Source organism: Salinicola sp. 4072 (assembly GCF_036663415.1).
Classification (GTDB): domain Bacteria; phylum Pseudomonadota; class Gammaproteobacteria; order Pseudomonadales; family Halomonadaceae; genus Salinicola; species Salinicola salarius_A.
The window spans coordinates 1-115343 of the sequence record NZ_JAXOVV010000001.1 but is presented as its reverse complement, the minus strand read 5'-3'; the positions used below and the strand labels follow the sequence as shown (position 1 = coordinate 115343).

The window sequence follows — 115343 nt, the reverse complement described above, 5'->3', positions numbered from 1 at the left end:
GCGATGTCGCGCAATCGCGTCATCGGCGTGGACAACCGCCTGCCCTGGTATTTGCCCGAAGACCTGAAGCGCTTCAAGTCCCTCACGCTGGGCAAGCCGCTGGTGATGGGGCGCAAGACGTTCGAGTCGATCGGCCGTGCGCTGCCGGGACGGCTCAATATCGTGATAACGCGCGATTCTCACTACCAGCGCGAGGGCATTCGGGTGTGTCACTCGCTGGACGAGGCGCTGCAACTCGCCGATCATCAGGCGTTGATCGACGGCGCGGATGAAATCATGGTGATGGGCGGAGGCGAGATCTACCGGCAGGCGCTGGCGGTTGCCGACAGGCTCCACCTCACCGAGGTGGATGTCGAGGTGGAGGGCGATGCCTTCTTCCCGGACGTCGAGCGTGACCAGTGGGAGGAAGTGGAGCGCATCCCCATGGTGTCGGAGCCGGATCGGCCGAATTATGCTTTCGTCCAATATCGCCGCACGCCTGGGTCTGGCTGAGTCGCCAAAGAAGCCATGCGCCCAAGAGAAATCATGCGCTCGAGCGGGATGGAGTGCCTGTCGTCAGGATGAGCGACGGCGTGTCCCGATGTTGACTGAGAGGACTTGAGAGGAGTTGTGCCGTGTTGACGGATCGAACACAGGCGCTCCTGGCTGCCATCGAGCACCAGGTCGAAGCGGGTCAAGCTGCTTTGGAAGCCGAGAAAGAGCGGTGCCGGGCCCTGGAGGCCGAAAACCGGGCGCTCAAGGAGCGATTGCTTGCCCTGGCGGAACTGGATCCCATGGTGGTCAAGGGACGGGATCATAACGAAGAACCGGATGGCGGAACCCGGACGCGTGGGCTGGGGAACCTGGCATTCCGGCGACCTCGGCCGAAAGAGGGCGAGGCCGCCACCCGCCCGAATCCGGGGCAACCGGTCTCTCCGCTGCAGCGCCTGACTTCGGCGCCGCCACTTGATAGTTCACCTTCCGAGACAGCGCAGCAAGAAGGGGGGCAGGTCGCGGAAGCCGTGGAGACCACTCGCGCTGAGCCTCCGGTTGACGACGCCGCCTCGCTCTCGCCCGATACGCATTTACCCACTTCACCGGATGACCCGGCGCTGGCCGGGGCAGGTCCCGAGCAGCCGCAGGATTCGCTGGCGTTTGGTGCCGAACACGAAGCGCCTTCTCCACATGCATTGCTTGCCCAGTGGTACAAGCGTTATCCCAAGACGTTCTTCAAGGGCCATACGCGGCCGCTGAAAACCGGTATCCATCTCGATCTGTGCGAGGTGGAGCCTTGGCCCGAGAAGCTGGTTCGTCGCGCCCTGGCCTGCTACGTGCATCTGCCGCGCTATCTGAAATCGGTGCGAGAGGGGGCGCGGCGTGTCGACATGGCGGGGGAGGATTGCGAGCTCGTCACGGTCGACGAGGCCAAGCACGCCAAGCGACAGCTGGAAGCCTTGCAGAAGAAACAGAAAGCGCGTGAAACGCAGCAGCGGTCGGAAAAGCTGGATCGCAAGATCGGGGCGCTACTGGCCAAGCACGGGCAACGCCCGCAGGAGTGAACCGGGAGAAGGGTGGAGTCCGGCAAACAGACCGTGTAACGAGCCGTTGAACTTTAGTCTTGATGCGACGTTGAGTCGTACGATGTCCTCCCGTTTTTACTTGCCTGGCCGTGGGGTGTCATGGGATTGTCATCGCCCGAGGCTAGGCTTCGAGCGCCCGGTATTACCGACCGACCCCTGGCATGGGATGGAAATCGGGAGTTCACGCAGGGAACGAAAACAGTGTTTTTTTCTTGTTGCGTTCCTTTAAAGCCCGGTATTCCGGGCGAGCATTGGACAATAACAAGGCTTCCAAGTTCCACAGCCGTCATTCGTTCGCGTGACGAAGCTGGTTGAAGGTGCCGAAGCCGACTGCATCTGCAGACACGATCGAACAGTAAGCTAGTTAAAGACGCTCTTAGCGACTGCTATTGCTGGTGCCCTGGGCGCCTCCGCTGCTGCCCAGGCAGCGACTGTCTACAACCAGGACGGCACGCAGCTCGACATCTACGGCAATATCCAGATGGCCTACTACAGCACCAAAGACGGTGACGGCCATTCTGAAGACGAGCTGACCGACAACGGCTCCACTGTCGGTTTCTCCGGCCAGCACATCATCAACCCGGGTCTGACCGGCTACTTCAAGGCCGAGTTCGAGCACAATGCCGATGAAGAGAAAATCAACGGCGGCATCAACTCCGGTGACCAGGCTTACCTGGGTCTGAAAGGCAACTTCGGTGACTTCCGTGTCGGTTCCTGGGATACGCTGATCGACGACTGGGTCCAGGATCCGATCGCCAATAACGAATCCTTCGACACATCTGATTCCACTACTGCTCTGATGGGCGGCAATGACATCAACGATGACCGCGAAGGCGACAAGCTGCAGTACATGTCTCCGGTGCTGGGCGGGTTCCAGTTCGCCGTTGGTAGCCAGTTCAAGGGTGACGCGCAGAGCACCTTCGACGGCGCGGCCTATGATTCCGAATATGAAGTCGATCGCGACAACAATGCCTCCTTCTTCGGCGGTGTGAAGTATGCCGTCGGCGCCTTCTCCGTGGCAGCTGTCTACGACAACTTGGGTACCTACGAAGGCACCATCGAGTCTGCGGATGCTGACGCGGGCGTCGGCGTGGGTGACAGCTTCGATCCGGGCGATGCGTATGGCCTGACCGCGCAGTACACCATCGACACGCTGCGCCTGGCCGCCAAGGCCGAGCGTCTGGATGGCGACGATGACGACAGCGACGTCGACTTCTACGCGCTGGGTGCACGCTGGGGCTACGGCTACGGCGATCTGTACGGCTCCTACCAGTATGTTGATGCCGAAAGCGACTCCGGTTATGCCACCACGTATGGCGATGGCGACGGCGACCAGTCCTTCAACGAAGTCGTGGCTGGTGTCACCTACAACATCTCTCCGGCCATGTACACCTTCGTCGAGGGTGTGGTTCGTGACCGTGAAGACGACCAGGGTGATGGCGTTTCCTTCGGTGCTGTCTACAGCTTCTAAGCTGAATCCGATTCGAGTGGCTGTTTGAGCCACTCTATCGAACGAAGCCGGCCTCAGGGCCGGCTTTTTCGTGGGTGAAAGATTGTCCGTTGACGTTTCGGCACTTGCCGTCGCGGCTCGGCCGCTTTTTAATCGGTTCTTGCCCCTTGCCCCTTGCCCCTTGCCCCTTGCCCCTTGCCCCTTGCCCCTTGCCCCTTGCCCCTTGCCCCTTGCCCCTTGCCTCTCCGTTCTGGACCTTCGTTCAGATGTCTTTTCCATGACAGGCTGGTAATCTCTTTTTGAGCGGACGTTCAATAACCACGAAATGCCAATACGAAACGTCACGCTGTCGTAACAGGTCTGTCGTATAACAATGTTTTCCGCTAGCCGGTATTTTTGCGAACCCGGGCGGCGGTTCGACAAACAACAGGAGACCTTTCGATGACCCTCTCCCGTCGTCGTTTCTTGCAGGGGGCTGCGGCTGCCGGTGCCGCCGCTTCGGTACCTTTCTATATCAATCGCGCTTTTGCCCAGAATCAGACGCTGCGCATTTACGCCTGGGCGGGTTATTTCACCGACGAAATGCTCGCGGATTTCACCGCCAAGACCGGCATCAAGGCGACCTTCACGCCCTATGGCACCAATGACGAACTGATGAATTCGTTGCGGGCCACCGATGGTTCCGGGTTCGATGTGATCATGCCTACCGTGGACCGTGTGCCTGGCTACCTGGATTATCAGTTGATCCAGCCTCTGGATACGTCGCGTATTCGCTGGGATGGCTGCCTGGATACCGCGATGACGGGCTCGGAAGTCGGCGGCGTGGTCGATGGAAAGCGCTATTTTGCGCCGTCGGACTGGGGCACCGAGGCCATCGCCTACAACACCCGATACACGGATATCGACCGATCCCGATTGAGCTATGGCGATCTGTGGAACCCGGAAATCGGCCCCGGCGTGACCGTGCGGGCGCACTCCGCACTGGTCGGCATCGGCCTGTGGCTGGAAGGGCAGGGCAAGCTGCCACGGCCGTTGCTCGATTCGTTCAAGACCGAAGAGGCGATGCGCGCCAATTTCGATGTCATCCTGGGCGAAGCGCTCAAGCACAAGGACATGGTCATCCAGTTCTGGTCGACCGAGAACGAAGCGCAGGGTGCCTTCCGTACCAACGGCGCGCTGATCGGCCAGACGTGGGACAGCACCGCCTTCCGGCTGCAGAGCGAAGGCGAACCCATCGCGTATGGCGCGCCGAAGGAAGGCGCCATGGCGTGGATGGAAGGCTTCGTGATTCCCCAGAATGCGCAGAATGTCGACGCGGTCTACGAGTTGATCAACTGGTACTACACCCCGGAAGCGGGAGCGATGTTCGTCAAGTCGACCGGCTACAACTCCACTGCCGTCGGCGCCGAGGAGTTGCTGCCCGAGGCGACCCGCCAGTTCTTCAGGGATTCCTACACCCAGCAGGACCTGGACAACCTCTGGTGGTGGCCGGTGCAGGACCCGTGGTACGTCGCGTTGCGTAACGAGTATCAGGATCGTTATCTGTCGGCGTAAGCCTCTCTCGCCACGATTCCCCGTGTGAGACGACACGGGGAATCGTCGAGATACCATGGAATTACGGTAACGATATCATTCCAAGAGGACGTCATGGACGGTCGCGTATCCCTGCGCCAGGTCGCCATGCGATTTGGCGATTTCACGGCGATTCAGCCGACTTCGCTGGAGATCGAGTCGGGCGAGTTCTTCAGCTTTCTCGGCCCCTCCGGCTGCGGCAAGACCACGTTGCTGAACATGATCAGCGGGTTTCTCACGCCCAGCGAAGGCAGCGTCGCCATCGGCGGCACGGATATGACCCGGGTGCCGGTCAATCGCCGCCCGACGGCGATGATCTTCCAGAATCTGGCGCTCTTTCCGCTGATGAGCGTTTACCAGAACATCGAGTTCGGCCTGGAGGTGCGGGGCATCGACCGTCAGGCGCGTCGCCGGCGAGCGGATGAACTGCTCGAGCTGGTGGCGTTGGGCGGCAGCGGAGACAAGCCGGTCGCCGATCTTTCCGGTGGCCAGAAGCAGCGAATCGCGATCGCTCGGGCCCTGGCCGTCGAGCCCAGGGTGTTGCTGCTGGACGAGCCGCTGTCGGCGCTGGATCTCAAGCTGCGCCAGCATATGCGCACCGAGCTCAAGGCGATTCAGCGCAAGACCGGCATCACCTTCATCTACATCACGCACGATCAGGGCGAGGCGTTGACCATGTCCGATCGGGTCGCCGTGATGTCGGAAGGGCGCATCCAGCAGGTCGCCGACCCGATGACGCTGTATCGCCAGCCGAAGACCGACTTCGTGGCGAATTTCGTGGGTGAGAACAACCGGTTCCCGGGCCGTGTCGTGGCCCGGGAGGGCGGAATGGCGACCCTGGATGTCGGGCTGCCGGCACCGTTGACAGGCCACGCCATGGACCCGGTCGAACCGGGAGACGAGGCGACGCTCTATGTCCGTCCCGAGCAGTGGCGCGTGGGGCCCGCCGACGATCGGCGCCTGCCGCTCGGCGGGGTGATCCGGACCGAGCACTTCGAAGGGGCGTGGCTGACGCTGGAAATCGCGCTGGAGCAGGGGCCGATGATCCGGGCCCATCTGCCGCACGCAGCGGCAGGGGAACTCGAAGGCCAGTTCGCCGTCGGTAGCGCTTGCCGGCTGGACTATGCGCCGAATCAGGCGGTGGTGCTGGCGGGTGCCGAAGCGGGTCAGCCGAGCGAGGAGGCCATCGATGTGGCAGCAACTGCGTAATCGCTTCGGCGTTCCGTTGACCATGGCCATCGTGGCGCTGCTGGGGATCTGGCTGATCGTGATGGTGCTGTTGCCGCAATGGCAGATGATCGACTACTCGTTTCATCCCTCGCTGCTGCCGGCCGAACGCGGCGGCGAGAAGGATGTCTGGTCGCTGACCAACTACGCCACCTTCTTCAACAACGACATCCACCTCGCGATCTTCTTCAAGACGATCTGGTCGAGTGTTCTCGTCACCGTGCTGACGCTGATCGTCAGCTACCCGCTGGCCTATTATCTCGCCAAGGTCGCGACACCGGGGCAGGCGGCCCTGTGTCTGCTTTTGTTGATCATCCCGTTCTGGATCAACGAGATTCTTCGCACTTTCGCCTGGTACATCATCTTCGCCTTTCGCGGCCCGCTCAACGAGCTGCTGTTCGCGCTGGGCCTGATCGACCGGCCGATCCGCTTTCTGAATGGCGATATCGGCGTGCTGGTGGGCATGGTCTATGCCTACATCCTGTTCATGGTCTTTCCCCTCTATAACGCCATCGAAAGCCTGGATTCCAACCAGATTCGCGCCGCGCGGGATCTGGGCGCAGGCTGGGGCCGCACCCATCGGCGTATCGTGATTCCCCATGCCAAGCCGGGCATCGCCACGGGCTGCATCATGACGTTCATGCTGGCGGCCGGCAGTTATGCGGTACCGGCGCTGCTGGGTTCGCCGGGCAGCCGCTGGTTCACGCAGATCATCTACAACTGGTTCTTCGAAGGCGGGGACTGGAATCAGGGAGCCGCCTATGCCTTCCTGCTGCTGGTGCTGTGTATCGTCTTCGTCACCGTCATCATGCGGATTTTCAAGGTCGGGCTCGGCGACATTGCCAAATAGGGAAAGCGCTTCATGAGTTCATCGCGATTCTTCTCCTGGGCGCTCAAGGCCTACCTGCTGGTTTTCTTCGTCTATCTGTTTCTGCCGCTGGTGATCATGGCGGCGGCGACGTTCAACGAAAGCCGCTTCCCGACCGTCACGCCCTGGACCGGCACCACGCTGCAGTGGTTTTCGGCGCTGTGGGCCGATGGCGGGATGTGGAGCTCGCTGGTCAACAGCCTGCTGGTAGCCGTCGGCGTGCTGTGTCTGGCGCTGCCCATCGGCGTGGCGAGCGCGCTGTTCCTGACCACGGTCGAGGGGCGCGGCAAATCCTTCATCTACGCGCTGATCCTGTCGCCGCTGTTGACGCCGGGGGTGATCATCGGCATCTCGACGCTGATCTTCTGGCGGAACTGGGGCGTGAACGGGGGCATCGCCTTGACCATCATCGCCCAGAGCGCCTTTATCGCTGCCTACGTCATGCTGATGGTGGCGGCTCGGCTTCAGCGCTTCGACCGCACGCTGGAACGCGCGGCCCTGGATCTCGGCGCCAGCCAATGGCAGATGTTCCGCCGGATCCTGCTGCCGTATCTCAAGCCGGCCATCCTGTCGGCGGCGGTGCTGGCGTTCCTGCAATCGCTGGAGAACTACAACACCACGCTGTTCGTCGCCGGCTACGACACGACGCTGACGATCTACATCGCCTCCAAGGTTCGCACGGGGCTGACCCCGGCGGTGAACGCGCTGGCGCTGCTGATGATTCTCTTCACGGTGGGGATGGCGGTGATCTACGAACTCAAGCGCCGTCGCGAGGCCGCGCGGCGCCTGGCCTGACAGGCCGTTGGAGGAAAAGCGAGGCCTACTGGCGCGTCAACCGCACCAGGCGGTGGCGCAGCTCCGGGTCGAACAGCGCCCGGCTGCGTCGTTGCAGGCGCGGCAGCGATTCTTCGTAGAAGAGATGCTCGTTCTCGACGCGTAGCCAGCCTTGCTGTTCGAGCGTGTCCAGCAATCCGCTGAACAGACGCTTGTCGAAGAACTCCGGGGCGTTGAGCCCAGCCAGCAGCGTCAGGCGCTCGGCCAGTTGACGGCTGTGTTCTTCCAGCACTTCCCGGGTCAGCTCGCCGCTGGGATAGCGCAGCAGCGATGCCAGCAGCAGATAGGCGCGCTCCAGCGTGGGCTGCACCGGTTGCCCCAGCAGTCGCAGATGTTCGCTGGATTCGAGATGCCCGGGCTGCCGGCGCCAGCCGTTGTCGGTGGCTTGCAGCAGGCCTTCTTCCGTCAATACGTCGAGGGTATCCGCCAGGCGCTGTCGTGGATCGTCCGGTGGCGCGAAATAGAGCTCCTGCGCCAGCAGCGGCCAGGCCGGCGTCAGCAGTGCATCGAGGTCGTCGAGCGAGAAGGCGGCGTTGTTGCGAAAGGCGAATGCCACCAGCCCGAGATGCATGAACAGATGGAGTACGTTGTTGCGGTACCAGGTCAGCAACGTCGCCTGCTCCGGGCGCGCGGTAATCAGTTCGCCGAGCGCCTGGGGCTGACGCGTGACGAAGCCCAGATTCACGGCGTGATCGATCCACTCCGCCGGTTCTCCCGTCGGCAGTTGGCAGCGCCGACTGCCGGGCAGATGCTTCTGGAGCCTGACCAGCAGGCCGATGTGGTGTGCCAGCAGATCGGATTCGATGGTGTGGTGCGGCGTCGCCAGCAGCGTCATCGCTACCAGCGAGACGGCATTCAGGCTGGCGGCGTCGTTGATTCGGCGAGCCAGCGTTTCCCCCAGCAGCGGAACGGCCCGATTCAGCCACGCCGGGCGTGTCGAAGCGGGCTCGCCTTGCCAGTCCGGCACCGTATCGTTCAGGAAGCTGGCCAGCGATAGCGGCTCCCCCACGCTGACGGTGACACGGCCATGAGGCTCGCGGAGATGCTTGAGCACGCGCAGCAGATCCAGCGGAGACTCCTTCTTCTTCCGGCCGCCGCGGAGCTCGCGCAGATAGCTGTTGCTCTCCAGCACGCGTTCGTAGCCGACGTAGACCGGCACGAAGGCGACATCCCGGATCGCGTCCCGCGCGAACGAGCGCAGCGTCATCGCCAGCATGCCGGGGCGGGGCGAGAGCATCCGCCCGGTCCGCGAGCGCCCGCCTTCGATGAAGTATTCCACCGGATGACCTCGGGCGATCAGCTGGTGCAGATACTCGTTGAAGACGGTGGCGTAGAGGCGGTTGTCCTTGAAGCTGCGGCGCATGAAAAACGCGCCGCCACGTCGCATCAGCGCGCCGATCACCGGCATGTCGAGATTGCGTCCCGCGGCGATGTGCGGCGGCATCAGGCCTTCCCGGTAGAGCACGTAGGAGAGCAGCAGGTAGTCGATGTGACTGCGATGGCAGGGGACGTAGATCAGCGTGCGCTCGCCGGCGATCGCCTTGACCGCGTCCAGCCCGTGTACATCGACGCCGTCATAGAGACGGTTCCACAGCCGCTTGAGCATTTCATAGAAGAAGCGCAGCACCGGGTACGACATGTTGGAGGCGATTTCGCGGGCGTAACGCTCGGCGCGCCGGCGCTCGCGTGCCGGTGTGCTGCGATTGGTTTCGGCAGCCTCGAGCACGGCCTGACGAACCGGTTGGCTATCGACCACGCCACGCACCAGCGTGCGATGATGCGAGATGTCCGGCCCCAGCACTCGAGCGCGAATGCGGCGGAAGTGAACGCGCAGCACCCGGGCAACCTTGCGCTGGGTCAAGGTGACGGCGGGATCGTCGATCAGCGGCCGCAGCCGGATCGGCTCGCCGAAGTGCGCCTCCAGATGGCGGCCGTTGACGATCACCGAGAGCAGCCGGCGCAGACGCCCGCTCCAGGCCCAGTCGTCCGCGGCCAGCATCTTCCAGAAGCCGAAGCCCTTGCCCGGGGCGCGGCTCCAGAACACGCTGACCGGCACCAGCTGCGCGTCCAGCTCGGGGTCGGCCTCGAGCGCGTCCAGCAGCTGCTGCAGATGTGCCGAATGCTGGCCCCGGATCTTGCCGCGACTGCCCCGCAGGCGCGGCAGGGCGAAGCAGGCCGGCAGCCCGCCGTGACCGAAGGGATGCCATTCGCCGGCGTCGGGGAGGTCGAGATCGCGGCTCAGGCGTTCGACGGCGAGCTCGTCGGTCATCGAGGGGCGAGCGATGACATAGAATGTCGGCAGCGTGGAATCGAGCTGGAAGGGCTCCGGCTCGACCAGGCGAAAGGCCAGCCAGCGATCGAGCACGCGACTGGCCAGGCGGTGCCACAGTCGTTGAAGTTCAATCACGGTCGTTGGTGTCCATAGTCATTGAAGCCCCAGGAGCGCTGGCATCGAGGCAATTTCCCCTGCAAATCCCCGAGTATAGCGACAAGCCCAGCCGACAGCGATGACCCGGAACGGTCGCTTTCCTTGGCGCCGCAAACGTGCGTCAATCGGGAGCGACCAAGGAGGCAGGTAGTTAATGCAAGCGACATGGAAGGACGGTAACCGTTTCGAGCTGTTGCCGGAGGGCAAGCGTTTCTGGCCTGCCATGAGAGAGGCCATCGAAGGCGCCCGGCACTATTTGTGGATCGAGCTCTATCTGATGGAGTCGGGCTCGCTGGCCGAGCATTTCATCGACGCGCTGACGTCGGCGGCAGCGCGTGGGGTCGAGGTCAAGCTGATGCTCGATGGCGTCGGCAGCATGGGGCTGTCGCATGGCGATCGGCGGCGACTGCGGGACGGCGGCGTCGAGCTGCGGTTCTTCAACCCGCTGGCGGTGACGCGGCTGGGCGGCAACCTGATGCGCGATCATCGCAAGCTCGTCGTCGTCGATGGCGTCACGGCCTTTACCGGCGGCTTCGGCATCGTCGACGAGTTCATCGATGCCTGGTACGAGGTCGCGGTGCGTATTCAGGGGCCGGTGGTCGAGGACTGGATGCAGCTGTTCGCCCACGTCTGGGATTCTCCGCTGACGCGCGGTGATGGCACGCGAACGCGTCTGACGCGGTCGCTTCACGGGGCATCGGTGCCGGCACCCTTTGCCGGCGGCATGCGGGGTCGGGCCATCTGGGGGCGGGGACATCGCTATCAGGCGATTCGTCTCTCGCTGCAGGGGCGCATCGGCACGGCTCGCCGCAGGCTCTGGCTGTGCACGCCCTACTTCGTGCCGACGCTCAGCCTGCGTCGGGCGTTGGCTCGCGCCGCCCGCCGCGGCATCGACGTGCGCCTGTTGCTGGCCGGTGGCGGGCACCATGACCACCCCGGCGTGCGCTACGCCGGGCAGCGGTTTTATCGCCGGCTGCTCAAGGCGGGGGTCAGGATCTACGAATTCCAGCCCAATTTCATTCATGCCAAGTTCAGCGTCGTCGACGACTGGGTATCGCTGGGGTCGTGCAACTTCGATCACTGGAGCCTGCAGTGGAATCTCGAAGCCAACCAGGAGGTCGATGACGCCGAATTCGCGGCCGAAGTCGCCCGGCTGTTCGAACGCAACTTCGCCGCCAGCGAGCATATCGATGCCGAAAGCTGGGCCCGGCGCTCGTGGGGGCAGCGGGCGAGAGAGTGGCTGTTCGGCACGCTCAACGCCTGGGTGACACGGCTCAAGTAGCGGCGGGATCCGGCGCTGATTCAGACCCTAGCGCTTGCGGCCACGCTTGCGCCCACCGGATGTTCTGGCGGCGCTCTTTCCTTTGCCTTTGGGCGGCTCCGGCGGCACCCGGAAATGCAGGTAGAGATCCAGCGTCAACTCCGGAAGCTGGCCCGCCAGGGCGGCAAACTGTGCGTCCTCGGTGACCATCTCCGCGATCTCCGGCTCGTCGTCGAACAGGCCGGACAGCGCCATGAATGGCAGCAGCAGGGCGGCCACATGCGATTCATCCTGGGAGAACCAGGCCGCCTCGTCGAGAAAGACGCCTTGCATGAATCCGGCGCACCAGTCCTCGATGGCGGCGGCCATCTCTCCCGCTTCATCCAGCTCGGCATCGAAGGGCAACTCGACCCAGTGGCCGCGCTCCAGGATGCTGGCGGCGTTGGCCTTGAGCGCTTCCAGCAGGCCGAGAATCTCGTCGCGCTCGGCGGTATCGTCGAAAGGAGGCTCTCCCTCGAAAAGCTCGGCGATCCACTGCTCTGGGGAGATATCCCGAGGCGAGACGGCAAGCGCCACCAGATAGCCGTGGGCGCTGATGACATCCGGCGCCTCTTCGCCGAGACGTTCGGCGTTCAGGTAGTCGTCGAGGCGCGCCAGCGCGTCGTCATCCAGCGGCGGTTGGCTCTCGACGGCATCGTCCGGTCGTTCAGACGAGAGTTCAGGCATGAGGGCGCTCCGGATCAGGCGAAGATAATGAATGTGCGGCCGATACGAACCTGGGATCGATACGAGCGTGTGACCCACAGGAATCCATGGCAAGGATCGGCGGGCTGGACGCCCGTCCGTGTCGTCGGCATTCTATCATCCCATGATCGATCTGCGTTCTTCCCCCGTTTCCCCCGCCCTCGGCGAAAGTGACGCCCAGGCGCTGGAGGCGCTCGACGAGTCGTCGCTGGAAAGCCGGCTGCTGCAGCGAGCCGACGCCGCCTGGCGGCTCGCCTGTGAGGTGCACCCGGCGCTACCCCGGCCCAGGATCTGGTTCGACCTGCGCGGCCGGAGCGCCGGGCAGGCGCATTACCAGCGTGGCGGACTGCGTTTTAATCGGACGCTGCTGCTCGAGAACCGGCAGGCTTTCATGGACGAGATCGTACCCCACGAGATGGCGCACTGGCTGGTCTTCCATCTGGAGGAAGGGCTGAACGCCCGGCCTCACGGGCGCGAGTGGCAGACGGTGATGCGAAAGCTCTATGGTCTGCAGCCGGTCGTCACGCACCGTTTCGACATCGCGCGTGCCAGCCCTTCGCCTTATCTCTATCGCTGCCGCTGCGAGACCCTGCATCGATTCACCGGGCGGCGCCATTCCCAGGCCTCGAGGGGGACTCGGTATCGCTGCCGTCACTGTCGAGCGACGCTGACCTTTGCCTATCGGGAGTCGCCGGCATAGCGCTGGCGGCGTTCCAGCGAGCTCCCTTTTCTCCATTTCTTTTTCTCTTTCCCACTCGAACCTCACCAGGGCTGTCGACGTTTCAGCGCGAGCCGCGGCCGTGCGTGAAGCGTCGACGGGCCTCGCTTTTCGGCGACCCTGTCGTCGTCGGATCGAGCCTGATTGGCACGATTGCGACAGGCGAACGACACTGGTTGATACGAAGGTCTAATAGGGGGTGCCCGGTGCCGCCGTTATATGCTGACCCACTCGAGCGTCGATGGTCTATCGCATTGAGCCAGTTGGGCTTTCGCCGTCGAACGGGTACGAACATAGTCATCAACAGGGAGACTGGAGCATGAGCGAACAGCAGCGCGTATATCCTGTCGATAAGCGCTTGGCAGCCGATGCCTGGATCGATCGCGATCGTTACGAGACGCTCTATCGCCAGTCTGTCGAAGATCCCGAAGGCTTCTGGCGCGAGCAGGCCGAAAGCCTGAGCTGGAGCCGGAAGCCGGCCACGATCAAGAACACCTCGTTCGCTTCGAACAATGTCGATATCCGCTGGTTCGAGGATGGCGAACTCAACGTCGCCCACAACTGCCTGGACCGTCATCTGGAAACCCGGGGCGATCAGCCCGCCATCATCTGGGAAGGCGACGATCCCGCCGATCACAAGACCATCACCTACCGTGAGCTGCACCAGCGCGTCTCGCAGCTCGCCAACGGCCTCAAGTCCCTGGGAGTCGGCAAGGGCGACACGGTCACGCTCTACATGCCGATGGTGCCGGAAGCGGCCATGGCGATGCTGGCATGTGCGCGCATCGGTGCGGTGCATTCGGTGGTGTTCGGCGGCTTCTCGCCGGATGCCCTGGCGGGGCGTATCGTCGATTCCCGATCCCGCGTCGTCATCACGGCCGACGAGTCGGTACGTGGCGGCAAGCAGGTGCCGCTCAAGGACAACGTCGATGCGGCGCTGACCCGGGAGGGCACCGACGTGGTCGAGTCCGTGCTGGTGGTCAAGCGCACCGGTGGCGACATCGAGTGGCATGAAGGCCGGGATCGCTGGTTCGATGAGGTCGTCGACCCGCAGTCCACCGATTGCCCCGCCGAGACGATGAACGCCGAAGATCCGCTGTTCATTCTGTATACCTCCGGGTCGACGGGGACACCGAAAGGGCTGAAGCACACCTCCGGTGGCTATCTGCTCTATGCTGCGCTGACCCATCGCCTGGTCTTCGATTATCACGATGGCGAAGTCTACTGGTGTGCCGCCGATGTAGGCTGGATTACCGGGCACAGCTATATCGTCTACGGGCCGCTGGCCAACGGCGCCACCACGCTGATGTTCGAAGGCGTGCCGACCTACCCCAGCCATGGCCGCATGGGGCAGGTCGTCGACAAGCACAACGTCTCGATTCTCTATACCTCGCCGACGGCCATCCGCTCGCTGATGGCGCATGGCGAGCACATCATGGACGACAGCACGCGCAGCTCGTTGCGCGTTCTCGGCTCGGTGGGGGAGCCGATCAACCCGGAGGCGTGGGATTGGTTCTACCGCGTCGTCGGCAATTCCCGCTGCCCGATCGTGGATACCTGGTGGCAGACGGAAACCGGCGGACACATGATCACGCCGCTCCCCGGCGCCACCGATCTCAAGCCGGGCTGCGCCACCAAGCCGTTCTTCGGCGTTCAACCGGCGCTGCTGGACAACGATGGCAAGCGACTGGAAGGCGCGACCGAGGGGAATCTTGTCATCCTCGACTCCTGGCCAGGGCAGGCGCGCTCGATCTGGAACAATCACGAGCGCTTCGTTCAGACCTACTTTTCCACCTACGAAGGGGTCTACTTCACCGGAGATGGCTGTCGTCGCGATGCCGATGGGGATTACTGGATCACCGGGCGTATCGATGATGTGCTGAATGTGTCCGGACACCGGATGGGAACGGCGGAGATTGAGTCGTCCCTGGTCGCTCATCAATCCGTGGCCGAAGCGGCTGTCGTCGGCTATCCGCATGATATAAAAGGTCAGGGGATTTATGTCTATGTCACGCTCAACGATGACGTCGAACCCAGCGAGGAGTTGAAGCAGGAACTCAAGCAGTGGGTGCGCAAGGATATCGGCCCGATCGCCACGCCTGATGTGATCCAATGGGCGCCGGGACTCCCGAAAACTCGCTCCGGCAAGATCATGCGCCGTATCCTGCGCAAGATTGCTGCCAATGAATGCGATGGGCTAGGTGATACCTCGACACTCGCCGATCCTGGCGTCGTGGAGGATCTGATCGAAAATCGCCATGTGCGCTCCTGATTCGTCATTTCGAGTTTTGAAATGGGCTTTTGGGTCAATCATCATGGTGACGGCTATATAACTAGTTAATTTGAGTGACCGCTACTCATATCGACTGATGATTGTCGTTCGATCGTCTTGAAAGAGGCTTTCCTCCCGGTACTTTTCGTGCCACTCCAAAGGGAGGGAAGCACGCCAGCTTTCCGAGACGATCGAACTTTTTTTATGTATTTGCGGCGTATTTACCCTTTGGTTATCCCTGGATTTTTTTCCCAATGATTTGATACTTGGGATTCCACGAGTGCATGGGGTAACATGCCGTTAATCAATAGTTGAACCATCTTTGTCTAGGTGGCGATAGTGGACCGACTATCTCGCCACATATCTCGACAGCGCCGGAGGAGAATCAATGGCTTTTGCCCAGAAATTCATCGTTGCCGATGACCACCCACTCTTCCGGGCGGCGCTCAATCAGGCATTGCGACAGGTGTCGCCGCAAGCAGAAATCGTCGAGGCGGACACCATGGAGGCGACGACGGAAGTCGTCACTCGACACCCCGATGCCGATTTGATCCTGCTCGATCTGCACATGCCTGGCGCTCACGGTTTCTCGGGGCTTATCCAGCTTCGCGGACAGATGCCGGATATTCCGGTGACGGTGGTATCCGGTAGTGAAGAGGTGGACGTGGTCCGCCGTGCCATCGATTACGGCGCTTCGGGTTTCATTCCCAAGTCTGCTTCTCTCGACACCATCGCCGAAGCGATCGGTGAAGTGCTCAAGGGTGAAGTCTGGTTGCCGCCTTATCTGGCGGATGCCATGGGCGAGGGCAGTCCGGAGGATGCCCGTTTCGCGGAAGCGATCGCCTCATTGACGCCACAGCAATTTCGCGTACTCAACATGTTGACGGAAGGGCTTCTCAACAAGCAGATCGCCTATGAACTCAATGTGTCGGAAGCCACCATCAAAGCTCACGTGACGGCCATACTACGCAAGCTAGGGGTTCACTCGCGTACGCAGGCCGTCATCGCTGCTCAGAAGTTGGAGATCGAACCGCCCAAGGTGACCAACGACTGATCGTTTCGGATATCCGGGTGTCGGTAGCCGCCGTTTCTCATTGTAGAATCGGCGGCTTTCTCGTTTCAGCGAGACTGAACTCGACAAGGGAGCAGGAGGGCCTTGAAGATAGTCGCAGCAGCAAGGCTACTGTCTTGTGCTACGTGGCGGTCTTAAGAGACATGGTAGAAGGTTAAGTCGGGGTAGAGGGCTTTTCGTTGCGAAGTCGCCTGGCCAAAAGCAGCAGCTCCACGCTAGCGAAAAACAGCAGGCTGTAGCCGGCCAGTTCCGTGATCTCTTCCGCTGCGTCCTTGACGATTCGCAGGTAGTGTTCGCCCATCAGGGCTTGCCACAATTCACTGCGCCCGTAGAGGCGCGAGAACACGTAGGTCGTGAGAAAGCCGCCCGCGAACAGTCCGAATCCCAGGCTGTTGGCAATCAGCGAGAACTCTTCGAGAAAGCCGCGCCGTGCGCGTATCACCAGCGTCAGGGTCGGTAGTGCCAGGAGTACCGCCAGGCATTGCCAGGCGCCATCGAAGACGTAGGCATCCAGCCATTGGTCGTTCTCCCGCACGAAGGATATCGCGAAAAATGCGGCCATCAGCAGGCTGACGCTGCGCAGGACTCTGTAACGCAGACGAATGACCAGCATCAGAACCGTACAAAGCAGCAGCAGCGCAGCCTGGGTGAGTTCCGTCAGCGAAGTCTCGCTGAAATCGGGGGCGCCCGCATGTCTGGCGTCCACCGTCATCACTATCTGCATGAGCCCGGCCAGGATCAGGACGTAGATGCCGGCCCTCAAGGCGATTGCGCGAAAGGAGAGAGTAGGCATGATAGATTCCTGCACAGCAATTGATAGCTGGCTAAGATTATCAGCCTTAATGTTCTTAAGAAGCGCTGTTCCGTAAAAATTTAAGCTTTTCTTAATTTTCTGGCGCGAGACCGGCCCGCAGGCTGGCTGCCTCTATTCCTGCCATGGCAGCCCGTTCGTCATTGTCGGAACTGTCTCCGCTGACACCGACGGCACCGATGACTCGCTCCTGCTCGTCGAGAATCAGCACGCCGCCGGCCACGGGGACGAATTCGCCCTGGGACGCCGAGGCGACTGCCGACAGGAACGACGGTCGTGCCTGATTCCGTTCACCGATCGTGCCGCTGGACAGACCGTAGCCCAAGGCGGCCTTGGCTTTGCCATGCGAGACGGCCAACCGTAAAGTGGCGCAGCCATCGGCTCTGTCGCAGCTTATCGGGTGCCCACTGGTATCCATGACCGTCACGGTGATGGGATTCATCGACTGCGCTGCCGCATAGGCTAGAGCGGCCTCGACAATGGTGCGGGCTTGCTTCAGTGACAAAGTCTGGTGGGTGAGATAGACGTTACGAGCCATTGTGATCTCCATTCTCTGTTTTTGTATTCATAATTCATTTTTAGTGGCGTCATCCATGCGCCATTGGGAGAATGGAAACATCGAACCTGTTCTGAGTGCCCCATGATCAAGATTCAGCAAAACACCCTGTACGGCGAGGCAGCCGCCCGCATCCGGGACATGATCAACGATGGAACCCTGCTTCCCGGTACCCGGATTCCGGAAAAACAACTATGCGAGCAGTTCGGGGTTTCTCGAACGCCGCTTCGCGAAGCGCTCAAGGTACTGGCGTCCGAGGGGATGGTCGAACTCCTGCCCAACCGGGGAGCGCGTGTCGTGCGGTTGACGCGCCAGATGCTGGAGGAGACCTACAGCGTGATGGGCGCGCTGGAAGGGCTGTCCGGCGAGCTGGCGTGTCGCTATATTACCGAAGAGGAGGTCGCCGACATCCAGGCGCTGCACTATCAGATGATGGCGCACTACAAGCGCAAGGAGATTCGGCCTTACTTCGAACTCAACCACCGCATTCACGATGCCATCATGCTGGCAGCCCGCAACGAGGTACTGCGGGAGACCCACAGCAGCTTGAACTACCGCATTCAGCGGGTGCGCTATTCCAGCATGATCGATGAGTACTGGGACCAGGCCGTGGCCGATCATGAAGCCATGATCGAATGCCTGCTGGCCCGGGACGGAGAGCGACTCGGTAGCATACTGCGAGAGCATCTGCGCCATAAGTTGGTCGTGGCGGCCGCGAGCGGGGTGATCGATGATGACCCGGGCGTCGCCCGGAGCCGTAGTTCGTAAGACCGAGCTGGGACAGAACGACACCCTTTTAATCTGGTGGCGGAAGGGGATTGCATCCCGCTTTCCGCTTTCCGCTTTCCGCTTTCCGCTTTCCGCTTTCCGCTTTCCGCTTTCCGCTTTCCGCTTTCCGCTTTCCGCTTTCCGCTTTCCGCTTTCCGCTTTCCGCTTTCCGCTTTCCGCTTTCCGCTCGGAATTTCTCCTGTTTCTGCCTCCTGCTGCGCCGTTCTGAGCGTTGCGGGATTTTCCCGGTTTCAACTTTCCGTCAATAGACAAATGTCGGGTTGGGCAATAATGAATTATGAATTCATAATTCGCCGGCAGGATCTCCAAGGTGCTCGCACTGCGGGGTATCGACCGGGGGCGTCGCGGGAGCCTCGTTGACCGTCTCCGATCCATCGTTCAGGCGAGCCACTATAAAAAGACAGAAGGACGCCAGTGATGAAAACTCTCAAAGCAGGCCTGTTGGCGCTCGCGCTGATGGCCGGTATCAGCCACGCCAATGCCCAGGAAGTCCAGATCAAGTTCGCGCACGTCGGCGAGCCGGATTCGCTGTTCGCCGATGTGTCCCAGGAATTCGCCAAACGCGCCAACGAAAAGCTGGCGGGTGAAGCCAAGGTGGTCGTCTACGGGTCGAGCCAGCTGGGCGGCGACTCGGAGTTGCTGAAGAAGCTCAAGCTGGGCACGGTCGATCTGGCGCTGCCCTCGACCGTCATGAGTAGCGTCGCTCCCCAGTTCGCGCTGTTCGAAATGCCTTATCTGATCGCAGATCGTGACCATATGGCCAGGGTGCGCGACGAAGTCGTGAGACCTCAGCTCTATCCCGTCGCCGCAAGCCGGGGCTATCACATCATCGGCGTGTGGGAGAACGGCTTCCGCCAGATCACCAACAACGTCCATCCGATCAATACGCCTGCCGACCTTTCCGGGATCAAGCTGCGAGTGCCGCAGGGCGTCTGGCGTGTCGAGATGTTCAAGAGCTACGGCGCGAACCCGTCGCCCATGGCGCTCTCCGAGGTGTTCGTCGCCCTGCAGACCGGAGCGATGGATGGTCAGGAGAACCCGCTGGTCCAGACCTACGCCTCGCGCCTGCAGGAGGTGCAGGAGTACCTTTCGCTGTCGGATCACATCTACACCCCGGCCTTCGTGACGGCTGGCATGAGCTGGAACCGGCTGCCCGAGCACGTGCGCGAGGTGCTCCAGCAGACGGCCATGGAGATGGAATCCTACGCGTTGGAGCAGGGCGCGAAGCTCGACGAGGAGACGCTGGCCAAGATGCGTGACGCCGGTCTGCAGATCAACAAGGTCGATCGTCAGGCCTTCATCGATGCCTCCCAGTCGGTCTACGACAAGTTCATCAAGGACGTCGACGGTGGCCAGGAGATGCTCGACAAGGTGCGTGAACTGCAACCCGCCAGTTAATTCGCGGGCCCGGTCGTGCCGAATCACGGCGCGACCGGGCCGTGGACGAAGGAGCCGCCTGTGAAAACTCTGAATACGCTGCGCGATGGCTTCAGCCGACTGCTCGAGATCATCGTGGTCGTCAACATGCTGGTGCTGGCGGGGATCGTGATCGTCGGCTTCCTCTCGCGCCTGGTGGGGTCGCCCTTTACCTGGTACGACGAGGCGGCCTCGATCAGCCTGGCCTGGCTGACCTACTACGGTGCTGCCCTGGCTGCCGCCAAGGGGGCACACATCGCCTGTCCCAGTATCGTCAATGCGTTTCCGCCGAGCGTGCGTCTGCCGATCGCGCTGCTGGGCGAGGCCGTGACGATCGCTTTCTTCGTCCTGCTGACGGTGACCGGCTGGCAAGTCGTCCAGATTCTTGCGGGGTCGACCATGATCAGCCTGACCACCGTCTCGCTGCAATTCACGCAGTCGGCGCTGCCGATCGCCTCGGTGCTGTTCATCATCGCCGAGCTGCTGCGGTTGCCGGAGGTGATTCGACAGGCGAGGGGAGACGGTTTCGTCGATCATGAGCTCGAGGAGGTGGGTCTCGGCTCGAACATGGCCAGTCAGTCCGATGCAGGGAGTGCGACACGATGATTCTGGCACTAATGTTCGTAGGACTGCTGCTGTTGATCGTGCTCAACGTACCGATCGCCATTGCGCTGGGTCTGGTCGGCGCCGTCGCCGTCTACTCCAGCTACGGCGTCTATGCGTTGCCCAATATCGGGCTGACCATGTTCGAGGGCGCGACCAACTTTCCGCTGATCGCCATTCCGCTGTTCATCCTTGCCGGGGCGATCATGAACGCCTCCAGCATCTCGCGGCGTCTGATCGACTTCGCGGCGTCGCTGGTCGGCTTCGTCAAGGGCGGCCTGGCGATGGTGACCATCGGTTCCTCGATCTTCTTCGCCGAGATTTCCGGCTCTGCCGTGGCGGGTGTCTCCGCGCTGGGCAGCCTGCTGATTCCGGCGATGAAGAATCGCGGCTACTCGAAAGAGTTCGCTGCGGCGATCTCGTCGTCCGCTGCCAGCCTGGCGATCATCCTGCCGCCATCGATCCCGATGATCCTGTACGCGGTCATGTCGGGAGAGTCGGTGGTCAAGATGTTCGTCGCGGGCATCTTCCCGGGGCTGCTGGGCGCTCTGGGCCTGGCCGTGGTCTGCTACTTTTTGGCGCGCAAGAACAACTTTCCTTCCGAAGGGCGTTTCCAGGCCAGCCGAGTCTGGAAGTCGTTCAAGGAGGCGATCTGGGCGCTGATGATTCCGGTGATCATTCTCGGCGGCATCTTCGGCGGCATCGTCACCGCCACCGAAGGCGCGGCGCTGGCGGTCGTGGTCGCGATCTTCATCAGTGCCGTGATCTATCGGGAGTTCTCGCTCAAGACCCTGTGGAAATCCTGTCTGGATGCCGGCATCCAGACTGCCGTGGTGATGCTGCTGGTCGCCAGTTCCGCACTGGTGGGGCTCTATCTCACCGAATCCCAGCTGCCGCAACAACTGGCCAATTCGATCGCCGGCTTGACCGACAACAAGTACGTCATCCTGGCGCTGCTCAATATCATCTTCCTGATTCTTGGCGTGTTCCTGCACTCGGCGGCGGCGATCATCCTGGTAGTGCCGATCGTGCTGCCGCTGATTATCCAGGTGGGCATCGATCCGCTGCACTTCGGCCTGATCGTCACGCTCAACCTGGCCATCGGCCAGCAGACGCCGCCCGTGGCGAGCGTGTTGATCGCCTCGTGCTCGATCGCCAAGGCAGACATCTGGCGTACGACGCGAACCAACCTCTGGTTCCTGGGGGTGCTGTTCGTCGTGCTGCTGTTCAACACCTACGTGCCCGACTTCGCGCTACTGCTCGTGAATCTGATCTACGGCACCTGATGCCGGAAACCCGACCCGGCATCGACCAGGAGAACCCCTACCATGACCCAGGATGACGAGATCCGTTGCTACCAGCGTGGCGCGATCGGCTGGATTCGCTTCAATCGACCCGAGGCCCGCAACGCGATGACCTGGCACATGTACGAAACCATGATCCAGGCCTGCCAACGATTCGACGAAGACGAGGAGATCAAGTTGATCGCCTTTCGCGGCGAGGGCGGCGAAGCGTTCGTCGCGGGCACCGATATCAAGCAGTTCGTCGACTTCCGCGAGCGCGGCGACGGCATCGACTATGAACGCCGGATCGATGCGGTGATCGGCGGGATCGAGCGACTGGAAACACCGACGGTCGCGCTGATCGACGGCTACTGTGTCGGTGGGGGCGCGGCCATCGCGATGGCCTGCGACTTCCGCTACGCCAATGGCGCTTTCAAGTTCGGCATTCCCATCGCCAGGACGCTGGGCAACTGCCTGTCGATCACCAACGTCTCGCGGCTGGTCGATCTGATCGGGATCGTGCGCACCAAGCGCGTGCTGATGCTGGCAAAGATGATCGGGGCGGAGGAGGCGCTGTCCGTCGGCCTGATCGACGAGATCGTCGACAGCGAAGCCCTCGACGAGACAGCGGCGAAGCTCGCCGAGAAGCTGGCCGGGCATGCGCCGCTGACGATGCGCGCGGCCAAGGCCTGCATCAACCGCATTCTGGATCGGCGCCGCCCCGGCCATGATGCTGCCGATGACCTGATCGCGCTGTGCTACACCAGCGAAGATTTCCAGGGCGCCGTCAGGCGATTCGTCGACAAGACCCCGTACACCTGGCAGGGCCGCTAGGGTCTGTTGACGTTTCAGCGCGAACCGCGTTGCTGCGCCAAATGGCGCCAGGCCAGGCGCGGGATGCAGAGAAGGGTGGTTCCCTTTTCCAATCCCGCAACGCCGCATGGCGCCATTTGCCGTGCAACCCGAAGGGCCGGGCCAGTTTTTGCACGGTGCTGCGTTATTCGTCGTTCATTTGGAATGACCAAACTACGCTCCTCACGCCTTGCCCCGCACAAAAACTGGCTCCGGCGCGGCCGTGCATGAAACGTCAACAGACCCTAGCCGCCAACCGGCGCCGCCTCGCTCCCATCGGTGACTGGCGTGGACTCGCTGTCGAGTTCACGGCGGGGGCGTGCGTCGATCAATCGCTCTATTCGCCGTTTCGAAGACAGGCAAGGAGAATCGCCATGTTACCGCTGGAAGGCATGAAGGTACTCGATATCTCGCAGATCATGGCCGGGCCATACTGCACCATGGTGCTGGGAGACATGGGCGCCGACGTGATCAAGGTCGAGAAGACCCAGGGCGGCGACGACAGCCGTCAGATGGGGCCATACGTCAACGACGAGTCCACCTGCTTCGCGCAGATCAACCGCAACAAGCGCAGCATCTCGCTCAATCTCAAGGAGCCCGACGGGCTGGCGCTCTTCTATGAACTGGCGCGGGAAGCGGATGTGGTGGTCGAGAACTATCGGCCCGGCGTTACCCAGTCGTTGAAGATCGACTACGAGACGCTCAAGGGCATCAATCCCGGCCTGGTCTACTGCTCGATTTCCGGCTACGGCCAGACGGGGCCGTATCGGCGCAAGGGCGGATTCGATCTGGTCGCCCAGGGCATGACCGGCTTGATGTCGATGACCGGCGAGCCCGGCCGGCGGCCGTTGAAGACCGGCGTGGCGGTCTACGATATCGGCGCCGGGATCACCGCGATCTACTCGATACTGGCGGCCTACATTCACAAGCAGAAGACGGGGGAGGGGCAACTGGTGGACGTGGCGATCGCCGAGTGCGGCCTGCCCTGGTTCACCTGGGAAGCGGCGGCCTACTTCGCCGAAGGGCGCGTCCCGCAGCCGACCGGATGGCGGCACCGAGTCTCCGCGCCTTACCAGGCGGTCAAGGTTCGCGACGGCTACATGATGCTGGGATGCGCCAACCAGCGCACCTGGGAGCGGTTCTGCAACGACGTGCTGCAACGGCCTGATCTGACCGCCGATCCTCGCTTCGTCACCAATAGCGACCGGGGAAAGAACGTCGATGCGCTGGAGGCGCTGCTGGAAGAACTGATGTGCACGGCAGACCGGCAGCACTGGCTGGCGCTGTGCGATGAAGCCGGCGTACCAGCCGGGCCGATCAACGACTTCGCCCAGGCGATGGACGATCCGCACTACCGGGAGCGGGGCATGGTGCAGGAGTTGGACCACCCGGTGATCGGGCGCATGCAGACCATCGGCTTCGCCAGCAAACTATCCCAGACGCCGTCTCAAATTCGCCGGCCGGCGCCGGTCTTTGCCCAGCATACCGACGAGGTGCTGGCGACGCTGGGCGTCGAGGGAGAGCGTCTGGCGGCGCTGCGCGAGCGCGGGGTCGTGCGCTAGACGCTTTTCAGATAGCTCTCAGGCCTTGCCCGCAGATTGACTCATTCTGCGGAGTCTACAAGCGGGGCGGTCTCCACGGATCGCCGCGCTTCCTCCTCCAGCCAGTCGTGAACCGCTCGTACGCGGCGGTCGTCCAGCGCCCCTTGCTGATAGACCAGGCCGTAGCGCTTGCCGGTCGCCACCGAGCCGGCGAACGGCGCGATCAGGCGTCCGCTGTCCAACTCGTCGCCGATCAGCGTCCGGCGCGCGATCGCCACGCCCATGCCGGCGATCGCCGCCTCCACCGTCAGCTGGTTGCGGTTGAACGTGTAGCCTCGGCGTACGTTGACCTGTTCACCGCCAATCGCCCGCAGATAGTGCTCCCACTCCGCATAATCGTGGCTTCCGCGCCAGGCCGTGACGTCGTGCAGCAGCGGATAGTAGCCCAGCGCCTCGGGGGTGGTGAGCGGTGGGCGCCGTCTGAGCAGCTGCGGCGAGCAGACGGCGAAGATCTTCTCGTCGATCAACGGCGTGGTCTGGAGGCCCGGATAGTGGCCGTCGTTGAGATCGATGGCCAGATCGTAGCCGCCGTCGAGCAACGAAAGATTGCTGTCTTCCGCCGTGACGTGCAGCTCGATATCGGGGAAGCGGGCCTGCAGCCGCGGCAATCTCGGCATTAGCCACTTGGCCAGAAACGACGGCAGGCAGCGTAGCCTGAGCACGCCGCTCATGACGCCGCCGCGCAGGCGGTCGACCTCCAACCCGACGGCATCGTAAGCCTGAGCGACGACCTGGGCCAGCCGTTCCCCTTCTTCCGTCAACGCCAGCTGGCGCGGCAGACGCCTGAACAGGCGAAAACCGAGCCGCTCTTCCAGCTGTTTGATCTGCTGGCTGACGGCGCCGGTGGTGACATGAAGCTCCTCCGCTGCCCGAGTGAACGACAAGTGGCGGGCGCTGACGGCGAAGACCTTCAGCCAGGCATGGGTTTGTGCATTGAGTGACTGGATCATGGTTTAGCAAGGCTATAGGTGTTGGCAGTTTTTATCGATTGTTCCTGATGTAACCGGCGGCCAGACTGAAGTCAAACTACATCATGCGCTGGGTCCGAAAACGACGGGTTCTGGCGCCCGAGCGACATCGGAGGTAGCCGCATGACATTCAGCGTATTCGACCTGTTCAAGATTGGTATCGGGCCTTCCAGTTCGCATACGGTCGGACCGATGCAGGCTGCCCATGATTTCGTCGCGACCCTGCGCGAACGCGAGCTGCTGCACGCGGTGACCCGGATGTCGGTCACGCTCTACGGCTCGCTATCGGCCACCGGCAAGGGGCACAACACCGATAGCGCGGTGATAGGGGGGCTCATGGGAGCGCGCCCGTTGACCGTCGATCCCGATGACCTGGCGCTCAAGCTGGCAGCAATGGCGCGGGACGGAGAGCTGAAGCTGGCTGGCGTGCACGCGGTGGCATTCGATGCGGCGCGGGACATCGAATGGTGCGACGAGATTCTCGACTACCACACCAACGCCTTGCGCCTGGTCGCCTCCGACGATCATGGGGTCATCTACGACAATACGTATTACTCGGTCGGCGGCGGTTTCGTCGTCGATGCCGAGCAGGCGGCGCAGGGCGATGCCGTCACCTCCACGGTGAAGGTGCCATACCCGTTCAAGAATGCCGTCGAGCTGCTCGATATTTGCCATCGTGAGGGGCTTTCCATCAGTGACGTGATGCTAGCCAACGAGCAGGTCTGGCGCAGCGAGTCGGAGATCCGCGATGGGCTCTGGCAGATCTGGCTGGCGATGAAGGCGTGTGTCGATAGCGGGCTGGATCAGCAGGGCGTGCTGCCCGGCGGGCTGAACGTGAGGCGTCGCGCTCCGGCACTGCATCGGCGTCTCATGGCGCTGAACAACGAGAAGAGCCTGATCGCCAGTACCTTCTCGGCGATGGACTGGGTCAACCTGTTCGCGCTGGCGGTCAACGAGGAGAACGCCGCCGGGCGCCGGATGGTCACCGCGCCGACCAACGGGGCCGCGGGGATCGTGCCTGCCGTGCTGCACTACTACATGAAATTCCAGCCGGATGCCTGCGAGCGGGATGTCGTTCGTTTTCTGCTGACTGCTGGCGCGATCGGCATTCTGTGCAAGACCAACGCCTCGATCTCCGGAGCGGAAGTGGGCTGTCAAGGCGAGGTCGGCTCGGCCTGTGCGATGGCCGCCGCCGGGCTGGCGGAGCTGATGGGAGGCTCCCCGGCCCAGGTCGAAAACGCCGCCGAAATCGGGCTCGAACACAATCTGGGGCTTACCTGTGATCCCATCGCCGGTCTGGTCCAGGTGCCCTGTATCGAACGCAACGCGATTGCGGCAGTCAAGGCCATCAACGCCGCGCAGATGGCGCTTTGCGGCGACGGCGAGCATTTCGTCTCTCTCGACAAGGTCATTCGGACCATGCGCGAGACCGGGCGCGACATGCAGGACAAATACAAGGAGACCTCCCGCGGCGGACTGGCGGTGAACATCATCGAATGTTGAGTATTCAACCTTGAAAATAGCGGTAGCGTCCCGATTCTTGTGCTTAAGTCGTGAACCCTGACGCGGGATAACGACAATCCTGGCTGGCTATGCCAATATCGATTTCCGTAATCTGGCGATCGCTAAAAGCATGAACAAGGGCAAGGGTAATGAGCCAAGACAGTTGTATCGTCCGTCATTTCAGACATTACGGTGAGCTTTCCAAAAACGATGAAGCGTTGCTGGTCGAGCTCGAGCAGAGTCCGACCGAGATCAAGGCCGACGAGATCCTGTGGCAGGAGGGAGACCCGGCGCGTGAATTCTGTACGCTCAGCAAGGGCTGGGCCTACTCCTTCCGCCACATGGAAGATGGCTCCCGGCAGATTCTCGAGATCTATCTGCCCGGCGATATCATCGGACTGCGGGAATTCGCCTTCAAGGAGCGCCTGACCGGCGTCGCCATGCTCGAGGATGGCGTCGTGTGTCACTTTCCCCATCGGCGTCTGATCGATATCTTCCGCGAATCGCTGATGCTTTCGACCATCTTCTTTGCCATCTCGTCTCATCAGCAGGCTCTGTTGACCGAGCGTCTCGTCAACCTCGCCCGACGCAGTGCGCGTCAGCGTCTGGCACACCTGATCTACGAAATGTACGTGCGCCTGGACCGCACCAAGGCACGCCAGGGCAACAGCATTCGTCTACCGCTGTCCCAACAGCATCTCGGCGATGCGCTGGGGCTGTCGTCGGTACACGTGAGCCGGACGCTGACCGCCTTTCGCGAGCAAGGGCTGTTGCTGCGTTCGCGCCAGCGTATCGAGCTGCCCGATCCCGAGGCGCTGGCGCGGGAGGCCGAATTCGGCGACGCCTATCTCAACGATGGCATCGATCACTTCTTCAATCATTGATCCACCTGCCTGCCACCGACCTGCCTTATCCCTGATCTCCCTGTTTTCTAGCGCTGAGCTTCTGACGTCTTGGACGATGGCGTCTCTGGCGATGGCGGCTCAGCGGCCGTGACGTCCGGTATCGGCGAGTCGCGGCCGTCTGCGGCAATCGCCTCGGGCAGTCTAGCCGACAGGAAATCGACCAACAGACGAATCTTGGACGAGAGCTGGCGGTGGCGCGGATAGACCGCCCAGACGGCGGTATCGGTAAACTGGTAGCGATCGAGCACGGCCATCAGCCGGCCTTGCTGAATCGCCGTCTCGACATAGTAATCCGGCAACTGGGCCAGCCCGATTCCCTTGCAGGCCGCATCCAGCAGCGCCGGACCGGAATTGCCGCGCCAATTCCCCGACACCCGGATCTCGCGGCGTTGACCGTCGACCCGGAACAGCCAGCTATCCCGCGATCCGACCAGGCAGTTGTGGTGGGCGAGCTCGGAAAGGCTGTGCGGTGTCGGTCGCCGCTGGAAGTAGTCGGGCGCGCCGACGACATACTCGCGGCGCTGGCAGAGCCGTCTGGCCAGCAGGCTAGAATCCTTGAGCACGCCCATGCGGATGGCGACATCGAAGCCTTCGTCGATCAGCTCGACGGTACGGTTGGTGAAATGCAGGCGTACATCGAGCTGCGGATAGCGGCAGTGGAAATCGTTGACCAGCGGCGCGATGTAGCGCTCGCCGAAGGTGGTCGCACAGCTGATGGCGAGTCTTCCCTGGGGCTGGGACTGCAGTTCGTTGAGCGCGGCCTCGGCCTCGGCGAAGCCGTCGAGCAGCGACCGGCAGTGCTCGTAGTAGATCGCACCGCCATCGGTCAGCCGAATCTGGCGGGTCGTCCGATAGAGTAGTGGCGTTCCCAACGACTGCTCCAGCTGGCTGACCAGCCGACTGACATGGGAATTGGAAACCTTCAGCGACTGGGCGGCGCGAGAGAACGTACCCAGACGCACCACGGCGACGAAAGCCTCGATACCCTCCCAGCGCGACATGGCGACTCCTTCAAACTGTTACGAGAACGATTGTTGCTACATGGCAATAATCATGTGCCGAATGCAATGTTTATTGCCTGGCAGCGAACGCCTAGACTGACGCAAAACCCGTCGCCATGTCATCAGCCGAACGACGTGCGACCCCTCGAATCCAAGCATTCAAGCGCAAAGGGAGATAGCCCGATGAAATCGCGTGCCGCAGTCGCCTGGGAAGCAGGCAAGCCGCTCTCGCTGGAAGAGATCGATGTGCAGGGCCCCAAGGCGGGCGAAGTCATGGTCCGCATCGTTGCCACCAGCGTCTGTCATACCGATGCCTACACGCTCTCCGGTAAGGATCCCGAGGGTCTGTTTCCGTCGGTGCTGGGCCATGAAGGCGCCGGTATCGTCGAAGAGGTGGGCGAGGGCGTCACCGGCCTGAAACCCGGCGATCACGTCATCCCGCTCTATACCGCCGAGTGCGGCAAGTGCAAGTTCTGCCTCTCGGGCAAGACCAACCTGTGCGGCGCCGTCCGCGCGACCCAGGGCAAGGGCCTGATGCCGGATGGCACCACGCGCTTCTCCAAGAATGGCACCTCGCTGCACCATTACATGGGCACGTCGACCTTCTCCGAGTACACCGTGCTGCCGGAAGTCTCGCTGGCCAAGGTGTCGAAGGAAGCGCCGCTGGACAAGATCTGTCTGCTGGGCTGCGGTGTCACCACCGGTATCGGTGCCGTTCTCAACACCGCCAAGGTCGAGCCGGGCGCGACCGTTGCCGTGTTCGGGCTGGGTGCCATCGGCCTGGCGGTAATCCAGGGCGCGCAGATGGCCAAGGCCTCGCGCATCATCGCGATCGACGTGAACCCGGACAAGTTCGAGCTGGCGCGCCAGTTCGGGGCGACCGAATTCGTCAACCCTAAGGATTACAGCGATCCGATCCAGCAGGTGATCGTCGATCTCACTGACGGTGGCGTCGACTATTCGTTCGAGTGCATCGGCAACGTCAACGTGATGCGTTCGGCACTGGAGTGCTGCCACAAGGGCTGGGGCGAATCGATCATCATCGGTGTCGCCGGTGCCGGCGAGGAGATCTCCACCCGCCCGTTCCAGCTGGTGACCGGCCGCGTCTGGAAGGGCTCTGCCTTCGGTGGCGTCAAGGGCCGCACCGAGCTGCCGGGTTACGTCCAACGCTACATGGACGGCGAGATCAAGATCGACGAGTTCGTGACCCACGACATGCCGTTCGATCGGATCAACGAAGCCTTCGAGCTGCTGCATGCGGGCAAGAGCATCCGTACCGTTCTGCATTTTTGAGCCACGAGCCACGGACTACGAGCGCAGATCAAAAGCGCAAGAGCCCGGTTTTGGGGCGCATGGAGAGTAGGCGCCGGTTCCGGGGCGCATGGAGAGTAGGCGCCGGTATCGGGGTGCATGGATAGAAAGCCAAGGAGAGCATCATGTCGATGAGCGAACAATTGGAGCTCGTCTCGGCCACCAAGAGCTTCGGTGGCTGGGTCAAGCGCTACAAGCATTACTCGCGGGCGCTGGATTGCGACATGATTTTCGCGATCTATCTGCCGCCGCAGGCCGAAGAGGGCCGGGTGCCGCTGATGTGGTGGCTCTCCGGTCTGACCTGCAACGACGAGAACTTCATGCAGAAGGCCGGCGCGCAGAGGATGGCTGCCGAGCTCGGCATCGCGATCGTGTGTCCGGATACCAGCCCGCGCGGCCTGGATCTGCCCGGCGAACACGACAGCTACGATTTCGGCTCCGGCGCCGGCTTCTATCTCAACGCGAAGCGGGAACCGTGGTCGAAGCACTACCGGATGTACGATTACGTCACCGAAGAGCTGCCCTCGGTGGTGCGGCTGCACTTCCCGGTCAATGGCCGCGAATCGATCAGCGGGCATTCGATGGGCGGACACGGTGCGCTGGTGCTGGCGCTGCGCCAGCCGGGGCGCTATGCCGCGGTCTCGGCATTCGCGCCGATCGTCAATCCGAGCCAGGTGCCGTGGGGCCAGAAGGCGTTCGAGAACTATCTGGGCGACGATGTCGGCCTGCGCACGCAGTACGATACCTGCGAGCTCGTTGCCAAGGGGTCGTCGCGTCAGCCGCTGTTCATCGATCAGGGCGAGGCGGATAACTTCCTCGCGGAGCAGCTCAAGCCCGAGCGGCTGGAGGCGGTCTGCGAGGAGCATGACCATCCGCTGACGCTGCGCCGGCATCCCGGCTATGACCACAGTTATTTCTTCATCGCCAGCTTCATCGACGACCACCTGAGTTATCACGCCGAGCGGCTTTACGCCAAGCGGTGACGGGGCGTCAATCTCAACATCGATCGAACCCTGGCCCGCCTGGCCGATGCGCAGGCGGGCTTTTTTCTCTTTGCGCTTCGAGCGCGGTGGATGCGATGACAGCGCTTACCGGCTACCGATGACGATTGGTGCGTATTTTGCGTCGCTTCCGGTCAATTCATTGTCTCCTGAATCGGCAGAGTAGTAGAGGAGTTCCATTCGATAACAACTTCAAGGAGACGCTTCATGGGTCATTCGAACGTGAAACGCCGGGTCGTGGCTGCCGCACTGCCGCTGACGCTGCTGGCAGCCGGATCGGCGCAGGCCGATCTCGATACCGTACGCTTTGGCGTGCCGCCGTGGCCGGGGGTGACGGTGAAGTCCGAAGTCGCCTCGCAGATCCTCGAGGCGATGGGTTACCAGACCCAGCAGAGCGAGCTGGCCGTCGGCGTCATTCTTAACGGTCTGGCCAACGATGACCTGGATGTCTACCTGGGCGGCTGGTATCCGATCGAGGAGGAGATGATCGAGCCGCTGGTGGCCGACGACAAGGTCGACAAGGTAGCCAAGAACATCAGCAACGCCAATTCCGGGCTGGTGGTGCCGGAGTACGTTCACGAGGCGGGCGTGAACAGCGTGGCCGATCTCGATCGCTACAAGGATCGCTTCAACGGCGAGATTCAGGGCATCGAGGCCGGTACCGGCATCAACGATGCGATCCTCGCCGCGATCGACGAAGACGCGGCCGGGCTGGGCGACTGGCAGCTACGGGAAAGTTCGACATCTGCCATGCTGGCGTACGCCGACCAGAGGATCAGCGACAAGCAGTGGGTCACGTTCGTCGGCTGGGAACCGCACTGGATGAACGTCAGCTATGACCTCTACTATCTGGAGGATTCCGACGATAGCGGCACGGCGGATATTCTCAGCACGGTGTGGACCGTAGTGCCAGCCGATCTGAAATCGAAGGATGCCAACCTCTATCGCTTCCTTTCCCAGTATCAGGTCGATATCGAAGCTCAGAACGACTGGGTCTACGAGTACAGTCACGAGGAGCGCCCGGCCGACGAGGTTGCCAGCGAGTGGATTCGCGATCACTACGATACCGTTGCCCAGTGGCTGGATGGCGTCACTACCAAGGATGGCAGCCCCGCGATCGACGCCGTCAAGGCGCAGTTGGGTAGCTGACCGCCGTCAGCGCTCTCTCTACGATTCGCCGTCGAGGCGCCGTTCGACCGCCTGGCAGAAGTCCTGCCAGGCGGTTTGCATTTCCGGCAGATCGCCATGTCCGTGCAGGGCGGCGTGTACCATGTCCGGCGCGCAACGATAGCCGACCGAAGCGCCATTCCGGCGCCAGGATTCGATCGCCTGCTCAAGCGGTCGCGTCAGCGGATCGCGCTCCACGGCCAGTGTCTCGATGATTCTGGCCGGAGGTACGGCGGCGTCGACATCGGGCGCGTCAGGCGCCGCCATCTGCCACAGCGACAGAATGTCCGCTCGCGACAGCAGCGGCCCGTCTTCCCCCAGCGTCTCGACGGTGGGCGTACCCACAACCGGGTAGATCAATCCGAGCAACCCTTTCCATTCGCTGGTGTGGGCGACATCGATCGCCAACCTGCCGCCGGCGCTGTCGCCGATCACTGCCACCGGGCCAACGGTTTCGACGACCGCACGACAGTCGGCCAGCGCTTCGGCATAGCTCGCTTCCGGCAGTAGCCGATAGTCGATGCTGATCACCTCCCGCCGCAGGCGTTCGGCCAGGTTCGCGGTAATGCCGTGATGGCTGTCGACCGAGCCCAGGCTCCATCCGCCGCCGTGCAGGTAGACGACATTGCCTTCGACGCAGCCGGCAGGGCGGAAGCGACGCACGTCGACCCCGCCCATGACTTCATCACGGATCTGCATGCCGGCCGGATCGGCCACGCGCCGCCGCGCATGCAGCGCCTCATACGCCCGGCGTTGTGACGGCAGCGACGAATCGCTGCCGTCGTCGGCAGGCGTGAATTCGCGGATGAAGTCTTCGATGGTCATGTCGCTTCCTCCGTGGTTGTCTGCGAGCGTGTTTGTCTATGACCGTAGTCTTGCGCTTAGTAGTCTTGTGCTTGCCGGACCCATGCCGGCAAGCCCTTGTTATACTAGGCTCCTACTCTTTCGACCAAGAGCTCTCGCTCATGCCCTCAGGTTGGCCGCGCACGTTCCTTCGTTACTTGTTGATCGCTATTGCGGCTTTCGTCGGGCTGTCGGTATTGTTCGTGCTGGTGTTCCGCTTCGTGCCGGTGTTCGGCTCCATGGTGATGGCGGAGCGCAAGGTAAGCTCCTGGTTCCAGGGCGATAACCTGACCATCGAGCAGCAGTGGGAGCCCTGGTCCCGGCTTTCCGACAACGCCAAGATGGCGGTGATGGCGGGAGAGGACCAACGCTTCCCGGACCACTGGGGCTTCGATGTGGCGCAGATCAAGCGCTCGATCACCCAATGGTCGGACGGCGGCGATCTGCGGGGCGCCAGCACGCTGACCCAGCAGACCGCCCGCAACCTCTTCCTGTGGACGGGGCGAAGCTGGATTCGCAAGGGGCTCGAGGCGTGGTTCACGCTGCTGCTCGAAGCGCTGTGGCCCAAGCAGCGCATTCTGGAGGTCTATCTCAACATCGCCGAATGGGATACCGGCGTGTTCGGGCTGGAGGCAGCGGCGCAGCACTATTTCGGCACCTCCGCGGCCAACCTCAGCGTCTCCCAGGCCAGCCACCTCGCCGCGATTCTGCCCAACCCGCGCGGCTGGAGCGCTTCCCAGCCTTCCGCTTACGTTCAGCAGCGTGCCGCCTGGATCCAGCGCCAGATGCGCAACCTCGGCGGTACCGCCTTTCTACGACGGCTGGAGTGATTCCGTCGTTCTATTCCGCGTCTTTCCAGTCCGCCAGCACGGCGTCTCGCTTTTCCAGCAGGTGACGCTCCATCAGCGCTCCCAGCCTCGCTCCGTCGCGGGCCTCCAGCGCGCTCAACATGTCGCGATGTTCCTCCACCGCCTTGCGCCACTTGGCTTCCGTCCGGTTGGACGAGAGCCGCAGGGGATGCAGGCGGCGGTTGAGCGAGAGATAGGTCTGACGCAGGGCATCGTTGCGCGCCGCGCGATTGATCAGGTCGTGAATGCGCTGGTTGGCGTGGTAGTAAGCCGGTAGGTCCTGGCGCTGCCAGTGGCCCAGCATCGCCTCGTGGGCCGCCCGAATTTCGGCCAGCTCTTCCTCGGTGACACGGAGACACGCCAGTTCCCCGGAAAAGCGCTCCAGCGCGCTCATCAGCTCGAAGGTGTCGCGAATTTCCTGACGCGTCATGCGGGTCACGAAAGTGCCGTAGTTAGGGGATATCGTCACTAGCTTTTCGGCGGCGAGCACGCGCAGCGCCTCCCGCAAGGGCGTGCGCGAGACCGCCAGCCGATCCGCCAGTTCACGTTCGTTGATGCGCTCGCCGGGCTCGAGGCCACCTTCGGTAATCAGGTCGTGGAGACGCTCCACGATCTTGTCGTGCAGGGCGGCGCGCTGGATACGCAGCGGCCGTGCCGTGGTATCGAGTATGGTGTCATCGGTCGTTTGCATGCATTGAACCCAGTTAGGTCTTTCCTTCTTTCTATCGCAAGCGTTCGGCGCTGGCTACTGCTCCATTGCGTCGCATCGGTGGGGAGCGATGCAATACCGTGTCGCGACGGCTTGCGACTTATGTCGAGGTTTGTCGGCAAGCGATTATTCGGCATATTGCGTAATGAATGCAAAAAACCATGTGGGGCGGCTTTCCGCTTCACTCCTGGAGATGCCGCCATGCTCAAGCTCGATCAACATCCTTCTGGCCGCCATTTTCTGCAGATCCCAGGGCCTTCCCCCGTACCGGATCGCATCCTGCGGGCGATGAGTCTGCCCACCATCGATCACCGAGGCCCGGAATTCGGCGAGTTGGGGCTTGAGGTACTGGGCAAGATCAAGAAGATCTTCAAGACCGAACATCCGGTCATCATCTACCCGGCCTCGGGGACGGGCGCATGGGAGGCGGCGCTTTCCAATACCTTGAGTCCCGGCGACTCGGTATTGATGTTCGAGACCGGGCACTTCGCCACGCTGTGGAAGCAGATGGCGCTTCGACTCGGGCTCGAGCCGGAATTCCTGTCATTGCCGGCGTCGCAGAGCTGGCGCTACGGAGTGCAGCCGCAGCTCATCGAAGAGCGATTGCGCGAGGATCGCGAGCATCGGATCAAGGCGGTGTGCGTCGTGCATAACGAGACATCCACCGGCGTCACCAGCGATATCGCCGCCGTGCGCCGGGCCATTGATGCCGCCGGTCACCCGGCACTGTTGCTGGTCGATACCATCTCGGGGTTGGCGAGCGCTGACTATCGCCACGACGAGTGGGGTGTCGACGTCACCGTGTCCGGCTCGCAGAAAGGATTGATGCTGCCGCCCGGAATCAGTTTCAACGCGCTGTCGCCCAAGGCGATCGAGGCAAGCCAGCGCTCGACGATGCCCAAGAGCTTCTGGGCCTGGGACGAGATTCTCACCGGCAACGCCAACGGTTACTGGCCCTACACGCCCAACACCAACCTGCTCTACGGCCTCAACGAAGCGTTGGACATGCTGCTGGAAGAAGGCCTGGATCAGGTCTTCGCCCGCCACGAGCGCTGGGGCGAAGGCGTGCGTCGCGCGGTCAACGCCTGGGGGCTGGAAATCCAGTGCCAGGAGCCGGCGCTCTATTCGCCGGTATTGACGGGAGTCGTGGTGCCGGAAGGGATCGATGCCGACGAGGTCCGTCGAACCATTTACGATCGCTTCGACCTGTCGCTGGGCACTGGGCTCGGCAAGGCCAAGGGGCGAATGTTCCGCATCGGCCATCTCGGCGACTGCAACGACCTGACCCTGATCGCCACTCTTGGTGGCTGTGAAGCCGGGCTCAAGCTCTGTGGCGTCGAGCTGTTCGGCAGTGGCGTACAGGCCGCGCTGGATTTCTTCGCCGACAATCCGGCGCCCGGCACGCCGGCGGCGCGCAAACTGGCGGCGGCTGAACCGAAGGGTCACTCACAGGCCGGTGCCGTCCGCGCCTGACAGGAGATCGCCATGAGCGTGATGCCGAAAAGTCCGGTCGTGAGGCGGCCCAGACAAGCCGCCATGAGTGAGTTCGAGAGCCGGCTGCGTCGTGAGATCCAGGGCGAGGTGGCGTTCGACGCCGGATCGCGGGGACGCTATGCCACCGACGCCTCGATCTATCAGATCATGCCGCTGGGCGTGGTGGTGCCGAGAGACCAACAGGACCTGAGCATGGCGCTGGATATCGCCCGAGATATCGGCGCGCCGGTGCTGCCGCGAGGCGGTGGCACCAGTCAGTGCGGACAGACGGTCAACGAAGCGCTGGTGATCGACACCAGTCGTTGGTTGACCGGCATCGGCGAGCTCGACGTTGAGGCGCGCACCGTCACGGTCGAGCCCGGCGTGGTGCTCGACCATCTCAACGCCTGGCTCAAGCCCCACGGACTCTGGTTTCCGGTAGACGTCTCCACCTCGGCGCAGTGCACGCTCGGCGGCATGGCCGGCAATAACTCCTGCGGTTCGCGCTCGATCCGCTACGGCAACATGGTCCACAACGTGCTGGGGCTCGAGGCGACGCTGGCGGACGGGCGAGAGGCGAATTTCGGCTTTCTCGACGAGATCGGACCCGGCTCGACGCTGGCGGGCCTGGCCGATTCGGTGGCGGCCATTATCCAGCGCGAGGCGGCGGCGATCCGCGAGCACTACCCGCAGGTGCTGCGCCGGGTCGGCGGCTACAACCTGGATCTGTTCGACTGCCGCAACCCGATTCCCTACGATGCCGCAGGCCGGGCCAACTTCGCCCACCTGCTGATCGGCTCGGAAGGGACGCTGGCCTTCACCCGCAAACTCAAGCTGAAACTGTCGCCGTTGCCGGTGCACAAGGTGCTCGGGGTGGTCAATTTCCCGACCTTCTACCAGGCGATGGACATGACCCAGCATATCGTCAAGCTGGGACCCGCCGCGGTAGAGCTGGTCGACCGTACCATGATCGAACTGGCGCTGGAGAACCCGGCATTCCGACCGACGGTGGAAAAGTCGCTGATCGGACGCCCGGATGCGCTGCTGCTGGTGGAGTTCGCCGGCGAGGATCGCGACTCGCAGCTGCGCCAGCTGGAAGCGCTCAAGACCCTGATGGGCGACCTGGGCCTGCCGGACAGCGTCGTCGGGCTGGAAACCGGCGCCGAACAGTCGGCACTGTGGAACGTGCGCAAGGCCGGTCTCAACATCATGATGAGCATGAAAGGCGACGGCAAACCGGTGTCATTCATCGAGGATTGCGCCGTGCCGCTGGAACATCTGGCGGAATATACCGAGCAACTGACTGAGGTCTTCCATCGCCACGGCACCGAGGGTACCTGGTACGCGCATGCCAGCGTCGGCACGCTCCACGTGCGGCCGATTCTCGACATGCGCCGTGGCGGCGCCGCCAAGATGCGCGCCATCGCCGAGGAAGCGTCGGAACTGGTCCGCCGCTACAAGGGGGCCTATTCCGGGGAACACGGCGACGGCATCTGTCGCGGCGAGTGGGTGGCATGGCAGTTCGGTGCCGGGCTCAACGCCGCCTTCGGCGAGATCAAGCGGCTGTTCGATCCGAACAATCGCTTCAACCCCAACAAGATCGTCGATACGCCGAAGATGGACGATGCCCGGCTGTTCCGCTTTCCCGCCGATCATCAGATCATTCCGGTGTCGACCGAACTGGACTGGTCGGCCTGGAACGTGACCCGCGACCCGCTGAGTGGCGAGCTGGGTGAACCCGGCAGTGGCGGCGATCCGGCGCACGGTCTCGCCAAGGCCGTGGAGATGTGCAACAACAACGGCTACTGCCGCAAGTTCGACGCCGGCACCATGTGCCCGAGCTATCGGATCAGTCGCGACGAGCGCCACCTGACACGGGGCCGCGCCAATACCCTGCGATTGGTGCTGTCGGGAAAGATCGGCGATCGCGGCCTTGCCAGCGACGAAGTCGCCGACACGCTGGACCTGTGCGTCTCCTGCAAGGGCTGCAAGCGCGACTGCCCGACCGGCGTCGACATGGCCAAGTTCAAGATCGAGGCGCGTGCCGCACGGATCGAGGCGCGGGGACTGGGCTGGCGCGAGAAGCTGGTATCCGAGCTGCCGCGCTATGCACCCTGGATGCGTCATGTCGGCGGTGTAGCCTCTCGGCTGGAGCGCGTGACATGGCTCGGCGGGCGCGCCAAGCGCTGGTTGGGATTTGCCGAAGCGCGCTCGTTACCGGTCTTCGGCGGGGACTACCTGCGATCAGCGCGACGCGTGATGACGGACTCGTCTCGTGCCGGCCAATCTCCCGTCGGCGAGGTGGTGCTGTTCGTCGATACCTTCAATAACTATTTCGAGGCCGATAACGCCAGTGCGGCGCGGCGGGTGCTGGAAGCCGCCGGCTATCGGGTGCATTTCAACGTTCGCGAAGGGGAGCGGCCGCTCTGCTGCGGCAGGACCTACCTGGCCGCCGGGCGTGTCGACCGCGCCCGGCAGGAAGCGCGTCGCACGCTGGATGCGCTGATGCCGTTCGTGGCCCGGGGCGTAAAGATCGTCGGGCTGGAGCCCTCGTGTCTGCTCACGCTGCGCGATGAGTTCCTGCACTATGGTTTTGATGACGAGGGCTTTGGCGACGAAGCTCGTCGACTGGCAGATGCCGCCATGCTGTTCGAGGAGTTCCTGGTGACGGAGAAGCAGGCCGGGCGGCTGGCGCTTGAGCTCAAGCCGCTGGCGGTCAGCCGGGCCAAGGTCCACGGTCACTGTCATCAGAAAGCCTTCGATGCCTTCACGCCGGTCATGACGGTGCTGAACTGGATTCCCGACCTCGAGGTCGAGGCGATCGTCTCCTCCTGCTGCGGCATGGCCGGTAGCTTCGGTTACGAGGCGGAGCATATCGAAGCGTCGCGGCAGATGGCGGAGCTTTCGCTGCTGCCGGCGGTTCGCGAGGCCGGGGAGGACGCCTGGATCGTGGCGGACGGCACCAGTTGCCGACACCAGATTCTCGATGGCGCCGGACGGGAAGCGCTGCACGTGGCGAAAGTGCTGGAGGCGGCGCTGGTGAACCATTAGAGCACTCGACTTCAGTCCTGTTGGCATGCAGGCAACGGACGGCGGCTTGGCTGCCGAAAGTGCGGCTTGACGCTTCTCGAGGCCTGGCGGCATCAGTCGCCAGGCCTCTCTGCTATCGGCAACTCGCGGGCGGGAAATGGAATTTTGTCTGTTTGCTGACTAACCTTCATCTCATGCCCGCCCGAACGGGGGGTGCCAAGATGGACGGCCATCCATGCCGTTTCGTCTCCATCGCTTGCCATTAACAACCATAGAAAGCGAACGGACACATGGAAGATCTTCAATTCTGGGATTTTGCGGTCATCGCGGCCTATTTTCTGATCGTCACCTTCATCGGTTACAAGACCGCCCGAGGGAAGACCACCCCGGAAGAGCTGTTCCTGGCCGGGCGGACCCTGGGCCCGATGGCGATCGGCTTTTCACTGTTTGCCTCCAATATCTCCTCGGATACGCTGATCGGCTTGCCCGGCGCGGCCTATCAGCACGGCATCTCGGCGGCCAACTACGAGTGGATGGCGGGCGTCGTGCTGATGTTCACGGCGATCTTCGTGCTGCCGGTGCTGATGCGGGCCAGGGTCACCACCATGCCAGAGCTGATGGAGCGGCGCTTCGACTCGCGGCTGCGCAAGTATCTTTCGGTCATCACGCTGTTTTTGTCGATCATCCTCGATACCGCCGGCACTCTCTACGCTGGCGGGTTGATCGTCACCACCTTCATTCCCGGCACCAACCTCTGGGAAGTCTGTGCGCTGCTGGCGCTGTTCACCAGCATCTATACGGCCTTCGGCGGGCTGCGTGCGGTGGTCTACACCGACGTCATGCAAGCGTGTGTGCTGATCGGCGGTTCGGCGGCGATGACCTGGATCATCTTCGGTCATTTCGACCACAGCTGGGCGAACGTCAAGGAGGCGGTGAGTCCGGAGAAGCTATCGCTGATCCGCCCGCTGGACGATCCCAGCGTGCCGTGGCTGGGGCTGCTCACCGGGGTGCCGATCGTCGGCTTCTACTACTGGTCCATGAACCAGTACGTGGTACAGCGTCTGCTCGGGGCGCGCAATATCCAGGCGGCAGGGCGCGCTTCCGTGTTCGCAGCGGCCTTGAAACTGCTGCCCATCTTCATCATGACCATTCCCGGCGCCATGGTGGTGCCGCTGCTGCCGGGGCTCGAGCATCCCGATCAGGTCTATCCGAGGATGGTTCAGGAGTTCACGCCCACCGGGCTGACGGGCCTGATCCTGGCGGGGCTGATCGCGGCGCTGATGTCGACGCTCTCCTCGACGCTCAACTCCTCGGCGACGTTGCTGACGCTCGATTTCATCAAGCCGGCTAGACCGAATCTGACCGATGCCCAACTGGCCAAGTGGGGGCGTGTCTGCACCTTCATCCTTGCCGCCGTCGCCGCGCTCTGGGGGCCGATGATCCAGTACTTTTCCGGTCTCTGGGCCTATCTGCAGCAGGTGTTCGCCTTCGTCGCCTCGCCGCTGGTGGCGACCTTCCTGATGGGGCTGTGGGTCAAGCCGCTGGGCTCGTCGGCGGCGTTGCGCGGTCTGGCCAGCGGGCACGCGCTGAGCGCGGTGCTGTTCGTGCTGGTGGAAACCGGCGTGCTGCCGATCCACTTCACCATCATCGGCGGTATCCTGTTCGCGGCGACGGCGCTGTTCACCTGGTTCTGGATGACGCGTCTGGGTCGCCATGATCGTCCCGCCGAGAAGGATGCGCGGATCGCTGTCATCGCCAAGGAGGGATTGGAGCGGGTTCCCCGCGATGTCATGATCGGCATCGCCATCGTCTCGGTGCTCACCGCTGTCATCGTCTATCTGCTGCGTTGAGCGAGCACCGCTGAGGCTGTTTTTCACTTCAGGGCTGTCTGTCATTGCCAGGCAGCTTCTGACTCCAAGGATTCGTCATGCTGGACACTCTTCGTCTCGCGATCGTGGGCTACGGCAAGATTGCCCGCGATCAGCATCATCCGGCCATCGATAACGATGCCGGCTATCAGTTGACCGCTGTTGCCAGCCGCAACGCCTCCGTTGCCGACGTGGCGAATTTCGAAAGTCTCGAGGCGCTGCTCGACCAGGGCCCGGAGATCGACGCGGTTTCGCTCTGCACGCCTGCCGGTGTACGTACCGCCCAGGCGCGCCTGGCGATGGCCCACGGCAAGCATGTGATGCTGGAGAAGCCGCCCGCCGCGACGCTGGCTGAAATCGAGATACTGCGCGAGGACGCGGAGCGCCATGGCGTGACGCTGTTCGCGTCTTGGCACTCCCGCCATGCCCACGGCGTGGCGGGAGCGAAGCGCTGGCTGTCAGAGCGTCGGATTCACCGTGTCGATATCGAGTGGAAGGAAGACGTGCGCGTCTGGCACCCGGGGCAGGCGTGGATCTGGCAGCCAGGCGGCATGGGCGTGTTCGATCCTGGCATCAACGCGCTGTCGATCGCCACCGCGATCCTGCCGCGCCCGTTTCACCTGGTCGACGCCCAGTTGCAGGTGCCCGGCAACTGCCAGACGCCGATTGCCGCCTCGCTGGATTTCGTCGACGGCGAAAACGTGCCGATCCACGCCGAGTTCGATTTTCGCCAGCAGGGCACCCCGCCGACCTGGGAGATCCACGTCGATACCGACGCCGGTCGATTGACGCTGGAAGCGGGCGGCAGACGATTGCTGATCGATGGAGAACTGCTGGAAGAAGGCCCGGATGCGGAGTACGCCGGGCTCTATGAACGCTTTGCCGCGCTGATTGCGGAGGGCCGCTCGGACGTCGATATCAGCCCGTTCCGGCACGTCGCCGATGCGCTGATGCTGGGGTATCGACACACCGTCGAGGATTTCGTTGAGTAGAGGAGAGCCTCGAGCGAGCGCCGGTTTCGGGGCGCTGTAGAAAGCAGCTACGGGCTACGAAAAATGCCAGCGGCTGACGTCGCTGGCATTTTTCTTCGCTACAAGCACATGCTGATTTTCGCGGCTCGCGGCTCGCGGCTCGCGGCTCGCGGCTCGCGGCTCGCGGCTCGCGGCTTCAGCCGGTCATTGCCTGCGGCAGATACAACACGATCTCCGGGAACGCCCGCATCAGCACGATGGCGAACAGCATCAGCAGGAAGAACGGTAGCGTCGCCTTGGCGATGGTGAAGATGTTCTTGCCGGTGAGCCCCTGGATCACGAACAGGTTGAAGCCGACCGGTGGCGTGATCTGGGAGATCTCGACCACGATCACCAGGTAGATGCCGAACCAAATCGGATCGATGCCGGCGGCGCTGACCAGCGGCATGATGATCGAGGTCACCAGCAGAATCAGCGAGATCCCGTCGAGGAAGCAGCCCAGCACCAGCAGGAACAGAGTCAGCATCACCAGCAGCACGTTGGGCGACAGCCCCATCGCGGCAATGGTGCTGGCAAGCTGGGTCGGCAGCTGGGTGAAGCTCATGGCCGACGACAGGAACGAGGCGCCAGCGATGATGAACGCGATCATGCATGACGTGCGCAGCCCGGCAAACATTGATTCCAAAAAGATCGACTTGTCGAAATGGCCGTTCCAGCGCGCGATCAGCATCGATAGCACCACGCCCACGGCGGCGGCTTCGGTGGGAGAGGCGACGCCGCCATAGATACTGCCGAGAATGCCGCCAATCAGCACCAGCAGCGGGATCAGGCGCCAGCTGTTTCTGACCTTGTCGAGAAAGGGCATCGGGGCTTCCGCATGACCCGCGCCGCCATGCTTGCCGGCGGTCAGCGACCAGATCACCAGATAGATCATGAACAGCGCCAGCAGCAGGAGGCCGGGGCCGATACCCGCCATGAACAGGCGCGAAATCGACTGCTCGGTGACCACGCCGTAGACGATCATCATGATCGAGGGCGGGATCAACAGACCCAGCGTGGAGGCACTGGCCAGCGTGCCGATCGCCTGCGTCTCGCTGTAGCCGCGGCGTTCGAGTTCCGGCAGCGTCATCTTGCCGACGGTGGCGCAGGTGGCCGCGGAGGAGCCGCAGACGGCGGCGAACAGGCCGCTGCCGATGATATTGGAGTGCAACAGCCGCCCGGGAAGGCGGTTGAGCCAGGGAGACAGGGCACGGAACATGTTGTCGGCAAGCCCGGAGCGGAACAGGATCTCGCCCATCCACACGAACATCGGCAGGGCGGTCAGATCCCAGCCGTAGCTGGCACCCCAGAAGTCGGAGGCGAGAATGGGGCCGACCTCGAAGCTCGAGAAGCCGGTCAGCGCGATCCAGCCGGTGCCGAGCAGGGCGAAGGCGATCCACACGCCGCCGCCGAGCAGAATCGCCAGAGTGAAAAGCGTTGCAAGACTGAGCGTGAGCACGAGTCGGTACCTCGGTTCAAGTTGTCTCGTTAAAGACGTTGTTAGCGAGCGGCGGGGTCATTCACCACCGAAGTCGTCGTTGTCGCCGGGGGCCACATAGCGCGAGGGCGCCGTCACCGCTTGTCGAAGTGTGGTCAGCAGGGCTTCCAGCAGTGCCAGGCAGAGCAGGGCCAGGCCGATCACCAGGACGGTCTGGGGTATCCATAGCGGGATCGCCATCAGCCCTGAGGAGACGTCACCGTAATCGAGGCTCTCCTGAACCAGGCCGATCACCTCCCAACCGAGTAGCGCGCCGAGCGCCAGCGCGATCGTCAGGCATGCCACTTCGCACCAGGCTCTGGCTGCCGCCGGCAGCCGGTCGATGACCAGCGTGACGCGAATGTGGGCGTAATGGGTGAAGGTGTAGGCAAGACTCAGGAAGGTGGCGCCGACCAGAAGATAGGAGGCGATTTCCGATACACCGCTGATCTCGTAGCCGAGGCGGCTGGCGCCGACCAGTACCAGGAACGCGTCGAGACAGCGCAGCAGCACCTGAAACGTGACCATGCCGCAGATCGCCAGCATGCACGCTGCAGCGCCCCAGGCGCCCAGCCGGTAGAGCGGGTCGAGTTTGAACGTCATCACGGAAGCTCACGGGTTGCGAGTAGTCAGTAAGGCCCATCATCGATGGGCCTGATGAACCTGAAAAGGCGCAAAGAGCCGGCGTTACTGGCCCTGCTGGGCCTGGCGCTCGCGATAGCGCTCGACCAGTTGCTTGGCCTGGTCGCCGGCACGCGACTGCCAGTCCTCGAACAGCTGCTGGCCGGCAGCCTGCAACTGCTGCTTGAGCTCGGTATTGGGCTCACTCACGGTAACGCCGCGGGACTCGAGCGTCTCGGCGCTCTGCGCGCTGTCTTCCTTGCTCAACTGCCAGCCGCGCTGCTCTGCCTTGGCAGCGGCATCGAGAACGGCCTTCTGCGTGGCGTCATCGAGGCGGTCGAACGCGCGCTTGTTGACGAAGATGATGTTCTTCGGCAGCCACAGATTGGCATCGCTGTAGTGGGACACGTAATCCCACGCGGACATCGATTTGCCGGTCGAGACGGAAGTGATCATCGCATCGACACGGCCGGTGCTGAACGCGGTGGGAATGTCGGCTTCCTCGGTCTGGGTCGGGATGCCGCCCAGGTTCTCGACGAAACGCTGTGTATTGATGTTCGGCGCGCGAACTCGCAGGCCCTCGAACTGGGCGGCATCGGTCAGCTCGAAGTCGGTATAGATACCCTGTGCCGGCCACGGCACGGCGTACAGCGGCATCAATCCTTCCTTGGCGAAGAGCTCGGTGATGATCGGCTTGGAGGCCTGCCATAGGTCGTAGGCGTCGGCGTAGCTGCCGGCCAGGCCGGGAAGGGTGTCGACTTCGTAGATCGGCGACTCGTTGGAAAGCGTGGAGAGGAAAATCTCGCCTGCCTGGACGGTGCCGCGGCGCACGGAGGGCTTGATCTCGGCATGGCTGATCAGCGATCCGCCGCTATGGACCGTAATGGTCAACTCGCCGTCGGTCGCTTCGGTGACGTCCTCGGCGAACTGCTTGGTGTTCTGGGTGTGGAAGCTGGCGTCTCCGTAAGGAGAGGCGAGATTCCACTGGGCGGCGAGAGCCGGCGTCGCAGTGGCCAGTGAACCGGCCATGGCAATCGTCAACAGAGAGAGAGTGGGTGTGCGCATCGACAGGCCTCGAGTTGTTATTGATAGAGGTTGGTATTCAAAAGGTGCAAGACATTGAACATCTGCATTCTTCAAGTTGGCCGGCGATGGCGTCAAATCGTTAATTCTTATTCTAACTATCAGGCCAGACTTTCACTTTGCCCTGGGGCTCGTCATCGGCATGGTCGCGAGCGTAGCGGGCGGCACAGTCCTGAGCGAGCTGGGTGACACCACGGCAGAAGCTCGGATAGCTGCTGGTGCGCCAGATCGCGTTGTAGACCATCGCGGGCAACGGCACGGGTAGCTCCAACCGCAAAAGTTCGCCGCGCTGGCAGGCATCCGACACGGTGGAGACGGGCAGCGAACCGATGCCGACGCCATCGATGCTCATGCGGGCGATGGTCATCAGCGTCGAGGCGCAGTGGATCTTGGGGTCGTCGATGCCCAGCTCGGCCAGGTAGGTCACGAGCTCGCTGTAAGGGCGGGCCAGCTTGCTGAACGAGACGAACGGGAGGCGGGACATGGCGCGTGTGCCGCCATGGTGCAGGCGCTCGGCGTGCTGCGGCGCCACGAACAGCCCCATTTCGTAGGTGGTCAGCGGCAGTTGCGTCACCGATAGCCCCGGCGCGACGCCATCCATGGCGAAGATCATGTCGAGGTCGTTGTCCGCCAGACGCTGATGAAGAAACGGCGAAATATCGACGGTCAGCTCGATGGTCAGCTGTGGATGCCGCTCGGCCAGTTGGGTCAGGAACGTGCTGAACCAGCTGTGGGCGATGGTCTCGATCACGCCTAGCCGCAGCGTGCCGGAGAAATCCTCCTGATTTTGGAACAGCTGCAGCGCCTCTTCGCGGTTGTTCAGCAGGCGTTCGGCGTGGACGTAGAACTCCCGGCCGCGCAGTGTCGGCTGTACCGGGCGCGCGCCGCGATCGAGCAACGACTCGCCGACCGCGGTTTCCAGACGAGTGATGCGATCGGAGATCGAGGGCTGGGTTAGATGCAGGCGCGCTGCCACCTTGCGAAACGAGCCCAGCCTGACGACCCAGACGAAGGCTTCGAGCTCCTTGAAATCGAACATGGCAGATTCTCTCGGTAGATTCGGGCCCTGTGACTTCCCGTGCGGTGCATTCGAGGAGGGCTGATTTTTCGGCGCGACGGCGTCGACGTCAACTCTTCAGGGGGCGCCGGCACGCGCCACACGGGCGGAATGAAAGATTGCGCCGATACTGCGCATCGCGAAAAACGATTGGACCCTTTCGCCAGCGGTTTCTTAAAGTGCGATGAGGCTGCCCGCCGGCAGCGTGCCTATATCGACGATACGCTCTGAATCGACGATACGCTCTGACAACAACGACACGAGGTGAAGCGATGCGCGTGCCCCTGCTCAACTGCGACATGGGTGAAAGTTTCGGCAACTGGGCACTGGGTCTCGACGACCAGGCGATGCCCTTCGTCGACTGCGCCAATATCGCCTGCGGTTTTCATGCCTCCGATCCCGATGTGATGCGCAGGACCGTGGCGATGGCGGTGGCCAATGACGTGAGGATCGGCGCGCATCCGGGCTACCCCGATCTGGTGGGATTCGGCCGCCGTTCGATGGCCTGCTCGGCGCAGGAAGTCGAGAACCTGATGCTCTACCAGATCGGAGCGCTGGAAGCCTTCTGTCGCGCCGAAGGCACCCGGGTCAGTTACGTCAAGCCGCACGGCGCGCTCTACAACGACATGGCTGCGGACCTGGATCTGCTGCGTGCGGCGATGCAGGCCGTCGTCCGTTACGACCGCGAGCTGCCGCTGCTGGTGATGTCGACCGCCAATCCCGAGCCGGTGCGCGCACTCGCGGCGGAAATGGGCGTGACGCTGTGGTTCGAGACTTTCGCTGACCGTGCCTACGACGCCAACGGGCATCTGGTATCGCGACGCCTGCCGGGAGCCGTGCATCACGATCGTGGCGCCATCGTCGATCAGGCGGTGGCCCTGGCCAAAGGAGAGCCATTGATCGCCAGCGACGGCAGCGAGCTGCGTCTGGCCGCGGACACGCTCTGCGTTCATGGCGACAACGCCGAATCCGTTGCGGCGGTCAAGGCCATTCGCGAAGCCTTTCAGCAGTTGGAAGATGCATGAGCCAGTCGCTTTCCCCTCGGCTCGAAACGGTGGGCATGGATGCGCTGATCGTCAGGCTGTTCGATGCCATCGACGAGGCGCACATGCCGTGGATCCTGGCCGCCGACAATGCCTTGCGCGAACGTCTCGGCGAGGCGCTGATCGATCTGGTGCCGTCCTACACCACGCTGCTGGTGCATTACGACATCGAGCAGCTGTCCCAGCTCGAGGCCAGAAGGCTGATCCAGCAGGCCCTGCACGGCCTGAAGCCGGCCTCGACCGCAGCCGGGCGCGAGCACCGCATCCCGGTATGGTACGACGATAGCGTCGGTCCCGAGCTTGCCAGGATCGCCGAGCGTCTTGGTGTCGATAGCGACGAGATCGTGCGACGCCATACCAGCCGTGACTACTGCGCCTTCGCGCTGGGATTCTCTCCCGGCTATGCATTCATGGGCATGATCGAGGAAGCGCTGGCCACGCCGCGGTTGAAGACGCCGCGCCAGAAAGTGGCCGCAGGCAGCGTGGGGATTGCCGAGCGCCAGACTGCCATCTACTCCATGCGTTCGCCGGGCGGGTGGAACATTCTCGGCCGTACCGCCGTCAAGCTGTTCGACCGCGATCGAGACGAGATCAGTCTCTTTCGGCCCGGTGACCGAGTGCGCTTCGAGCCGATCAGTCGCGAAGCCTTTATCGAACAGGGCGGCGATACCACGCCGCTGGAGGAGCGCTGATGGCAACGCGGACGACCACGCAACACGTTACGACAGCTACTGCACAAAGCGGGACGCAAAAACCGACGCACCCCATGCCGGGGGCACTCGTCGTCGAACGTACGGGGCCGCTGGCCCTGGTGCAGGACGCGGGGCGGTTCGGTTGTCGCCATCTTGGCGTGACCCAGGGTGGGGCGCTGGACTGGATTTCGTTGGGATGGGCCAACTGGCTGCTGGGCAACGCGCCGGACGCCGCCGGTATCGAGATCGCCATCGGTGGTCTCGCGCTCAAGGCGGAAAGAACGCTGCGGCTGGCCATTGCGGGTGCCGATCTCGGCGCGACGCGGGACGGCGAGCCGCTGGCGGCCAACGGCAGCTTCACGCTCGAACGGGGTCAGGTTCTCGCGTTCGATCAGCCGAGGGCCGGGCTACGCGCCTATCTGGCACTGCCTGGCGGGCTCGAAGCGGCGCCCTTCATGGGCAGTCTGTCGACGGTCGCTCGGGAACAGCTGGGCGGTCTCGACGGCCGGGGCGGTGCGCTCCGGGTGGGGGACCGTCTAATGGCGGCTTCGCCGGCGCCGCAGGGAGACGAGCAGGCGCGGGAGCTGCCGTCCTCCCTACCGCCCATGCCGGCGGACGATACCGTGCTTGAGCTGGTCACCGGCGCGCAGATCGCCCACTTCGACGGCGCCAGCCTGTTTGCCGCCTTCAATCGGCCTTGGCAGGTGGATAGCCGCGCCGACCGCATGGGCGTGCGGCTGACCGGCCCGGTGCTGCGCTGCCAGTCGGGCGGGATGGTGTCGGAGGGCATTCCGCTCGGCGCCGTTCAGGTTCCGCCGGACGGGCAGCCGATCATTCTGTTGAACGATCGCCAGACCATCGGCGGCTATCCACGTCTCGGTGCGTTGTCGCCCATCGCCTGCGCGCGGCTGGGGCAGTGCGCCCCGGGCACGACGATCAGGCTTTCCCCGGTCACCCCGCATCAGGCACGCACACGCTATCTGCGCCAGCTCGCGCTCTGGCGCTAGCTGCAAACGCTCATCCATGCGCCGGGTGGCCGATCACTTTTCGGCGGCCTGGCGCATCGGCATCCGGTCGATGGTGGCGTAGATCTCCTCCAGGTCGACGTCGCCTCGAAGCTGGACCTTCTTGCCGCCATCCTTGCCGACCAGAATCGTCGTCACGCCCTGATCGGGGCTGACACCCAGTGCCTCCAGCAGCGCTCGGGTTTCATAGGGCGTCATCGGCTGACCGTGGCGCGTGCCGCTGTCTCCTTCGACCGTATAAAGCAGCATGTCACGGTCGGCGAACGCTTCCCGTGTCTCTTCGAGCTGTTGCCGCAAGTGGCGGTAAGCCGGCTGCCCCGCGTCCGGTGTCACCACGACCAACGGTCGAAAGTTCCATTTGTCGGTGATCAGCGGGTTGGCTGGGTTCTTTCCGCCGTCCGGGCGGGCGGCGTCGTCCGCCGCGAACACGGCATTCGTCGCAAGAAAGGCGCCTGCCATCAGCGCACCGGCCATCAACCATCGTTTCATGAGCGTCTCCAGGCGTGTCGTTTACGCGTACTCTATAACCTGTGACCCGTGTAAGGCAGAGGGGTTCAAGGCAGCGGGTTGAGTCATCGCGTTGCATCGGAATCGTTATAGCGTTGAATCGTAATCCAGGTTCGCAAATATATTTCCTGTTTTAAAAATATATTTGCTGATATCTGGGCGAAGGTATAACCTCACAAAACTGAAAAGAGGGACTGGTCATGGCCGATCACGATGGTTTCGACACGCCCCCGACATCGATGGCTGCCCTGCAGGCACTCTCGATCGCCGCGCGCCGAGGAGAATCCCGGGCGCCCAGATTGACTCCGGGTGGCCTCAAGCTGCTGGAACAGCTGCTCGCAGCCCCGGAACTGGCAGCGACGCTGAGCATTTCGGCACTGGCCCGGCAGCATGGCGTCAATGCCTCCAGTCTGACTCGCCTGGCACACGCGCTGGAGTTGACCGGGTTCAAGGCCTTCCAGGCGCTGTTTCGCGCCGATGCCGCCAACGGGGCGTTCTATTCGACCCGCGCCGAACGTTTGCTCGATCTCGGTCAGGTGCCGAGCGAGGGTGACCACCCGGTTCAGCGGCAGACGTTGTGGCAGGAGGAGATGGGCAACCTCTCGCGAACGGCCGAAGGGCTCGACGAGGCGAGGCTGGAGCAGGCCGCCCGGGCGCTGATCGATGCGCGTCGCGTGCATGTGGTAGGTCAGCGCGCCTGCTTCGCGGGGGCGCATTATCTCTCTTATTACCTGGGCTACCTGCGCAGTGACGTACGCCTGATCGACTCGCTGGGCGGCCTCAATCTCGAGGCGGTACGAGAGCTGGGGGAGGGCGATCTGGTGGTGGGCATCAGCTATCGGCCGGAGACCCGGATCAGCGTCGATTACTGCCGGCAGGCGCTGGAACAGGGGGCGCAACTGCTCGCCCTGACCAATCACGGCTCCGCTCGGCTGGCCACGATGACCGAGCTGACGCTGCTCGCGTCTTCCGAAGGCCCTTTCTTCTTCAATCCCATGAGCAGCCTGTTCGTGGTGATCGAAATGCTGTTGTCCCACATGGCCCACGAGATGGGCGGCGACGCCGTGGCGTCGATCCGCCGTCGTGAAGCCTTGATCGCCCGTTGGCAGATCGAATGACCGATCTGCCGTGATGCTCATGCAAACCGATACTCATGCAAACCAGGAAACCCGCCGCCATGACCGCTTGTCAGGGGCTTGCTGCCGCCCTATTGAATCGTGCCTACGCCGACGACCTCAACGCCACGCCGGCATCCGATACCTTGTTGATCAACGAACAGTCGCGACTGCTGGAATCCCGAGGCGAGCGCGTCATCAAGTTCGGCTTCGGCCAATCGCCATTTCCGGTCTATCCACCTGCGGTGGAGGCTCTGGCCCGTCACGCCGATCAGAAGGCGTATCTTCCCGTGCAGGGGTTGCCGGCGCTGCGCAAGCAGGTCGCGGCTTTCCACCGCGAGATCGACGGCACGTCGTGGTCGGCCTCGCGCGTGTTGATCGGCCCCGGCAGCAAGTTGCTGCTGTTCGCCTTGATCAAGGCGCTACCGATGGCGGAAATCCTGATCCCCGCGCCGGCTTGGGTCTCCTATGCGCCGCAGGCGCGTCTGGCGGGGCAGACCGCGGTCAAGCTGGCAGCGAGTTTCGAGACGCGCTGGCAGATCACGCCCGAACAGCTCGAGGCGCATTGCCGTGAAGGCGGCAGCCGCCCGCGATTGCTGATACTCAATGCACCCGGCAATCCCACCGGGTTATCGCCCGAGGCCGACAGCCAGCAGGCGCTGGCCGAGGTGGCACGCCACCATGGCGTGATCGTGCTGGCCGACGAGATCTACGGGCCACTGGATCATGATGGATCTCATCGCGCCTTCGCGCTCGACTACCCCGAGGGCACGGTGACCACCAGCGGCCTGTCGAAGTGGTGTGGCGCGGGCGGGTGGCGGCTGGGGGTGATGCACGTGCCCGAAGCGCTGGGAAACGAGATTGTCTCGCGCCTGCTAGGCATCGCCTCGGAGACTTGGTCGAGCGTTGCGAGCCCGGTTCAGGAGGCTGCCTGTGTCGCCTATCGGGTCACGCCCGAATTGACCGCATATCTCGATCGCCAGCGGGCCTGGCTGGGCCTGATCGGCCACTGGTGTGCGACTCGGCTGCAGGCAGCGGGCATTCGCACTCATCTTCCCGATGGCGGCTTCTACCTGTTCCCCGATTTCGAGGCGCATCGCGAGGGGCTGGCTCGGCGGGGCATCACCACCAGTGCCGAGCTGACCGCACGGCTGCTGGCTGAGACCGGCGTGGCGTTGCTGCCGGGCAGTGCCTTCGGTTGCGATCCCGCCCAGCTCACGGTGCGTCTGGCCTATGTGGACTTCGATGGCGAGACGCTGCTGGCGCAGCAGCCGCAGCGCCATGACGATCCCATGGCGTTACCGGCGCTGAGCAAGGTCCGCGACGGTGTTCAGGCTATCGTCGAATGGTTACCATGAGTGGCGGACTGATTGGGAGATAGCGCTCAAGTTTCTTAAGGAAACATTAAATTTCCTCGAGAAACACTTCCGCGGGGAACTCTCCGCCATGAGTGGCATCCCATGACAGCACATGCATAAAATCGTACTTGGAGGTATTCATGCAAAGGATCACTGCATTTCTCGCGGCAGCAATGATGACGACCGGTCTCGCCAGCGTACCAGCCATGGCGCAGGACCAGAACGCAGCCGGCAGCGGTTCGCAGACACAGGCACCTGCCCAGAACTTTTCCGATGATCAGTTGCAGCAGTTCGCCGATGCCTCTCAGAACATCGCGATGATCTCTCAGGATTACACCGAGCAGCTGCAGAACGCCTCCGACGAAAGCGAGCAACAGGAGATTCGTCAGCAGGCCAATGACGAAATGGTGCAGGCGGTTCAGGACAGCGGCATGAGTGTCGAGCAGTTCAACTCCATCGGCCAGGCCATCCAGCAGGATCCGCAGCTGATGCAGCGCGTCAAGGGCATGGTCCAGCAGCCGCAGCAGTAATCGTATCAGGGTGCAGCGGCCTGTCAGGCCCGCACATGAAAAAACCGCCGACATCGAGTCGGCGGTTTTTTTGTGCTAGTCATCTAGCGGTTCGACGCTCCAAGAGAGCGTGATGCGATCAGTTGTTGTCGATCGCGTCGCTGGCGTCGTCAAGAAGGTCGGAGGTGGCAGCCTTGGTGTCTTCCCAGGCACTGGAAGCCCCCTGCTTGGTGTTTTCCCAGGCGTTGGCGGCCTGCGTCTTGGCCTGTTGCCACCAGTCGTTATCGTATTCGGGCTGCTGCTTCAGCGCGCTTTCGTCCATGTCGAGAACGACGCGATACTCGATGTTGTCGAGGTTATCGTCGTTGTTGGTTTCGACCGTGAAGTCGCCTTTCTGGACCACGAAGTCCTTGTCGCCCATGTCGAGTACGCCACCGGCTTCGACGACCAGGGCCTGGATGCTCATGTCTTCGCCCAGCAGGATGTCGTCGACGTCGCCAATGTCTTCATTCGGTTGGCTGGACAGGAAGACGTCTGCATCCATCAGTTCATCGGCGGAATAGAGGCCTTGCGGGCCCGTATTGTCCTGCGCCAGGGCGGCCTGGGACATCATCACGCTGCCGGCTGCCAGCGTGGCCACGCCGAGTGTCTGCTTCCATGACAGGTTTTGCATCTGTGTCTCCTTGCCTTGCGGCTTCTTGGGCGTGCAGCTTTCTGTGCATGCAGCTATCTATGCACGTGACTATCTATGCATGCAACTCTCTGTAATCCATTAATTTTTAAAAGATTACACTTTGTAATGTAGTTGCTCACTGTGCTTTTGCAAGCCAGGGAGGCGCTACAGCATGAAGGCCAGTTCCAGCGGCAGGTACACGAAGGCCAGCACGGTGGAGCAGAAAACCAGACTGGCGACGTACTCCGGTTCGCGACGGGAACGTTGCGCGAACAGGTAGTTGTAGACGGCGACCGGCATGCTCATCTGGAGCGCCACGGCGCTGGCGGCCACTGGCGGCAGGCCGAACCACGCCGCGATGCCGAACGAGAGGGCCAGCGCGATGGGCACGCGGCACAGCGTGAACAGAAATCCCGAAGACAAGCTGCGGGCCTGGATGCTGGCCAGCGAGACGCCCAGGGTGATCAGCATCAGCGGGATGGTCAGGCCGGAAAGAAGGTGGACGGTATTGCCGAGCCACGCCGGCAGATGGACGCCGGACAGCAGCAGCACCAGCGAGATGGCGATGCTGTACAGCGTGGGATTGCGGACCAGCATCTTCCAGGGGTTGCCGCGCGTCGCCATCATCATGCCGACGGTGAACTGGATCAGCGCATTGGCGACCCAGGCCGTCATGGCGAAGGTGAATCCTTCCTTGCCGAAGGCGTAAAGCGAAACCGGCAAACCCATGTTGCCGGCATTGGGATACATCATCGGTGAGATGATCACCTGCCAGGGTTTGCCCAGCAGCCTGGCGACACCGAAACTCGCTACCGCCATGCCGGCGAGCACCACGAAAGTCGTGGCGAGGGTGCGCCCGAAGGTGTGAGGGTCGACCTCGGCATTGGCGAGGGAGGCCAGGACCAGTGCCGGCGTACCGATGTTGAATACCAGCTTGGTGACGAACTCGGTGGGATAGCTCAACCCCAGGCGAATCCAGCCGAACCCGATGCTCGCTCCAACCAGGACTGGTGCCATGACCGCGAACAGTTGAGCAAGCATCGAATATCCTAAAGCCCTTTAGCCTGACTGAGGGCGGTGAGAGAGAGCGACAAAAATGGAAGCCCGTATTGTCGTCAATCCATCGGGTGGCTGGCAATGCGCGTTTGCCGATCACCGCCACGTGCCCCTGCCGATCAGGCCATTTCGACCACGATGCGTCCATGGTGGTTGGCGCAGGTTTCCAGATAGCGATGTGCCTCGACCATCTCCTCGAACGAGAAGCGGTAGTCGATCTGCGGCTTGATCTTGCCGGCCCGGGTCATCCGCTCGACCTCGGCAATGGCTCGATCCAGTGCTTCCCGGTTCTGGGGGATGCCCAGCTCCGGCTTGCCGCTGAAGTTGGAGAGGCAGTGCACATGGAACTGGATGTTCTTGCGGAAGGCGGCCTGAGCCGGGAACGTGGTCTGGTTGCCTCCCAACAAGCCGTAGAGCACCAGGCGCCCGCGGGGTGCCATGACGTCGCCCAGCAGGTTCATCTGGGGGCCGCCCAACGCATCCAGCACCACATCGACGCCATGGTGATCGGTCAGCTTGTTGATCCGGGTAACGAGATCCTGGGTTTCCGTGTGAATCACCGCGTCGGCGCCCAGAGACTTGAGATAGTCGATCGCCGACTCGTGCGGTGTCGCTGTGATGACCCGGGCGCCCAGCGCATGGGCGATCTGGACGGCGTAGGGGCCGCCGATATGACAGGCGCCAGTGATCAGCACCGTTTCGCCGGGTTTGAGATCGGCGACCTCGCAAAATCCCAGCCAGCTGATCAGCGACGGAACGTAGTGAACGCTGGCTTCGGCCGGGGTCAGGCAGTCCGGGTAGGCGATGAGCGCCTCGGCCGGCAGCAGCACGCGTTCGGCGTGTGCCGTATACTGGTTGGGATCGAACGCGGGGATCGAGGCGACGCGGTCTCCCGGCGAGAACGCGGTCACGCCCGGGCCGACGGCGATGACTCTGCCGGCCATCTCGCTGCCCGTGCCGGCCGGCAGCCTGGCCTCCGTGGGCGCCATGTTGCGCCGCCACAGGATGTCGTACCAGTTGAGACCGAGCGCCTCGGTTTCGATCAGAAGTTCCCCGGCTGCGGGGTGCGGGTCGGCGCGCTCGATGATTTCCAGAACGTCGGCATCGCCGAAACGTTGAAACTGTATCGCACGTGACATCGTGCACCTCAATGGTTCGAGAGCTTGCCCCGACTCTATCGGCGATGACAGGCAAACACTATGCTCAAGGATCGATAGTGGTTATAACGCTGATCGATACAGAGCCCGCGATGGCGGTCGTCGGCGGGCTCCGGGAGCAACGAGCGGGGGCCGCCAGCCGTCGAAGGGAGGAGAGGCATGAATCGTAGTGACCTGCGCGGGGTGGATTTCAAGCTGCTGGTCGTGTTCGAGACCCTGATGCAGGAGCGCAGCGTCTCGCGGGCCGCGGAGCGACTGTTTCTGGGCCAGCCGGCCACCAGCGCCTCCCTGGCCAGGCTCAGGGATGTCTTCAACGATCCGTTGCTGGTGAGAACCGGCCGCCAGATGGTGCCGACCGCTCGTGCCGAGCAGATCTACGAACAGCTGCAGCCCGCCCTCGATGCCATCTCCAACGTGCTCAGTCGTACCAGCGACTTCGACCCCGAGACCAGCGAGGCGGTGTTTCGAATCGGGCTGAGCGACGACATCGAATTCGCCCTGCTGCCGGCGCTGCTCAAGCGGCTGCGCACCGAAGCGCCGGGCATCGTGCTGGTGGTCCGGCGGGCCGATTTCCATCTGATGCCGCAGTTGCTCAATACCGGCGAAGTGACCGTTGCCGCCGGCTATGCGCGGGAGCTGCCGGCCAATGCGAAGCAGAAGATCCTGCGCCACAGCCGCGCCAAGGTACTGCGGGCGGACAGCCGCCCCGGGGCGTTGACCCTCGACGACTACTGCGAACGGCCGCATGCGCTGGTGTCGTTCGATGGCGATCTCAATGGCTATGTCGACGACCTGCTCGCCGAGAAAGGGCGCAAGCGCCGCATCGTGCTGGCCGTCCCGCAGTTCAACAGTCTGGCATCGCTGTTGCGGGATACCGACATGGTCGCCACCGTGCCGGATTACGCCGCGGACGTGCTGGCCGCGCAGGGCGGGTTGCGGGTGGACGAGATGCCGCTGGAGCGTGCGCCGTCGCCGTTGAGCATGGTGTGGCAGAGCGTCTACGACAACGACCCTGCCGAGCGTTGGCTGCGCTCGCGAATTCAGATGATGTTCTCCGACGACGAATGAATCGAAGCCGACCCGGTCGTCCGCCTCCGGTCGTCTGCATCCGGCGGCTTGACTTCACGGGTGAAGATCAGAATCATTCGCGCCTGCGGTGAGCTGGTCATCTATCGGCGCCGTGCTTCTCGCTCAAGGGTCTGACAAGCCTTTTCCGGCTGCCGCTTCTGTCGGAAGTGTCATGGCGGAATGCCATGTCCGAGATCGTGAGCGAGCCCAATCGCCGGCTACGGAATCCGAATGGAACTACTGCGCGTCGTCTTTCGTCACTATCGATGGCCGTTCATCGGCGTCATGCTGCTCAGCCTGCTGAGCGCGGCGCTGGGGATCGGCGTCATCGCCTTCATCAACCACTACCTGATCGTCACCGACGGCACCGCGATGACCGCGTTGCTGCCTTTCATCGGGCTAGTGGCGCTGCTGCTGGCGGTCACGCTGGGGTCGCAGCTGGCGCTGACGACGCTGGGCCACCATTTCGTCTACCGCTTACGCGGCCGCCTGATCAAGCGCATCCTCGATACCGACATCGAACGTCTCGAGCAGCTCGGGAGCGCGCATCTGCTGTCGTGCCTTTCCAGCGACATCCGCAACGTGACCATCGCCTTCGTCCGGCTGCCGGAACTGGTGCAGGGCGTCGTCATCACGCTGGCTTCCGTCGCCTACCTGTTCTGGCTCTCGCCGCCGCTGCTGCTGATCACGGCGATCTGGATTGCCGTGACCATGCTGGTCGGCTGGTGGCTGGTATCGAAGGTTTATCACCACATTCATATTACCCGCACCACCGACAGCCGGCTCTACCAGGACTACGAGACGATCATTCACGGGCGCAAGGAGCTGGCGCTCAACCGCGACCGCGCCCGGCACCTGCTGGAAGAGGTCTACGGTGACAATGCCCGCACCTATCGCGATCACATCATTCGCGCCGACACCTACCACCTGAGCGCGGGCAACTGGACCAACATCATGATGCTGGGGGCCATCGGCCTGGTGTTCTTCCTGGCCAACGGTCTGGGCTGGTCGAATACCGCCGTGGCGGCGACGTTCTCGCTGACCCTGCTGTTTCTGCGCTCGCCGCTGATCCAGGCCGTCGGCGCGACGCCGACGCTGATCACCGCTCAGGTCTCCTTCGACAGGCTGCGCGAGCTGGAGCTGGCCGAGTACCGTGCCGATTTCGATCTGGTCGAGACGCACAGCGAGTGGCAGTCGCTGGAGCTGCGCGACATCACCTATCGCTATCCGGCCAAGACCGGCCGCGAGGGCTTTGCGCGCGTGGGTTTCGAAATAGGCCCGATCAATCTGCGCCTGGAGCGTGGCGAGCAGGTCTACCTGATCGGCGGCAACGGCAGCGGCAAGTCGACGCTGGCCAAGCTCCTGACCGGGCTCTACCGCCCGCACTCGGGCGAGATCCGTATCGATGACGAGGCCATTGATGAAGCGGGGTGGCATCGCTACCGGCAGCGCTTTTCCGCGGTCTACACCGATTTTCATCAGTTCGATCGGCTGATGGGACCGCATGGCGGCAGCGCCGATCCCGCACTGCTGGACAACTGGCTACAGACGCTGCAGCTCGCGCGCAAGCTGCAGCTCGAGGATGGCCGAATCCTCGATACCGAACTCTCCCAGGGCCAGCGCAAGCGTCTGGCGCTGCTGATGGCGCTGGTCGAACAGCGCCAGATCCTGCTGCTGGACGAGTGGGCCGCGGATCAGGATCCGCAGTTCCGCCGCGCCTTCTACCGCGAGCTGATGCCGCGTTTTCGCGAACTCGGCATCACGGTCTTCGCGATCAGCCACGACGATCACTATTTCGCCCACGCCGACCGGCTGCTGGAGATGCGCGATGGCCAGCTGCGCGAACTGACCGGCGACGAGCGCGAGCTGGCCAGTCGTGACGCCGTGGCCAGGATCGACACGCCCTGACGGCATGACCGGCGGTCTGACTAGAGCGACAGGCCGCCGTCGTCGAAGATGAGTTCCTGGATGCCCACCAGTGTCGCCTCGATGCCGTTGCCGTCGACGGTCACCCGATCGTCGTGCCGGTCGACGGCATAGTCGTTGCGGTTGCCCTCCATCCGGGCGATGTCATGGCCATCGCCACCATCGAGCCAGTCTTGCCCCCAGCCGCTGCCGGGCGCGAGAACGTCATCGCCATCACCGCCGAAGAGCGTATCGCTGCCCGTACCGCCGAAGAGTGTCACCCCATCGTCGCTGCCGCGCACGATGTCGTCTCGACGCGAGCCGACGACATCGTCGAAGGTGACATCGTTGGTCGACATGTCGGTGGGGGCGCCGAAGGACTCGCCTTCGTTGACCCATAGCGTGGAGGAGATCTTGTCGTTGTCCGGGTCGCGGACCGAATGCTGGACGTGAACGCGATTGTCGTGATCGCGGCCGCCGTGGAAATTGATGTCGCGATCGGTTCGGGTGACTTCGACGTCATTGCCCACCGAGGAGTGCCAGGAGGCGAACAGCAGGCCATGACGCATGCCGCTGTCGCTCAGATCGTCGAAGGTGCCATCGTAGCTCTCGCGCAGTTCGAAGGCGTAGCCGTTGCCGCCGGACCCCTTGTTGAAGCTGCCCTCGGCGGTCAGGGAGTCGGCATCCATGTCCAGCGAGCGCGAGAATTCGAAGGCGGTCGAGGGGCCGTCGATCACGGCGACATCGTCGAGCTCGCCGTCTGTCGTGTCGGCATACTCGATGGCGTGATAGCCGGTGAGGTCGTCGAGTTCGTTGCTGAACTCGTCGTCATCGGGCTCGCCCAGTTCGAAGCCGACCGAAAAGCCGCGCAGCGAGACATCATCGGCGCTGTCGATCCGGGTGACTTCGGCCTCGTGATGATCGAAGTCGAAATGAACGCCGCGGTCCAGCGTGACGTAGTCGCCATCGACGTCGGTCACTTTCGCCATGCTCGTTCGCAGCGGCGAGTCCAGTTCGCGCCAGTCATGATCGTCGATCTCGTCGAGAAACTCGGTATCGTTGTCCTGCGCGATGCGAATCGTGTCGCCCGCCGCCAGTGCGCCGGCATCGTCCAGCTTGAGTACGTTCTCGCCTTCGTCGACGTCGGATTCGATCTTGCCGATCGTGTCTGCCTTCTCGCCGCTGACCAGAATGGCATTGTCGTCGTTGTCCTCCAGTGCGGCGTCGGTGAAGGTCAGCCGCGTATCGTCGCTGCCTTCGCCGACCAGGGAGACATCGGAACGGGTAATGGTCAGGGCATGGTCGAAGCGATATTCACCGGCCTCCAGTTTGACCGTTTCGTCGCGATTGGCCTCTTCATTGATGATCTGCTCGAGTTCCTCGGCAGTGACATCGTTATCGACACGAATCATGTGGTTCCCCTTTTGTTGATCTGGATCAATTGGCGACGGCATCCTACGCAGTTCCAGGGCACGATAGGGATACGCTATGTAGCGCTTTGGTTTCGTATGGTGAAAAAGATCCGGCGCCGCATTAACGGGGCATGCGGCGCCGGAGTTTCAGGCGGGAAGGGCAGAAGGGCAGTAAAAAGAATGAACGCTCAGCTCAGGATCAGGAGTCCACCATCCATCGGGTTCAGGTTCTGCACGCCGATGACCAGGTCGGAGAGCCCGTCGCCGTTGATGTCGCCCTGCAACTGGTCGTCGGCGTAGCGAAGCTGGCCGGCGTCGCCGGTAAAGCTTTCCGCCCCCAGCCACTGGAACGCCTGGCGGCCCGCCTGGGTGGTGTCGGCGTCCAGCGAGGAGAGGTCGATCAGATCGTCGTCGCCGAAATCGACGATCTCATCGATCGACAGCGGCGTCGACTCCGTCGCTGCCTGCCACACGAACCGATCCTGGCCGCCGCCGCCCTCGAGCCGATCGGCGCCCAGGCTGCCCATCAACACGTTGTCTCCGGCACTGCCGATCAGGGTGTCGTTGCCGCTGCCGCCGGTCAGCGTTTCGTCACCGGAAGCCGTGATGGTGCGATCGGCATCGACGAGCGCGCTGGCGAGACGGCTGCCATCCGGTAGCGATCCCTCGTCGATCGTGACCGACGCTCCATTCAGAAGGATGTCCCGCGGGATGTCGCTGGTATCCGCATAGGCCTTGAACGAGAAGCGCATGGACTCGCCGGCTTCGAGCGAACGACTGGTGACATCAACCAAGTAGTCGTCGCCCTGCCGCGAGGCGAGGCTGGCGCCATAGAACGCATGCACATCGCTCGCCAGGTTCAGCGCAACATTATCGACCTCCACGGCCGCGTCGCCGTTGTTGGTGATCGTGACACCCATGACGTACCCGCTGGACCAGCGGCTGACGACGTCGAACGAGGCGTGAAGAGAGCTGGGATCCGCGGTATCCGTGATATCGAGGCTCTCCCGGCTGGCCCAGTACGCCTCGGGAGCGACATCGGCCCTTGCATCGACCTGGCTGACCGCGCCGGTCGCCAGATCCAGCAGCTGCCCGTCGGCGAACAGGGCGCGTTCGATATCGGCGAGCGTGTCTCGCGTTCCGTTACCGGCGACGTACCATTCGCCGCTGGCGAGACGCTCGATGTCGTAGTCAGACAGCTCGCCGGTGAAGAGCGCGGTGTCGTCTCCCGCGCCGCCCTCGAGCCGGTTGGTCCCCCATCCGCCACCGCCGCCGAGAATGTCGTCGCCGCTGCCGCCGATTAGAGTGTCGTTGCCCAGCGCGCCATCGAGGTAAGCGCCGTCGTCGCTGGCATGGATGATATCGTCGCGGCGCGAACCGATGACGTAGTCGAAGGTGACGAGGTTGGCATCCGCGTCCGTCGGCGCGCCGAAGGTCTCGCCTTCGTTGATCCAGACCGTCGTCGACATCTTGTCGTTGCCGGCATCTCGAATCGACTGTTCGACGTGGACGCTGTTGCCGTGATCGCGGCCGCCGTGGAAGTTGATGTCGCGGTCGGTCGAGGTGACGCGTATCTCGTTGCCGACCGAGGAGTACCAGGAGGCAAACAGCACGCCGTGGCGCATGCCGCTATCCTCCAGGCCGCTGAACTGACCGTCGTAGCTCTCCCGCAGCTCGTAGGCGTAGCCGTTGCCGTCACTGCCCTTGTTGAAGCTGCCACTGGCCGTGATCTCCTGCACATCGAGATCCAGCGAGCGGCTGAATTCGAACGCGACCGAGGGGCCATCGACGACGGCGACATCCTTCATTGCCGCGCCCACCGTGGCGTTGAACTCCACCGCGTGATAGCGGGATAGCGCCGGCAGCGTATTGCTGAAGTTGCTGCTGTCGGCCTCGCCCAGGGTAAATGCCACGGTCAGCCCTTCGAGCCGAACGTCCGTCAGCGGTTCGATCCTGTCGACTTCCGTCACCCCGGCGTCGAGGTCGAAATGTACGCCGCGATCCAGCACGATCTCGTTGCCGTCGACCGCCACGATCTGGGCCATGCTGGTGCGCAGCGGTGAATCCATCTCCCGCCATTCGCTGTCGCCGATGGCGTCGAGGAACGCGACGTCATTCGATTGGGCCAGCCGGATCGTGTCGCCGACCGCGAGGCCGTGTCCTTCGCTCAGGGTGAGTCGGGGATCGCCCTGCTGAACATCACTGGCGAGTCTGGCGACGGTTTCGCCCTCGTCTCCGCTGATGCGGATGGCATTTTTCGTATCGCTTTCCAGCGCCTGCCGGGTAAATACCAGGGTGGTGTCGTCCGAACCGGCGCCCGTCAGAGTGATATCGGAGCGTTCGATGACAAGCGATTCGTCGAACAGGTAGCGCCCGGCCGCGAGATGGATCGTGGCGCCTTCCGGCGCGGCGGCGATGAGCGCATTGAGCGTGGCGGCGTCGATGCCGTCATCCACCGTGATGGCGTTGTCGACGAACGAATAGTCGTCACCCAGCAGATCGGGCGGCGTAAGCGCTTCGGTCAGCAGCCGGGCGCCTTCGGTCAGCGAGGCGGCCACGCCGTTTACCGAAGGGGATAGGGGCATCACCGTGTCGTCGCCCAGTGCCTTTAGCTTGATGCGTACCGTCTCGCCGGGAACGAGCTGGCCGTCGTCCTCGATCCGGTAACCGGTTTGCGTCGTCTCGTAGCGGTCGGCGCCCCAGAGCGTATTCAGCTCGGCATCGAGGCCGAAATCGAGCTGGTAGCCATCGAGCGGTTCCCAACCCTGGTAGGTCAGATAGATTTCGAGCGTAAAACCCCCGTTCCATTCGCTGGACAGGCGGTAATCGATCAAGAAGGAGGCATTCATGTAGGCATCTCATGACGAGTGTCGTGTCGATGCGTCCTGCGATGACGTAGCCGTAACATCCATCGTTGCGGAGGGTGGGACCGAGCCTCCATGGCTGCGGTCATCGTTTCGAGGCGAGCGAACGCTCACCGCTGGCCCGCCGCTATCCCATGGCAGGATGGCGACAGGAAACAGCGCCCAGCGGGTCGCTATCGACCAGCGAAACGCCGCCAATATGCGGCAAGTTCGAGAAATGGATTGAATAAGAAAGCGCTAATTGAGGTGGCATTTCGCCATATCAATCGGTTGGCGTGTCATCTCGTTGATGGCCAGGGAGGCGGGTGGCGTCGGCGGGCAGCTTTACACTCAGCGTCTTCCCCTGGCGCTGACCTACGCTCGTCTCCTGCGCCAGGCGCTGGCCGCCGTGGCGCGCCTTTGCTTCCATTGCCGGGATCAGGTCGCCTTCGCTGAGATGACGCCAGAAGCGCTGTGGCATGTGCTGGGTCATCACCTTGTGGTTGAGGCGCGCCGGGTTGAACGTGCTGACGAAATAGGTCCGCCAGAGAGCATGTTCTTCGTCGGCATTGGAACGATTGGCGGCCGCCCGTGCTTCATGGGTCCAGTTCCCGGGGCAGGGGACGCGGTAGTCGAGGGTCGTGCCATCCCAGCTGACGCCACCTTCCGGCGTGGCGATGATCCAGCGCGAGCCGCCCATGCGATCGGCAAAGTGCTCCGCGCCTAGGTCGAGGACGTCGTGCGCGGGCTCGAACCAGGCGACATAGCGTTCACCATGCGCGTCGTCGCAGCGATGAAACCGCAGGAAGGCGTGCATGTGATGCGCTTCCCGCTTGATCGCATGCCAGCGCTGGTGCAGCACGCGGCCATCCTCATCGGCGGGATGCATCGCCGTCACATCGCCCTGAACCACTCGCCACAGAACCCGATACAGCAACGGCCAGCGTGGCTGTTCGCTCCCGCGGGGGCGATAGCGGTCAGCGTTGCGAAGCAGCGCCAACTGGTCGCGACCGATGCTTATCGGTGTCGAGATGTCCCCCGGGCCAGGCGGTAGTTCGGATACCGCCGGTGAAGCGAACAGGTCGTCGTGGCGCGCCTCGCCATCGTGCCAGGTCACGCGGGACGGCGGGATGCCAGCCTGGAGCAACTGGCGCGCCTGCTGTCGCCATTCATCGAAATCGCTGGCCCAGGCAACGCATGACGCCAGAGGCATTGAGACTCGGTGCATGGCGAGCTCTCCTTCGTGCTATCTCCGATATCGATTTGGCGCTACCACAACGCCATCTGGGCCGGCTGCGGCGCTGTCAGGTTCTGACGCAGCCGGGTGCTGTCTCGATCGGTATCGGTGGGGCGGTAGTCCTGCGTCACCACGAAAGGCCGCAGGGTGTCCAGCCGGCAGCGCAGCGCCACCAGGTCCTGATAGCGAATGCGCCGCAACCGTCGCAGGTCGACCAGCCGCTGTACGCTGCGCAAGCCGATGCCGGGAACGCGGGCGATCATGGCCGGTTCGGCTCGGTTGAGATCCACCGGGAAGTCATTGCGATGGGCCAGCGCCCAGGCCAGTTTGGGATCGATCTCCAGATCCAGATTGCCCGGTGCGTTCAGCAGCTCCTCGGCCTGAAAGCCGTAGCTGCGGATCAGAAAGTCGGCCTGATACAGCCGATGCTCCCGCTGCAGCGGCGGCGCAGCCTGGGGCAGCCCGGCAGGGCGTTCGGGAATCGGACTGAACGCCGAGTAATAGACGCGCTTGAGACGGAAATCCCGGTAGAGATGCTGGGCGGACTGGAGGATCGTGCGGTCGTCGGTGGCATCCGCGCCGACGATCATCTGCGTGCTCTGGCCGCCAGGCGCGTAGCGCGGCGCCATGCGCTTCGGATTGGCGCTGCGCGGCAGGTGCCTGGCATCTCGCGCGATGTCGTCGTTGGTGGCGTCGATTCCCTGGCGAATGTGGCCCATCGCGGCGTGGATGGTGCCGAGCTCTTTTTCCGGGGCCAGCGTCTTCAGGCTGGTCAGCGTCGGCAGCTCGATGTTGGCGCTTAGCCGGTCGGCGTAGCGTCCGGCCTCCTCGAGCAGTCTGGGATCCGCTTCCGGAATCGCCTTGAGATGGATATAGCCGCGAAACTGGTGCGTTTCGCGCAGCAGCCTGGCCACGCGAATCAGCTGCTCCATGGTGTAGTCGCTGGAGCGAATGATGCCGGAGCTCAGGAAAAGCCCGCTGATGGTGTTGCGGCGGTAGAACGATAGCGTCAATCGGACGACTTCTTCCGGCGTGAAGCGCGCCCGCGGCACGTTGCTCGAGCGTCGATTGACACAGTACTGGCAATCGAACAGGCAGAAGTTGGTCAGCAGCACCTTGAGCAGCGAGACGCAGCGCCCGTCCGGGGTAAAACTGTGACAGATCCCCATGCCGGATGACGACCCGAGCCCCGCCTTGCCCCGTGACGAGCGCTTGGGTGCGCCGCTGCTGGCGCAGGAAGCGTCATACTTGGCGGCATCGGCGAGGATGGAAAGCTTGTCGATCAGTTCCATGCGGCGACTCTGTGATCCGTCTCGAATACTGTATTTGTGTACAGTATTCGAGTTATGGCACAGGGACAAGAAGTATCGAATTCAGAGGCACCGATCGTCTTTCAGTCATCTTCCATGACGAGTGCTGTCACTTGCTGAGAATGACGGTCTTTTGGGCATGGAGGAAAACGCGTCTTTCGGTGTGGTACTGGATCGCGCGCGCCAGCGTAAGACACTCGATGTCCCGGCCCTTGTTGACCAGATCTTCCGGAAAGTAGGCGTGATCCACCGATTCGACACCCTGGGCGATGATCGGGCCTTCGTCGAGATCGTTATTGATATAGTGCGCCGTGGCGCCGACCAGCTTTACCCCTTTTTCATACGCCTGGTGATAGGGCCGGGCGCCTTTGAAGCCGGGGAGAAGCGAGTGATGGATATTGATGGCGCGCCCATTCAGGGCGTCACAGAGCTGCGGTGAAAGCACCTGCATGTATCGGGCGAGAACGATCAGGTCAGCGTCCATGTCATCGATCACCGCTCGAATCTGCGCTTCCTGTGTCGCCTTGGTCTCGGGGGTGACCGGCAGGTAGTGGTACGGAATGTTGTGCCACCTGGCGAGCGGTTCCAGGTCCGGGTGGTTGGACACGATGGCCTTGACGTCGAGCGCCAGTTGGCCGGTCCGATAGCGATAGAGCAGATCGTTGAGGCAGTGATCCGCCTTGGAAACGAGGATGACGGTCTTCATTCGCTCGGCACTGGAGCTGAGCTCGAACGTCATGTCGAACTCCTGCGCTCTCGCCGCAAAGGATTCCGCAAAGCGGTCCTTGTCGAACGTCAGCGTCCTGTCCGGCTGGAAGGCCACGCGGATGAAGAAGCGTTCGGCTGGTGCGTCGTTGAACGAGCTGATTTCATTGACATAGCAGCGTGACTCTTTGAGAAAGCGCGTCACGACATCGATGGTGCCTAGGCGGCTGGGGCACTGGGCGGTGAGGATCCAGTTGTTGTTCGTCGATTTGTTGTTCATCGCTTTATTGTTCTCCACTGACGGGGCTCTCTGGGTAAAGGAAGGCCGATTGCACATCGGCCTTCTGTCTCATCGATGCTCGACCGTCACACCGAACTCCGCGGCGGCATCGAGGAGCCATCGGTAGAGGTAGTCGGCAAAACTGCGGCGCACGATGAGCTCCCAGCAGTCCACCTGGGGTTGGCGCAAGGTGATGGAGGTCTTGGCGAAGATCGTGGTGACGCCCTTGCCGACCGGGAATGCCGACGGATGAACGTCGTAGGGCGTCGATTTCTTCAGCGTCTCGCGTGCCTTGGGGCCGCGCAAGGTGATCACGGTCTGGCCGCCACTGACGTTGACGAGGCTGAAGTGTGCTTGCCCCAGTGCATGGCGAAGCGCTTTCTCCAACACGAACTCTTCGCCGCCGGGGACCACGATCAGCCATTCGTCCGGCGATAGCCACTGGATCGAACGCTCGCCCTTGGCATCCAGGGTCAGGGTATTGGGCCGCGCCGGCAGGTTGATGCCCAGCACCTCGCGCACGGCTTCATCCAGGACGATGGCGCCGCCGCGCAGAATCAGGTGGCCCATGAAGGCGGATTCCCGCAGCGTCACCCCGGCCTGCGCGTCCGCGACGGGCCCCGGGCCGCGCTGGAACGACCAGGCGAGGGGCGACTCTGCACCGGTCTGATCGTTCGGCCGGCAGTCGAATTCACGAATCTCAGACATTCTGACGTTCTCCTTTGGGATCGATAAACACCGGGCTGACGATTTCCGCTTCGTGCACGACGCCATCTTTCATTGGCAGATAGACCGTCTGACCCAGACGATCGCGACCGCCCTTGATGACGGCGAGGGCAAACCCGTGGCCAAGATTGGGACTGTAGTAGCTGGAGGTGACGTGGCCGACCATGGTCATCGGGATGCGCTGCTCGGGATCGAAGACGATCTGCGCGCCTTCCTCCAGCACGACCTCGGGATCCCTGGGCTTGAGGCCGACGAGCTGCTTGCGGTCGGTCCGTGCCGTGTCAGGTCGGGTCAGGGCGCGTTTGCCGATCCAGGAGAACGGCTTGTCGTAGCCCACCGCCCACTGCATGCCCAGATCTTCCGGGGTGACCGAACCGTCGGTGTCCTGGCCGACGATGATCAGGCCTTTCTCGGCGCGCAGCACATGCATGGTCTCGGTGCCGTAGGGGGTCAGCCCGTATTTCTCGCCTTTCTCGAACAGAGCTTTCCAGACCGGCATCGCATAGTTGGCCTGGACGTTGATCTCGTAGGCGAGCTCGCCGGTGAAGGAGATCCGGAACACGCGGGCCGGAATGCCGGCAACGTTACCTTCGCGCCAGTCCATGAACTTGAACTGATCCGGGGAAAGATCGATGTCGGTCACCTCCGACATCAGCTTGCGCGCTTCCGGCCCGGTGACGGTCATGGTCGCCCAGTGGTCGGTCACCGAGGTGAAGTAGACTTCGAGTTCCGGCCACTCCGTCTGGTGCCACAGCTCCAGCCACTCCATCACTCCGGCCGCACCACCGGTGGTGGTGGTCATCAGGAAGTGGTTCTCGGCCAGGCAACTGGTGGTGCCATCGTCCATCAACATGCCGTCGTCTTTGCACATCAGGCCGTAACGCACGCGGCCAGGTGTCAGCTTGGCCCACTTGTTGGTGTACACCCGGCCCAGGAATTCTCGCGCATCCGGCCCCTGGATATCGATCTTGCCGAGCGTGGAAGCGTCGAGGATGCCGACTTTCTCGCGTACCGCCAGGCACTCGCGGGCCACCGCTTCTGCCATGCTCTCGCGTTCGCCGTTGACGGCCCCGGCGCGTACTTGTGGAAAGTACCAGGGCCGCTTCCACTGGCCCACGTCCTCGAACTCCGCACCATGCTCGACATGCCAGGCGTGCAGGGCGGTGTAGCGCTCGGGGTCGAACAGCTCCCGGCAGTGGCGGCCAACGATGGCGCCGAACGTCACCGGCGTGTAATTGGGCCGGAAGACGGTGGTGCCGACTTCAGGGATCGAACGCTTCAGGCAGCGCGCGGCGATCGCCATGCCATTGATGTTGCCGAGTTTCCCCTGATCGGTGCCGAAGCCCAGCGCGGTATAGCGCTTGACGTGCTCGATCGATTCGAACCCTTCACGCGTGGCCAGTTCGATACCCGCGGCAGTGACATCGTTCTGGAGATCGACGAACTGCTTGGGGGCTCGCATCGCCGACTTCACGTGAGGCACCTGGAAGAGCGCGCAGGCGGGTTCCTCGCGCCGTTCGGCGACGTCAGGCAGCCCGGTCACGGACGAGGCGCTATCGAACCCGATGGCATCCAGCGCGCGGCGAGCCCCTTCGGTGGCGTGCTCGAGCACCGCCTTCAGGGCGAAGACGCCGTGAACGCCGCCCACCGATGTCATGCCCTTGACGTCGCCAGGCACGAAGCCCAGCACGTCGTCGCGCCATACGGGCCGGGTTCCGGTATGGGAAGAGAGGTGGATGACGGGGCTGTAGCCGCCGGAGCTGGCGATGGTGTCGCAGCTCAGCGTCTCTTCGTGACCGAGAACGCAGAACGCGTCCAGATCGACCCTGGCGATGCGAGCCGCCGTGACGCGATCGCTGCCCTTGGCCTCGATGACGGCGCTCTGGTTGATGATCCGGATCCCCAGGGCGCGGGCCTGTTCGGCCAGTTCACCCTGAGACGTGGCGCGAGCATCGACGATCGCCACCACTTCACGACCGGACTCGTGCCAGTCCAGCGCCGTGCGATAAGCGTGATCGTTGCTGACCGACAGCACCAGCTTGTGGCCGGGCACGACGCCGAAACGTCGAATGTAGGTCGACACCGCACCGGCGACCATGTTGCCGGGAACGTCGTTGTTGCCGTAGACCAGCGGGCGCTCGTGGGTCCCCGTTGCCAGGATGACCTGCCGGGCGCGCACGCGATGCAGGCGGGAGCGCGCCTGCGGGCGACGGTTCACGGCGGGGGCGGTATCCCAGAGATGTTCGGTGCGACGCTCATGGAGCGTGACGAAGTTGTGATCGTGATAGCCGTTGGCGGTCGTTCGTGGCAGCAGCTCGACGTTCTCTCTTCCCGCCAGCTCGGTGACCACTTGCGATACCCATTCCGGCGCCGGCAGGCCGTCGAGCGTCTCGCGGCTGTCCAGCAGCGAACCGCCCAGTTCCTCCTGCTCGTCGCAGAGCATGACCCGGGCGCCGCTGTCGGCAGCGATACGGGCCGCCATCAGACCGGCGGCACCGCCGCCGATGATCAGCACGTCGCAATGCTGGTTGAGGTGGTCGTAGATGTCCGGATCGGATTCGAGCGGGCTGCGCCCCAGACCGGCGCTCTTGCGGATGTACTTCTCGTAGGTCATCCACATCGAGGCCGGCGCCATGAAGGTCTTGTAGTAGAACCCCGGCGGCATGAAGCTGCCGCCCAGCTTGCCGATTATCCCCATCATGTCGCGCTGCACGTTCGGCCAGCCGTTGGTGCTGCGAGCGACCAGCCCTTCGTAGAGCGCCTGCTGGGTGGCGCGGACGTTGGGCACCTGGGCCGCTTCGCTGGCGCCCAGTTGCACGACGGCATTGGGCTCTTCCGGGCCAGCGGCGACGACGCCTCGCGGCCGCGAATACTTGAAGCTGCGGTTGACGATATCGACGCCGTTGGCCAGCAGGGCCGAGGCCAGCGTATCGCCGGCGTAGCCCGTGTAGCGCTTGCCGTTGAACGTGAAGGAGAGTTCGCGGGAGCGATCGATGCGACCGCTGCGGTTGGATCGATGGATCTGCGTCATGCCCGTGCCTCCGTGTTCAACGCTTCGTCTTCAGGGCGCGCGCCGACCGTCTGCCAGCCGCCGGACGCGGCCTGAACGCCGGACTGGCGTTCGTCGGCGGCCAGTGTTTCGGCAGTGATCGAGGGGCGCTCGCCCATCTTGTAGGTTTCGAGAATCTCGTAGTTCGCGGTATGCCGCGTGATGTTGAAGAACTTGCGGCAGCCGACGGAATGCACCCACAGCTCGTGATGGATACCGCGGGGGTTGTCACGGAAGAACAGGTAGTCGCCCCATTGTTCATCGGAACAGTTCTCCGGGTCGGCGGGGCGCTGCAGATGAGCCTGGCCACGCGGATGGAACTCTTCCTCTTCGCGATGCTCTTCGCAGTAAGGGCAGTAGATATGGAACATGAAAGAGTCCTCCTCAGTGGGCGACGCCAGCGGCGCCGTGTTCGTCCACCAGGGCGCCGGTGTGGAAGCGGTCGATCGAGAACGGTGCGGCCAGCGGATGCGCTTCGCCCTTGGCCAGCGTCGCCGCGAAGACATGGCCGGAGCCCGGCGTGGCCTTGAAGCCGCCGGTGCCCCAGCCGCAGTTGAAGAACATGCCCTTGACCGGCGTGGCCGAGAGAATCGGACTGGCGTCGGGGCAGGTGTCGACGATGCCGCCCCACTGGCGGTTCATGCGCACGCGGGAGAAGATCGGGAACATCTCGACGATTGCCTGCAGGGTATGCTCGACGGTGGGGTAGCTGCCGCGCTGGCCATAACCCACGTAGCCGTCGATGCCGGCACCGATGACCAGATCGCCCTTGTCCGACTGGCTGATGTAGCCATGCACATGGTTGGACATGACCACCGTATCCAGCACCGGCTTCAGCGGCTCGGAGACCAGCGCCTGCAACGGGTGCGACTCGAGCGGGAGCTTGAAGCCGGCCATCTTGGCGAGCACGCCGGAATTGCCGGCGGCGACGCAGCCCACCGTCTTCGCTTCGATGTCGCCGCGATTGGTGTGAACGCCATGGACACGGCCGTCACGGATCTTGAAACCGGTGACTTCGGTGTTCTGCAGCAGGTCCACGCCGAGTGCGTCCGCCGCCCGCGCGTAGCCCCAGGCCACGGCGTCATGACGCGCCACGCCGCCGCGCGGTTGCCAGGAAGCGCCGAGGACCGGATAGCGGGCCCGGCTCGAGCAGTCGAGGATCGGCACGATCTCCTGGACCCCCTTGGCATCGAGGACTTCGCCATCGATCCCGTTCAGGCGGTTGGCGTTGACGCGGCGCTGGATGTCGCGCATGTCCTGCAGCGTGTGGCCGAGGTTGAGCACGCCGCGCTGCGAGAACATCACGTTGTAGTTGATGTCCTGGGAGAGTCCTTCCCACAGCTTCATGGAGTGTTCGAACAGCGCGGCCGCTTCGTCCCACAGGTAGTTGGAGCGCACGATCGTGGTGTTGCGAGCGGTGTTGCCGCCACCCAGCCAGCCTTTCTCGATCACCGCGACATTGGTGATGTTGTGGACCTTGGCCAGATAGTAGGCGGTAGCCAGCCCGTGGCCGCCACCGCCGACGATGACGATATCGTATTGTTTCTTCGGCGTAGGATTGCGCCACTGGCGCTGCCAGTTTTCGTGATGGTTCAGCGCGTGCTTGACCAGACCGAATCCGGAATAGCGTTGCATGCTTTTCTCCTGGAGAGACGCCGCCCGAGCAGGCTCGCCGCGGCGTCGGAAGCCATTGAAATCAGATCATTGGAAGCTTGCGTTCATGATCCGCCAGGCAGATCGAAAGACGCTTGAACGTTTGCGACAGGATAATTGAATGAAGGGGAAGTCTCGGTCGGCCGAAGAACCGCGCCGTGGCCTCGCAGCCGTGCGCTGCTGACCGGCCGGGAGAGGCCAGCCCTATGTCGAAAAGCGATATTTATGACGCTAACGTTTCCGACATTCGGCCTGGGTCGAACGGGGCGATGCCGGCACGGGGCATGAGGGGAAAGGCGCCTTCAGCGCTGAGCAGGCGTGGCGATCTCGAGTGCTCGGGAGGTCTGGCCGACATGGAGAAAGAACGGGTCCACGAGCCTGGCGCGCTGATCCTCGGAAAGCCGCCTGACCTCCGAAGGAGGAATGCCGAACACCTCGCGAAAGTGACGCGAGAAGTGGGCCGTGTCGGCAAAACCGCAGCGCTCGCCGATATCGGTGATGCTGTGCTTGGTGTAGTTCAACATCCAGCATCCGTAATGCAGGCGCAGGTCGCGTGCGAACTTCTGCGGTCCGAGCCCGAACTGTTCCCGGAAATGGCGCTCGATGTTGCGCCGCGAAGTATGCAGGCGCTTAGCGAGCCGCTCGATCGTGACGACCTCGCCCAGATGCTGCTCGAAGATCGAGATGGCTCGGCGTACCAGCGGGTCGGAGACCTTGCTGAAGACCACGGGTTGCGGTTGCGGATGCTGCCCGGGCCGCGGCTCGTCGATCAGCATGATATGCAGGCTCTTCTTCGCCCATAGCCGCCCCAGGTGGCGTTCGATCAGGTACGCGGCCAGATCGGCGGAGGCCACGCCGCCGGCACAGGTCAATCGGTTGCCGTCATCCAGAAAGAGCTGGTCGGCCACCGGCTCGATATCCGGGTAGCGCTGCACGAGATCGGCATGGTGATACCAGCTGATGCAGCATCGGCGGCCATCCATCAACCCTGCCTTGATCAGGGAAAAGACCCCGGTGCAGACACCGACGAGAGGAACGTCGCATTGCGCTGCCAGGCGCAGATAATCCAGCGCCTGCTGATCCTCCTCTTCGACCGCGCCGAGAACGCCGCCGATGACCACGATGTAATCGAAGCGCTCGGGGGCCGTCAACGGTCCGCAGCCGGTGATCGTGGCGCCGCTGCTGGAAACGACGTCCTGCCCGCCGCTGCTCATGAACTGCCAGCGGCAGCGGACCTGTTGACTGCGGTCGCCATCGTCGGCTGACAGCCGCAGGCAATCGACGAAGGCCGAGAACGGCAGGATGGTGAAGCGCTGCAGCAGCACGAACCCGACCGAAAGCGGCTCGTCTGAAGAAGAGAAATCTGGGGCCATATCGTAGTCTCAGGGCATGGTCGAGGCCGAGGTATCAATCCAGTTTGTCATGACGCGCGCTGATACGTCGCTTCCACAAGCCCTCAGGAGCAGTGCTCGATGGGGCTTCGTTGCCCCATTCACCATCGATCAACGTCTCGCGCAGGCATTGGCCCACGCCTTGATCTCGGGATAGGGGCGCTGCTCGTAGATGCCGAAACCGGGCAGCTGCCGCGCCTTGAGCGGCGTGAAGACCGGCATGGCGAGCCCGCACAGAAAGTGCGCGATGCGTTGCGCCCCCGGCACCGTGCCAATCTGCTCGCGGTGACGCTCGATCAGCGGCCGGGCGTATCGTTCGAAGTCGTCATCGGTCAATTCAGGCAGCGCCGCCGCGCTCGGCAGGCGGGCAACGTGACCGTGGCAGACCGAGCAGTGGCCGCAGCCCCGGGCGGCTTGAATCGGCTGGCCGCATCCTCGGGCGGCTTGAACAGGTTGGCCGCAGCTTCGGGCGGCTTGAATCGGCTGGCCGCAGCCCTGGGCGGCCTGGACCGGCTGGCCGCAGGCTTGAGTTTCCGCATGCTCGAAATGGTCGTCGCCGAAGTACTCCGCCAGACGGCGGGTCAGGCAGGTATCCGATTCGAACAGTGCCAGCATCGCCTGCAGACGTTCGATCTCGGTTCGCTCGCGGGACTGGCTTTCCGCCAGCAACCGGTCGGTCAGGGCCTCGATGTCGAACGCGGGCTGGCACACCTCGTAGACATCGGTCATGCGCTTGCCTTCCAGCACCACCCAGCCCTTGTCCTGGAAATACTCCAGCGCGGTGATGACGCGCGAGCGCGAGGCATCGATCCCCGCATCGACGCCGGCGCGGTAGAGACGCTCGAAATTCACCGTTCCCCAGGTCTTGGCGATGGCGATGTTGTCCACCAACAGGCGCACGAAGTCGGCCCGTTCCCCCTGGAAGCGTGCGATCAGATCGCCGGGCTCCTCGAGATAGCGCAGCCGGTATTCGGCCAGATAGGCGAAGCGGGGCGCGATCACGCCGTGCATCTCGAGGCGCACCAGCAATGTCTTCAACGGCAGCAGGCGGATATTGCTGTCGCGGGAGAGCGTATTGAGCAGCACCGGCCACTGGCGCTGCGGCTGGCGGCCAGCCTCGGCGATCTCGGCCAGCACGTGACGAATACCCTCGCGCTCCGGCGTGTCGCCGTAGACGAAGTTCTCCAGCACGCGCAGGCCGTCGCGACCGGCCAGCATCAGGCAGCGTGACGGCTCGCCGTCGCGGCCGGCACGGCCAATCTCCTGGCTGTAGTTCTCGATCGACTTGGGCAGGTCGTAGTGGATCACGTTGCGAATGTTGCCCTTGTCGATCCCCATGCCAAAGGCGATGGTGGCGACGATGCAAGGGATCTCGCCGCGCATGAAGCCCTGCTGGATCTCGTCCCGCGTCTCGCTGTCGAGACCGGCGTGATAGGCGCGCACCGTGAAGCCCTGATTCGCCAGCGCCGCGGCGACCGACTCGGCGGTTTGCTGCAGGGTGACGTAGACGATGGTGGGCGCCTGCGATGTCGGCTGTTGTCCTGGCGACTGTCGTGACGAGCGTTGCGGCGCCAGCCATTCGACCAGCGCCGGCAGCCGGCGTTCGCTCTCTACCGGCTGCACCAGAAGCTCGAGGTTGTCGCGATAGAAGCCGGTGGTGATGACATCGTCCGCGGCGATGGCGAACTTGGCGCGCATGTCGTCGATCACGGCGGGCGTCGCGGTGGCGGTCAGCAGCAGCGCCTGGGGGATGCCGAATTCGCGCTGGTAGTCCGGCAGCTTCAGGTAGTCGGGGCGGAAGTTGTGCCCCCACTCGGAAATGCAGTGGGCTTCGTCGACCACCAGCAGCGAGATCGCGACCTGGCGCAGGAAGTGGCGAAAGCGCTCGTTCTTGAGCCGCTCCACCGAGACCATCAGGATCTTCAGCTCGCCGCGGCGGGCGCGCTCCATGATGTCGCGGGCGGTGTCGCGATCCTGGGTCGAATCGAGACTCGCGGCCGCCACGCCGTGGCGTTGGAGGAAGGCCAACTGGTCCTGCATCAATGCCAGCAGCGGCGAGACCACCAGCGTGAGATGCGGCAGGTGGAGCGCCGGCAACTGGTAGCAGAGCGACTTGCCGGCGCCGGTGGCGAAGATCGCTGCCGTCGAGCGGCCGGCGATGACGCGCTCGACGACCGCTTCCTGGCCGCCGCGGAACGCCGGGAAGCCGAACACCTCGAGCAGGGTATCGCGAGCGCTTTTCATGTTGTCTCCTGCGTCATGTTCGTTTGTTGAGTCATGTCCGCTGCTGCGGCCAGGGCACGGTCGTGTCGGGCGTGGCGTTGTCGAACGAGGTGACATCGGCCGGCGAATCGTCGGGCGGTTCGGTCTGGTTCGGCGTCAGTGCCGGCTGGTCATACCGCGAGGAACGATAGCTGACGCCGTGGCGCAGGCGCGGGGCCTCCGGGCCGCTGTGCAGCGCCGTGACCCGGTCGATGATGGCACGGTCCGCCAGCGTCAGCCGGTCCAGCATGCGCAGATGCTGCAGCCAGTTGGGCACGAGGAACACCTCCTGCCACAGATCGCGGTCGACGACGTCGCGGTAGAGCGACCAGCGCTTGGCACCGTTGCGCAGCCGCAGCTTTCGCAGCGGCCGCACGGCGCGGGCAAATTCGCGCAGATGCTCGCTGTCGATGCGGTATTCGACCGTCACCATCACCGAGCCCCGTGCCGGATTGAACTCGAAGTCCGGCCTGTGGGTGTGCGCTTCCGGCGCCTCGACCAGATCGTTGGCGTCCAGGTCCGGCAGTCGGGAAGGGAGTAGCAGCAACGCCGAGACGATCAGCAGCGCGCCGGCCAGCATCAGCGCCATCTGCACGCCCAGGCCGTCGGCCAACTGCCCCCACAGCAGCGAACCCAGCGTCAGCCCGGCGTAGAGCGCGGTCTGATACAGCGCCAGGGCGCGGGCCTTGACCCAGTCCGGCACCAGTATCTGCACCGAGGAGTTGTAGGAAGCCACCGCAGCGATCCAGCAGCTGCCGCCGACGATGAGCGCCGGAAACAGCACCCACAGGGTATCGAGCCCGCCGAGCGCCAGCATCACCAGACCCAGCAACATCGCGGAGAAGCTGATCAGCCGGCTGCTACCGACGCGCTGGCGGGCCCGGTTGACCAGCGTGCTGCCGGCGATCGCGCCGATGCCGAGGCCACCGAGCATGTAGCCATAGAGCGAGGCACTGCCGCTGGGGTGCTGATGGGCCAGCAGCGGCAGCAGTGCCCAGAGTGCGCTGGCGGAGATGCCGAAGATGAACGAACGCATCATCACCAGCCGCGTGACGCTGGAGTACTGCACGAAATGCAGCGCCGCCTTGACCCCTTCCCAGATGCGTTCCGGGGGCAGCGACTTGGGCAGCACCGCACGCTTCCAGCGCCACAGCGCGGCGATCAGCCCGCAGAAGCAGAGCACGTTGAGCAGGAAGATCCACGCCGGCCCCACCGCGGCCAGCAGCAGCCCGCCGATGGCCGGACCGATGGCACGCGCGGCGTTGTAGTTGACGCTGTTGAGCAGCACGGCGCTCGAGACCAGGTTGCGCGGGACCTGCTCGTTGACCGCCGCCTGCCACGCCGGAGTGGTAATCGCCCCGCCGATGGAAACACAGAGAATCGAGACGATCAGCAGCGTCGGTGAAAGAAGGTTCAGGAAGGCGATCAGCGTGATGAACAGCCCGCCCAGCACCTCGATACCCAGGCCGAGCAGCATCACCTTGCGGCGATCGTAATTGTCGGCGATCACCCCGGTGACGATCGACATCAGCACCAGCGGCAGCGCTGCCGCGACCTGGATCATCGCCACCGCTACCGCACCGCCGTCGTTCGACGTCACCACCCACGCCGCCGCCACCGACTGCGCCCACACGCCGAGATTGGCGAACAGGTTGGCGATCCAGATCATCCGGAACGCCGGGACCCCCAGAGGGGCAAAGGTACTGACATGCGCCGGGCGTGGCGGCGTCTGTTCGGGTTCTAGCGTCAGATCGCTCTGGCGGGAAACGGGTTGCAGCATGACGAGCTCGCAGACAAGGGGCGAATCGGAAGGCAAAGCCTGAAGATTAGCATCCTTGGTTCAGACGTGCGGGTCCAGCGCCATGGCGCTCCGGCAGTGGAGATGCCGATACGTCATGAGGCGGCAGACGGCGCTCGCCTATCACGAGACAAGAGACTGGTACGAGACAAGAGCCTGGTACGAGACAAGAGACTGGGAAGATGGCCTACTGCAGCACGGCGATGGGGCAGGCGTCGGCGGGATGATTCATCACCCGCATGGGAATGCCGTAGATGGCTTCCAGGTTGGTATCGTTCATCATGCTGGCCGGCGCGCCTTCGGCGAGGAGCCTGCCGCTGTGCAGCGCGACCAGGTGATCGCAGTAGCGTGCGGCCATGTTGACGTCATGGAGCACGATGATCACGCCGAGGCCCAGCTCGCGGCAGAGCTTGCGCACCAGCGCCAGCACTTCGACCTGGTGGGCGATATCCAGCGCCGCCAGCGGCTCGTCGAGCAGCAGATAGCGGCTACCCTGGGCCAGCAGCATGGCCAGCCACACGCGTTGGCGCTCGCCGCCGGAGAGCGTATCGACCAGTCGGTCGGCGAAGGCTTCGGTATGGGTCAGGGCGATGGCGCGCTCGATCTGCTGGTGATCGTGGCGATTGAGGCGCCCCAGCAGGCCATGCCACGGGTAGCGACCGAAACCGATCAGCTCGCGGCAGGTGAGGTTTTCGGCGCTGGGCAGATGCTGCGGCAGATAGGCGACGTGGCGGGCGAACTCTCGCGGCTTCCACTGCGACAGCGGGCGGCCATCGAGCCGGATGTTACCTTGACTGACCGGCTGCTGCTGCGCGAGCAGCTTGAGCAGCGTCGACTTGCCGGAACCGTTGTGCCCGATCAGGCCGTAGATCCGTCCTTCACCGAAGGTGAAATCGATGGGGGAGAGCAACGTCTTGCCCGCGATCTCGAAGCTCGCCGATTGGACTTCGAACATGGACGGGGCAACCTCGCAGCGAGTGGTGGGTCACAGGGTGGAAGGCAATCCTAATTCAAATACGAACGCTTATCAAAGACACTTGTCGTCGTTTATCGATTGACAGCGTCCCTTGCCGGACGAATATCCCTGTTCAAGGAGCACGAACCCATGAAGGTGTGGTTATCGATTGTGCTGTTCGCGCTCGTCGCCGGGGGCGTGCTGACCGCCGTTGCCTCGCACGAGCCGTTCGAGCCTCGCATGGTGCGCCTGGAAGCGCAGCGGGCGCTGCCGTCGCTGGCACCGGCGCTGGCCGAGGAGTCGCCGGAGATCAACACGCTCTTTCTGAGCTACGCCGACGAGCCGACACTCTGGGCCGCTGCCTGGCTGGCGATCCGCAATCACGGCGACCTGGCTCGTGAAGCGCTGCTCGATTACGGTCTCGATCCCGCGTTCCAGCGCGTGCTGGTGCGTTTCGGCGCAGACGCAGTGCTGCCGGTGACCTACTACCGCGATCACGATATCGCCACGCTGCGGGCACAGCACTGGCTGGGCACGCGCTACCGGGCGGCAAGCGAACAGCTGTCGCGCTGGTGGCAAGACGATGCTGAGAAGGCGCCCGGCGCGAATCCGACGATGACCGACGACGAAGCAATGCCGGCCACGTTGACGCCGGCACATCGTGGCCAGATTGCCATCGCCATTCTCGAGGCCGAGGGCCTCGGCTTTCTGGGGCAGTTCGTCGTCGGTGCGAATGGAGAGGTGCAGTGGCTACAGAGCGAGCGGGTGGTGAGCGATATCGGCGATTTCTTCACCGGTGGCCTGCGCGATCTGGAAAGCCAGTGGCGCCGCGGCGAGCCGGTCGGCGTCGCCGATCTCGGCTGGGCGGGTGTCGATCTGCTGGTGATGACCAGCGCGATCAAGGTGCTGCGCACCGGGCGCGCGGTGCGTGCCGGTGCCGCCGTCGAAGGGCAGGGCGCGCGGGCAGCGGGGCGTGGCGTGCTGGTCGGGGGTGGTCGATTCGTCAACCTGTCGAGAGCGGCCAAAGTCGCGGCGGTCACCGGCACGGCTTATGTCGTTTTGCGACATCCCAGCCTTGTCAGCGCGCTGGGTGCCAATGTCGGGCGGTGGCTGGGCTGGCCGGTGTGGCTGGGCCAGTTCCTGATCTGGACGCTGGTGCTGCTGCCATTGCTAATCGTTGCGCGGTTCGTCTATCGCTGGCTGCTGGCGCCGCTGTTATGGCTGTTGGTGCCGTTGCTGAAGGCGACATCGAGAACGCCGCGCTGGTTGATGAAAAGGCAGCGGTCGCAGGGCGATGGCACACTGAGTGTTCGACCGCCAAATGACACCAGAATGGATCCCACGTTATGAATGACGACGTCTGTCATGATGACAACGCTTACCGCCTGCATGATGACAACGCATATCGACTGATTTTCGAGCCGCCCGAAATCGAGACCTATATGCGGCTTCGCCGCGAAGCCGGCATGAACCCGCGCAGCGCTGACGGTGCCGCGCGCGGCTTGCCCCGGAGCCTGTTCGCCGTGCAGGTTGTTCACCAGCGCGAAGGAGAGTGCGAAACCGTGGGCATGGGGCGCGTCGTCGGCGACGGCGGCTGCTTCTATCAGGTTGTCGACATCGCAGTGCTGCCGGCGCATCAGGGGCGCGGTCTGGGCAAGCGGATCATGAGCGAAATTCGCGCCTATATCCTGCGTGAGGCGCCGGAAAATGCCTTCGTCAGCCTGCTGGCGGATGGAGAGGCCCACCGGCTCTATGCCCAGTTCGGCTTCGAGCCCACTGCGCCCCGCGCGATAGGCATGAGCTGGTATCCCAGCGTTACCGGTTCGCGAGGCTAGTGCCGAGCTGCGCGTTCCAGGCTATCCAATTCCAGGCTATCCAGCTCCTCCTGGCATCGGGTCAGGGCCTGGGCGATGTAGCGTCCCGCCATGCGTTCGGAAACCCCAAGACGCTCACCGATTTCTCGCTGGGTCACGCCCTCCATGCGGTGCCAGATCAGCGCCTGGCGTAGCCGTTCCGGCAAGCCGGCCAACGTCTGCGTGAGCTGACGGACACACTGCTGCTGACAGGCTTCGGCTTCCGGGCAGGCGCGTGGGCAGACCAGTACCGGCGCCAGAGTGTCGATGGCGATCAGTTCGGGCGCCTGTCGTCGACGATGATCGATCAGCAGATTGCGGGCGATGCGGAAGAGATAGGCGCGCGGGTTCTCGAGCCCGTTTTCCGAAGCGGTGTTGAGCAGGCGCAGGTAGACCTCGTGACAGAGGTCGGCGGCCTGCTCTCCGGATTCGAGCTGCCGACGGAGAAAGCCCAGCAGCTCGCGATGGTGCTGGCGGTAGAGAGACTCGAACAGTGCGTCGCGCATGAGGGCGGCCCTGGGGGCAGAACGGCAGAAGTGCCGCGATCATGACAAAAATGAGAATCATTAGCAATAAGTCGTATTGGCAACGAGTCGTAGGCCGGGCACCTCGACGTGCACCCGGCGATGGATCGGGGTGGGCGTCGGTTACCTCATGTCGATACGGTCGATGCGTTGCGCTCGTCCCCGGCGCCGTGTCGCCGTTCAGATATCGGGCGATAGGCGGCGATGGGATTGGCCAGCGTGCCGGCGAACTGCAGGTTCTTCGACGGATCGGCGAGATCGATCATCTGGCGGTTGTTACGCAGCTGCAGCCGGTTGAGACAGGAGAGCGTGAATTCCGGCGCGAACAGATCGAAGCGTTCGAACTTGGCGGCGAACGCCGGGTGTCGTTGCTGGTAATCGATCACGCATGCCGCCACCAGCTGCCAGAACTCGTTCTCCTCGAGCTGGTTCGAAGCCACCAGAATCTCGGCCAGAAAGCGGAAGAAGCAGTCGAACAGGTCGGTGAAGATCGACAGGATCTTCAACTCCTCAGGCACTTCGACCGCGATGCGCCGGGCGGCTTCCGGCAGGGACTGGCCGTTGTCGAAGATGCCGGTCTCCTCGCCGATATCCTTGAGGATCGCGCCGACCGGTACATGATTCTCGAGTTGCAGGATCAGGTTTTCGCCGTGAGGCATGAACACCAGATCGTGAGCGAAGAAGCAGTGCAGCAGCGGCGTCATGTAGGCGGCCAGGTAGCGCTCGATCCAGCGGCGAGCGCCGATGCCGGAGGCGTCGATCAGTGCCGGCAGCAGCGCGTCGCCACTGGCGTCCCGGTGCAGCAGGGCAGCCATGGTCATCAGCCGCCGATTGGGCGCGATGCGAATATACGGGCTCTCCCGCCACAGGCACGCCAGCATTTTCTGATACGGGTGCTGTTTGTCGGTGGCAGCCTCGAAATCGGCATGGTGATAGCCCAGCGTGGCGACTTCACGCAGTACGCTGAACCCCCGTGCCTGCAGTTCCGGGTCGCTTGCGACCAGGTTCTCGACCCACGCATTGATGGCCGGCGTGCCGCGCATGTAGTGGGGCGACAGCCCGCGCATGAAGCCCATGTTGAGAATCGACAGCGCGAACTTGACGTAACGTCGCCTGGGCTGCGAGACGTTGAACCAGGTGCGGATCGACTGCTGGGCACGGTAGTCGTCGTCCGCTTCGCCGAGCAGGATCAGACGCTGCTCGGCGACTTCGCCGGCAAAGGTGATGGCGAGCTTGTGGCGCCACTGCCACGGGTGGACCGGCATCAACAGGTAGTCATCGGGATCGAGGTCGAGCGCATGCAGCCGGGCCACGAAGCGCTCCCGTACCGAGGCGTCCAGCTCGTCTTCGATGAGCGATTCGAAGTCGAGCCCGTCGATGGCGCTGTAGGTCGTGCAGTGACGCGCCGCCGCCAGCCAGACGGGGCGAATCGCGGCGCCGGCTTCCGGGGCGTAGCGGTGATAGTCCTCGACGTCGAAACCGATCCGGCCGCTGTTGGCGACGAAGCAGGGGTGGCCCTCGCTCATCGCCGTCTCCACGGTCTGGAAATCGACCAGTGCGAGTTCGCCGGCCGCGGGCACGTCCCGCCCGAGCTTGTAGGCCATGCCGGCCAGGGTGCTGGCGATCTCCTCCAGGTAGGTCGGCAGGTTGGCGGGGGCGATGCCCAGGCGCGCCCGGCACTCGAGCAGGAACTGCGCCACGTCCAGCGGCTGGGAGGCGCCGTCGCGCATCTTGGCCAGCGTGTTCTTGTCGATCCACCAGTGATCCAGTGCCATCCGGCGCGCGCGGAACCGGTAGCGGATGCCGTCGCTGTCGGTGGCGAGGGCGTAATCGGCCCAGCCGTCGGCCTCGGGAAGAGATTCCGCCAACGGCGCCAGCAGCCGCTCGTGGGCGAACTCGCTGATCGCCTTGCCCAGCAGGTCGCGATTGGCGCGCTGCCAGCGGTCGGGGCGGAGATGGGCGACCGTTTCGTCCATTGCAGTGTCGGGGCGCCGCGAGGCGTGCAGCGACTCGAACCGTTCGCGGGTGCAGAACCCCAGCCGGGCGGTCTTCTCCGCCAGTCGGATCTCGCCCTCGTAGACGAACCCGGCACGGCGGTTGAGCGGGTGGATCCTGGCATTGGTCACATCCGGCTCGACGACGATCCGCTGCGTCGTCGGGTCGCTGAACAGGAACGCCACGACGGTATCGATCACGGCCTGGCTGAAGCCGTGAATCGGCGAGGCCGCCGGGTTTCTCGGCGCGACCAGAAAGTGCATGCCGCGGTCGCCGGGCTGGACCGGATAGTGCTCGCCGACCGGATCGTGGCGAGGGTCGTAGCACTCGACCAGAAACGCCGGCTGGCCATCGTGCAGGCCGATGAACGCCTGGGCGCTGTCGCTCTCTTCCATCTCGCGGTAGAACGCGGCGACCTGATCTCGGGTATCGCCGTTCATGCCCCAGAAGCGGGCGGTTTCCCGGCTGACCCAGTCGAACACGGTGTCGATGTTGCGGCCGAGATCGAGCGGTCGCAGGGCGAGGGTGCCGATGCCCGGCCAGTCGCGCTGAAATCTCAGGTCGGGGGAATAGAGGCTGCTGGCCGATGTGGTGTGTGTCGCGGTGGCTGTCTCGGCGTTGGCCAGTCGAGTTTGCGGTAAGTTCATGAGTCTCTCTCCTGACGGAAAGTCGGAAATCGGAAATCGGAAATCGGAAATCGGGAATGGCGAATCGGGGCGCGCGATAGCCGTCACGCCGTGGCCCGCTGCGGCTGGAACACGCGGTCGTCGGGCGCGCCGAAGTCCTGGAAGGTGAACCCGCGTTCGATCGGATAGACCTCGCGCCCGGCCAGTTCGCGGATGATGCAGGCGTTGCGATAGCACGCCATGCCGAGATCCGGCGCGACCAGCCCGTGGGTATGCAGCTCGGCGTTCTGGACGAAGATGTCGTCTTCAGTGCCGATGCCGTAGTAACGGCTGACCGCGTAGCGGCCCGCGTCGTCCCGCCGGATGCGATGCTCGATCGGCGCCAGGAAGTCCGGCCTGTGCGCCGCGTAGCCGGTGGCGAGAATCACCCCCGCCGTCCGGTGCTGGAAACGCCGGTTCTGCTCGGTCTGGGTGAAGGTCAGGTCGAAGCGCCGATGGGCGGCATCGAAATGGCAGCTTTCCAACTGGGCGCAGGTGAGCAGGTGGGTATCCACCGGCCCCTTGAGACTCTTGGTATAGAGCCGGTCGTAGATCGTGTTGATCAGTTCGAGATCGATGCCCTTGTAGAGTCCTTTCTGCTGGCGCATCAGCTCGTCTCGGGTCGACTCGGGCAGGGCGTGGAAGTAGTCGATGTAGTCCGGCGAGGTCATCTCGAGGGTCAGCTTGCCGTACTCCAGCGGGAAGAAGCGCGGCGAGCGGGTGACCCAGCTCAGGGTGTAGCCGTGGGCGTCGATCTCGTCGAGCAGGTCGAGATATATCTCGGCGGCGCTCTGGCCGCTACCGACGATAGTGATCGCTGACTTCGCCTGTAGCGCCGCCTTGCGCTCGAGATAGCGCGAGGAGTGCACCACGCGCTCGGCCACCGGCTGGCAGCACGCCGGGATCATCGGTTCGCTGCCGGTACCCAGTACCAGCCGGCGGGCGCGATAGATGTGGTCGCCACTGTCGTCGAAATCATGGCCGGCATCGTCGTCGAGATCGCCCGCACGGGTGTCCCGGCAGTGAACGCGATAGCACCGTTCATCGTCGTCATAGGTGATGCGCTGGACGTCGTGATCGAAGCGCAGCGACTCGAGCTGCGTGGTGACCCACTGGCAGTACTGGTTGTACTCGTTGCGCAGCAGGAAGAAGTTCTCGCGAATGTAGAAGTGGTAGAGCCGCCCCTGGGCTTTCAGATAATTGAGAAAACTGAAGCGGCTGGTCGGATCGGCCAGCGTGACCAGATCGGCCATGAAGGGTGTCTGCAACGTGGCCTCCTCCAGCAGCAGGCCGGGGTGCCAGTCGAAGCGCGAACGACGCTCGAGAAACAGGCCGTCGAGATCGTCGACCGGGTCGGTCAGGCAGGCGAGGCCGAGGTTGAACGGCCCCAGACCGATCGCGATGAAGTCATGGATACGGCTCAGCATGAGGTCTTTCTCCGAACGATTGACGGGCGAGCGGCGGGTGACGCCTGGGACGATGTTTGGGGCGACATCAAGGATCCGCCGATATCGGCGATCTCCGAGATCAGGGCGGTCAGATCCTCGAGACGGGTCATGGGATTGAGCAGGGTGAACTTGAGATAGAAGCGCCCGTCGACCCGGGTAGCGGCGACCACAGCCGCTCCGCGTCGTGACAGCGTCTGGCGAATCCGGCGGTTGATCGCCTCGATCCGGGCATCCTCTTCCAGCGCCACCGGACGATAGCGAAACACCAGCGTGCTCAGCGCCGGAGCCATCAGCACGTCGAAATCGTCACGCGCTCGAAGCATGCGACAGGTCTGGCGGGTCAGTTCGATCACCTCGTCGAGATAGTCGCCCAGACGATCGGCGCCCAGCGTGCGCAGGGTCATCCACAGCTTCAGCGCATCGAAGCGCCGCGTCGTCTGCAGGCTCTTGTTCACCAGATCCGGCGTGCCGCCTTCGGCCTGGTCGCGGGGGTTGAGATAGTCGGCGTGGTAGGTGACATGGCGCAGCTGGCGGCGATCGCGAACCAGGCAGGCGCTGCAGCTCACCGGCTGGAAGAAGGTCTTGTGGTAGTCGATGCCGACCGAGTCCGCCTGTTCGATGCCGGCGAGCCAGTGGCGGTGGCGCGAGGAGAGCAGCAGCCCGCCGCCGTAGGCCGCGTCGACATGCAGCCAGATCCCGCGCTGCCGGCAGCGTTCGGCAATGGCGGGAATCGGGTCGATGCTGCCGAAGTCGGTGGTGCCGGCGGTGGCGACGATCGCGAACGGGATTCGTCCGGCCTCGTCGCACGCCTTCAGCGCGGTCTCGAGCGCTTCCAGATCCATGCGCTTGTCCGCGTCGCACGGCACCGCGATTACGGCGTCGTAGCCCAGCCCCAGCAGCGCGGCGGCCTTCTGCACGCTGAAGTGGCTGACTTCCGAGGTGAGAATGCGCAGGTCCCGGTAGTTCGGGGGGAGGCCGTGATGGCGATTGCCACCGTGGTCAGGCATCGCTTCGCAGGCGCTATCGCGGGCGATGGCCAGCGCCATCAGGTTGGACTGCGTGCCGCCGCTGGTGAACACCCCGTCGGCGTCGTCGCCGAGTCCGATGCGTGCCGCGGTCCAGTCGATCAGCTTCTGCTCGATCAGGGTCGCACCGGCGCTCTGGTCCCAGGTTTCCACTGCAGTGTTGAGCGGCGTGGCGATTGCCTCGGCGAGGATCGACGGCAGCGTGATGGGGCAATTGAGATGCGCGACGTAGCCCGGATGATGGAAATGCACGGCGTGATCGAGATAGAGCCGATGGACCTCTTCGAGGCTGGCATCGAGATCGCCGAGCGGCCGGTCGAGATCGATCGCCTCGAACGCAGGCTGCAGCTCATGGGGCTCGACGCCGCTGCAGGGGCCTTGCGCCTGGGTCAGCGTGCGGCGCACCAGCTCGACGCAGCGCTGCATGCCGCTGCGATAGGCATCCAGCGACCGGTCGGTGAACAGATCGACCGAACCGGGTCGGCCCGGTGGCCGGGACCGATGCAAAGGAACGGGCGTGACGAATTCCGTGTCATGTCGCATGACGTTTCTCCTGATTGCCTGTCGTGTAGCGCCTTTCCGAGGCTTCTCGAGCCGAATTTCGGACAAAGGCACCCCTGCGCACGGGTGGCGTGCGCTGTAATGGCTGCGTCGGGTGAAATGTGCTTTGGGTGATTCGCGGATGAGATGGGCACGTCCCTGTGCCCACTTGGATCACGCGGCCGGGTTGGCGGCTACGAAATGGCCCGTCAGAACTGGTACGAGACCGTGGCGGTCACGTTGCGCTCCGCGCCGAAGTAGCAGTATTCGAGGGAGTTGCAGGAGGCGACATACTCCTTGTCGAGCAGGTTGCCGACGTTGACCCGGGCGCTGACGCCCTGCAGCCCGACCTGGCTCAGGTCATAGCCCACGGCGGCATCCACCAGCGTGTAGTCGGGGACCATTTCGGTATTGGCGCGGTCGGCGTAGATATCGGCGTAATAACGCACGCCGACGCCGACATCCAGCCCGTCTAGCGCGCCGTTGTCGAAGGCTCCGTTCTTGAAGGAATAGTGACCCCAGAGACTGGCCTGGTGGCGCGGCGCGTAGATGGCGTAGTTGCCATCCTCGTTCGGGTCGTCGCTCTTGGTGTAGCGGATGTCGGTATAGCTGTAGCCCGCCTGCAACCGGAAGTTGTCGGTCAGCCAGGTTTGCGCCTGCAACTCGATCCCCTGGGAGCGTATCTCCCCCACGGAGCGGTAGGGGTCGGTAGGCTGCTCCTTGGTTGCCACGTTTTCCTGATCGATCCGGAACAGCGACAAGGTATAGAGATCCCGGCTGCCCGGCGGCTGATACTTGAGCCCGGTCTCCCACTGTTCCCCTTCCATCGGTTCCAGCAGATCGCCATCGGCATCGACGAAGCTGGTGGGGGTGAAGGCGGTGTTGTAGCTCAAGTAGGGCGCAACGCCATTGTCGAACAGGTAGAGCACGCCGGCGCGGCCGCTGAACTGGGTGTCGTCGAGTGTGCTCTCGGTATCGTTGTAGTGATCGGTATTCTTGATATCGACCCAGTCGTAGCGCCCGCCCAGGGTGACACGCCACTGGTCGATCGCCATCTGATCCTGCAGGTAGATCCCGGTCTGGCTGAGTTCATGCCGCTCATCATTGGTGACGGCGATGTCCCCGATCGGCTCGGCGCCATAGCTGGGGTTGAAGGCATCGAGGCTGGGGAATGAACCGGCGGTCCAGACCACGTCGTTCCTGCGTTTCTGATAATCCACGCCGACCAGCACGGTATGGTCGATGAAGCCGCTTTGGAGCTTCGCTTCCACCTGGTTGTCGAGCGTCCAGGCGTCGAGGGATTCGCGGCCTCCCGAGTAGTATCGGTTCAATTCGTTGGAATCCGTCGATACCCAGCCGTAGCCGTAAACCTGGTTCAGTTCGACGTCCGAGTTCAGATAACGCAATTTCTGGCGGGCGGTGACGTCGTCGCTGAAGCGGTGCTCGAGGTCGTAGCCGAACATGCGCTGGGTGCGCTCGAACTTGTCGTAGTCGTCCTCGCCATCGAAGAAATTGTTGCTGATGTGGTGGCCGTTGTGGCTGGTTACCGCGCCTTCATAGGGTACGCCGGAGTGATAGCCGCCTTCCGGATCCTTCTGCAGATAGGCCATGAACGTGATCGTGGTGTCGTCGGTCGCATCCCAGGTGATCGACGGCGCGATGGCGTAGCGCTCTTCTTCGATGTGATCGAACTGGGTGTCCGCCTTGCTGCCGATTCCGACCAGCCGATAGGCGACGCGCCTCTCGTCATCCAGCGGGCCGGAGAAGTCGAACGCGGCGCTGCGCTGGCTATTGGTGCCGGTGCTGAAGCGCAGCTCGTTGCGGTTCTCGAACAGCGGCTTCTTGCTGGTCAACGCCACCAGCCCACCGGGAGACGAGCGCCCGTAGAGCACCGAGGCCGGCCCCTTGACGATTTCGACGTTATCCAGAAACCAGGGATCGATCACCATCGAGCTATAGCTGTTGGCATCGCCCATCACCTTGAGCCCGTCGAGATAGGTGTTGCTCAGGCTGCCATCGGAAAAGCCGCGCATGACCAGGTAATCGTAGCGGTTGGAGGCGCCGACCTGGTTGGTATAGACCCCGGGCGTGTACTGGGCCGCTTCGCGCAAGGTGCGCACGCCGCGCTCATCCATCTCCTCGCGGTCGACATTGGAAACGGTCTGCGGCGTTTCGACGATGGGCGTCTCGGTCTTGGTGGCGGCGGACTGGCCGGTCACCGTGACGGTATCGAGGTTGGCGGTTTCAGCCGACGCCGTGGTGGCGACGGTGTTGTCGCCCGTCTGCTGGGCCCAGACGGGAAACGACAGGCAAGCGCAGGCCAGTGCGCTGACCGGGTAACGCAGAACATGATGCATGAACGACAAGCTCCCCTTGAATGAAAATCGTTCTTATCCAAAGCTGTTGCTCAAGAGAAGACGCAGGGGAGGCTCATTCCTGAACCAAAATGACAATTATTTACAATAACCCGTTTCAGACGATACAAACCGCGGCGGATGGGGGCCGAGGATCTGGCGAAGCGGGAGCAAGAAGAGCTCGCGTGCTCAGGATCGTGAGGGGACGGCGATCAACGTCATCAGATAGCCATCGATTTTCGCGACCTGCCCGGATAGCTGCGCACCGGCTGGCCACTGCGCCGATAGCGTCTTGAGCAGTTCGATCGACACCGCGCCCGCCTCGGCGTCCCAGTCGATCAAGCGGGCATGGGGGAAGTAAAAGCGCTGCCCGACCAGCGGATAGAGCGCCTTGAACAGGCTCTCCTTGAGCGAGAACACCAGGGTGAGGAATTCCCCCTGCCGCTCGGCGGGCAGCCGGTCCAGCCAGGCCAGTTCCGAGGCCACCAGAATCTGCGCTGCCAGACGCCGGGCGCGTTCGCCACTCATCACGACCTCGGCGTCCAGCCCGACCCCCTGATAGGCTGCCCGATTGGCGACCACCGCCGCTGCCAGGCCGCGGCTATGCGTGATCGAGCCGACGGTGCCGGCTGGCCAGTCGGGGAGCTGTTCGGCGTCCTGCGCTGGCGTCGAGGGCGACCCGGTCAGCGCGGCGAGCGCACGTCGAGCGGTAAGACGGCCACCCAGGAACTCCGCCCGGCGCTTGGCTGCCGCCGTCGTCAGGCGATCCGGCAGGGCCAGTTCCCAGGCGTCGAGATTCGCGTCACAAAGCGTCTGGGTCTCGAAGCACAGCGCGCTGAAACGGGCCTCCGGCAGCGCAAGCCGCCAGGGCCACTCGCTCCGTGGCGAGTGGCAGCCGGCGGGTAGCGTCTCGAACGGGGTGACGGTGTCAGGCATCGATCAACGGTCGACCAGCACGGCATTCAGTTCGACCGGCACCTCGTCGCCGATCTGCTGATACCCGATCAGCGACAGGATCGAACGCACGGTCTGGTTCTTCATCAGTTCCTTGCCATCGAGCGAGACCGGCTCGGCATTGCGCGCGCGCACCACGTCGGCCGCTTCCCGGGTGAAACGCACCGGCAGTTTCTCCTGGCGCTGCTCGCCGTTGGATTCCGTGCTCAGCGTGAGTATCTCTACCGTCGACTGGCCGACCGCCAGCGAGTTGATGCGTTCCGGCGGCAGGCGAGTGACGACCGTGACCAGCGTGGTGCCGGTGAGCGAGGACATCCACGGCGGCAGCTCGCCAAGGCTATCGAGCACATCGGTCTGGTTTAGGCGGATCGGCAGTTGCAGCGTGCCATCCGCACTGATCTGGCCTTCCATGCGGCGCAGCGCGTGCTCATGGGGAATCGACTCGCCGCCGCTGGTGATTTCGGTCACCGTCGCCGTGACCTGGGACTGTTCGGGATCGAGCTGCCAGGCCGCCAGCGCCACGCCGTGGAACGCCGTCAACCCGGCGGCCAGGCCGATACCCATGATACAGCGGATGATCGTTTTCGATGACATCGTGTCCTCCCTGGACGTGCAAACCTTCAACTGCGGCTGGCCTGTGCCGGCCGCTTTGGTTATCATACGGCTCCCGCGTTTCAGGGCCTATAGCTCAGTTGGTTAGAGCAGGGGACTCATAATCCCTTGGTCGCAGGTTCGAATCCTGCTGGGCCCACCATGAAATCAGGTGGTTACGTAACCAAGGTTCGCTTTCCATCAATGTGTGGTTGCGGTTTGGTTGCTGATCCGCGGCAACTTCGCCACCACGCTCTCCCACCTTGCCGGGTCGGCATGAGCATAGCGGCTGGTCACCGTCAGTGACGAATGACCGAGCAGATCCCTGATGCTCGTCAGCGCCTCCCCCTTGCTCGCCAGCAATGAGGCATAGCAGTGACGCAAATCATGAAAGCGTATGTCAGGGCGACCAATCTTCTCCCTTGCTTTCTCGAACGCGCCACGCACCCGGTCACCCGTCGTATCGAACGGCAAGCTTTCCACTAGCGGTAGGGCTTCCTCCGTCAGTGGTATCACCCTCGGCTTCCCGCTCTTCGTCTGGTTGGGCCTGAGTACGATGCGGCCGTTGTAGACGTTCCCAGATTCCAGTGCCATCAGCTCACCCCTCCTCATGCCTGTCAGCATCGCCAGCAGGATCACCTTTCGTTCGATCCTGTATCGCTCCGGCACGGCTTCAAGAAGTTCGGCGAGCTCCTTCTCGGTCAGGTAGACATGGCGTTCGTTCTTGGGCGATGGCTTGCGAAGCTTGCCGTCCAGCGGCAGTTCTATCCAATCCCACTCCCGGTATGAAAGCGAGAGCACCCGCTTGACGACCTGAGTGCGGTTGTTGATGGTTGACTGCGCTAGTCCTTTCTCCTTCAGTGACTTCTGCATCCTGCGGGCTGCGTCAAGCAACTCCTGCCCGATAATCACACCCGGGGCATGCTCATCCATCCACCTGGCGACTAACAGGATGTGCTGCTTCTGGGAGCGGACATCGTATTCGCTGACCATGCGTTGCAGCCCTTGGGAGAAGGTGTACTTGGGCTTGCGGCCCATGACACCGTTGAACTCGTCCTCCTGGCGCTGCGCCTCTGCCTTCAGCGCAAACTGCCTTGCTTCTCCTTCTGTGCGAAAAGTTCGCTGAGTACGCTGGCCGTTGACCGTGCAGCGGACGACCCACGTGCCGCGATCTTTCCGGTGCGAGACTGTGTATCCCATTTCCGATCCTCCTTCCGCTGAGGACCGCGCCTGCACTTCTGAGCGTACTCCTCAACCTCTGCCTGATCAAAACGTACCGCGCTCCCAAACTGAATGAAGCCGATTTCGTGTTTGTGCCCGTATACCCAGCTCAGGCTCATACCCAGCTGGCCTGCGACTTGCTCCGGACGGAGTAGACGCTCCCCCATACTTGCCTCTCCCCTAAGCTCTATCCCCAAAGGAAACAGTTGGTTTAGGGTCAATAATACGCAAACGTATTAGCATGTCAATGCGTTTACGTATTGCTTTGGTCGGCAAAATACTTCGAACGAGCGGATTGGAGATAGAAGTGGGCTTAAAGTCGGATTCTGGCTTCGAGGGCAACCGCAAGTATTTCTGAGGAATTGTCAAGCAAAATCAATGGATAAGACGGGTTTAGAGGCTTCAGGTAGCGCTGACCGCTTTCTTCGATGAGCTTACGGAACGTGGCTTCTTGGCTGTCGGGAAGCGTGGCAAGGACTAGCTTTCCTAGGATGGCAGGTGCGTCTGAGTCGAAAAGTACCATGGTTCCCTCTGGCAGGCTGGGTGCCACTCCTATCGGGGCAGCCATGGCATCGCCTCTGACTTCTAGCCAGAAACCTGTGCCTTCAGCCAGGAAGCTACTGGGCTCAACTCGCAGATCCGTTGAGTCCGCAGCTCTGTACGACTGGTGAATAGCTGCAGCCTGTTCCCAGCTGAATATAGGGTAGCGGTAGATGGGGGGCGTTGGCTTTGCTGCTGGTTTGTAAGGGGCCACCATGCCCGCTGCTCCTGCCTGAATAAGCGCTGAGCCTAGGCTAGGCTTGGTGTCTGCTGACCTGGGGGCAGAAGCCTCGTTCGGACGAGTGGGCTGCGGAAGCGGGTCACCATGAGCGAGATAGCTAACAGTGGTGCCCAGCGCTTGTGCAATTTTTTCAAGATTTGAGATTCTTGGCGATTTGCTGGAGCCTTTCAAAATTCGGTGAATGGTGGGTTGAGGCACGCCTGCACGTCTTGCGAGCTTGTTTTCACCAAAGCCTTGTTTTTCCATGATTTTTTGAAGTCTTTCGGCGATACTAGTTGACTCGTGCATTGCTGGACTGCCTTGGAAGTGGTGGCTTCAAAGATTAATACGCAAAAGTATTGGAAATTTTCCCTGCTGTCCAGAGAGCTCAAAGCTCCTAGGTTCCTTCGAACAGACAAGGAGAGAGCGTGTCTTCTCACGACATGTTGCTACAACTGGCTTCCCTGCTACGCCAGCGCTATGTCCGTCCGCCGAGCTTCAATCTGTTTACTACACTGCGCGGCGCCAACGACGAGGTGCGCCTGCATTCCCGCTTTCTAGCCGCTTTGCTCGACCCGCAGGCCCACGGTCTGGGCAATACCCCAATGCGCGAGTTGCTCGCACTCTGCGAGATTCGTGACTTCGCCTTGGAGGGGCTTCGAGTGGAGTGCGAGCGTTGGCACATCGATATCCTAGTGACCAACGCTCAGCGGCAGGCGCTGCTCATCGAAAACAAGATCCATGCCGGGGATCAGGAAGGGCAGCTATTGGGCTACCACCAGCGCCTTCAAGAGATCGGCTACCGCGACATTCATGTTGTCTATCTGAGTCTGGATGGTCGTGATCCTCGGGAAGACAGCCTAGGTGAACTCCGGCATGCAAAAAGCGGCAGTTACACTGCGCTGAGCTATTCGGCCGATCTCGTCCCCTGGCTGGAGTCCCTGTTGGGATGCGCTGCCCTTGATCCACCGCTGCGCGAAAGCCTTGCCCAGTACCGGCAATTGATCCTGCAACTGACTGGACACAACATGGATAGTGATCACCTGGCGACCCTTACTGAGACTCTACTGCACGGTGAGAATCTGCTAAGCGCCCACGATATTCGCCTGGCCTACGATGAGGCGCTGATACGCCTACATGCCAAGCTCTGGCGGGCCCTTCGAGCGAGAATCGAAGAGTTGCATCCGGTTATGGCTGAGCACATCGGCGATGCCTCTTTGGCGGATGAGGCGCTCGATGGTTATTGCCGAGCCTATGGAGAGCGTCGACGCAACAGCAAACACTTCGGTCTCTTTTATCGCATACCCGGCTATGAAGACACGGTCTGTGCCGGTATTCAGGTCGAGGATGCCCTTTACTGGGGCATCTACTGCTATGAGCCGGGCGACCCGAGTAGCCACCGTGCCCTCTGCGAGCACTTGGATGAGCACGGCCACAGCGCGAGCCGCAACGTCCACTGGCCTAGCTATACATATGGCCCTCTAAGCCTGGACTTCCGTTCGCCAAGCAACGATCTGCTTTTACAGCTTGCCGATCCGGCTCGTTTTGAGAGCCTGGTGGTGACTATCACGGACGAGGTGGTGCGACTGTGGGAGCTCTGTCGGGTGGATTGTGATGCGACCGGTCGGCAGATTCACAGCTGAAGCACCATGGTGGTGGGGGGCTCTCGAGAGGTGAGAGTGTGACTGACGAGGGGGCGAAGCGAAGCCGTATTTGGGGCGTGCTGCTGGAATCGAGTCACGTTGACCACGTCATCACTGTACTGGCTAACCAGTTTACACGGATGAGGTAATGGACGAATTCGACTCGCAACTGATCACCTTCTATCGCGGTGAAGGTCCCGACCACCACGGGCGGACGGTCCAGGACCTATGGGCTTTGTCACCATTCTGGTTGGAACACACCCATGATTACGTGCAGTGGCTATTCCCGATTCCCGAGGCGGGGCGCTTCAACGGCTTCGCACCGGTGCTGAGCAACGCCGACCGTGCCTCCTTCGCCGCTGATGAGACACTGCAAGCCAACCTGCGCCGCTCGCTGGGCGTGATGCTAGCGTTCTTCGGGCTCACCCGTTGTGGGCTTGTCATCGAGGCGCTGCCAGAACTCAACATGCGCGATCATATCTGGCTCAAGCGCGGTGGCCACAACCACCTGCGCATCTCGCGGATCATCCGCAGTCTGCATCTCTGCCACCAGCCCGAGCTGGCGGCGGCCTTTCAGCGGGCCGTGATTGAGATCGGCACGTCCCAGGGCGTGGTGTCCGAGCAGTCGGTGGCCTACTGGCGAGCGGCCAACCAGACCTGATGGCGTGCGACCGATATCCGCTATCCCTGGATCTCGAGGATCACGATCTGGAACGCGCGATTGGCCATCGGCAGATGATCATGGTTGAGAAACGGGTGCTGGGGTTCGGAGGCGATCAGGTTCACGTCCTGGTCGTCTAGTCCGGCCGTGTGCAACGCCATATCCAGCCGTTCGATCAGGCGCCCGGTGGTATCCCGCTCCGGTGGGCAGCGGCGGGTCAGCACCAGGTAGTTGGTCTTGAGGCTGTGCCGACCGGCATGGCGGCTGACCTTGGCCAGGCGGCGGATATCGCTGATCAACCCCTGCATGGCATCGCCCCGCTTGAACTCCAGGATATGCGCGGTGCGTCCCCGTTTGCCCGTGTGCAGTACAAGGTCGAAACGCCCCTCGGGACGCAGGTCGGGTTCCCGAAGCAGTTCGGCGATGTCGTCGACCTGCATGTCCGAGGCCTCGAAGGTGCGCTTGACCTGCGCTTCCAGCCGATAGCCGAAGTTGTCGAAGTGCTCGGCGAAGTAATCGGCCACCCTCGTGGCCATGAAGAACTCCGGCATGCGATGCAGCGAGGAGCGAGAAAGGCGTTGGGCATCCTCATGGGCGGCAAGCAGGGCCTCCATGATGGCGTTGAGGCGGTTGTTGGGTGAAGACCTCATGGGTGACCTCCCTGGTCAGTAATAGAGCCGTGATCACCACGGGCACGCTGAGCAGCCAGGCGATGATCGATACGATCGGCATCTCAAGCTCCCTTTTATGGCCGGTGTTGGTGATACCGTGATACATCGGCATATGGCGTCGACACTTGAGCCAACTAGAACAGCAGACAGCCGGTGAGTATGAATAACCTCACCAGCCATCCTGGATTGCCCTGTGCGGAGTTTTATGACGCGACTTGGTAAATCCCCTATCTCACGGCATAAAAGCGGCTCTGGGGCCGCTGTGCGCCTTGACGTGGGTCAGGATGTGGTGATCGAGACGCCCAGTTTCTTCTGGGAGTCGGCAATGGCCAGCACCAGGGAGATGATCTGGCCCATCTTGTCCCTGCCGATCTTGTCCAGCTTGGCACCCAGGGCCTTGTCGTTGACCAGATAGCACTCCACACGCTCGCCCAGGTGATCGACTTCAGCGGGTTCGAGGATCTCAGCTTCGTGCATGAGCCGGACCAGTTCATTGGTGCGGTGTTCATCTTCGGCACAGCCTTGGAGCTTATTGATGCGGTACTGCAGGAAAGGCGTCAGTTCGCCGTTCTCGAACAGCTTGAAGCCCTTGTCCAGCTGGAAGTGCGGGGCTTCAAGGACAACTACCAATGGGGGAGAGAGTTCGCGAGCACCCGGTGTTGAGGCTTGTAGAGGATCATCCTCCCTCATCATCGATGCCAGCATCAATGAAGTGTCGCCACGCCACCGGGGTATGCTCGGCGAATAGGTTCTCAGTATCAGACGGTGTGATCAGAGCGCTGAGCCGACGATGGGGTAGCGTGTGGCCAGAGGATGAATACCAGTGATCAGAAGATCCACGATGGTTTGCTGGGAGGCCAACATTGCATTGTCGATGGGCGTGAGCCGCAGGTCAGCGTGAAGGTCGGGAGAGAGCCGCATGAAACGTCCTTAGGTTACGTGCTGAGGGGAAAGCGTATGTCCGTATTGCCAGTAGCATGTTGGCGTGTATTAGCACGGTTACGATGACGAGATGTCATCCTCTATAACCTCGCCCCAGCTCTTCACAGTATCTTCGTCGTACTCTCTTTTCCATTCCTGGAGCGTGGCATTGCGAAGGCTTCTCGCTTTCACCACCTTTCCCGTAACTGGGTGGGTGTAGCGTTTCAATGGTTGTTTCTGGCTCGCCTTGCGACGGACGGGCTTATTGGAGGGATCGTGCGTGGCTGGGCCGAAAAGCTTGAGCAGATCCTCTCTCTTCTTTTCGTAAGTCTCCAGGACTGCTTCGATCTGTTGCTTGAATTCCATGTCATGCTGAAACTCTTCGTCTTTTTTCAGGCGCTCGAGCTTTGCGTCGACCTGCTTCTTCTCGTGCTCGCACCTCGCCTCGATTTGTTTCTTCTCTTGCTCGAGCCTTTCGTATTCAAGGAGCTTGTCCGTCATTTTTCTTCCTAGCGCAGGTGGTCTTGGTCCGCGCTAGGGTAGAACATTCCGTTTCTCGAATCTAGTGATCCTTGTCGGCGACATGCGTTATCTTTTCTTGTTTCGTACGTTGGCACGCTTCTTTCCCGGCGTCTGTGATTTGACCAGCGTTTTGGTGTTAGCCGGCAGGTCGTAGTGAAGATAGGTATCATAGTGGCTCAGGTAATGGATCAGGGCTTTCCGTCGCTGCCTGTCTTCCGGTGCCTTCATCGACCAGATGCCATTGATCCTCGGCGCTTCGGGGTGGAGGGGTTCGCCCTCGATCCAAGCGATACCGCTGTGACGTGTTGCCCTGTCCCAACGTTTGGAAAGAGCTTGCGCTAAGGATGCTGCTTCTTGGACATGGCGGGCGTCGTAGAGAAAGATCATGTCGTGAACAAGCCCTTTCATTGGGTGGTAGTGCAACTTTCCTACATAGCCTACCAGGTCACTAAATAAAGGATTGCCTTCCCGGTTCTTCAAAAAATCTTTTCGATCTTTCAATGTTTGCTGTAGATCCTCGTAGCGCTTGGTCTTGTAGCCTAGCTGGATGTGTACCCACAAGATGTTTGGCGCTTGGCGAAATGCCGCCCTCATCCATTTGTTTAACGTTTCGTAGCGATCCTTGGTCGCTTTGTCCGCTGTTTTTACCTTGCGTCTAAAGGCCGTGCTGGTGATCTCCTTTGAGAGAGCCTTGAGCGAGAGGTCGAAACGTTGGCTGATGCGGCTTGCTCTACTTTCGTGAAAGATCCAGGTTTCATTGCTACCAAAGTCCTGTAGGCACCAGCGAAAGTGTTTCAGGAAAGCTCTGGCGTGCAGGCTAAGGTTGTAGCGGTGGTCGTCTAACGTCAGAAGTGTTTGGACAAAAGTACGGCACTGATAAAGGCGGCTGTCTTTTATTAGATGCCATCGTACTTGACCTTTCTGTGATCCCCAGCGAATGGTGTTCGGATCGAAGTCATCTTCCAGCATCCGTTCTTGTATTTGACGTTTTGGGATGGCGCGTATGGCTTTCTCGATCTCAGGTAACTGTGAGATGGCGTCATCACTGTCGAACATCCAAGCACCTTCTCGCGGGTGCCCAGGACGTTTGAACACACTGCCAAGCGTCAGGGGGCTGGTCTGTGGAAAATGAGCTTGGAGGAAAGGAGGATTGTCAGTAGGAGGCATCATGGCAATGGCGGCTCAGTCGTTGCGAAGAGCCAAATATCCTAGCATATAGACCAATACTTATTGTCAGAAATTGCCAAAGATATTTCTGTGTAATCTCTAAAATCAATGACTTAGATGATCAAATGGGGCCATTCCCTTGTCATTCAGGCTGCTCGCGTGCCCAGCGCTCCAGGAGGGCCTGGCCGACCCCCGAGGGCAGCCGTCGACCCTGCTCCCACTCCTGCAGGGTCCGCACGCTGACCCCTAGCTCAGCCGCCAGCGCCGTCTGGCTCATGCCACGAATCCGGCGCAGGGTCATGACGTCACGTAGCAATCGGCGAGTGGGTTCCTTGCGTTCCATCCTGGCAAGACGACGATCTCCCCACGGATCGTGGGATGACGATCCTTCTTGGATTTCACGCGTGTTATGAGGGAACGAGAGGGAAGGAAACATCGAAGTCGGGAACATCATCTGGCACCTTGTTGAGAGAGGCAGGACGGGTCCGCCAAAGACGGACCCATACCATGCCACTCAGTGATTAAAGACGACTGCCGTCGAAGACATGAACTCCTTGACCGAACGGCTTGCTGTAGGCCTTGCACAGGTAGCTAGCCATGTACACCGCTTCATTCATGGCCATCCAGTCATCCCGGTGCAGGACGCAGGACCAGGGAATCTCGGTGACAGGATCTTCACCGATATGGGCCAGCTGTTTGAAACGTGGATCATCATGATCGAAGCCCATTGCCTTCAACCAGGAGCGCATCATGCGGTGGTAGAGGTTGTTTCGCGAGTAGGCCCCGTTTCCATCTGGCGCGAAACATCCCAAGCTATCGTAGGCGTTCTTGTTGAGCAGGATCATCAGGTGGTAGTGCGGCTTGTCGCTGTTGACCTGTTCACGTGCCCACAAATAATGCAGTTGAGTAGCGTACTTGGTTTGGCTGCGCTTGAGCTCGTAACGAAAGAAGTAGAAGAACCGTGCCAGCACGTCGTTGTTCTCATGCATGGGCAGACGCGACATCTCAACCGGGAAGCGAAGGTCTACACGAAAGGCGAAGGTGGTGGTGTTGATTCGTGTCACTGCATCAAGTTTCTGCAAGGAGCGTTCTAGGTAGTTCAGGATTAAAGGGCCATCTTCTTCCTGCTGGACTTCAAATCCACGATAAGTATCTTCATAGTACAAACGCAGTTTGTCGTTGAGCGTATGACAGAGGGGGAAGTGTTCAAACATGAGGAGATACCTCGCTGTGGGGATGGTGAAGGATTCCGCAGCGATGGTCTTGTCGGTCGATAGGGGGATGATAGGGAACGGTAGGCATTGACCTGGACATGATGCTGACGAACATCTGAGCTTCATATCAGGCGTTCTCCAGACGCCTGTGAGGTCAATCGGTAGAGATCATGTTGGATGATGATTCCATAAGGAGTGGTCTGTGTGGGACCACTCCTTGGATGATCTATATCGATCCTGGATGGGCTTTCACAAGTGAGCCCATCATGACCTAGTATCTATCCCTTTGGACCCTGTTAAGAGTCTAGTGAATCTCCCTATAATACTTACCCGTCAGTGACGCATGTCGGAACCCCAGGGAAACCCTATCCCTGGTCATGCCAATCGCCCCAGTTTCCTGGCGAATGAGGTGTCACTCACTTTTTCGGGAAATTCCGTTATCGATCTGTACAAGACACCGCGACGATGCTGTCACGGTTCCGCTGCATCTCATCTCACAGCGCTGTAAAACATTACGTCGTCCCGACTCGTCACCTTGGAGTACATTGGACGGATGTTCTGAAACATGCTCATACCTAGATGATGCAGCGGGTGTGTCGCCTTGGATTTTGCCCGTTGTCGATTTAACCGAATTTCAAACCTGTACTACCTCCTTGAAGCCCCAGCCGGATGGTTTCGTTCTCATGTCTTTCCCTATGGAGGAGGTAGTGCCATGTCTATGTCTTGTCCCAGCTGTGGCGCGTCGAGGGTGGTGTCGCGCCATCATGGACGAAAGGTCGGAGGCACCACGGGCGCCATAGCCGGAACAGCGAGTGGTGCGGCTGGCGCCTGGAGTGGCGCCGAAGCTGGTGCTTTGGTTGGTGCAGTAGGTGGACCGGTAGGGATCGCCGTCGGCAGCATCGCTGGAGCAGTGTTTGGTGGACTGGTCGGTGGTACGGCAGGCGGGGTCGCCGGAGCACGTCTGGGCAGCCAGCTGGATGATCAAGTGCTCGACAACCTCGAGTGCCGAGCCTGTGGTCACACCTTTCGCCCCCACGTCGACTGATCCCTCACAACACGCTCTAGCGCGTCCATCACTGCTTTGGTGGTGACCCCTCGATTCTCTTTCTCAACATGCTCACGGTTGGCCCGCTTTCCTTGGGGAGCGGGCCGTTATGCCGTGTTCGTCTCTAAAAGGAGCTTTATCCATGGCACATCAGATCGAACAGATGGCTTATGTCGGCGACACCCCCTGGCATGGCCTGGGGCAGCAACTCTCGCGTCATCAGACCCTGGAGGTGTGGCGGCAGCAAGCTGGCATGGACTGGCACATCGAAGAATCCCCGGTGCGCTTCATCGCCGATGGTGCCGGGCACCTGGGCAGCATCCACTCCTTCCCCGAGCAGAAGGTGCTCTACCGCTCCGACACTCGTACCCCGCTGTCGGTGGTCTCTCAGCGCTACAAGGTGGTCCAGCCCGAGGAGGTGCTGGAGTTCTATCGAGACCTGACCGAGTACGCCGGCTATGAGCTGGAGACCGCAGGGGTGCTCAAGGGCGGGCGCAAGTTCTGGGCGCTGGCTCGCAGTGGCTTTGGGACGGCGCTGAAGGGCCAGGATCAGGTCAACGCCTACCTGCTGCTGGCGACCTCCTGTGACGGGTCTCTGGCCACGGTGGCGACACCTACCTCGGTACGGGTGGTGTGCAACAACACCCTGACCATCGCCGTGGATGGCATGGCACAGGGGGTGAAGGTGCCGCACAGCACAGAGTTCCGTCCACAGCTGGTCAAGCAGCAGCTGGGGATCTCCGTGTCCCAGTGGGACGACTTCATGTATCGCCTGAAGACCCTGGCCGAGCGCAAGGTCAGCCAGGAGGAAGCGAAGACCTACTTCCAGTCGGTGATCTGCAACGCCGAGGCGCCGCTGGAGGATGCGTCCAAGCTACCTAACTTCCGTGCCCTCAATCGCGTCCAGAAGCTCTACCAGGGCGAGGGACGTGGTTCTCAACTTTGTACGGCGCAAGGCACCGCCTGGGGCCTGCTCAACGCGGTCACCGAGTACGTGGACCACGAGAAGCGCGCTCGCAGTAACGACTACCGCATGGACTCCGCCTGGTTCGGCCAGGGCGCCGGCCTCAAGGACAAGGCGCTGGAATCCGCTCTTGCGCTGGTGGCCTGAACGGCGTCCTGCGTTCTCCTATCCCCTTCTTTCCCTTACCACGGCATAGCGCCCGGCCCCTTGAAAGGCCGGGCGTTTTTTCTGGAGGTACTGATGCAATCACCCGTGACTTTTGAGATCTGCCATGCCCTGACCCAGCTGACGCGTCAGTTGCTGGAGGCTGGCGAGCAAGCGACCGAGACCCACGTGCTGGCCAAGGGCCAGGTCTATCGCGTGGCCGTATCCCTGGAGCCGGTCCCGACCGAGGAGCTCCCTGACGTCATCCAACGCTATCGATAACGGAGGCCACCATGGCAACCCCCATTCATCCCAAGACCGCCGACCAGACACCGATCGCTCAAGCAACCCAGGACAGCACCGCGATCATCCAGGTGATCGAGCGGGCCGCCCTCAATCCCGAGGTCGACATCGACAAGATGGAGCGCCTCTTGCAAATGCAGGAGCGGGTGCTCGACCGCCAGGCACTGATGGCCTATAGCGCCGCCATGGCGGCCATGCAGACCGAGCTGCCAAGCATCGCCGAGCGTGGCAAGACCAATAACGGGCACTACGCCACCCTAGAAGACATCGTCGATACCGTGCGTCCGATCATGAAGAAGCACGGCTTCGCGGTGAGCTTCCGTATTCAGACCCAGGAGCGTGGCATTCAGGTGACCGGCGTGCTGATGCACCAGGACGGTCATCGTGAAGAAACCAGCATGCTGTTGCCGGCCGATACCAGCGGCAGCAAGAACGCCGTGCAGGCCTTCGGTTCCTCTACCAGCTATGGCAAGCGCTACGTGCTCTGCGCCCTGCTCAACATCACCACCCGGGGCCAGGACGACAACGGCCACGCCGCCGCCCCGGTGAAGCTGGTCACGCCCTTCCAGGCCGGGCAGATCCGGCAGCTGATTGCCGCCTGTCCCCCAGCGACCCAGGAGTGGTTCGTCGGTAAGTACGGCGACGCCCAGCAGGTGCCCCGTGGTGACTTCGACAAGCTGCGTGCCTCCCTGCAGAAGCGGGCCCAGCACAATCGTCAACATCACTGAGCGGCCGGCGAGGGGCCTCCCCTCGCTGGCCTATGCCGTGTCATCGAGAAGGAGAACGTCATGCAGACCCTGACACTGGAACAGGGCACGCCCGAGTGGCATGCCGCCCGTCTGGGCATCGTCACCATGTCCGAGCTGAAGACTCTGCTGGTCAAGGGTAAGGGGCCGGGAGGCTTCGGTACCGGTGCGATGAGCTACATGCATCAGCTGATCGGCGAGCGCATCACCGGCGAGCCCTCCGATGCCTTCCAGGGCAACGCTCACACCCAGCGCGGTCATGAGCTGGAACCCGTGGCCCGGGAGCTCTATCACGAGGCCGCCGGCCTGCCCCAACTGGAGCAGGTCGGCATCATCCTCAACCACGGGGTGGGCTACTCGCCTGACTGCCTGGTCGACAGCAATGGCCTAGTCGAAATCAAGACCAAGCTGCCCAAGTACCAGATCGAGCTACTGCTGGCCGACGAGCTGCCCCAGGAGCACGTCGCTCAGTGCCAAGGCGGGCTGTGGGTCAGCGAGCGCGAGTGGATCGACTTCGTCAGCTACTGGCCGGGCATGCCGCTGTTCGTGAAGCGGGCCTACCGGGACGAGGCAGTGATCCGCACCATCGCCGAGCGCGTCGAGGCGTTCTACGAGGAGCTGGAGCGCCGCATGGCCATGGTCATGGCGGCCTGAGGAGCAACACCATGAACCACCGCAAGCTGAGTGCCGGCGAGACCGCCGGCACCTATCGCATCACCGACACGGTGACCGAAGCTGAGCTTTTGAGCATCGCCAAGGCATTCGCTCGTCGTCGGCTGGCCAGAGGACGTAAGATCACCCAGCCAGCGCTCGCTTTCGAGTATCTGCAGATGCTGCTGCAGGACTACGAGCACGAGGTCTTCAGCGCCCTATTCCTCGACAGCCAGCACCGCGTGATCTGCTTCGAGGAGCTGTTTCGCGGCACCATCGACTCGGCGAGCGTCTATCCCCGTGAGGTGGTCAAACAGGCCTTGGCCTGCAATGCTGCTGCAGTGATCCTGGTACACAACCATCCCTCGGGGGATCCCGAACCCAGCGATGCCGATCGGCGTATCACCCAGCGTCTGCAAGAGGCGCTGGGCCTGATCGATGTGCGGGTCATTGATCATATCGTGGTTGGGGAGGACTGCTGTGTGTCGCTGGCGGAGCGGGGCGACCTGTAGTGCCCACTGACTGGCAGGAGTCAATCTTGGATTATCTCATATCGCCGGTGCTGCCCTCAGGGTGGCACCGGCGTGCTGGGAGTTGTTTTTTTGTTTAGCTGAAGGTTGACACAATCACGTGAGCTTATTATGTTTTTCCTGCGTTGATAGAGACGCGCCGCCCGCATCGGCAAAGCTTAGGCACTATACTCACCAGCACTATTGATACACCTGACTTCGAAAGATTTCTGTCAGCGGGCAACAGGAAGCACAACGTCATCGATCTTTCGAGGATACAGCTGTGTCAAAAACTATCACTCCTGATCAGATCCAACTGGTCAAAACCGCTGCCAAGCGTTTGAAGAAGTCTTTGCCCGACGCCAAGCTGCAGAAGTGCCAAGACATCTCCGCCTACCAGTTCCTGGGCGTTTCCAGTTTCCATGAGGCTGTGGCGCTGTCGAAAGCTGCCGCTGCTTCAGCCCAGTCAAGTCCGGAAAGCGACTCCCAGCAATATGAAAATCCCGACTTGAATGCAGACCCTTGGCGTCAGAAAGGCAAGGTCTCCTATTCTGAAAATACCGGTTTGGTTCCTGCTCATTCCGTCGGTGACTGGAACTACTTCACGGAAGATCACACACTGTCTTTCGATGGTGAGTACCGACCCTATGCTTTTTCGCTAAATCGGCTCACGACGACTGCTAAGCTCCTGGATATCATCCTGCAGTTGGGAAAGAAGCGTTGGCCGCGTCGGGAGGCTGAAGAAAACGGCATCAGCCCTCACTATCAAGTGCAGGAGTTCCTTGAGCTGATGAACGATCTTAGCGAAGCGTACCTCGGGACCTCACTTCAAGGCGCTTTTTCTCCCGGGGGGAAGCCGCAGGTGGTGGATTGGGCAGCGGCGATCGAGCAACGTGGAGAGGCGGCGCTTGTTACTCGTATCGCGAAGAAAACCGAGTACGTTCGACGCTTTGGGCTGTAGCGCAGCGCCTAACCGATAGCCGCCGAGAATGGCGGCTATCTTACTTCTGCATCTGTGTGACTAAACTCCTGAGCCCCTTCTAATCTACTGATCTGCATGGCAACGCTGTGGATATCGACACCCTCTGCGAGGAGGAAATTCCTGGCCGCTACTGGACCATGCCCACCAAGTAGGCCGGGCTCATGCCCCGAGGGCTCAGCGACATTCTGCAGCGTGAGCTTTATCGCGATCACGTGCTGGTTGTGGTGTTCGCCCTTCTGCCCACTGTGTAGGAGGCGAGAGTCTCAGACTATTGCCAGGTCACCGATCCAGCCACCTGAAGCGAGTGCGGCCAGTACCTGTTCAGCATGAAGGTCACTCGCGAGCAGTGGGGCAGGATTCACTTCAACAGGCTGGACAAGATGGACCCGGTGGACGCCATGGAGGCCTTTACCCTTCGCCGCGACATGACCAAAAACGGCATCTTCCGCCATATCGAACCATTCAAGCTGGTGTAGCCATCACCCAACGTCGCCTTGATCATCATGCCGGCGCAGGAGAGAGTAAGTAGCTGGTCCTATTGCAACCGGGCAGGGGAACAGGGATGACCACAGAGCGCATCACGGACTACCACGCCAAGTACTTCGCCTACGAGCTGACGCGTCAGAGGCGGGGAGGAAACGTGGACCGGCTGGCAGCTTCGCTGTTCGACGCCTCGGTAGATCTCAACCCCCATCAGATCGATGCTGCTTTGTTCGCCTTGCAGAACCCGCTGGCCAAAGGGGTGTTGCTGGCCGACGAGGTGGGGCTGGGCAAGACGATCGAAGCAGCGCTGGTCATCTGCCAGTACTGGGCAGAGCGTCGGCGTCGGTTGGTAGTGATTGCCCCAGCAGCCCTGCGTAAGCAGTGGGCGAGCGAGCTGGCCGAGAAATTCCAGCTGCCCACACAGGTGCTGGACGCTCGCACCTACAAACAGCAGCGTGAGCAGGGAATCTACGATCCGCTGGACCAGGATGTCATCAGCGTGATGTCCTACCACTTCGCGGCCAGGCTGGAACCTCAGCTGCGCACCATCCCCTGGGATCTGGTGGTGATCGACGAGGCCCACAAACTGCGTAACGCCCATCGTGAGAGTCATCGCACTGGTCAGGCCATCAAGCGCGCCTTCGCCGGTAGTCGCAAGCTGCTGCTCACCGCTACACCACTGCAGAACTCGCTGCTCGAGCTCTACGGCCTCTCGACGGTGATCGATGACCAGCTGTTTGGCGATGCCATCAGCTTCCGCCGCCAGTTCATGCGCGGTGGGAATGATATCGAGGGGCTGCGACGCCGGCTCGATGAATTCGCCAAACGCACTCTTCGCCGCCAGGTGCTGGAGTACGTGCAGTACACCGAGCGCAAGGCTCTGACAATCCCTTTTACCCCATCCCAGGCTGAGCAGCGGCTCTACCACCTGGTCTCGGGCTATCTGGAGCGCGAAGACAGTTATGGCGTGCCCACCCGCCAACGGCATCTGGTGTCACTGGTCATACGCAAGCTGCTGGCATCGTCTACCACCGCCATCATCCAGACGCTGGAGACGCTAAAGCAGCGGCTGGAGTCGCTGCATGACCGGCATCAGGTCGAGCAGGACTGGCTGGAGCGGCTATTGGCCGATGAATCGCTTGATGAGGAGCTGCTGGAAGCCGCGGAAGCCGATGAAGTGGAGGAGGACGACGCCCAGCCCCTGGCCGACCAGGAGATCAACCCGACTCGGCTGCAGGGCGAGATCGCCGAAATCGAGCAGTACCTGAGCCTTGCTCGGAGCATCCATGAAGATGCCAAGTCCCATGCGCTGGTCACCGCGCTGGAAACCGGCTTTGCCCGCATGGATGAGATGGGGGCTCCTCGCAAGGCGGTGGTGTTCACCGAGTCACGACGCACCCTGGAGTACCTCAGCCGCTTTCTGGAGCGACACGGCTTTGCTGATCAGGTCGCCACCTTCAGCGGCACCAACAACAGCCCGAGCGTGACGGGCATCTACCAACGCTGGCTTGCGGATCATGCCGGTAGTGACCGGGTTACCGGCAGCCCCGCCATCGATCGACGCACCGCCATCATCGACCACTTCCGAGACAAGGCGCAGATCCTGGTGGCTACCGAGGCGGCTGCCGAAGGGGTCAACCTTCAGTTTTGTAATCTGGTGGTGAACTACGACCTGCCATGGAATCCTCAGCGCGTGGAGCAGCGCATCGGTCGCTGCCACCGCTACGGCCAGCAGTTCGATGTGGTGGTGGTTAACTTCCTTAACCAGCGCAATGAGGCCGACAAGCGTGTTCTCGAGCTACTGAGCGAGAAGTTCCAGCTGTTCGATGGCTTGTTCGGTGCTTCCGATGAAATTCTCGGCCGGCTGGAGTCTGGCGTGGATGTCGAGAAGCGCATCGCCGATATCTACGCCACCTGCCGCACACCGGACGCCATCGAGGCGGCCTTCGCCGAGCTGCGCGAGCAGCTGGAGGCCGATATCGATGATCGCATGCGTGAGACCGAGAGCAAGCTGCTGGAGCATTTTGACGAGCAGATTCATGAGTTGCTGCGCATCCAGCGAGACAAGGCCGAGGCCCAGCTCGACCGCACCGGCAAGCTGTTTTGGAAGCTGACCCGGCACTGCCTGTCGGGACAGGCCAAATTCAACGATGGCCGTCTGACCTTTCACCTGGAAGCGCCTCCCGTCGATAATGTGACCGCCGGTGACTACTGGCTGATTCGCAAGGGGAAGGGCATCAAGCCGCCCGAGAACGCTCACGTCTACCGGCTGACTCATCCGCTGGGCGAATACGTGCTCGACAGCGGTCGCCGCCAGGAGACCCCAGCCGCCACGCTACGCTTCCAGCTATCGGACCATCCGCTGCGAATCTCGGTACTCGAACAGCTCACCGTTCGCCGTGGTTGGCTGGAACTGAATCTGCTGGAGCTGGACAGCTTCCAGCACGAGGAGCACCTGGTCTTCACTGCCCTGGCTGACGATGGCACTCACCTCGACCAGGAAGCCTGTGAGCGGCTCTTCAATGTGACCGCCGAGGTAATGCCCGATAGCGCCCTTGAACCCTCTCAGGAGCTCTCTGCGCTCGCCAAGCGGCAGCTGGATGCCACCCTTAGCCGCGTGCTGGAGGAGAACCACAGCTACTTCCAGCGCGAACGCGACAAGCTGGAGGCCTGGTCCGATGACCAGATTGCCTCCAGCGAGGCCCAGTTGGAGGATACCCGCGCCAAGATCAAGGACGCCAAGCGTCGCTCACGCACCGCCGAGACCCTGGAGGAGCAGAAGGCCGCGCAGGAAGCGCTCAAGACGCTCGAGCGGCAGCAGCGCCGCGACCGCCAAGCGATTTTCGACGTTCAGGACGAGATCGAGGAGAAGCGCGACGCGCTCATCGATGCCCTGGAGCGCCAGATGCACCGCAAGAGCCAGACTCATCGGCTGTTCAGGATCCGCTGGGAGCTGGTGTGAAGGGCATGATGGCCCATAGTCGTCGTGGTCGGTTGACCTTGGAGGGTCAACTGCCTAAACTTGCCTTCAACAACACCCCCCACGCTTCCCGTCAGATCAGCGCACCATGGGGGGTTACTTTTTTGTGTGATCAATGAGATACGATAAACCTGCCCTCAGCTATGCCGATCAGCTCGCTCGTCTTCGCGAGCGGGGTATGCAGGTCCGGGATGAAGCCCGAGCCGAGCACTATCTGGCCCACCTGAACTACTATCGACTCGCCGCCTACTGGCTCCCCTACGAGGCAGACCACGGGAGCCATACCTTCCGCCCGGGCACCCAGTTCGAGACGGTGCTGGATCATTATCTGTTTGATCGTGAGCTGCGCTTGCTGCTGCTCGATGCCATCGAACGGATCGAGGTGTCGCTGCGCGGCCACTTCGCCTATCAGCTGGGCCACCGCCATGGACCGCATGCGCTGATGCAGGCCTCGCTGTTTACAGACTCCAACCGGTGGAACTATCGGAACGGGTTGGCCGGCCTTCTCAAGGATGTGCAGAGTAACCGTGAGGTGTTCATCCAGCACTTCCGCACACATTACGATGAGCCCCTGCCGCCCGTGTGGGCGGTGGTGGAGATCATGAGTTTCGGCCAGCTTTCGAAGTGGCTCAAGCATCTTGCTCATAGCGATGACCGCAACGCCATCGCCAGGCCCTATTGCCTGGATGAGCGGATCCTGACCTCCTTCTGCCACCATCTGAACGTAGTCCGCAACCACTGTGCTCATCATGCCCGGGTCTGGAACCGTGAGCTGACGGTGAAGTTCACGCTGCCGCGCAACCCCCAGCCGTTGGGGGAGAGCCTGGTAAAGACCAGAGACGAATCGGCGCAGCGCAAGCTTTACAACACCTTGACGATGCTCGCCTATCTGCTTGATGTGATCAGCCGCCATCACCACTTTCGAGAGCGGCTGGCGGAGCTGATCGAGCGCTATGCCATCAACCCCGCAAGCATGGGCTTCCCCGACGATTGGCTGCAGCGACCCACGTGGCTCGGGCGTCTTTCCTAGAGCCGGGCACTTCCACCGGGTATCATCAGCACCATATAAATTTCCACCGGACAGGCCTCGTCGCCTGGTCGTGCTGTCTTTTAATTGCCTGAATTGGCGGGACCTTCTCGCCAGTTACACAAGCTGATGAGAACCAATCAATGGCTGTAGCAACCGCGGACGACCGCAAGCAACGTTTCATCGACCTGCTTCACGAGCTCTTCCAGCTCGATAAGCCGGAGCTGGATTTTGGGCTCTACCGCATCATGCACGCGAAGAGCGACCAGCTCTCTCGATTCATCCGCGAAGATCTTGCCCAGGCCATCGAGGAGGCGTTTGCCGAGCAGGGCGAGCAGCAGCTGACCGCCATGCGTCAGGACATCGAGGAGAAGCGTCGTCAGGCCGAAGAGCTGGGCGCCCCGGACCCGGATAGCGCCCCGGCGGTGAAGCAGGCGCGGGCCGCTTACGAAGTCGCGAAGCAGGAGCAGAACGCCTCGGCGGACATCTACGACCACCTCTATCGCTTCTTCTCGCGCTACTACGACAAGGGCGACTTCATGAGTCGCCGGCACCACGTCGCCGAGAATGACAGCCGGGCCGCCCCCTATGCGGTGCCCTATGATGGTCGTGAGGTCTATCTTCACTGGGCCAACAAGGACCAGTACTACGTCAAGTCCTCCGAGACGCTGGCCAACTTCACCTTCAACCTCAACGAGGCCCTGAGGAAGCTGCAGGGCTCCGCCGCACAGGCTGGCCTGGGCTTCGACTCAGTGGATGCGGCGCTCAAGGTGCACTGCCGCGTGGTAGACGCCACCGAAGGCGAGCACAACGATGTGAAGGAGAGCACCGAGCGCTTCTTCATCATCCATCATAACGAGCCGGTGCGCCTGGACGGTGCCGACCTGGTGCTCCAGTTCGAGTACCGGCCGGACTCGGAGAAAATGGGCCAGAGTGGCACCTGGCAGAAGAAGCGGCTCGAGGAGGCGGAGGAGGTCATCATGGCGGGGCTGCGCCTTACCGATGGCGTAGCCGCCTACCGGGATGGGCTGGCCACCCCGGCACCGACGGACAAGCAGAAAGAGCGCACCCTGCTTGGCAAGTACCTGCAGCAGTACACCGCCCGCAACACTATGGATTATTTTATCCACAAAGACCTGGGTGGCTTCCTTTCTCGTGAGCTGGATTTCTATATCAAGAACGAGATCCTGCGCCTAGACGATATCGATAATGCCGGTGTGCTGATCGTCGAGCAGCAGCTCAAGAAAATCCAGGTGCTGCGTAAAATCGCGAAGCAGATCATTACCTTTCTGGCGCAGCTAGAAAATTTTCAGAAAAAGCTGTGGTTAAAAAGGCGGTTCGTTGTTGAATGTAACTACTGTATTACTCTAGATCGTATTGCAGCTCGATCTGACATTATAGAATATATTCTTGGTCATGAGGCCCATCATGATTTGTGGTCAAGGTTGTATGGTCTAGATACTGTAAAACTTGCAGATGATATAAAATCTTTGAGTGTTGAGGGGTTTCTGGGGCTAGAGAAATACCGCTATTTGATGGCTGATACCGGACTACTGTCCTCAGGGGTTAAGGGAGAGTTGATTTCCTGTATCGAAGGATTGGATAGCACTTGCGATGGTGTTGCTATTAATTCTGATAATAACGATGCGCTTCGGGTTTTAGATAAAAAATCCAAGGGATTTGATTGTGTTTATATTGATCCTCCATATAACACTGGTGGTGATGATTTTCTTTTTAAGGATAATTATAGGCACTCAAGCTGGCTTTCGATGTTGTCCCAAAAGCTTGAGCAATTAAAGAAAATAGTGTTGCCGTCTGCAACTTTTTTTGCAAGCGTTGATGATAATGAGTCCGCTAGGCTTAAATTGTGCTTGGATAGCTTCTTTTCTGAGGATAACTTTATTTCTCAGTTGGTTGTGCGGTCTAATATAAGGGGGCAAACATATCAGAGGGTGGCTAAGACACATGAATATGTTATGGCTTATGGATTCTCTGAATTTTCACTAATCAGAGAGGTGGAAAAAGAAGTGGGTGGTGCCTCACTCTCTGATGAAATTGGTGTTTACGAACTTTGGGAGTTGAGAAATCGAAACCCAAAGTTTGGAAGGCACAATCGTCCTAATCTTTACTATCCCATATATGTAGATCCGAAAAGCATCGATGAGAATGGTTACGCCAGTATAAGTTTGGATGATAGACCAGGTTTTATTGCTGTTTATCCTGAAAATAGCAAAGGTGAGGCGTCTTGTTGGCGGTGGGGTAAAGAAAAAACACTAGCTGCGATAAGGTCAGGGTCTAAAGTCATTATTTTGGCCAAGGAAAAAAGGGCTGGTGGATGGAATATTTATGAAAAAGCCAGAAAAGGAACAAAGAAGATTAAGTCTATTTGGTCGGATAAGGGATTTATAAATGAGGCTGGTACTGTTGAGAACGGGCGATTAGGATTTAGTGAGTTCGGGTTTCCAAAACCAATGCTTTTGCCAGAGACGGTAATAAAAATTGGCTCCCCCAAAGATGGGCATGTGTTAGACTTCTTTGCAGGAACGGGAACCACCGGACATGCGGTAGTATCTCTTAACAAAGAGGGCGCTCGTAGACACTACACTCTTGTTGAGGTAGGTAATCATTTTGATACAGTGCTCAAGCCCAGAATCATGAAAGCTGTATATGCGTCAGAATGGCAAGATGGCAGACCAAAAAATGGTGAAATCGATGCTATTTCTCACTGCTTCAAATACCTCCGCCTTGAGAGTTACGACGATACCCTTAATAACCTCGAACTGGATGATAACCCTCATCGCAATTCGCTGATGGAACAAAATCCCGAGCTACGCCGTGACTATACCCTCAAGTATCTGCTCGACGTGGAGACCCGCGGCTCGGCAAGCCTACTCAATACTGAGTGGTTCCGTGATCCTGAAGACTACACGCTGAAGGTCAAGCAGCCCGGCAGCGACGAGACTCGCGAAACGAACGTCGACCTGGTCGAAACGTTCAACTGGCTGATCGGCCTGCATGTCACTCACCTCGACAAGCCCCGCACCTACGTCGCCCGCTTCGAGCGCGAGGAAGACCCCGAGCTGCCGGAGGACCAGAACACTCGGCTCAAGGCGGTTAGCCTGCGCGAGAATGAAGACGGCGCCTACTGGATCCGCCAGGTCGAAGGGCATGTGCGCAGGATCCCGGGAAGCGACGAGGACCTCGCCAAGGTGCTGGTGGTATGGCGCAAGCTGACCGACGATCCCGAAAAGGACGCCGCGGTGCTGGAGGCGCTGCTGGCGAAGTACAAGATCGGCACCACCGACAGCGAGTTCGACTCGATCTACATCAATGGCCCGCATGGCCTGAACCTGACCGGCAGCGCACGCAGTCGCGTGCATAGCCTGGAAGAAACCTTCCATGCTCGTATGTGGGAGGGGTGTGACGATGAGCTCTGAAGCCAGCGCCCCCACCTGCTGGATCGTTGCCGGCCCCAATGGCGCCGGCAAGACGACGTTTGCGCTTCATTACCTGCCCCAAGTGGCCAAGTGCGCACGCTTCATCAACGCTGACCTGATCGCCGCCGGGCTTTCGCCCTTGGCACCGGAGCGGGAGCTGCTTGCGGCTAGCCGGATCTTCCTACGTGAGATCGAAGATGCAGTAGAGGAGGGCGAGGACTTTGCCTTCGAGACGACACTTTCGGGGCGCGGTTACCTGAGCCTGGTGAAGCGGCTGCTCGATACGGGCTGGCGAGTCGAGCTGGTTTACCTGGCACTCCCCTCGGTGGAGATGTCGCGCCTTCGCGTGGCAGAGCGCGTTTCGCATGGTGGCCACAATATCCCGCTGAAGGATATCCAGCGCCGCTTCCCGCGCAGCCTGCACAACCTGCTGACGCTCTACGCACCCTGCGTCTCTCGAGCGCGTTGCTTCATGAATGCTGGAGGCACGCCAGAGCCTGTCTTTGAACAGACCTGGCAAGGGCGCAATATTCTCGATGACCGCCACTACAATGATCTCGTCAAGGAGGCACGGCCATGACTCAGCCGACACCGGATACCCAAACCATGCTCGACAGCCTCCGTGAAGCAGTCTCCGAGACCTTGGAGCGCAAGCGGCGCCTGGGCCAGTATGCAGTGATATGGCAGGACGGCAAGCCCGTGCTGGTAGGGGATGATGCGCCGAAACCGCAGATGGATGACCAGGATGATCAAGGCCGGGAGTCGCATTGATGGCACGCAAGCCACGCCAAGCCAAGATCAATCAGCTCAGTGCCAAGAGCGACTTTCTCAAGAAGCTGGTACTCAACCAGTGGATGCTGACGTGCTTCGGCATCGACCCGCTGGAGCAGTATCGCGACGGCGGCAGCCGAGTCCGTCCGATTACGTTGCTCAGCAAGACGCTGAAGGAGAGTGATCCGGGGCTGACCGGTGACCGCCACCATCATTACCTCCATGCCTTGCTGGGTAGCTACCAGCCCACCTGGAAGTACGGCGAGGAGGATCTGAAGCGCTTTGACGCCAATATCGTCAGGCATACCGATGCCCTCAATCAGCAACGTGAGACCGAGGTCGACTGGAAGTACTTCCAGTGGCTGACTCTGCTGTTCGTCGAGATATATCTTCACGAGTACTTCCGTGACCGCGAGGCGCTCAAGGCCAGCCTCAACCGCCAGGTCGAGCGATTCAACAGCTTCTGGCAGGGGCAAGGCTACCAGACCGGTATTGGCTCCTATGAGGAAGATGACCTCAATAAACTGTGTCTGCAGAATGCCACGGGCTCTGGCAAGACCTTGCTGATGCACACCAACGTGCGTCAGTTCCGTCACTACGCCCGTGAGCACCACCGTATCGCCGACTATGGCCAGATCATCCTGATTACGCCCAACGAGCGCCTCAGTGAGCAGCATCTGCTGGAGTGCCGCGATTCCAGCTTGGAGGCGGAGCGCCTCAGTCAGGATGGTGGTGACCTCTTCAGCGGGGAGCGGAAATCGCTGAGCCGTGTTGCCGTGACCGAGATCACCAAGCTCGGCATCGAGCAGGGCAAGAAGACCATGGCGGTCGACAGCTTCGGCGATGGCAACTTGCTGCTGGTCGATGAAGGTCACCGCGGACTGGGCTCGGCCAGTGAGGAGAAGGGCTGGCTATCGCATCGTAACAAGCTGGCCGGGCGTGGCTTCACCTTCGAGTACTCGGCCACCTTCAAGGAGGCGGTAGTTGCTGCCAAGGATGCGGCAGTGGAGGAGACCTACGCCAAGAGCATCCTCTTCGATTACGGCTACCGCTACTTCTACGAGGATGGTTACGGCAAGGATTACCGCATCTTCAACCTGCCGGAGAAGGAGACCCAGCAGCGCTACACCTACCTCACGGCGGCACTGCTGGCTTTCTATCAGCAGCAGCGTTACTACCAGGAAGAGCATGGCCAACTGACCCAGTGGAACCTGGCCGCTCCGCTGTGGGTGTTCGTCGGGGCTAGCGTGGTCAGAGACGACGGCAGCAAGGAGACCGCCAAGAACTACAAGGAGCGCGCCTCAGATATTGCCCAGGTGCTGGGCTTTCTGGCCTGGTTCCTGGGGGAGAAGGATGAGGCTCGTCGGGCGCTGAGCGCGGTTTTTGAGGGTGACGCGGCAACGGCCGGTTTGATCGACAAGCAAGGCAACGAGATATTCTCGGGCAGCTTCCCCTGGCTCAAGGCTCAGGGACCGTCGGTTGATGAGCTCTACCGCGACATCCTCACCCATACCTTCCATGCCCCGGGCGGCGGCACGCTGAACGTCGATCGCATCACCGGTGATTCTGGCGAGCTACTGCTGAAAGTGGGAGAGGCGGAGAATCCCTTTGGCCTGATCAACGTGGGCGACGCTCTGGGCCTGGCCGAGCACCTCGAGGGCCGCAAGATCCCCCACCTGCAGGTCCGCAAGTCGGAGCTGGCCAACCCTATCTTCGCCGAGGTCAACCGAGAGAGTTCAAAGGTCAACCTGCTGATCGGCTCAAAGAAGTTCATCGAGGGCTGGAATAGCTGGCGTGTCTCCAGCATGGGGTTGATGAACACCGGTAAGAAAGAAGGCTCGCAGATCATCCAGCTGTTCGGGCGTGGTGTGCGTCTGAAAGGCCGCGATATGAGCCTGATGCGTTCTAGCCGGCTTGCACCAGTCACGGCACCCAAGCACCTTTATCTGCTGGAAACCCTAAATGTCTTCGGCGTCGGCGCCGACTTTATGGCCACCTTTCGTGACTTCCTGGAAGACGAGGGTCTACCGGGCAACGATCAGCCCGAGATCCATACGCTAAAGCTGAACGTGATGGAGGATGTCGGCAAGTCGCTGAAGATGTTGCGCCCCAAGGTTAGGCAGGACACCAAGCAAGCCTACAGCTTCCACCGCGATGGCCCTCTAGTACGCTTCGGGCATCCTGTGAATGCCGTCAGCAGCGATTTCCATCATGAGCTGGGTCTGACGCCGGATATCGTGCTGAAGGAGCGCAAGGTCGAGCTCGACCGCTACCCTCGGGTCGAGAGTCTTCAGGCTTCTGGCGTGAAAGACGTGATGGCCAAGCCTGGCCAGGCCAAGCAGCACGAGCGCTACTTCGATGACGATCATCTGCTGTTCATGGACATGGCCGCCCTGGAACGCGATCTAGAGCGCTACCGCCGCTCCCGTGGCTATGCCAACTTGCTGATCGATGCAGGCCGATTCCCGGCACTGCTGAAGAGCCAGGTGTGGTATACGCTGCTGGTCCCCGATGATCAGTGGAAACTGCATGCTGACAACTTCCACCGCTACCAGAGCATGGCGCTGGAGCTCTTGTCGCTGCTGATGGACCGGGTCTTCAACTACCATCGACGCGCCTACCTGGAACCGCGCCTGGAACTGGTGGCGCTCGAGGACGCACGTGGCAACCTGCCCGACACCAAGGAGTATCAGCTGATCGTCGACGGTAGCGAATCGGCGCTGATCGACGATATCAAGCAGATGAAGGGTAACTATTCAGGTCACGCTGCCTGATCCAGGCCGTCCCGACGCATGAATTCGGGCACTTCACCGGCAAACAACTGTTCCAGTGCGGTGTGCGCTGCCAGGCCCTGCTTGACCGCCGTCGAGAGGAAGCTGCGCATCCGGCAGAAGATCTCGGCACCTTCCCAGGAGCGGAAACAGCCTGAAATCTTCTGCTGGACCTTGGTCATCCGCAGGTCACGCTCCCCTTGGTTATTGGTGAAGGGCGCGGCGGGGTCGTCGAGGAAACGCAGCACGTCGTCCTCGTACGCCTGGAGACGTTCGAGCAG

The 115343-nt window shown here is 62.1% G+C and carries 98 protein-coding genes and 1 tRNA gene (1 of these 99 running past the window's edge); 54 read left to right on the top strand and 45 right to left on the bottom strand.

Going from position 1 to position 115343, the window contains the following annotated elements; all coding sequences use genetic code 11:
- From R3F72_RS00495 to R3F72_RS00465, 7 genes are all read left to right on the top strand, one after another.
- Window positions 1–492, top strand: the 3' portion of a protein-coding gene (locus R3F72_RS00495) for a dihydrofolate reductase (protein ID WP_087719226.1). The gene continues 51 nt to the left of window position 1, outside the view; the window shows 492 of its 543 coding nt (coding positions 52–543); its start codon lies off the left edge, out of view; it ends in the stop codon at window positions 490–492.
- Between the two features lie 122 nt (window positions 493–614).
- Window positions 615–1538 carry a ProQ/FINO family protein gene (locus tag R3F72_RS00490; RefSeq protein ID WP_256961231.1) on the top strand — a complete coding sequence of 308 codons (924 nt, stop codon included), beginning with the start codon at window positions 615–617 and terminating at the stop codon, window positions 1536–1538.
- A gap of 409 nt (window positions 1539–1947) precedes the next feature.
- The gene (locus tag R3F72_RS00485) at window positions 1948–3030 is read left to right on the top strand and encodes a porin (protein WP_087719227.1); all 1083 of its coding nucleotides are present in this window, start codon (window positions 1948–1950) and stop codon (window positions 3028–3030) included.
- 420 nt (window positions 3031–3450) lie between these two features.
- Window positions 3451–4563 carry an extracellular solute-binding protein gene (locus R3F72_RS00480; RefSeq protein WP_087719228.1) on the top strand — a complete coding sequence of 371 codons (1113 nt, stop codon included), beginning with the start codon at window positions 3451–3453 and terminating at the stop codon, window positions 4561–4563.
- 93 nt (window positions 4564–4656) lie between these two features.
- Window positions 4657–5790, top strand: a complete 1134-nt coding sequence (locus R3F72_RS00475; protein ID WP_087719229.1) for an ABC transporter ATP-binding protein — start codon at window positions 4657–4659, stop codon at window positions 5788–5790.
- Entirely contained in the window at window positions 5771–6658 is an 888-nt protein-coding gene (locus tag R3F72_RS00470; protein WP_087719230.1) for an ABC transporter permease, read from the top strand. Before R3F72_RS00475 ends, R3F72_RS00470 begins: the two co-directional genes overlap by 20 nt.
- 12 nt (window positions 6659–6670) lie before the next feature.
- Entirely contained in the window at window positions 6671–7471 is an 801-nt protein-coding gene (locus R3F72_RS00465) for an ABC transporter permease (protein WP_332778625.1), read from the top strand.
- A gap of 25 nt (window positions 7472–7496) precedes the next feature.
- Here R3F72_RS00465 and plsB read toward each other — a convergent pair whose 3' ends face one another.
- Window positions 7497–9917, bottom strand: a complete 2421-nt coding sequence (gene plsB, locus R3F72_RS00460; RefSeq protein WP_332778624.1) for a glycerol-3-phosphate 1-O-acyltransferase PlsB — start codon at window positions 9915–9917, stop codon at window positions 7497–7499.
- Between the two features lie 175 nt (window positions 9918–10092).
- Here plsB and R3F72_RS00455 point away from each other — a divergent pair, with 175 nt between their 5' ends.
- Window positions 10093–11220 (top strand): phospholipase D-like domain-containing protein, encoded by a 1128-nt coding sequence (locus R3F72_RS00455; RefSeq protein WP_332778623.1) that lies wholly within the window; start codon window positions 10093–10095, stop codon window positions 11218–11220.
- Between the two features lie 27 nt (window positions 11221–11247).
- Here R3F72_RS00455 and R3F72_RS00450 read toward each other — a convergent pair whose 3' ends face one another.
- Window positions 11248–11925 (bottom strand): YecA/YgfB family protein, encoded by a 678-nt coding sequence (locus R3F72_RS00450; protein ID WP_332778622.1) that lies wholly within the window; start codon window positions 11923–11925, stop codon window positions 11248–11250.
- A gap of 118 nt (window positions 11926–12043) precedes the next feature.
- On the opposite strand from R3F72_RS00450, the gene R3F72_RS00445 reads away from it, so the two are divergent.
- The 3 genes from R3F72_RS00445 to R3F72_RS00435 all read left to right on the top strand — a co-directional run bounded on the left by R3F72_RS00445 (window position 12044) and on the right by R3F72_RS00435 (window position 15987).
- The gene (locus tag R3F72_RS00445) at window positions 12044–12643 is read left to right on the top strand and encodes a SprT family zinc-dependent metalloprotease (RefSeq protein WP_332778621.1); all 600 of its coding nucleotides are present in this window, start codon (window positions 12044–12046) and stop codon (window positions 12641–12643) included.
- A 337-nt stretch (window positions 12644–12980) separates the two neighbouring features.
- Window positions 12981–14933, top strand: a complete 1953-nt coding sequence (gene acs, locus R3F72_RS00440) for an acetate--CoA ligase (RefSeq protein WP_087719234.1) — start codon at window positions 12981–12983, stop codon at window positions 14931–14933.
- Window positions 14934–15321: 388 nt separating this feature from the next.
- A complete protein-coding gene (locus R3F72_RS00435; RefSeq protein ID WP_087719235.1) occupies window positions 15322–15987 on the top strand; it encodes a response regulator in 666 nt (221 codons plus the stop codon).
- Window positions 15988–16159: 172 nt separating this feature from the next.
- Here R3F72_RS00435 and R3F72_RS00430 read toward each other — a convergent pair whose 3' ends face one another.
- Both R3F72_RS00430 and R3F72_RS00425 read right to left on the bottom strand, forming a co-directional pair.
- Complete coding sequence (locus R3F72_RS00430; RefSeq protein ID WP_087719236.1) at window positions 16160–16798, bottom strand: hypothetical protein; 639 nt, start codon at window positions 16796–16798, stop codon at window positions 16160–16162.
- Between the two features lie 91 nt (window positions 16799–16889).
- On the bottom strand, window positions 16890–17354 hold the full coding sequence (locus R3F72_RS00425) for a GlcG/HbpS family heme-binding protein (protein ID WP_303854594.1): 465 nt from the start codon (window positions 17352–17354) through the stop codon (window positions 16890–16892).
- Window positions 17355–17456: 102 nt separating this feature from the next.
- On the opposite strand from R3F72_RS00425, the gene R3F72_RS00420 reads away from it, so the two are divergent.
- From R3F72_RS00420 to R3F72_RS00390, 7 genes are all read left to right on the top strand, one after another.
- The gene (locus R3F72_RS00420; protein WP_087719238.1) at window positions 17457–18140 is read left to right on the top strand and encodes a GntR family transcriptional regulator; all 684 of its coding nucleotides are present in this window, start codon (window positions 17457–17459) and stop codon (window positions 18138–18140) included.
- Window positions 18106–18369, top strand: a complete 264-nt coding sequence (locus tag R3F72_RS00415; RefSeq protein ID WP_332778828.1) for a hypothetical protein — start codon at window positions 18106–18108, stop codon at window positions 18367–18369. Before R3F72_RS00420 ends, R3F72_RS00415 begins: the two co-directional genes overlap by 35 nt.
- A 209-nt stretch (window positions 18370–18578) precedes the next feature.
- Window positions 18579–19559, top strand: coding sequence for a TRAP transporter substrate-binding protein (locus R3F72_RS00410; protein WP_332778620.1), 981 nt, complete (start codon window positions 18579–18581; stop codon window positions 19557–19559).
- A 60-nt stretch (window positions 19560–19619) separates the two neighbouring features.
- Window positions 19620–20183 (top strand): TRAP transporter small permease, encoded by a 564-nt coding sequence (locus tag R3F72_RS00405; RefSeq protein ID WP_332778619.1) that lies wholly within the window; start codon window positions 19620–19622, stop codon window positions 20181–20183.
- On the top strand, window positions 20180–21466 hold the full coding sequence (locus R3F72_RS00400) for a TRAP transporter large permease (RefSeq protein ID WP_276232244.1): 1287 nt from the start codon (window positions 20180–20182) through the stop codon (window positions 21464–21466). The genes R3F72_RS00405 and R3F72_RS00400 overlap by 4 nt, the downstream gene beginning before the upstream one ends.
- A gap of 42 nt (window positions 21467–21508) precedes the next feature.
- A complete protein-coding gene (locus tag R3F72_RS00395) occupies window positions 21509–22297 on the top strand; it encodes an enoyl-CoA hydratase/isomerase family protein (RefSeq protein ID WP_332778618.1) in 789 nt (262 codons plus the stop codon).
- A 392-nt stretch (window positions 22298–22689) separates the two neighbouring features.
- On the top strand, window positions 22690–23877 hold the full coding sequence (locus tag R3F72_RS00390; RefSeq protein ID WP_110631396.1) for a CaiB/BaiF CoA transferase family protein: 1188 nt from the start codon (window positions 22690–22692) through the stop codon (window positions 23875–23877).
- Between the two features lie 41 nt (window positions 23878–23918).
- Here the strand turns inward: R3F72_RS00390 and R3F72_RS00385 are convergent, their stop codons facing one another.
- A complete protein-coding gene (locus R3F72_RS00385) occupies window positions 23919–24866 on the bottom strand; it encodes a LysR substrate-binding domain-containing protein (RefSeq protein ID WP_332778617.1) in 948 nt (315 codons plus the stop codon).
- 141 nt (window positions 24867–25007) lie between these two features.
- On the opposite strand from R3F72_RS00385, the gene R3F72_RS00380 reads away from it, so the two are divergent.
- Both R3F72_RS00380 and R3F72_RS00375 read left to right on the top strand, forming a co-directional pair.
- Window positions 25008–26387, top strand: a complete 1380-nt coding sequence (locus R3F72_RS00380) for an L-serine ammonia-lyase (protein ID WP_303856252.1) — start codon at window positions 25008–25010, stop codon at window positions 26385–26387.
- A 149-nt stretch (window positions 26388–26536) separates the two neighbouring features.
- Window positions 26537–27271, top strand: a complete 735-nt coding sequence (locus tag R3F72_RS00375; RefSeq protein ID WP_332778616.1) for a Crp/Fnr family transcriptional regulator — start codon at window positions 26537–26539, stop codon at window positions 27269–27271.
- Between the two features lie 47 nt (window positions 27272–27318).
- Here R3F72_RS00375 and R3F72_RS00370 read toward each other — a convergent pair whose 3' ends face one another.
- On the bottom strand, window positions 27319–28293 hold the full coding sequence (locus R3F72_RS00370; RefSeq protein ID WP_110631387.1) for a LysR family transcriptional regulator: 975 nt from the start codon (window positions 28291–28293) through the stop codon (window positions 27319–27321).
- 183 nt (window positions 28294–28476) lie between these two features.
- Here R3F72_RS00370 and R3F72_RS00365 point away from each other — a divergent pair, with 183 nt between their 5' ends.
- From R3F72_RS00365 to R3F72_RS00355, 3 genes are all read left to right on the top strand, one after another.
- The gene (locus R3F72_RS00365; protein WP_071232589.1) at window positions 28477–29586 is read left to right on the top strand and encodes an S-(hydroxymethyl)glutathione dehydrogenase/class III alcohol dehydrogenase; all 1110 of its coding nucleotides are present in this window, start codon (window positions 28477–28479) and stop codon (window positions 29584–29586) included.
- Window positions 29587–29729: 143 nt separating this feature from the next.
- Entirely contained in the window at window positions 29730–30587 is an 858-nt protein-coding gene (gene fghA, locus R3F72_RS00360; protein ID WP_087719246.1) for an S-formylglutathione hydrolase, read from the top strand.
- 225 nt (window positions 30588–30812) lie between these two features.
- Window positions 30813–31754 carry an ABC transporter substrate-binding protein gene (locus R3F72_RS00355; protein WP_332778615.1) on the top strand — a complete coding sequence of 314 codons (942 nt, stop codon included), beginning with the start codon at window positions 30813–30815 and terminating at the stop codon, window positions 31752–31754.
- Between the two features lie 18 nt (window positions 31755–31772).
- Here the strand turns inward: R3F72_RS00355 and R3F72_RS00350 are convergent, their stop codons facing one another.
- Complete coding sequence (locus R3F72_RS00350) at window positions 31773–32597, bottom strand: alpha/beta hydrolase fold domain-containing protein (RefSeq protein WP_332778614.1); 825 nt, start codon at window positions 32595–32597, stop codon at window positions 31773–31775.
- A 140-nt stretch (window positions 32598–32737) separates the two neighbouring features.
- On the opposite strand from R3F72_RS00350, the gene mtgA reads away from it, so the two are divergent.
- Window positions 32738–33445 carry a monofunctional biosynthetic peptidoglycan transglycosylase gene (gene mtgA, locus R3F72_RS00345; protein WP_087719249.1) on the top strand — a complete coding sequence of 236 codons (708 nt, stop codon included), beginning with the start codon at window positions 32738–32740 and terminating at the stop codon, window positions 33443–33445.
- Window positions 33446–33455: 10 nt separating this feature from the next.
- Here the strand turns inward: mtgA and R3F72_RS00340 are convergent, their stop codons facing one another.
- A complete protein-coding gene (locus tag R3F72_RS00340; protein WP_303856264.1) occupies window positions 33456–34154 on the bottom strand; it encodes a GntR family transcriptional regulator in 699 nt (232 codons plus the stop codon).
- 219 nt (window positions 34155–34373) lie between these two features.
- Between R3F72_RS00340 and R3F72_RS00335 the strand changes: the two genes are divergently transcribed.
- The 4 genes from R3F72_RS00335 to R3F72_RS00320 all read left to right on the top strand — a co-directional run bounded on the left by R3F72_RS00335 (window position 34374) and on the right by R3F72_RS00320 (window position 41535).
- Window positions 34374–35645, top strand: coding sequence for a pyridoxal-phosphate-dependent aminotransferase family protein (locus R3F72_RS00335; protein ID WP_332778613.1), 1272 nt, complete (start codon window positions 34374–34376; stop codon window positions 35643–35645).
- Between the two features lie 12 nt (window positions 35646–35657).
- Window positions 35658–38696, top strand: a complete 3039-nt coding sequence (locus tag R3F72_RS00330) for an FAD-binding and (Fe-S)-binding domain-containing protein (protein WP_332778612.1) — start codon at window positions 35658–35660, stop codon at window positions 38694–38696.
- A gap of 269 nt (window positions 38697–38965) precedes the next feature.
- Window positions 38966–40525, top strand: a complete 1560-nt coding sequence (locus R3F72_RS00325) for a sodium:solute symporter family transporter (RefSeq protein WP_332778611.1) — start codon at window positions 38966–38968, stop codon at window positions 40523–40525.
- 77 nt (window positions 40526–40602) lie between these two features.
- Window positions 40603–41535, top strand: coding sequence for a Gfo/Idh/MocA family protein (locus R3F72_RS00320; RefSeq protein WP_332778610.1), 933 nt, complete (start codon window positions 40603–40605; stop codon window positions 41533–41535).
- A gap of 175 nt (window positions 41536–41710) precedes the next feature.
- Here the strand turns inward: R3F72_RS00320 and R3F72_RS00315 are convergent, their stop codons facing one another.
- The 4 genes from R3F72_RS00315 to R3F72_RS00300 all read right to left on the bottom strand — a co-directional run bounded on the left by R3F72_RS00315 (window position 41711) and on the right by R3F72_RS00300 (window position 45773).
- On the bottom strand, window positions 41711–43012 hold the full coding sequence (locus R3F72_RS00315; RefSeq protein ID WP_332778609.1) for a TRAP transporter large permease: 1302 nt from the start codon (window positions 43010–43012) through the stop codon (window positions 41711–41713).
- 57 nt (window positions 43013–43069) lie between these two features.
- Entirely contained in the window at window positions 43070–43633 is a 564-nt protein-coding gene (locus R3F72_RS00310) for a TRAP transporter small permease (protein WP_332778608.1), read from the bottom strand.
- Window positions 43634–43717: 84 nt separating this feature from the next.
- Window positions 43718–44716 (bottom strand): TRAP transporter substrate-binding protein, encoded by a 999-nt coding sequence (locus R3F72_RS00305; protein ID WP_332778607.1) that lies wholly within the window; start codon window positions 44714–44716, stop codon window positions 43718–43720.
- Between the two features lie 112 nt (window positions 44717–44828).
- Entirely contained in the window at window positions 44829–45773 is a 945-nt protein-coding gene (locus R3F72_RS00300; protein WP_303854835.1) for a LysR family transcriptional regulator, read from the bottom strand.
- Window positions 45774–46063: 290 nt separating this feature from the next.
- On the opposite strand from R3F72_RS00300, the gene R3F72_RS00295 reads away from it, so the two are divergent.
- The 3 genes from R3F72_RS00295 (at window position 46064) to R3F72_RS00285 (ending at window position 48533) form a co-directional block, all read left to right on the top strand.
- On the top strand, window positions 46064–46816 hold the full coding sequence (locus R3F72_RS00295; protein ID WP_087719259.1) for a 5-oxoprolinase subunit PxpA: 753 nt from the start codon (window positions 46064–46066) through the stop codon (window positions 46814–46816).
- The gene (gene pxpB / locus R3F72_RS00290) at window positions 46813–47526 is read left to right on the top strand and encodes a 5-oxoprolinase subunit PxpB (RefSeq protein WP_332778606.1); all 714 of its coding nucleotides are present in this window, start codon (window positions 46813–46815) and stop codon (window positions 47524–47526) included. Before R3F72_RS00295 ends, pxpB begins: the two co-directional genes overlap by 4 nt.
- 74 nt (window positions 47527–47600) lie before the next feature.
- A complete protein-coding gene (locus R3F72_RS00285; protein WP_332778605.1) occupies window positions 47601–48533 on the top strand; it encodes a biotin-dependent carboxyltransferase family protein in 933 nt (310 codons plus the stop codon).
- A gap of 33 nt (window positions 48534–48566) precedes the next feature.
- Here the strand turns inward: R3F72_RS00285 and R3F72_RS00280 are convergent, their stop codons facing one another.
- Window positions 48567–49040, bottom strand: coding sequence for a DUF4174 domain-containing protein (locus tag R3F72_RS00280; protein ID WP_332778604.1), 474 nt, complete (start codon window positions 49038–49040; stop codon window positions 48567–48569).
- Between the two features lie 218 nt (window positions 49041–49258).
- Between R3F72_RS00280 and R3F72_RS00275 the strand changes: the two genes are divergently transcribed.
- The 3 genes from R3F72_RS00275 to R3F72_RS00265 all read left to right on the top strand — a co-directional run bounded on the left by R3F72_RS00275 (window position 49259) and on the right by R3F72_RS00265 (window position 52061).
- Entirely contained in the window at window positions 49259–50176 is a 918-nt protein-coding gene (locus R3F72_RS00275; RefSeq protein WP_087719262.1) for a MurR/RpiR family transcriptional regulator, read from the top strand.
- 59 nt (window positions 50177–50235) lie between these two features.
- Window positions 50236–51531 carry a pyridoxal phosphate-dependent aminotransferase gene (locus tag R3F72_RS00270; RefSeq protein WP_332778603.1) on the top strand — a complete coding sequence of 432 codons (1296 nt, stop codon included), beginning with the start codon at window positions 50236–50238 and terminating at the stop codon, window positions 51529–51531.
- A 140-nt stretch (window positions 51532–51671) separates the two neighbouring features.
- Window positions 51672–52061, top strand: coding sequence for a DUF4168 domain-containing protein (locus R3F72_RS00265; protein ID WP_087719264.1), 390 nt, complete (start codon window positions 51672–51674; stop codon window positions 52059–52061).
- 118 nt (window positions 52062–52179) lie between these two features.
- Here R3F72_RS00265 and R3F72_RS00260 read toward each other — a convergent pair whose 3' ends face one another.
- The 3 genes from R3F72_RS00260 to R3F72_RS00250 form a co-directional block, all read right to left on the bottom strand.
- The gene (locus R3F72_RS00260) at window positions 52180–52713 is read right to left on the bottom strand and encodes a PRC-barrel domain containing protein (protein WP_332778602.1); all 534 of its coding nucleotides are present in this window, start codon (window positions 52711–52713) and stop codon (window positions 52180–52182) included.
- A gap of 165 nt (window positions 52714–52878) precedes the next feature.
- A complete protein-coding gene (locus R3F72_RS00255; protein ID WP_087719266.1) occupies window positions 52879–53754 on the bottom strand; it encodes an AEC family transporter in 876 nt (291 codons plus the stop codon).
- 134 nt (window positions 53755–53888) lie between these two features.
- Window positions 53889–54908 carry a zinc-dependent alcohol dehydrogenase family protein gene (locus R3F72_RS00250; protein WP_322529186.1) on the bottom strand — a complete coding sequence of 340 codons (1020 nt, stop codon included), beginning with the start codon at window positions 54906–54908 and terminating at the stop codon, window positions 53889–53891.
- Window positions 54909–55085: 177 nt separating this feature from the next.
- On the opposite strand from R3F72_RS00250, the gene R3F72_RS00245 reads away from it, so the two are divergent.
- Together R3F72_RS00245 and R3F72_RS00240 are read left to right on the top strand one after the other, a co-directional pair.
- A complete protein-coding gene (locus tag R3F72_RS00245; protein ID WP_332778601.1) occupies window positions 55086–55994 on the top strand; it encodes a LysR family transcriptional regulator in 909 nt (302 codons plus the stop codon).
- 231 nt (window positions 55995–56225) lie between these two features.
- On the top strand, window positions 56226–57902 hold the full coding sequence (locus tag R3F72_RS00240) for a multidrug ABC transporter permease/ATP-binding protein (RefSeq protein ID WP_332778600.1): 1677 nt from the start codon (window positions 56226–56228) through the stop codon (window positions 57900–57902).
- 20 nt (window positions 57903–57922) lie between these two features.
- On the opposite strand, the gene R3F72_RS00235 is transcribed toward R3F72_RS00240, so the two are convergent.
- The 13 genes from R3F72_RS00235 to R3F72_RS00175 all read right to left on the bottom strand — a co-directional run bounded on the left by R3F72_RS00235 (window position 57923) and on the right by R3F72_RS00175 (window position 77520).
- Complete coding sequence (locus R3F72_RS00235; protein ID WP_332778599.1) at window positions 57923–59311, bottom strand: calcium-binding protein; 1389 nt, start codon at window positions 59309–59311, stop codon at window positions 57923–57925.
- A 188-nt stretch (window positions 59312–59499) separates the two neighbouring features.
- Window positions 59500–62160 carry a cellulose binding domain-containing protein gene (locus R3F72_RS00230; RefSeq protein WP_332778598.1) on the bottom strand — a complete coding sequence of 887 codons (2661 nt, stop codon included), beginning with the start codon at window positions 62158–62160 and terminating at the stop codon, window positions 59500–59502.
- A 277-nt stretch (window positions 62161–62437) separates the two neighbouring features.
- A complete protein-coding gene (locus R3F72_RS00225) occupies window positions 62438–63382 on the bottom strand; it encodes a TIGR03915 family putative DNA repair protein (protein WP_332778597.1) in 945 nt (314 codons plus the stop codon).
- 41 nt (window positions 63383–63423) lie between these two features.
- The gene (locus R3F72_RS00220) at window positions 63424–64683 is read right to left on the bottom strand and encodes a putative DNA modification/repair radical SAM protein (protein ID WP_332778596.1); all 1260 of its coding nucleotides are present in this window, start codon (window positions 64681–64683) and stop codon (window positions 63424–63426) included.
- A gap of 127 nt (window positions 64684–64810) precedes the next feature.
- Window positions 64811–65686 (bottom strand): formyltetrahydrofolate deformylase, encoded by an 876-nt coding sequence (gene purU / locus R3F72_RS00215; protein ID WP_276232223.1) that lies wholly within the window; start codon window positions 65684–65686, stop codon window positions 64811–64813.
- Window positions 65687–65755: 69 nt separating this feature from the next.
- Window positions 65756–66394, bottom strand: coding sequence for a sarcosine oxidase subunit gamma (locus R3F72_RS00210; protein ID WP_332778595.1), 639 nt, complete (start codon window positions 66392–66394; stop codon window positions 65756–65758).
- Window positions 66387–69443: a sarcosine oxidase subunit alpha family protein gene (locus R3F72_RS00205; protein WP_332778594.1), complete on the bottom strand. Its 3057-nt coding sequence runs from the start codon at window positions 69441–69443 to the stop codon at window positions 66387–66389. Before R3F72_RS00205 ends, R3F72_RS00210 begins: the two co-directional genes overlap by 8 nt.
- On the bottom strand, window positions 69440–69832 hold the full coding sequence (locus R3F72_RS00200; RefSeq protein WP_332778593.1) for a sarcosine oxidase subunit delta: 393 nt from the start codon (window positions 69830–69832) through the stop codon (window positions 69440–69442). The genes R3F72_RS00205 and R3F72_RS00200 overlap by 4 nt, the downstream gene beginning before the upstream one ends.
- Window positions 69833–69845: 13 nt before the next feature.
- The gene (locus tag R3F72_RS00195) at window positions 69846–71096 is read right to left on the bottom strand and encodes a sarcosine oxidase subunit beta family protein (protein WP_071232621.1); all 1251 of its coding nucleotides are present in this window, start codon (window positions 71094–71096) and stop codon (window positions 69846–69848) included.
- A 320-nt stretch (window positions 71097–71416) separates the two neighbouring features.
- Window positions 71417–72487, bottom strand: a complete 1071-nt coding sequence (locus R3F72_RS00190) for a GlxA family transcriptional regulator (RefSeq protein ID WP_332778592.1) — start codon at window positions 72485–72487, stop codon at window positions 71417–71419.
- Window positions 72488–72616: 129 nt separating this feature from the next.
- Window positions 72617–74749 carry a RecQ family ATP-dependent DNA helicase gene (locus tag R3F72_RS00185; RefSeq protein ID WP_332778591.1) on the bottom strand — a complete coding sequence of 711 codons (2133 nt, stop codon included), beginning with the start codon at window positions 74747–74749 and terminating at the stop codon, window positions 72617–72619.
- 31 nt (window positions 74750–74780) lie between these two features.
- Complete coding sequence (locus R3F72_RS00180) at window positions 74781–76547, bottom strand: MFS transporter (RefSeq protein WP_332778590.1); 1767 nt, start codon at window positions 76545–76547, stop codon at window positions 74781–74783.
- A gap of 205 nt (window positions 76548–76752) precedes the next feature.
- Window positions 76753–77520, bottom strand: coding sequence for an ATP-binding cassette domain-containing protein (locus R3F72_RS00175; protein ID WP_087719282.1), 768 nt, complete (start codon window positions 77518–77520; stop codon window positions 76753–76755).
- A 150-nt stretch (window positions 77521–77670) separates the two neighbouring features.
- Here R3F72_RS00175 and R3F72_RS00170 point away from each other — a divergent pair, with 150 nt between their 5' ends.
- Together R3F72_RS00170 and R3F72_RS00165 are read left to right on the top strand one after the other, a co-directional pair.
- Window positions 77671–78870, top strand: a complete 1200-nt coding sequence (locus R3F72_RS00170; RefSeq protein ID WP_332778589.1) for a hypothetical protein — start codon at window positions 77671–77673, stop codon at window positions 78868–78870.
- Complete coding sequence (locus tag R3F72_RS00165; RefSeq protein WP_332778588.1) at window positions 78867–79355, top strand: GNAT family N-acetyltransferase; 489 nt, start codon at window positions 78867–78869, stop codon at window positions 79353–79355. The genes R3F72_RS00170 and R3F72_RS00165 overlap by 4 nt, the downstream gene beginning before the upstream one ends.
- Here the strand turns inward: R3F72_RS00165 and R3F72_RS00160 are convergent.
- The 7 genes from R3F72_RS00160 to R3F72_RS00130 form a co-directional block, all read right to left on the bottom strand.
- Window positions 79352–79879, bottom strand: a complete 528-nt coding sequence (locus R3F72_RS00160) for an RNA polymerase sigma factor (RefSeq protein WP_332778587.1) — start codon at window positions 79877–79879, stop codon at window positions 79352–79354. The genes R3F72_RS00165 and R3F72_RS00160 overlap by 4 nt on opposite strands.
- 146 nt (window positions 79880–80025) lie before the next feature.
- Window positions 80026–82539: a GNAT family N-acetyltransferase gene (locus tag R3F72_RS00155; protein WP_332778586.1), complete on the bottom strand. Its 2514-nt coding sequence runs from the start codon at window positions 82537–82539 to the stop codon at window positions 80026–80028.
- 83 nt (window positions 82540–82622) lie between these two features.
- A complete protein-coding gene (locus tag R3F72_RS00150) occupies window positions 82623–83984 on the bottom strand; it encodes a lysine N(6)-hydroxylase/L-ornithine N(5)-oxygenase family protein (RefSeq protein WP_332778585.1) in 1362 nt (453 codons plus the stop codon).
- Complete coding sequence (locus R3F72_RS00145) at window positions 83978–85573, bottom strand: pyridoxal phosphate-dependent decarboxylase family protein (protein ID WP_332778584.1); 1596 nt, start codon at window positions 85571–85573, stop codon at window positions 83978–83980. Before R3F72_RS00145 ends, R3F72_RS00150 begins: the two co-directional genes overlap by 7 nt.
- 206 nt (window positions 85574–85779) lie before the next feature.
- On the bottom strand, window positions 85780–87927 hold the full coding sequence (locus tag R3F72_RS00140; RefSeq protein WP_332778583.1) for a TonB-dependent siderophore receptor: 2148 nt from the start codon (window positions 87925–87927) through the stop codon (window positions 85780–85782).
- Between the two features lie 186 nt (window positions 87928–88113).
- Window positions 88114–88860, bottom strand: coding sequence for a 4'-phosphopantetheinyl transferase family protein (locus R3F72_RS00135; protein WP_332778582.1), 747 nt, complete (start codon window positions 88858–88860; stop codon window positions 88114–88116).
- Window positions 88861–88863: 3 nt separating this feature from the next.
- Window positions 88864–89472 carry a hypothetical protein gene (locus R3F72_RS00130; protein WP_332778581.1) on the bottom strand — a complete coding sequence of 203 codons (609 nt, stop codon included), beginning with the start codon at window positions 89470–89472 and terminating at the stop codon, window positions 88864–88866.
- A gap of 83 nt (window positions 89473–89555) precedes the next feature.
- On the opposite strand from R3F72_RS00130, the gene R3F72_RS00125 reads away from it, so the two are divergent.
- Window positions 89556–89632 (top strand) — tRNA-Ile (locus R3F72_RS00125).
- 38 nt (window positions 89633–89670) lie between these two features.
- Here R3F72_RS00125 and R3F72_RS00120 read toward each other — a convergent pair.
- Window positions 89671–90669, bottom strand: coding sequence for a tyrosine-type recombinase/integrase (locus R3F72_RS00120; protein ID WP_332778580.1), 999 nt, complete (start codon window positions 90667–90669; stop codon window positions 89671–89673).
- A gap of 334 nt (window positions 90670–91003) precedes the next feature.
- Entirely contained in the window at window positions 91004–91759 is a 756-nt protein-coding gene (locus R3F72_RS00115) for an XRE family transcriptional regulator (protein WP_332778579.1), read from the bottom strand.
- 119 nt (window positions 91760–91878) lie between these two features.
- On the opposite strand from R3F72_RS00115, the gene R3F72_RS00110 reads away from it, so the two are divergent.
- Both R3F72_RS00110 and R3F72_RS00105 read left to right on the top strand, forming a co-directional pair.
- Entirely contained in the window at window positions 91879–93093 is a 1215-nt protein-coding gene (locus tag R3F72_RS00110; RefSeq protein ID WP_332778578.1) for a PDDEXK-like family protein, read from the top strand.
- A gap of 148 nt (window positions 93094–93241) precedes the next feature.
- Complete coding sequence (locus R3F72_RS00105; RefSeq protein WP_332778577.1) at window positions 93242–93754, top strand: opioid growth factor receptor-related protein; 513 nt, start codon at window positions 93242–93244, stop codon at window positions 93752–93754.
- Between the two features lie 20 nt (window positions 93755–93774).
- Here the strand turns inward: R3F72_RS00105 and R3F72_RS00100 are convergent, their stop codons facing one another.
- From R3F72_RS00100 to R3F72_RS00075, 6 genes are all read right to left on the bottom strand, one after another.
- Window positions 93775–94404 carry a hypothetical protein gene (locus R3F72_RS00100; protein ID WP_332778576.1) on the bottom strand — a complete coding sequence of 210 codons (630 nt, stop codon included), beginning with the start codon at window positions 94402–94404 and terminating at the stop codon, window positions 93775–93777.
- Window positions 94405–94704: 300 nt separating this feature from the next.
- Window positions 94705–95055 carry a SapC family protein gene (locus tag R3F72_RS00095; RefSeq protein WP_332778575.1) on the bottom strand — a complete coding sequence of 117 codons (351 nt, stop codon included), beginning with the start codon at window positions 95053–95055 and terminating at the stop codon, window positions 94705–94707.
- 369 nt (window positions 95056–95424) lie between these two features.
- A complete protein-coding gene (locus R3F72_RS00090; RefSeq protein ID WP_332778574.1) occupies window positions 95425–95847 on the bottom strand; it encodes a histone-like nucleoid-structuring protein, MvaT/MvaU family in 423 nt (140 codons plus the stop codon).
- Between the two features lie 87 nt (window positions 95848–95934).
- Window positions 95935–96924 carry a hypothetical protein gene (locus tag R3F72_RS00085; RefSeq protein WP_332778573.1) on the bottom strand — a complete coding sequence of 330 codons (990 nt, stop codon included), beginning with the start codon at window positions 96922–96924 and terminating at the stop codon, window positions 95935–95937.
- Window positions 96925–97177: 253 nt separating this feature from the next.
- Window positions 97178–97351, bottom strand: a complete 174-nt coding sequence (locus tag R3F72_RS00080; protein WP_332778572.1) for a helix-turn-helix domain-containing protein — start codon at window positions 97349–97351, stop codon at window positions 97178–97180.
- Between the two features lie 205 nt (window positions 97352–97556).
- Entirely contained in the window at window positions 97557–98249 is a 693-nt protein-coding gene (locus R3F72_RS00075) for a YagK/YfjJ domain-containing protein (protein WP_332778571.1), read from the bottom strand.
- Between the two features lie 1187 nt (window positions 98250–99436).
- On the opposite strand from R3F72_RS00075, the gene R3F72_RS00070 reads away from it, so the two are divergent.
- The 13 genes from R3F72_RS00070 (at window position 99437) to R3F72_RS00010 (ending at window position 115065) form a co-directional block, all read left to right on the top strand.
- Window positions 99437–100405, top strand: coding sequence for a DUF932 domain-containing protein (locus R3F72_RS00070; protein WP_332778570.1), 969 nt, complete (start codon window positions 99437–99439; stop codon window positions 100403–100405).
- 93 nt (window positions 100406–100498) lie between these two features.
- Window positions 100499–100684, top strand: a complete 186-nt coding sequence (locus R3F72_RS00065; protein WP_332778569.1) for a hypothetical protein — start codon at window positions 100499–100501, stop codon at window positions 100682–100684.
- 11 nt (window positions 100685–100695) lie between these two features.
- Window positions 100696–101433, top strand: coding sequence for an ERF family protein (locus R3F72_RS00060; protein WP_332778568.1), 738 nt, complete (start codon window positions 100696–100698; stop codon window positions 101431–101433).
- Window positions 101434–101493: 60 nt separating this feature from the next.
- Complete coding sequence (locus R3F72_RS00055) at window positions 101494–102105, top strand: lambda exonuclease family protein (RefSeq protein WP_332778567.1); 612 nt, start codon at window positions 101494–101496, stop codon at window positions 102103–102105.
- Between the two features lie 11 nt (window positions 102106–102116).
- Window positions 102117–102614, top strand: a complete 498-nt coding sequence (radC, locus tag R3F72_RS00050; protein WP_332778566.1) for a RadC family protein — start codon at window positions 102117–102119, stop codon at window positions 102612–102614.
- 280 nt (window positions 102615–102894) lie between these two features.
- Window positions 102895–103572, top strand: a complete 678-nt coding sequence (locus R3F72_RS00045; RefSeq protein WP_332778565.1) for a hypothetical protein — start codon at window positions 102895–102897, stop codon at window positions 103570–103572.
- Window positions 103573–103919: 347 nt separating this feature from the next.
- Window positions 103920–104069: a hypothetical protein gene (locus tag R3F72_RS00040; protein ID WP_332778564.1), complete on the top strand. Its 150-nt coding sequence runs from the start codon at window positions 103920–103922 to the stop codon at window positions 104067–104069.
- Between the two features lie 86 nt (window positions 104070–104155).
- Window positions 104156–107038 (top strand): SNF2-related protein, encoded by a 2883-nt coding sequence (locus R3F72_RS00035; protein ID WP_332778563.1) that lies wholly within the window; start codon window positions 104156–104158, stop codon window positions 107036–107038.
- 196 nt (window positions 107039–107234) lie between these two features.
- The gene (locus R3F72_RS00030; protein WP_332778562.1) at window positions 107235–108086 is read left to right on the top strand and encodes an Abi family protein; all 852 of its coding nucleotides are present in this window, start codon (window positions 107235–107237) and stop codon (window positions 108084–108086) included.
- A gap of 140 nt (window positions 108087–108226) precedes the next feature.
- Window positions 108227–111520, top strand: a complete 3294-nt coding sequence (locus tag R3F72_RS00025) for a DNA methyltransferase (protein ID WP_332778561.1) — start codon at window positions 108227–108229, stop codon at window positions 111518–111520.
- Complete coding sequence (locus R3F72_RS00020; protein WP_332778560.1) at window positions 111510–112100, top strand: zeta toxin family protein; 591 nt, start codon at window positions 111510–111512, stop codon at window positions 112098–112100. Before R3F72_RS00025 ends, R3F72_RS00020 begins: the two co-directional genes overlap by 11 nt.
- The gene (locus R3F72_RS00015) at window positions 112097–112291 is read left to right on the top strand and encodes a hypothetical protein (RefSeq protein WP_332778559.1); all 195 of its coding nucleotides are present in this window, start codon (window positions 112097–112099) and stop codon (window positions 112289–112291) included. Before R3F72_RS00020 ends, R3F72_RS00015 begins: the two co-directional genes overlap by 4 nt.
- Window positions 112291–115065 carry a DEAD/DEAH box helicase family protein gene (locus tag R3F72_RS00010; protein ID WP_332778558.1) on the top strand — a complete coding sequence of 925 codons (2775 nt, stop codon included), beginning with the start codon at window positions 112291–112293 and terminating at the stop codon, window positions 115063–115065. Before R3F72_RS00015 ends, R3F72_RS00010 begins: the two co-directional genes overlap by 1 nt.
- Here R3F72_RS00010 and R3F72_RS00005 read toward each other — a convergent pair.
- On the bottom strand, window positions 115053–115343 hold a 291-nt coding region (locus R3F72_RS00005), incomplete at its 5' end, for an IS66 family transposase (protein WP_332778557.1). The two genes, R3F72_RS00010 and R3F72_RS00005, sit on opposite strands and share 13 nt — an antisense overlap.

Bases quoted from the DNA above. Each gene is read 5' to 3' on its own strand.
- R3F72_RS00220 (WP_332778596.1), bottom strand. From the start codon at position 64,683: ATGGAACTGATCGACAAGCTTTCCATCCTCGCCGATGCCGCCAAGTAT.
- R3F72_RS00275 (WP_087719262.1), top strand. From the start codon at position 49,259: ATGGCCGATCACGATGGTTTCGACACGCCCCCGACATCGATGGCTGCC.
- R3F72_RS00135 (WP_332778582.1), bottom strand. From the start codon at position 88,860: ATGCCTGACACCGTCACCCCGTTCGAGACGCTACCCGCCGGCTGCCAC.
- R3F72_RS00255 (WP_087719266.1), bottom strand. From the start codon at position 53,754: ATGCTTGCTCAACTGTTCGCGGTCATGGCACCAGTCCTGGTTGGAGCG.
- R3F72_RS00035 (WP_332778563.1), top strand. From the start codon at position 104,156: ATGACCACAGAGCGCATCACGGACTACCACGCCAAGTACTTCGCCTAC.
- R3F72_RS00150 (WP_332778585.1), bottom strand. From the start codon at position 83,984: ATGCTGAGCCGTATCCATGACTTCATCGCGATCGGTCTGGGGCCGTTC.
- R3F72_RS00165 (WP_332778588.1), top strand. From the start codon at position 78,867: ATGAATGACGACGTCTGTCATGATGACAACGCTTACCGCCTGCATGAT.
- R3F72_RS00320 (WP_332778610.1), top strand. From the start codon at position 40,603: ATGCTGGACACTCTTCGTCTCGCGATCGTGGGCTACGGCAAGATTGCC.
- R3F72_RS00370 (WP_110631387.1), bottom strand. From the start codon at position 28,293: ATGTCGCGCTGGGAGGGTATCGAGGCTTTCGTCGCCGTGGTGCGTCTG.
- R3F72_RS00115 (WP_332778579.1), bottom strand. From the start codon at position 91,759: ATGCACGAGTCAACTAGTATCGCCGAAAGACTTCAAAAAATCATGGAA.
- R3F72_RS00055 (WP_332778567.1), top strand. From the start codon at position 101,494: ATGCAGACCCTGACACTGGAACAGGGCACGCCCGAGTGGCATGCCGCC.
- R3F72_RS00435 (WP_087719235.1), top strand. From the start codon at position 15,322: ATGGCTTTTGCCCAGAAATTCATCGTTGCCGATGACCACCCACTCTTC.
- R3F72_RS00160 (WP_332778587.1), bottom strand. From the start codon at position 79,879: ATGCGCGACGCACTGTTCGAGTCTCTCTACCGCCAGCACCATCGCGAG.
- R3F72_RS00325 (WP_332778611.1), top strand. From the start codon at position 38,966: ATGGAAGATCTTCAATTCTGGGATTTTGCGGTCATCGCGGCCTATTTT.
- R3F72_RS00380 (WP_303856252.1), top strand. From the start codon at position 25,008: ATGACATTCAGCGTATTCGACCTGTTCAAGATTGGTATCGGGCCTTCC.
- R3F72_RS00415 (WP_332778828.1), top strand. From the start codon at position 18,106: ATGACCCGGGCGTCGCCCGGAGCCGTAGTTCGTAAGACCGAGCTGGGA.
- R3F72_RS00375 (WP_332778616.1), top strand. From the start codon at position 26,537: ATGAGCCAAGACAGTTGTATCGTCCGTCATTTCAGACATTACGGTGAG.
- R3F72_RS00310 (WP_332778608.1), bottom strand. From the start codon at position 43,633: ATGACGTTCAAACTCGACCCGCTCTACCGGCTGGGCGCCTGGGGCGCT.
- R3F72_RS00410 (WP_332778620.1), top strand. From the start codon at position 18,579: ATGAAAACTCTCAAAGCAGGCCTGTTGGCGCTCGCGCTGATGGCCGGT.
- R3F72_RS00355 (WP_332778615.1), top strand. From the start codon at position 30,813: ATGGGTCATTCGAACGTGAAACGCCGGGTCGTGGCTGCCGCACTGCCG.
- R3F72_RS00085 (WP_332778573.1), bottom strand. From the start codon at position 96,924: ATGTTCGACAGTGATGACGCCATCTCACAGTTACCTGAGATCGAGAAA.
- R3F72_RS00395 (WP_332778618.1), top strand. From the start codon at position 21,509: ATGACCCAGGATGACGAGATCCGTTGCTACCAGCGTGGCGCGATCGGC.
- R3F72_RS00385 (WP_332778617.1), bottom strand. From the start codon at position 24,866: ATGATCCAGTCACTCAATGCACAAACCCATGCCTGGCTGAAGGTCTTC.
- R3F72_RS00090 (WP_332778574.1), bottom strand. From the start codon at position 95,847: ATGACGGACAAGCTCCTTGAATACGAAAGGCTCGAGCAAGAGAAGAAA.
- R3F72_RS00260 (WP_332778602.1), bottom strand. From the start codon at position 52,713: ATGCAAAACCTGTCATGGAAGCAGACACTCGGCGTGGCCACGCTGGCA.
- pxpB (WP_332778606.1), top strand. From the start codon at position 46,813: ATGAGCCAGTCGCTTTCCCCTCGGCTCGAAACGGTGGGCATGGATGCG.
- R3F72_RS00470 (WP_087719230.1), top strand. From the start codon at position 5,771: ATGTGGCAGCAACTGCGTAATCGCTTCGGCGTTCCGTTGACCATGGCC.
- R3F72_RS00295 (WP_087719259.1), top strand. From the start codon at position 46,064: ATGCGCGTGCCCCTGCTCAACTGCGACATGGGTGAAAGTTTCGGCAAC.
- R3F72_RS00130 (WP_332778581.1), bottom strand. From the start codon at position 89,472: ATGTCATCGAAAACGATCATCCGCTGTATCATGGGTATCGGCCTGGCC.
- R3F72_RS00025 (WP_332778561.1), top strand. From the start codon at position 108,227: ATGGCTGTAGCAACCGCGGACGACCGCAAGCAACGTTTCATCGACCTG.
- R3F72_RS00190 (WP_332778592.1), bottom strand. From the start codon at position 72,487: ATGGCCCCAGATTTCTCTTCTTCAGACGAGCCGCTTTCGGTCGGGTTC.
- acs (WP_087719234.1), top strand. From the start codon at position 12,981: ATGAGCGAACAGCAGCGCGTATATCCTGTCGATAAGCGCTTGGCAGCC.
- R3F72_RS00015 (WP_332778559.1), top strand. From the start codon at position 112,097: ATGACTCAGCCGACACCGGATACCCAAACCATGCTCGACAGCCTCCGT.
- R3F72_RS00425 (WP_303854594.1), bottom strand. From the start codon at position 17,354: ATGGCTCGTAACGTCTATCTCACCCACCAGACTTTGTCACTGAAGCAA.
- R3F72_RS00420 (WP_087719238.1), top strand. From the start codon at position 17,457: ATGATCAAGATTCAGCAAAACACCCTGTACGGCGAGGCAGCCGCCCGC.
- purU (WP_276232223.1), bottom strand. From the start codon at position 65,686: ATGAACAACAAATCGACGAACAACAACTGGATCCTCACCGCCCAGTGC.
- R3F72_RS00365 (WP_071232589.1), top strand. From the start codon at position 28,477: ATGAAATCGCGTGCCGCAGTCGCCTGGGAAGCAGGCAAGCCGCTCTCG.
- R3F72_RS00225 (WP_332778597.1), bottom strand. From the start codon at position 63,382: ATGCACCGAGTCTCAATGCCTCTGGCGTCATGCGTTGCCTGGGCCAGC.
- R3F72_RS00265 (WP_087719264.1), top strand. From the start codon at position 51,672: ATGCAAAGGATCACTGCATTTCTCGCGGCAGCAATGATGACGACCGGT.
- fghA (WP_087719246.1), top strand. From the start codon at position 29,730: ATGTCGATGAGCGAACAATTGGAGCTCGTCTCGGCCACCAAGAGCTTC.
- R3F72_RS00155 (WP_332778586.1), bottom strand. From the start codon at position 82,539: ATGAACTTACCGCAAACTCGACTGGCCAACGCCGAGACAGCCACCGCG.
- R3F72_RS00235 (WP_332778599.1), bottom strand. From the start codon at position 59,311: ATGATTCGTGTCGATAACGATGTCACTGCCGAGGAACTCGAGCAGATC.
- R3F72_RS00280 (WP_332778604.1), bottom strand. From the start codon at position 49,040: ATGAAACGATGGTTGATGGCCGGTGCGCTGATGGCAGGCGCCTTTCTT.
- R3F72_RS00100 (WP_332778576.1), bottom strand. From the start codon at position 94,404: ATGAGGTCTTCACCCAACAACCGCCTCAACGCCATCATGGAGGCCCTG.
- R3F72_RS00075 (WP_332778571.1), bottom strand. From the start codon at position 98,249: ATGTTTGAACACTTCCCCCTCTGTCATACGCTCAACGACAAACTGCGT.
- mtgA (WP_087719249.1), top strand. From the start codon at position 32,738: ATGCCCTCAGGTTGGCCGCGCACGTTCCTTCGTTACTTGTTGATCGCT.
- R3F72_RS00030 (WP_332778562.1), top strand. From the start codon at position 107,235: ATGCAGGTCCGGGATGAAGCCCGAGCCGAGCACTATCTGGCCCACCTG.
- R3F72_RS00330 (WP_332778612.1), top strand. From the start codon at position 35,658: ATGAGCGTGATGCCGAAAAGTCCGGTCGTGAGGCGGCCCAGACAAGCC.
- R3F72_RS00390 (WP_110631396.1), top strand. From the start codon at position 22,690: ATGTTACCGCTGGAAGGCATGAAGGTACTCGATATCTCGCAGATCATG.
- R3F72_RS00230 (WP_332778598.1), bottom strand. From the start codon at position 62,160: ATGAATGCCTCCTTCTTGATCGATTACCGCCTGTCCAGCGAATGGAAC.
- R3F72_RS00065 (WP_332778569.1), top strand. From the start codon at position 100,499: ATGCAATCACCCGTGACTTTTGAGATCTGCCATGCCCTGACCCAGCTG.
- R3F72_RS00475 (WP_087719229.1), top strand. From the start codon at position 4,657: ATGGACGGTCGCGTATCCCTGCGCCAGGTCGCCATGCGATTTGGCGAT.
- R3F72_RS00120 (WP_332778580.1), bottom strand. From the start codon at position 90,669: ATGGGATACACAGTCTCGCACCGGAAAGATCGCGGCACGTGGGTCGTC.
- R3F72_RS00450 (WP_332778622.1), bottom strand. From the start codon at position 11,925: ATGCCTGAACTCTCGTCTGAACGACCGGACGATGCCGTCGAGAGCCAA.
- R3F72_RS00070 (WP_332778570.1), top strand. From the start codon at position 99,437: ATGGCACATCAGATCGAACAGATGGCTTATGTCGGCGACACCCCCTGG.
- R3F72_RS00245 (WP_332778601.1), top strand. From the start codon at position 55,086: ATGAATCGTAGTGACCTGCGCGGGGTGGATTTCAAGCTGCTGGTCGTG.
- R3F72_RS00010 (WP_332778558.1), top strand. From the start codon at position 112,291: ATGGCACGCAAGCCACGCCAAGCCAAGATCAATCAGCTCAGTGCCAAG.
- R3F72_RS00195 (WP_071232621.1), bottom strand. From the start codon at position 71,096: ATGCAACGCTATTCCGGATTCGGTCTGGTCAAGCACGCGCTGAACCAT.
- R3F72_RS00140 (WP_332778583.1), bottom strand. From the start codon at position 87,927: ATGCATCATGTTCTGCGTTACCCGGTCAGCGCACTGGCCTGCGCTTGC.
- R3F72_RS00020 (WP_332778560.1), top strand. From the start codon at position 111,510: ATGAGCTCTGAAGCCAGCGCCCCCACCTGCTGGATCGTTGCCGGCCCC.
- R3F72_RS00175 (WP_087719282.1), bottom strand. From the start codon at position 77,520: ATGTTCGAAGTCCAATCGGCGAGCTTCGAGATCGCGGGCAAGACGTTG.
- R3F72_RS00145 (WP_332778584.1), bottom strand. From the start codon at position 85,573: ATGCGACATGACACGGAATTCGTCACGCCCGTTCCTTTGCATCGGTCC.
- R3F72_RS00185 (WP_332778591.1), bottom strand. From the start codon at position 74,749: ATGAAAAGCGCTCGCGATACCCTGCTCGAGGTGTTCGGCTTCCCGGCG.
- R3F72_RS00180 (WP_332778590.1), bottom strand. From the start codon at position 76,547: ATGCTGCAACCCGTTTCCCGCCAGAGCGATCTGACGCTAGAACCCGAA.
- R3F72_RS00300 (WP_303854835.1), bottom strand. From the start codon at position 45,773: ATGTTCGATTTCAAGGAGCTCGAAGCCTTCGTCTGGGTCGTCAGGCTG.
- R3F72_RS00340 (WP_303856264.1), bottom strand. From the start codon at position 34,154: ATGCAAACGACCGATGACACCATACTCGATACCACGGCACGGCCGCTG.
- R3F72_RS00210 (WP_332778595.1), bottom strand. From the start codon at position 66,394: ATGTCTGAGATTCGTGAATTCGACTGCCGGCCGAACGATCAGACCGGT.
- R3F72_RS00060 (WP_332778568.1), top strand. From the start codon at position 100,696: ATGGCAACCCCCATTCATCCCAAGACCGCCGACCAGACACCGATCGCT.
- R3F72_RS00105 (WP_332778577.1), top strand. From the start codon at position 93,242: ATGGACGAATTCGACTCGCAACTGATCACCTTCTATCGCGGTGAAGGT.
- R3F72_RS00350 (WP_332778614.1), bottom strand. From the start codon at position 32,597: ATGACCATCGAAGACTTCATCCGCGAATTCACGCCTGCCGACGACGGC.
- R3F72_RS00305 (WP_332778607.1), bottom strand. From the start codon at position 44,716: ATGCGCACACCCACTCTCTCTCTGTTGACGATTGCCATGGCCGGTTCA.
- R3F72_RS00430 (WP_087719236.1), bottom strand. From the start codon at position 16,798: ATGCCTACTCTCTCCTTTCGCGCAATCGCCTTGAGGGCCGGCATCTAC.
- R3F72_RS00285 (WP_332778605.1), top strand. From the start codon at position 47,601: ATGCCGGGGGCACTCGTCGTCGAACGTACGGGGCCGCTGGCCCTGGTG.
- R3F72_RS00240 (WP_332778600.1), top strand. From the start codon at position 56,226: ATGGAACTACTGCGCGTCGTCTTTCGTCACTATCGATGGCCGTTCATC.
- R3F72_RS00335 (WP_332778613.1), top strand. From the start codon at position 34,374: ATGCTCAAGCTCGATCAACATCCTTCTGGCCGCCATTTTCTGCAGATC.
- R3F72_RS00170 (WP_332778589.1), top strand. From the start codon at position 77,671: ATGAAGGTGTGGTTATCGATTGTGCTGTTCGCGCTCGTCGCCGGGGGC.
- R3F72_RS00250 (WP_322529186.1), bottom strand. From the start codon at position 54,908: ATGTCACGTGCGATACAGTTTCAACGTTTCGGCGATGCCGACGTTCTG.
- R3F72_RS00270 (WP_332778603.1), top strand. From the start codon at position 50,236: ATGACCGCTTGTCAGGGGCTTGCTGCCGCCCTATTGAATCGTGCCTAC.
- radC (WP_332778566.1), top strand. From the start codon at position 102,117: ATGAACCACCGCAAGCTGAGTGCCGGCGAGACCGCCGGCACCTATCGC.
- R3F72_RS00400 (WP_276232244.1), top strand. From the start codon at position 20,180: ATGATTCTGGCACTAATGTTCGTAGGACTGCTGCTGTTGATCGTGCTC.
- R3F72_RS00040 (WP_332778564.1), top strand. From the start codon at position 103,920: ATGAAGGTCACTCGCGAGCAGTGGGGCAGGATTCACTTCAACAGGCTG.
- R3F72_RS00465 (WP_332778625.1), top strand. From the start codon at position 6,671: ATGAGTTCATCGCGATTCTTCTCCTGGGCGCTCAAGGCCTACCTGCTG.
- R3F72_RS00200 (WP_332778593.1), bottom strand. From the start codon at position 69,832: ATGTTCCATATCTACTGCCCTTACTGCGAAGAGCATCGCGAAGAGGAA.
- R3F72_RS00455 (WP_332778623.1), top strand. From the start codon at position 10,093: ATGCAAGCGACATGGAAGGACGGTAACCGTTTCGAGCTGTTGCCGGAG.
- R3F72_RS00205 (WP_332778594.1), bottom strand. From the start codon at position 69,443: ATGACGCAGATCCATCGATCCAACCGCAGCGGTCGCATCGATCGCTCC.
- R3F72_RS00480 (WP_087719228.1), top strand. From the start codon at position 3,451: ATGACCCTCTCCCGTCGTCGTTTCTTGCAGGGGGCTGCGGCTGCCGGT.